Raw genomic sequence first — 86606 nt, forward strand, 5'->3', positions numbered from 1 at the left:
AAATACGGGCTAACAAATACGGGCTAACAGATACCATCCCATTGAAATAACTAGGAAATTTGGATACCAACCGATCTTTTAATACTAGTTATTTGGATACCATCCGCATTATTGAAATGGCATGAATCGACACATTTAATATTATTAAAAAACAAAGCCGCTACACACCTGCCGCTATCCCTAGCGCCGGGCGTGCAGCAGCATCAGCGCGCCACAGGCCGTCAGCCCGATGGCGCCCGACAGCCACAAAGCGTTCGCTCCCCAGGCGTCCAGCGCCAGTCCGAAAAGAAGCGGAGCAAGCGCCTGCGCGATCCTTGCGGGCATCATCAACTACCCCTGACGCGCGCCATATCCGTGGGCGCCAAAGAGCACCAGCGGCAACGTGCCCTTTGCGATGGTCAGAATGCCGTTGCCGGCGCCGTGCAAGATTGCAAATACCGGGGCCATCGCCGGCCCAGCCATCAATAACACCACCACACCGGCGGGGTGCGCCAAGGCAGCCAAGCGTGCTGACAGCAGGGGATGAACGCGCCGCAGAAACCCGAACTCGAGCACGCGGCCAGCCACCTGCGCGGGACCGATGAGCGCGCCCACTGCGACTGCCGCCGCAAGCGAGGCGCCCGCAGCCTCAAGCATCCGCGGCAAATGCGTGGCCATGGCGGTGCTGATGAACCAGGTCGCGGCAAAGACGAAAGCGAGGAGGGCGGTTGCGTACCCCGCGCGTTGGCGCGGCGCAGGGGCAGAAGAGGAATCTGCCTTCGTGGGTTCCACGGCCGCCGGCTTTTCAATGTTCGTCTGCGTGATCAACTTCGGAAGCCAGGCATTGAGCGGCAAGCCAATCAGCAAATGCATGCCCGCCCAGCCAAAGCATGCGTTGCGCCAGCCGAACTGCGTTTCCATCCAGGCCGACAACGGCCAGCCAACCGTGCTGGCAAAACCCGCGATCAGGGTAATGCCCGTGATCGCGCCACGGGCGTGGTTTCCATACAGGCGAACCAGGCTGGAGAACGCCGCTTCGTACAGGCCGGCTCCCATTCCTATGCCGATAATCAGCCACGCGGCGACCATCGACCAAATCCCTTCGGACAGACCCAGCATGGCCAGGCCCAGCGCGAATACCAGGTTGGTGCTAACCAGCACAATGCGCCCACCGTGCCGGTCGATCGCGTGCCCCGCCCAGGGGCCGACCAAGGCTGACACCACCATTGCGCCGGAAAAAGCCGCAAAGACCGTCGGCGTCGGAACACCCAGTTCATGGGCCATCGGGGCGGCCAACATGGCAGGCAGGTAATAGGACGAAGCCCAAGCCAGCGTTTGGGCCGTTCCCAAAGAACCGACAACCCTGACGGGTGCGCCGGTCACCGGTTAGCCCCGTTTCGCGCCAGCGTCGTACCAGCCTTTGGACTGGTTCACCACCCGCACAACCAGCAGCATCACCGGCACTTCGATCAACACGCCAACGACGGTCGCCAACGCGGCGCCAGACTGGAACCCGAACAGGCTGATCGCGGCAGCGACGGAAAGCTCGAAGAAGTTGGAGGCGCCAATCAGCGCTGACGGGCAAGCGATGCTGTGCTTTTCACCCACGCGACGATTCAGCCAGTACGCCAGGCCTGAATTAAAGAGCACCTGGATCAGGATCGGCACCGCCAGCATGGCGATCACCAACGGCTGGCCAATGATGGCTTCGCCCTGGAATGCGAACAGGAGCACCAGCGTCAACAGCAAGGCGGCCATGGAAAACGGGCCGATCCGCGCCAACGCCGCTTCGAACGCGTCGTGCCCGCGACGCAGCAGCGCGCGGCGCCAGAGTTGGGCGAGGATGACCGGGATCACAATGTAAAGTCCAACGGACACGAGCAACGTGTCCCACGGCACGGTGATGGCCGACAAGCCCAGTAGCAGCCCGACAATGGGCGCGAAGGCGAACACCATGATTGTGTCGTTCAACGCCACCTGAGACAGGGTGAACACGGGATCGCCGCCGGTCAGCCGGCTCCAGACGAACACCATGGCGGTACATGGGGCTGCGGCAAGAAGAATCAGGCCAGCGATATAGCTATCCAACTGGTCAGCCGGCAACCACGGCGAAAAGACCTGGCGGATGAATAGCCACCCCAGGAACGCCATGGAGAAAGGCTTGACTGCCCAGTTGATGAACAGCGTCACGCCAATGCCGCGCCAATGCTGTTTGACCTGGCCCAGTGCGCCGAAGTCCACCTTCAGCAGCATCGGAATGATCATCACCCAGATCAAAATGCCAACGGGCAGGTTGACCTGCGCGACTTCTAAATGCCCGATGGTTTGAAATAGGGCGGGCATGAGCTGGCCCAGGGCAACGCCGAGGACGATGCAGAGAAACACCCAGAGCGTCAGGTAACGCTCGAAGACGCTCATTCCAACGCTCGCGTGAGGCACGGGCGCCGCTGCCTGTGTAGGGACTGACATCGGCTTACTCCTGGGCTCTGCCAATGCCGCGCAGCTCGGTCTGGAGTGACAGGGCGTCCAGGCGGTCAATGGGCAAAGAAAGGAAAAGCTCGATGCGGCGCTTGAGGACACGCGCGGCGTCATTGAACGCCTTGCGACGTTGTTCCTCGCTTCCTTCATCAGCCGCAGGGTCAGGAATGCCCCAGTGTGCGGTCATGGGTTGACCAGGCCAGACGGGGCAAACTTCCCCGGCGGCGTTATCGCATACGGTGATGATGAAGTCCATTTTCGGCGCGCCCGGTTCTGCGAATTCGTCCCAGCTCTTGCTCCGATAGCCATCGGTAGGCAGTGAAAAAGCGCTTAGCGTGGCGAGCGCCAACGGATGAACCTCGCCTTTGGGGGTGCTGCCGGCGGAATAGGCGTGGAACCTATCGCTAGCCAGTCCTTTGAGCAGGCCTTCGGCCAAGATGGAGCGGGCCGAGTTGCCCGTGCAGAGAAACAGCACATTGAAAGGGGGGTGCGACATGGGAAGTCCTAGCAGCAACGAGTGGAGAGTGTGGAGTCGGAGGCCTCGCAAGGGGCGCCTTGGCAGCAGTGTTCAGTCAGGTAGCCAAGCAGCGCATTCATCTGCGAGAAGTCAGCGCGATAGATCAGATTTCGGCCTTGTTGCTCAACGGTGACCAAGCCGGCGTGCGACAGCTCTTTCAGATGGAAAGACAAGGTGTTGCGCGCCACGCCGAGCTGGTCGGCCAAGACGCTGGGAGTGAGACCGCCGAGCCCAGCCACGACGAGCGCGCGAAAAACGCGTAGACGTTGGGCGTGGGCGAGGGCGCCGAGGGCTGAAACTGTTTGATCTTCGTTCATTGTTCGATCATACAACGATTGTCGAATTATAGAACAGTACGAGTTTGTGATCGGGAAGATGGACGTCCGCTGTCGCTTTGAGTTTTCAACATTGAGCGGCGCAAACGCGCTGCGCATTCGATCTGATCCCAGACTTCATCCCGGTGTTGGGGTATGTCGATGACGTACTGTTGCCGCCAGGCTTGATCTACTTGGCCATCAAACTCTTGCCGCCGGACGTGCTTGCCGATTGCAGACGCCAGGCAGAGGCCTGGATGGAGTCGGCAGCCTCAAAGCCGCGCAGCAGGATGGGAGCCGTGCTGATCGTGGCAGTGTGGGTGAGCGTTGGCCTGGCTGCGTGGCTTTGGTTCGTGCAACGAGCCTGAATGGGTCGATAAGTAGGGCTTCACCCATAAACCTTACTTTACATAATACACATTATGCGCATTACGTCTAAAGCTAGCGGGGTACCCACCACCCAGCCTGTGCCAAAGCTAATCTTCATCCGAGGAGCAACCCCTGCTCCCCACCCACCGGGCCTTGGGCGCCGTCGCGTCGCCATCACGGCTCCGGAATGTTTTCCCGGAAGATGACCTGAAGCCGCGGCAGGTAGCTGGGTTCGGGCGCGCCCTTCACGGCCGCTACCAGCAGCTTGACGATCTCGCGGGCCTCGACGCGCGGGTTCTGGTCGATCACGGCGTCCATGGTGCGATCGAGCAACAGGCGGCGCGTGGCTTCGGTGAGGTCGTGGCCAACGAAGACAATGCGATGGGCGGAGGCTGCCTTACCTGCGCGGCCCTCGTTTGGCCACGCCTCGGCGGGCCGCGCCTCAGCCGGCCGCGCCTCTTTCAGCGCCCGGGCGATGCCTTGATTGCCGGCGCCGATGTTGTAAATCGCGTGCGGCGGCTCTTTGCGCAGCAGATCCTGCGTGACGGCAAAGGCGCGGTCGCGGTCGTCGCCGATTTCAAGAATGTGTGCGATGCGCAGGTGCGGAAACTCTTCGCTCAGCAGCGAGCGAAAGCCCATCTCCCGCTCTTCGTGACCGCGATACGCCAGTGACCCCACGAACACCGCGACCTTCCGCTCTGTGTGCTGTGGCAGAAACCGGCCCAGCAACAGCGCGGCCAGGCGGCCTGCGGCGCGGTTGTCGATGCCCACGTAACCCAGGCGCGCCGAGATTGGAATGTCCGACACCAGCGTGCTGACATGTACGCCGCTGTCGCGCAGCGCCATGATGGCGTCGCGCACTTGGGGATGATCCAGCCCGACCAGGCCAACGGCCTGCGTCTGCTCGCGCAGCTCGTAGAGCTTTTGCGCGAGCTTATTGGCGTCGAATCCCTCGATCAGATGCAGGCGGGCCCGCACATCGGGGCGGGTGGCGGCTTCTTCGAGCAGGTGCTGGCCCAACGCGGTCATGAAGCTGTTGGTGCCAGCGGGTAAAACGAAATCGACCCGCACATCCTGGCTTGCGGCATCGGCGCCCTGGACGAAGTAGCCAAGGCGATTTGCGATTGCCAGCACGCGGTCGCGCGTCTTGCCGCGCACGCCGTCGCGGTCGTTCAGCACCCGGTCCACGGTGGCGGTGGACATGCCGGCTTCACGGGCAATGAGGGAAATGGTGGGACGCATGCGGGGCCAGGCTCTCAAAACACCATCAGGACGATGGTAGCGAGGCCATCATAACCCATCATTTGCAATCATTCGGGATCAAAAAGGTAACGTTCTGGCCCTGGAAGCGCCATCTACCTTTACCACTGATTGTTTTGATGTGATTATCGCGGCTCAATAACATCAAACACCGCACGGCAGGATGCCAGGAAGTCGACAGTGCATACCAAGCCGGCAGGAGGAGCACATGTCGCACCCTACCCTGGTGCCCGACCCGCCCGTTCGGGAACGGCGCTTTCGCATCGGCTGCATTGGCGCCGGCATGATCATGGCCGAATGCCATCTGGCGGCCTACCAGCAGGCCGGCTTCACGGTGGCGGCGATCGCGTCGCGTACCCAAAGCAAAGCGGCCGAGATCGCCGAACGCTACGGCATCCCGCGTGTGCATGAGAATCCCCTGGCCCTGATCACCGATGCGCAGATCGAGATCGTGGACATCGCGTATCCGCCCGACCTGCAGCCCGCGCTGATTCGCGCCGCATTGCGCGCCCCGCACGTGCGCGGCGTGCTGGCACAGAAGCCGCTTGCCCTTTCGCTGGACGAAGCCCGCGCCTTGCGCGACGAGGCGCGGGCCGCCGGCAAGATCCTGTCGGTAAACCAGAACATGCGCTACGACCAATCGATGCGCACGCTCAAGCAGCTGCTCGACCAGGGCGTGCTGGGCACGCCGGTGTTCGCGCAGATCGACATGCACGCGATCCCGCATTGGCAGGATTTTTTGCGCGGCTATGACCGGCTGACGCTCTCGAACATGAGCGTGCATCACCTCGATGCCTTGCGCTATCTGTTTGGCGAGCCCACCGAGATCACCAGCATCACCCGCCCCGATCCGCGCACCGAGTTCGCGCATCAGGATGGGCTGGTGAGCACCACGCTGCGCTTTGGCAACGGCCTGCTCGCGCTGTCGCTCGAAGATGTGTGGTCGGGCCCGCGGGCCGAGGGATACCCCGACGACCAGCACATCCGCTGGCGCGTGGAAGGCACCGAGGGCGTCGCGCGCGGCACTATCGGCTGGCCCACCGGCGAACCGTCGACCCTGAGCTACGCCTCGCGCGCGGCCAAGGGCCATACCGACGGGCGTTGGGTCACTCCCACGTGGGACACGATGTGGTTTCCGCATGCCTTCATCGGCGTGATGGAGCAGTTGCAGTACGCGCTGGCCAGCGGCACCGAGCCTGCGTTGAGCGTGACCGACAACGTACGCACGATGGCGCTGGTCGAGGCCGCTTACACGTCCATCGCCGAAGGCCGCACAGTACGGCTGCCGGCTGTTGAATAACCAGACAGAAAAAACAGACGGAGACAAACCATCATGATCCAGACCGGAATCTTCTCGGGCTACTTTCCCTATGAGCTGGAGCGCACCGCCAAGGTGATCCGCTCGCACGGCTTCAACACCGTGCAGCTGGACCTGCATTTCAAGGACATGGAGCTCGGCCCCGGCCAGCTGACCGCGCAGAAATGCACACAGATCCGCGACACCTTCCGCCACTACAACCTGCCGGTGTCCTGCATCTCGGCCTATACCAATATCGTTCATCCCGATCCCGCCGAACGCCAACGCCGCAACGGCTATCTCAAAGAGATCCTCACGCACGCGCGCCAGTTGGGTTCGCCTTACGTGATCTCGGAAACCGGCACCTTCGCCACCGACAGCGACTGGGTGCATCACCCCAAGAACAAGACTGAGGAAGGCTGGGACCAGTGCCGCGCGATGATCGCGGAGCTGTCGCAACATGCCTATGACCATGGCGCGGTGTTCCTGCTTGAGACCTACGTGAACAACGTGGTGGGTTCCGTCGAGGAAACGCTGCGCATGTTCGCCGAGGTGGATCACCCTGGCCTGGGCCTCTTGATGGACCCGACGAACTACTTCGAAGCGCACAACATCGACCAGATGGACCGCACGCTCAATCAGGTGTTCGACGCCCTCTCCGACAAAATCTGCATCGCGCATGCCAAGGACGTGAAGCGTTCGGGCGATGACAAGTCGGAAAAGCACAGCGACATTGGTGACGACGGCGCTGCCGAAAGCCATACCTTCCGTGGCGTGGGCGAGATCGAGCTGCCGGCGCCGGGCCTGGGCGCGCTCAATTACGACCTCTATCTGCAGCGCCTGGCGAAGAAGCACCCCAACATTCCCATCATCATCGAGCACTTGACCGAAGACGACGTGCCGCGCGCCAAGAACTTCCTGGACGAGCGGCTGCGCGCGAACGGCCTGTAGGCCGCCTGCCGCAACAGAGGCGCACCGCGAACCACCCTTCCCTAAGGCCCGCGGCGCGCCTGCGAACACGATTCTGAACACCGACACCGGCAAACGCGCACCCGCGCCTTTGCCAGGGAGAACTCATGCCTGACATTTACGGAACCTGGATGACGCGCCGCGACGTGGAGGCGCGCACCGGACAGCTTGCGCAGTTTGCCGGCGTACGCCTGATGACGCTGGACGACGGGCTGGAGCGCGGTATCCGCATGCTGGAGTTCCGCAGCGGCACGGGCCTGCGTTTTACGGTGCTGGTGGATCGCGCGATGGACATCGCCGATTGCGAATACCGCGGCTTCGCCATGGGATGGCAGTCGCCGTCGGGCTTTCGCCATCCTGGCCTGCATGACTATGAAGGCGAAGGCGGACTGGGCTGGATGCGCTCGTTCTCGGGCCTCATGATCACCTGCGGACTGGACCACATTCTGTTCATGTACGACGCACCGGCCGACAACTATGTGTACGGCCCGCGCAAGACCGCCAAGCAGTCCATCCACGGCCGCGTGGGCACCATACCGGCGCGCCTGACCGGCTACGGCGAACGCTGGGACGGCGATCGCTGCGTGCTATGGGCGGAGGGAGTCGTAAGCCAGGGCACCGTGTTCGGTGAGCACCTGGAGCTGCACCGCCGCATCGAGATCGAGGTGGGCACCAACGACATCAAACTGTCGGATCGCGTGGTGAACCGCGGCTTCTACCGCACGCCGCACATGCTCTGCTATCACATCAACCTGGGCTATCCGGTGCTGGACGCCGACTCGCGCTATCTGGCGCCGATCCGCGATGTGGTGTGGGCCGCACACGAGCAAACCTACCGCGAACAGGGCGTGGGCTACCGCCGCATGCCGGCGCCGCAATTGGGCTTTCATGAGCAGGTGTGGCAGCACGAGATGGCCGCCGCCGCCGACGGCAGCGTCCCGGTGGCCCTGGTGAACGATAAGCTGGCCCTGGGCATGCAGGTCAGCACCTTCAAGCATCAATTCCCGTGCCAGTATCAATGGCAGAACCTGCAATCGGGCCAATATGCGATGGGCATCGAGCCCTCGACCAACCATGTGCTGGGCCAGGGTGCGGCGCGTGAGCGCAACGAGCTCATCTGGCTCGAGCATGGGGAAGAACGCCGCTACGACACTACGTTCAGCGTGCTGGCCTCGCCCGCCGATATCGCGGCATGCGAAGCACGCATCCGCGCGATCGCGGTGCAGCCCGAGGCCGATTATCCGCCGTTGTCGGGGCGTTTCGCGCCCATCGCGGGGCGCACATGAGCGCGCGCTTCTCATTGCAAGGCCGTCGCGTGCTGTTCACGGGCGCGGCGGGCGGTTTCGGGGTGGACACCACGCTTGCGCTGCTGGAAGCAGGCGCCCGCGTGATCGCGCTGGACAACCACGCCGGGCATATCGATCGCTTGCGCAGCACCGTGCCGGCGCGGTTTTCCGACCAGCTTCACATTCTGCAGGCCGATCTTGCCGACGCCAGCGCGTTGCAGTCGCACCTTCAGCAGCTGACCGCCCAGGGCCCGATTGATGTGGTCATCAACAACGCGGCGATCTACCCCTCGCGTCCGTTCGAGGAATACAGCGACGCAGAGCTGGCGCGCGTGCACCGCGTGAACGTGGAGGCGGCGATTCAGATCGTCCGCGCGGCCCTGCCCGGCATGCGCGAACAGCAATGGGGCCGGGTGATCAACATCTCGTCGATCACGCTGTCCGGCGGCTGGGAAAACCTGCTGCCCTACGTGCAATCCAAGGGTGCGATGGTGGGCGCCACGCGCGCATTCGCCCGCGAGTTCGGCAAGTGGGGCATCACGGTCAACGCCATCTCGCCGGGCGCGTTTCCCACCGACGCCGAGAAGATCCATCCCGATCCCGACGGCTACAACCGCATGGTGCTTGAACGCCAGTCGGTGAAGCGCCGCGGGCACGCAGGCGACATCGCCGCGGCCATCATTTTCCTTGCCTCGGACGAGGCGGGTTTCATTTCCGGACAGACGCTGGCAGTTGACGGCGGCTGGGTCATGCATTGAGGCGCATCGGCGCACGCAGAGGGTAGAAGCATGAGTATTCTTTCTGGCTACAAGGTTCTGGACTGCTCCATCGCCATGGCGGGGCCTTTCGCGGCGCAGCGCCTGGGCGACCTGGGCGCTGACGTAATCAAGATCGAGCCGCCCGCCGGCGAATGGCAGCGGCACGCGCCCGCCGGCGGCATCACGGGCAACAAGATCAACGTGTCCTTTCTTTCGCTGAACCGCAACAAGCGCTCGCTCGCGATCGATCTGAAGAGCGCCGGCGGCAAGGAGATCATCCAGAAGCTCGCGGCGCAGGCCGATGTGTTCATCCAGAACTACCGTCCGGGTGTCGCCGGCCGTCTGGGGGTTGACTACGAGACCCTGTCGGCGCTGAACCCGCGCCTGATCTATGTATCGATGTCGGGCTTCGGCGAAGACGGCCCCTATGCCACGCGCCCAGGTCAGGACCTGCTGTTGCAGGCGATGTCGGGCGCAATGCTGTCGTCAGGCCGTGCGGGCGAAGCGCCACGCGCGGCAGGCCAGTATGTGGTCGACGCCGTCACCGCGTATTGCGCCTTCGAAGGCGTGCTGGCCGCGCTGCTGCACCGCGAGCGCACCGGCGAAGGCCAGAAGGTCGAGGTCAACATGCTGGATGCGATCACCACGATCCAGATGCAGGAGCTTTCGGTCTACACCGTGGGGCACAAGCCGCAGGTGCGCAGTGCCGAGCCGCATGCCCACGTGTACATCCGCGCGCCCTACGGCACCTTCGCGACCAGCGACGGCTATCTGGCGCTTGCCATGCCCGACATGAACGTGCTGGCGCGCGTGACCGAAGAGCCGCGCCTGGCCGAGTACACCGGCGAGCGCGACGGTTGGGAAAAGCGCGACGAGATCTATGGGCTCGTGCGCGACACCCTCGCAAAGGCCTCGACGGCCGACTGGTTCGCCAAGCTCGATGCCGCCGGCATCTGGTGCAGCCCCGTCTATGGATACGCCGATCTGGTCGACGATCCGCAGATCGCGCACAACGGCACCTTCGTCGAGTATGAGCATCCGACCGAAGGCCTGATCAAGACACCGGGTTTTCCGATCCGCTTTTCCAAGACGCCGAGCCAGGTGGTGCGCGGCGCACCGCTCACCGGCCAACACACCGACGAAGTGCTGCGCGATTTTGGCTTCAGCGCCGACGAGATCGCCGCGCATGCGGCCTCGGGCGCGGTGCTGCGTGGAGCCTCTGAATGAGCGAGCGCGCCCTGCCCTACCGCGGCCTTACCTGGGACCATCCGCGCGGCTTCAATGCCCTGCACGCCGCCACCGCTCTCACGCCGCTGGTGCACTGGGACAAGCAGTCGCTCGAAGGCTTTGAATCGGCGCCCATCGCCGAACTCTGCGCCCGCTACGACCTGGTGGTGCTGGATCACCCCCATCTGGGCGAGGCCCTGGCGCACGATTGCCTGCAAGCGCTCGACACCGTGTTCGCACCCCACGAGTTGGCGCGCATCGCGCGGGATAGCATCGGGCTGTCATACGACAGTTATCGGATGGCCGACCGCCAATGGGCGCTGCCGCTGGACGCCGCCACGCAGGTCATGGCCACGCGCGCCGACCGGCTCGACGGCCCCGTGCCGCGCACCTGGCGCGAGGTGCTGACGCTGTCGCAACGCAGCGGCGCGGTCGCGCTCAGTTGGGGCGGCCCGCACCCGTTCCTGTCGCTGCTGTCGATCGCGGCCGCCATCGCGCCCGATACCGACCTGCGCCCGCACGGCGCTTGGCACGACGAGGCGACGCTCGCCGACGCGTGCGATGTGCTCAGCGAATTGGCGCGGCTCACGCCCGCGCAGGCCCTGGCTTACAACCCGATCGCGCTGCTCGGCCACATGAGCTCGCGCGATGACATCGCGCTCTGCCCGCTCGTCTATGGCTATGTGAACTACGCCACCTCTGCGGTCGCGAAACCGCTCACGTTCCGCGACGCGCCCGAGGCCGAAGCGGGCAGGCCCGGCTCGATTCTCGGTGGCACCGGCATTGCGATATCACGGCGCTGCATCGTGGGGCCGGAGCTGCGCGCGCATCTACTGTGGTTGCTGGCGGCCGATACCCAAAGCGGCTTCATCCCGCAGCACGAAGGGCAGCCAAGCCATCGCGGCAGCTGGGCCGATGCAAACGTGAATGCGGCGAGCGGCAACTTCTATGCCAACACGGCCCCCACGCTTGAAGCCGCCTCGATCCGGCCGCGGCACGATGGCTACATCGCCTTCCAGACCGAGGCCTCGCAGTTTCTGCGTGACGGCGTCGCCGCCCGCGCATCCTCCCACGCATTGGCGCGCGGCTTGACTCAGCGCTTCCAGGCCAGCCTGGCCGGCGCCCACAAGCACACCGCAACATAAGGATTTCGACGTGAGCGCACTCGTTAATCTCAGTATCGATGGCCATGTCGCCATCATCGAACTCAATCGTCCCGAGAAGCTGAACGCAATGACGCCCGAGATGGCCGACCTGCTGATCGCGGCGGTGGAGCAATGCAACACCGACTCGCAGGTGCGCGCGGTGATCCTGACCGGCGCGGGCCCCAAGGCCTTCTGCGCCGGCTCGGACATCACCGAGCTTGACCGCTACGCCACGCCCTGGGATTTCCGCAATCGGCTCGACTACTGCGACTGCGTGCGCATGTTGAAGAAGCCCACGGTGGCGGCGATCAACGGCTATACCTTCGGCGGCGGCCTCGAGATGGCGTTAGCCTGCGATATCCGCATCGCCTCCGACAACGCGCGCCTGGGCGCGCCCGAGATCAAGCTGGGCTGGATCGGCGGCGGCGGCATGACGGCGCAGCTTGTCCATGCGGTCGGCCCGAGCAACGCCGCACTGATGGTGCTGACCGGCGACCCCATCCGCGCCGAGCAGGCCCTGGCGTGGGGCTTGGTGAGCGAGGTGGTGCCGCAGGAACAGTTGCGCGAGCGCGCGCAAACACTTGCCGCCACCATCGCCTCGCGCGCGCCTATCGCGGCCGAGACGGCGCGCGTCAATCTGCGCGCCGCGTTGTCGATGCCGCTTGAAAAGGCCGTGGAATACGAGCGCGATCTGCAAGCGATCTGCTTCGCCACCGCCGACGCCAAGGAAGGACGGAAGGCATTTGAAGAAAAGCGCGCGCCGAAGTTCGAGCGGCGCTGACGGGTGAGGTGCGGCCCGTGAAGAGGAAAGCGAGCATTCGCGTCACCGCACCGACATCCGAGGGTGGCCGCTTAGGGTCCCGCAGCGGCCATAACCCTCCCCTCGCGTATCAGCTCTAAATATCGGCTACATCGCGCAGCCGTACGCCGGAGAAGTTGGCCGCATTCAATGCATCAAACATCGCGCGGTCGCAAATGGGAGGTGCGCCCATGCGATCCTGGCGGAAGATATGGGCATCTCCCACAACATCCTGTTTGAACACCAAGCTGGCTCCGCCAACGAGGCTATAAAGCTTCTCGTCCTCGCCGGTTTGATAATTGTGGTCGAGCTTGATCCTCACGCGAGAGGAGGCTTCATCCAGGGCATCGAGTCTGCGCAGCACATTGCCTAGGTAGTACTTAGGACCGGGACTCCCGTCAGCAAGGCTGAAGTCGCATGCCACAAATGCAAACGCCTCGGCGTCCAATTGCTCAAACAGTTGCTTCAACGGCTCCGACACAATCCATATGCCGGCGAGTTCTTCCAGATCGCGTGGCATTCCGCCCTTCTCCGGTACATGAACCAGGTGCGGACGCTGCGGATACTGATCTGGCATTCCATTAGGACGCGAGACGACATTCATCCCCGGATCGATCAGCTTCTGCTCGTTGGCGATTTCTATGCCGGGAACCCTGCCGTTTCCCAAGAAGCTGGCGTCGAGCAGGAAAAATTTGCCCTTATGAGATGCGGCTTCGCCTGAAACTTCAATGGCGGTGGGTTCGGTCACGGTGGCTTCCATCTTGGATGTGGGCGCAGAACGGGAAAGCAGGTGAGCCGATGCTAACGGGGCTTTAGCGCCGCCACAAGTTCCGTCGAAATGGTGCCAGTACTTGATTCACTTGGCCGCTTCCGGCCAGGAACGGTCAACGGCGGCTTTGCAGCGAGTCACCTACTGTCTGATAAGTATGCCCATCTCCACAGGCCGCTGTGCATGGGTCACATCTTGCCGACCCACCACCATCTCCGCGAGGTTACAGGCCCGCAGCATGACAGCGCGAGGCCTGATCTGCGCTGAATGAACCATGCCCCCGAGACCCTTGCAACCCGAGGCGTCGCTGCTTACGCAGGCCGGATCTGGCCGGGAATCCTTCCGAGGACTGGAGGCGGCCTCTGCTGCCAGTCAATTTCCGAACGGCGCTTGCCGCCCGTCAGCAAAACCACATCTTCATGGTGGCGTCGTTTCACAGCCGCGCGCGTCAATCGATGCGTCGATGCGTTGGGAATGCGCCTTGATTTCAGCTGGCGTTTGATAGCCATCTTCGATGAACGAGAGCGCGTTCAGCAAAAGCTGACCCGCGAATCGGCTCAACTCCGCGACGTCGCGAACCTTAACGTGATTCCGTGAAGCTCGATGGACGGCGCGAGATCGCAAGGCGTACAACTTCGCGACCCGCTTCTTCAAGCCTTGATAATCGTCCACCTTGGCAAACCCATAGCCGCCGAACACCAGGACCGACGCCACACCTACTGACAGCGAGCGCGTGATGTCTTCCTGGTCCGAGGAGAATAAAGTCTCGATGCAGCTCCAATACTTCACCAGTTGCATGACCTGCGTAGGGTCTCTATGCGCATCGGCGAACCAGTGGAAACCACGGACAACCGCATCCTCAAGCGGGGTACGACTTTCACTCTGGAAAATCCGCATGGCTGTCGTGATATAGCGGGCATCGCCGAATTGGTTACGCAGATTGGCGTCGATGGGAAGCGGCGAGCCGCGCAACCCGCTGCTGTGAAGGGCAAAGTCCGAGCCGGCCTCTCCCCAGGAAAACCATGTGGCGCGTCCATCTGTATCGTGGCCGGTCATGTTGGGACTGATAAAGAGCTTGGTGGCCCCATTCGGAAGCATGGCCGCTGCGACTACGGCGATGAGACCTGCGACCAAGACGGACTGGGTCCGAATGCGCGACTCAGCAACTCGATGCGTTCCCAGTGCTGAACCGGTTAGCCACAGCTCCCAGTACCTGTAGCTCTGGAGCTTACTGGGCACGTCAGTCCAGCTGTGGTCGACACCAGCCTGATCCAGGAAACTGATGGAAGGGCGGATGATCTTGTAAGGACCAAGTGCGAGCTCGTCAATGCCCTTCAGCTCAAGGCCCACGAACGGAACAGCAAAGGTCCGGGAGCGGATCTCAGGTGCCAACCTCGCGGATAACGATCCGAGCCACTCTTGGGCAGTCTCTGCCATGAGGTTTGCCGCAGACAACTCTGCAAAGGTCTTCTTGGAGGCATGCCATAGGTCCGCGTAGTCAGCAAGGCCGCGGAACGAGTCAGCGTCGTGCACGGTTGATACAAGGATCTCAAGCTGCTCAAGCCCGGAGTTACTGAGCATCTTCATGCGGCCATCAGGAAGATGAAGCTCGTGTGTGATTGTCACGCCCTTCAGATCCTCAATCGACCTGACGTCGATAAACGATTTATCCCCAACGAGGCGGGACAGCGCGCGCTCGATGGTTCGAGCCTGCTTGCGATTCAAGGAAAATGGTGCTTCGATCATGTTACAAGCTTGGCATAGATAGCGGCTCAGCGCCAACGTCGACCGACCGCTTCTGTCTTCGAATCCGACGGTGGCGATTGCCCGCTCAGGGTCGGAAGCCGGCAACGGAGAAGCCCGGCTGCAATCCCGCAATTGACTTCCGGCGAATTCCAGACGGCAGCCTCCGCCCTTTTCGGGGCGACACACAACAAGCGCAACTACGACGCCTGATGTGTCCGTGCAACGCCTCCGACCTGGAAATGGAGGCGTTTGGCGTCGCTGCTCGGCCCAACGTTGAAAACGCGTCCCCGCGCCAGGTACCGACGTTATCAAGCATGCGCATTACGCCCAGGATCAACCCGGACCATCACTCGACGCAGCAAGCAGCGGCACCAGCACGTCGCTGATCGGCGTGGGAATCCCGTGAGCCTGCCCGCGACGTGCAATGACGCCGTTGCGGATGTCCCATTCCAGGGGCCGGCCCGCTACGCGATCCGTCAGGATGGATGTTCCCATGTCGGCGGGCGCCGCTTGAAACTTGTGCAGAATTTCCTGCGGTACGTTGTCGCCCAGTTCGGCGCCCTCGGCGCGCGCCACGGCCAGGCACTCTTGCAGATACGCCAGGGCGAGCTTGGCGATGTCGGGCCGGGCGAACATCCCTGAACGCCGATGCGTCAGCGCCATGAGCCCTGCCACCGCGTTCTGCATCAGCTTGCGCCAGGCCTCGGATTTGAAGGTTGCGGTGATGTCGACGGCGCACCGGGTGTCGCGCAGCTTGTCGGCCACCACGCGGGATGCCGGCGTGTCCGGCAACGTCAGCCGCACATCGCCGCGCAAGCGTACCGAGCCATCGGGCTGCGCCTGCGCAGGAAACCACACCACAGCGGGAACGATCTTCGCGCGCGGGGCATGCGCGGCGATTTGCTCCAACTGCTCTACCCCGTTTTGCAGGACGCACACGACGGTCTCCGGCCCGCACAATGCCGCAAGCCATTCCGACGCGGATTCGACTTGTGTCGCCTTCACCGCGAGGAACACTAGCTCGGCTGTGCGATCGATCTGGTCAGGATCAGTTCGCACCGGACCGGGAACGATGATGCGGCGATCGCCATCCAGAAGGGTCAGGCTATCGCGCGGCGAGCGTCCGCACAGCAATGGCGTACGGCCGGCCTCGTTCAGTGCGGCCGCAACCGTCGTCCCGATGGCGCCCGGCCCGATGATGGCGACGGTGGCTTGTGTGGTGGTTTCCATCCTGGTTGGCTCTTTGCGGAGCAAGCCGCAGCAAAACTCGGTTGTTCAATTCCAGCCCAAGCCGTTTGCGGCATTAAAGGGCGAGAGCATGTGACAACGTATTCTATGGGGCCTGCGTCAGTTGGAGCCGTTCACCACTCAGGACTTTGATGCCAACGCCTGCGCCAACGCCGCTTTTGCGCGTTCCGCCGCCTGCGCATCGCCCTGTTCCGCCAGCACCTGCGTCAGTTGACGCATCTGGCCGGCGCTTAAGCCCACGCGCATGCTGGCCCGCACATGCGCCAGCAATTGCGGCTCCGCGCCGGGCGTCGCAGCCAGCGCGCCGACGGTCGCCAGCTCCCGGCTTTGCCAATCCAGGTTGTCGCGTTCGAAGATGTCGCCGAACAGATGCGCTTGCAGGAACTGGTTGATGACGGGCGCAAAGTCGAACAACGGGCCTTGTACCGGCGCGCCGGAGATCTTCGTCTGATTGGCCTTGCCGGCCGCCAACAATGCATCGCCGGTGGCGACGGCGCGGCTGGGTTCTAAGCCGATCGGGTCTTGCATGCCGCGCTGCTTGCGGGCGTCCACGACTTTCATTAGTTCAGACAGCGCATTCAGGCTGCGCGGAAAGCCCGTGTACGCATAAAGCTGAACCAGAATTTCCTTGGATTCGTTTATGGTCAGGCCGGCGTCAAGCCCGGCGTTCAAGGCGGCGTTAAGCCGGGGCATGTCGCTGGTGGCCATGAATGCGGCAATAGGCGGAATCGCCTGTTGCCGTGCGTTCAATGTATCGGAGGTGTCGGCCGTTGCATTCGCCGACGCGGCGGCACCGGCGGCCGATGCCGCGGCGGCCGATGCCGCGGCGGCCGATGCCGCGGCGGCCGACGTACCAGCCGCCGCATCCCCCGATTTCGCGAGGGATTCGGCCGGCATCATGCCCGACATCAAGAACGACGCGCACAGCGCACTGAGGGATTTCTTCATTTCGGGCTTCGCTCCGGCTTGGCGTGACTGAAGCTGAAATGGTACGGGCCTAGGGCTGTTGGATTAAGCCCCCTATTCCGCATTCACTCGTGAAATCGATTCATCAATGTCCGCCCCACTCTGCCGGCGCCCCACGCTGCCCTAACGCCGAACCCGCAATGCCTCAATCACCAACGCCATGGCCGGCGCCATCTGGCGGCGGCTGGCGTAGTAAAGGTGATATCCCGGCAGCCGCGGCCACCAGTCTTGCAGAATCGGAATCAGGCGGCCACTTTCAAGATGCGGCGCGGCCAGATCTTCGGGCACATACGCCAGCCCCTGCCCATCCAACGCCGCTTGCAGCATTAAGAACGTGTTGTTGAAAATCGCCTGCCCTTGCACGCGAACGGCCAACGACTTCTTGCCCTTTTCGAAGTCCCAGGCGTACAGGCCGCCATGCGTCGGCAAGCGCAGATTGATGCACGGATAGCGGGTCAGGTCGTTGGGCGTAGCGGGCAGCGGCTGCGAACCCAGGCAATCGGGTGACGCCACCACCGCCATGCGCAGATCCGGCCCGATGCGCACGGCGATCATGTCCTTGTCTACGATATCGCCCACGCGCACGCCGGCGTCAAAATTCTGTTCGACGATATTGGTCAACGCGTAATCCACGTTCAACTCCACACGCACGTCCGGGTACGCGCGCAGCAGTTCGCGCAACTTGGGCCACAGCACCGTGGCGATGGCGTGGTCGTTGGCGGTGATGCGTACGGTGCCAGCGGGTTTGTCTTGCGCCGAGCGCAACGCGGCCAGCTCGGCGTCCAGCTCGCTGAACATCGGTGACAAGGTGCTCAACAGGCGCGCGCCGGCTTCGGTCAGAGACACACTGCGAGTCGTGCGCGTCAGCAGACGCACGCCCAGACGGGCTTCCAGCGTGGTCATGGTGTGGCTCAGCGCCGACCGCGACACATTTAACTGAGCTGCCGCGCGCGTAAAGCTGCGCGCCTGCGCCACGGCGACAAACGCGCGCAAGTCGTTGAGGTTTTCCGCGGCCATTGGTGAATTCCATGCATAGGTGTATGCGGATTTTGCCATCTTATCGCCCAATGGATGGCTCCCTATACTCATTTCAACGACGGACCTGCCCGCATAAAAGCTGCGGCCCCGGTCCCTTCCCCACCGCCTTCGATTGGACGCCCACCCATCATGAAACCCCTAGCCGCTGCCGCCGTTTCCCTATCGCTTGCCGTCTCTGCGGCGTCCGCCAAGGAAGATGGCGCTTTGATTACCGTCACCCCCATTGGCACGCAGCCGTCCGCGCAGGGCTCGGCGGACTACTTCACCGGTTCTGTCCGTGTCGATTCGTTGTTCAACCGGCCCGCGCCTGCCCGAGTCGGTGGCGGCACGGTCACGTTTGAACCCGGAGCACGTACCGCGTGGCATACGCATCCGCTGGGTCAGACCTTGATCGTGACTGCGGGCGCCGGACTGGTGCAGGAATGGGACGGCCCGGTACGCGAGATCCGCCCGGGCGATGTGGTCTGGATTCCGCCGCAGGTCAAACACTGGCATGGCGCGGCGCCGGCTACGGGCATGACGCATATCGCGATTGCCGAAGCGCTTGATGGCAAGGCGGTCGACTGGATGGAAAAAGTCAGCGACGCGCAGTACGCGGTGCGCTAAACGGAATAGCGGCGGGATGGGGCCGCCACCCTGAAAGCGCCGTCCCCTATCCCCTATCCCCTAAATCCCAACTGCCGCGACAGCTCCGCCGCGCACGCCAGCAACACGCGCGGCACGTCGCCATCCCAGTCCGGCGGCAGGCGCGCCGCTTCGCAGGTGGTGGATAGCGCCAGCACCATGTCGCCATTGGCGTCGAACACCGGCGCCGAAAACGCATTGACCGTGACCTTGTGCCGCGGCGATGGCGCGCTGCCGACCACGCGCGCCAAGCCATGAACGCGGGCCTCTTCCACGCGTTGCGCGAAATTGCCGGTGTCGGGGTGGCCTTCTGCCGCGCGGGCATCCAGCTCGTGCGCGATCACGGATTGCACGACTTCTGGCGGCATGAACGCCGCGAACACCGCGCCGGTCGCCGATTGCGTCAGGCTGACGACGACGCCTGTCTGCAAGTACGGGCTGACGGGCGTGGGCGACGGTTCCCATCGGATGATGGTGGCGCCCTGGTTGCCCCACACCGCCAGGCCAACGGTACGTTGGCCGATCCGCTGGCAAATCTCGGGCAATGCCGCCGTGGCGTATCGCACCGCGCGCAAGGCGGATAGCCCGGAGCCCGGCTCCGCTGCGGTGCCAGACGCTTCGCCCAAGTCATGCGCAAAGGTCAGCCGATAGGCCCCATCGCCAAACGCCAATGGCCGCTGGCCGGCGCGATGCAGGTTGTGAACCTGGCCCAGGTAGATGACATGGTCGCCACCCGGGTACGCCGCAATTTTTTCGCATTCCAGATAAGCGGCGCAGTCGTCGAGAATGGGGACGCCGCCTTCGCCTGCGCGATAGCCCACGCCTTCGAATTTGTCGCCGCCGGATTTGGCGAAGCGGTTTGAGACCGGCACCTGATGGTCGGCCAGAATGTTGACGACAAAGCGCGGCGCGTCACGAAACGCGGGATAGCTGCTGGATTTCAGCGACTGGCTCCACAGGATCAGCGGCGGGTCCAGCGATACCGAGCTGAAGGAGTTGGCGGTGACGCCAAAGGGGCGGCCCTCGGCGTCCAGCGTGGTCACCACCGTGACGCCGGTGGTAAAGGCGCCCAGCGTGCGGCGCAATTCGCGGGAATCAAACGTGTTCATGCCCTGCCCTCCTTGCTTTTCCGATAGTCGATCAATTGCGCGACCGAAATGATGCATAGCGCGTGATGCAGTGCGAAGCGGACGAGGTCGTCGCGCCGCGCCATACCGCCGTCGTCGCGGACAATTTCACAGAGCACGCCGCAGCGGTTTCTGCCTGCCAGTTGCGCCAGGTCTACGGCGGCTTCGGTGTGGCCCGGGCGTTCCAGCACCCCGCCGCGGCGTGCGCGCAGCGGAAAGATGTGGCCGGGGCGCACGAAGTCTTCGGCGCGGGATGCCGGGTCGGCCAGCGCGCGCAAGGTGGCTGCGCGGTCGGCGGCGGAGATGCCCGTGGATATGCCGTGGCGCAAGTCCACGCTGACGGTAAATGCAGTCTGWAAGGATTCAGCGTTGTCCTGCACCATCAGCGGCAGCGCCAGGCGGTCGAGCGCCGCGCCTGGCATCGCCACGCAGATCAATCCACTGGTGTGACGCCGCATGAAAGCCAGCGCCTGCGGCGTCATGGCGTCGGCGGCCATGATCAGGTCGCCCTCGTTTTCCCGGCCCTCGTCGTCCACGACGATGACGAATTCACCGCGCGCAATGGCGGCGATGGCGCCTTGTACCGAATCCAATGCGCGCTCTGGCCGGTCGGCCGTGACGTTGCGCAGATCTGCCCGCAGAACCTCCATGGTCCCTCTCCTTCTGACTGAACAAGCGCAGTCTAGGAGCGGCTACCGGCGGCCACAATTTGCGGAAGTGAATTGACTTATAACGATCGCGAATAAATTTCTAGCCCAGCGCTTCCAGGCGTTCGCGGAAATGCTGGCGCAGGTAGGCGCGAAAATTCTGCGCCGCCGCGCTGAGCTCGGCCTTGCTGCGCACGACGCTGCCGTAACGGCGCGAGGCGTCCAGGTCTTGCACCTGCACGGTAGTGCGCGTGCGGCGCGCGTTGTTCTGCGCCATGGAACGCGGCAGGAAGGTGATGCCGTTGCCGGCGTCGATCATGCCCAGCAGCACCGGCAGCGTCGAGATGATTTCCGGGTTGAAGGCCAGGTTGCGCCGCCCGAACTCGTCGGCCAGGCGCTTGCGCAGCGCCGCGTAGCGGTCCAGGAACATCAGGGGATGGTGGCGCACCATGTCCAGCGTGACGACGCCCGCGTCGGCCAGCGGATGGTTGGCGGGTACGACCAGCAGCATGTCTTCTTCGGCCAGCAACTGAAAGCGCAGCCCGCGCGGCGTGCCGTCCAGCGCGGCCACGCCCATATCGGCCTTGCCGTCGACCACGCTGCGCACCACTTGTTCGTAAGGCAGATCGCGCAGCACGACGCGCACGTCGGGATAGCGTTCCTGATAGGCGTGGATGATCGCGGGCATGACGGTGGCTGAGATCATCGGGGTGACGGCCACCGTGACGCGGTTGCGCTCGCTTTCGGCAGCGCTTTGGAAACGCGAGAGCGCCGCGCGCAACCCGGACACCGCCTGCTCAGCCGCATCACGCAGGAACAGACCGTCTTCGGTGGGCTCCACATGGCGGGTCGTGCGCAGCAGCAGCTTCACGCGCAGCTTGTCTTCCAGGCGCTTGACGCGGTTGGTCACCGCCGGCTGAGACAGGTGCAGCTTGCGCGCGGCGACGCTGAAACTGCCCTCTTGCACCACCCATAGAAACGTTTCGAGCTCGTCGAGTTCGATCCGGGTCAGCGAGGGGCGGTCCGACGATTTATTCATGGTGGTTATAAAAGTATCACGCTAGGGAAATTGTGTGGGTGGCGGCGCGACGTCAATACTTCCTGACAGTTTTCGAACCCTGCCGATGGATCAAACATGACACCCAAGACGCCCCGCCAGATGACTCTCGTCGCCTTCCTGCAAGCCCAAAACTGCTCGAACTATGTGGGCTCGTGGCGACATCCGTCAAGCATGAACGACTACCTGTCGCCGGAATACTACCAACGCATCGCCCGCACGCTGGAAGACGGAAAATTCGATATGGCGTTCTTCGACGACCGCCTGGCGATGCCCGATATCTACGGCGCCAGCCACCGCGAAACCGTGGCCCATGGCGTGCGCGCCATCAAGCTGGAACCCACGTCGGTGCTGATGGCGATGGCCATGGTGACGTCGCGCCTGGGTCTGGGCGCCACCTACTCCACCACCTATTACGAACCGTTCCATGTGGCGCGCCTGTTCGCCACGCTGGACCTGATGACCAAGGGCCGCGTGGCCTGGAACGTGGTCACGTCCATGAATGATTCGGAAGCGGCGAACTTCGGCCATTCCGAACACCTGGAACACGATCTGCGCTATGACCGCGCCGACGAATTCATGGAAGTGGTGATGGGCCACTGGGACACCTGGGCCGAAGGCGCCATCGTGGCCGACAAGGAAGCTGACCACTTCGCCGACCCTGACATGGTGCGCCGCCTGGACCACGCAGGCCGCTTCTTTCAATCTCGCGGGCCGCTGACCGTACCGCGTTCCGCCCAAGGGCATCCCGTGGTGCTGCAAGCCGGCCAAAGCGGACGCGGGCTGGCGTTTGCCGCCCGCTGGGCCGAAGTGGTGTTCGCCAAGTACCCCACGCTGGACAACGGCAAGAAGCAATACAAGGCCTTGAAGGATGGCGTGGAAAGCGCGGGCCGCGACCCCGGCAGCGTAAAGATCTGCCCCGAGCTGAAGATCATCGTGGCCGATACGCAGGCGCAGGCCGAAGAACAGCGGGATCTGGTGGCCAGCCTGTCGCGCCCCATCGATGGCCTGACCATGATCGGGGAAACCCTGAACATCGATTTTTCCGGCCGCCCCTACGAACAGCCGTTCACAGACGAAGAGCTGGCGGCGGTGTCGTGGCAAAGCCTGCGCGACAAGGTCGTGCAAGTCAGCGGCAAGCGCAACCCATCCGTGAAGGACTTTGTTGAAGCCTCGGGGCGCGGCACGCTGAACGATGGGCCGGTGTTCTGCGGCACCGGCAAACAAGTCGCCGACCAGATGGAGGAATGGTTCAACACCGCCTGCGACGGCTTCGTGCTGTCGGCCACATCCGTGCCCGGCACCTATGAAGACATCGTGCGCCTGGTGGTGCCCGAGCTGCAAAAGCGGGGTCTCTTCCGCAAGGAATACGGCGACGCCACGCTGCGCGGCACGCTGGGCCTGACCGTTCCCCGCGCCGGCGATTGGCGCGCTGCCCGTTGAGCGCCCGGCCATGACGACACCCCCCGTACGCATGATGTCGGCAAGCGGCATCCTGGGTTATGGCTTTCCTGAAGCCTCGCTGGCCGCGGCATTGCGGCTGAAACCTCACATGATCGGCGTGGACGGCGGCAGCAGCGACCCCGGCCCGCATTACCTGGGTTCTGGCAAGACGCTGAATTCCCGGATGGCCATGAAGCGCGACCTGTCGCTGCTACTGCGTGGCGCCATCGCCAACGGCATTCCGCTGATGGTGGGCACCTGCGGCGGCGCAGGCGGCGCACCCCATCTGGAAGCCTGCGCCGACATCATCCGCGACATTGCCGCCGAACACGGGCTGCATTTCAAGATGGCGCTGATTCATGCCGAGCAGGACAAGGGCTGGCTCATCGAGCAACTGCGCGCCGGCCGCGTCGAGCCCTTGGACAACGCCCCGGCGCTGACTGCGGGCGCCATCGACAACGCCGTTCGTATCGTGGGCATGATGGGCCCGGAGCCGTATCTGCAAGCCTTGAAGGCGGGTGCGCAGGTGATTCTGGGCGGACGCGGCACCGACCCCGCGCCCTGGGCCGCGCTTGCCATGCATCACGGCCTGCCGCCCGCGCCCGCGTGGTACGCCGGCAAGATGCTGGAGTGCGCGTGCAACGCCGCCATACCGAAGAAGCACGATTGCCTGATGGTGACGGTGGGTGAAGACTATGTTGAAGCCGAACCGCTGAACCCCGAGCTGCGTTGCACGCCGCTGTCGGTTGCGGTGCAGGCGCTGCACGAAACCGCCAGCCCCGTGTTGCGCCACGAACCCGGCGGCGTGGCGGACGCCAGCGCGTGCCGCCTGGATGCAATAAGCGACCGCCGCGTGCGTATCACCGGCATGCAATGGCATCCGGCGCCCTACACGGTGAAGCTGGAAGGCGCACGGCTGGCGGGCTATAGCGCCATCGCGTTTGCCGCCACGCGCGACCCCGGCCTGATCGGGCAGATCGACAGCTTTCTGGCGTTCGTTCGCGAATCCACCGCCACCAAGGTGCAGGCGCTGGGCATCGACCCGGCGGGCTATCAGCTGGTGCTGCGCCATTACGGGCGCGATGGCGTGATGGGGCAATGGGAGCCCGACGCCGGCACCACGCCGCAGGAGGTCGCCATCATCGCCGAGGTGGTGGCGCCCACGCAGGAAGTGGCCAACGCTGCCCTGTCGCTCGCACGCGTGACGCTGCTGCATTCGGACTTTCCGGGCCGCATGTGCCGCGAGGGCAACATGGCGTTCCCGTTTTCGCCGTCGGATATCGAACGCGGTGCGATCTACGAATTCATGTTGCAGCACGTCGTCCGCGTGGACGATCCGCTGGCCATGTTCCCCATCGAATACGAAGAGGTCTAGCGCCATGATCAAGCTGAAACACATCGCTCGCGCCTGCAAGAGCAAGAACGCCGGGCCCTTCCACATCACGCTGGACATCATGTTCGACAAGCCCGCGCTGTTCGAAGCCGTGCGCGCAACCGGCGTCATCAATGCCGAACTGATCGCCGAGCTGTATCACGTGCGCCCTGAAGACGTGCTGTTCACCGAGTACGCCCCGGCGCTGGCCTGGAAAGCCACTTTGCGCCGCCGTATCCCGTCGGGTGCGGTGGGCGACACGGACGTGTATGGCGCGCAGCAACATGCGCCGTTGCTGGATATTGAAGTGCCTTTGGACATCGCAGCATAGCGAGGCCGGCCGGGGCGAGCGCGCCCCGGTTTCCACGAAGAACCAAGCAATGCCGCCAGGCAATGCACCAATAAGTGCCCCCAAGGAGACAACCATGAAAAAAAGCCTGTTGCTGTCCGCCCTGCTGCTTGCGCCCGGCCTTGTGCCTGGCGTATCGCAGGCCCAGGAAACCCTGAAAGTTGGTGCGCTGGTCACGCTGTCTGGCGCTGGCGCCGCGTGGGGCCAGGCCATGCTGTACGCGGCCGAGCTGGCCGCCGATGACGTCAACGCCAAAGGCGGGCTGGAGGTCGGGGGCAAGCGCTACAAGGTGCAGATCATTCCGTATGACGACAAGTACCAGTCCAACGACGCCGTCACGGCCGCCAACCGGCTGATCTCGGACGACAAGGTCAAGTACATCATTGGCCCCACCGGTTCCGCGCCCGCACTGGCCGTGGCGCCGCTGACCGAACGCGAGAAGGTCATCACGATGACGCTGGGCTTCACCGCCAAAGCCTTGAGCCCGGAAAAGCCGTTTTCGTTTCGCCCCAACCTGACGACCGAGGAAACGTCCTACCCGTCGATCGAATGGATGGTCAAGGAATACAAGCTGAAGAAGGTGGGCGCGCTGTTCCCCAACGATGAATCGGGCCAGCAGATTTCGCGCGACTTGGAAAAGGCCTACGAGAAAGCCGGCTCGCAGATGTCGTCCAAGGAATTCTTCGAACGCCAGCGGGTGGACATGGTGCCGCTCTTGACGCGCATGCTGGCGTCCGGCATTGACGCGATCGAGCTGGATGGCAATTCCCCGGCGACTGCCGGCCTGATCGTGCGCCAGGCGCGCGAACTGGGCTTCAAGGGCCGCATCGTGCGTAACGGCGGCCCGGCAACGCCGGAGATCGTCGCGGTAGCCGGCAAGCCGGCCACCGAAGGCATGCTGGTGGGTTCCCTGACCGATCCGGACAGCAAGGCGGTGTCGGACTACGCGCAGCGCTATCAGGACAAGTACAAGAAAAAGATGAACGGCTTCAGCCCCGCTTTCTACGACGCCACGCACATGCTGTTCGCGGCGATGCAGTCGGCAGGCACGGTGGCCGATTCCGACAAGGTGCGCACGGCGCTTGAACAGCTGAAAGACTACCCCGGCATCCAGGGCAAGTTGAACTGGGGCGGCAAGGCGCGCTACGGCATCGACCACCAGGTGGAAGCGCCCTTCTTCATCTCCGAGGTCAAGGACGGGCAGGAAGTGATCCGCGCGCGTTGCTCGGTCAAGGTTTGCGAAACCATCAACCGGTAGGCGGCCATGAGCGTATCCACCCTACTTGCCCAGGCGCTGGTCAACGGCGTCATCATCGGCCTGCTGTATCTATTGATGGCGGTGGGCTTCACGCTGGTGTTTGGCGTCATGCGCATCGTGAACTTCGCCCATGGCGAGTTCTACATGCTGGGCGCCTTCTCCGCTTATCTGCTGGTATCGCACTATCAGATGCCCTTCATCGCCGCCGTCGGCCTGGCCTTTGTCATCGCCCTGGTGCTGGGTTGGGTGATCGAAGAACTGGTGCTGAAACCGTTCCGGCACGACGAGCTGAACGGCATGATCGCCACCATTGGTCTGGCCATGATCTTGCAGGCTGGCGCCTTGATGCTGTACGGCCCCGACCCGCAATTCATGCCTTCGGTTGCCGACGGCATCCTGACGATTGGCGGCGTGGTGCTGCCCATGTCGCGGCTGTATGTGGTGGCCTTCTCGGTGGCGGTGCTGGTGGCGCTGTACGTATTCCTGGGCCATAGCCGCAACGGCCGGGSGCTGCGCGCCGTCGTGCAGGACATGGAAATCGCCACCGCGCAGGGCATCCGGGCGCGGCTGATCTATCCGCTGGGCTTCGGCATCGGGGTGGGGTTGGCCGCGATTGCCGGCGCGCTGATGGCGCCGCTGTTCTCGGTGTCGCCGTTCATCGGGGCGACGCCGCTGCTCAAGGCGTTTGTCGTCGTCATCCTGGGCGGGCTGGGCAGCATTCCTGGCGCGGCGCTGGCCAGCCTGCTGCTTGGCGTGACCGAGAGCGTGGCCAGCACCTTCATGAACAACAGCATTGCCGAGATCCTGATCCTGGTGCTGGTGATGCTTGTCCTGGTCTTGCGCCCGTCGGGGTTGCTGGGCCGGGCGGAGGCCTGACATGAACCATACCAAAGCACTGCGTTCTCTAGCGGTGACGCCGCCGCGCCGCGCGTTGCGGCCCAGCAGCATCGCCGGATTGATGGCGCTGGTCGCCCTGGCCGTCTTGCCGCTGGCCTTGAACGACGCGTTCTACCTGCATCTGGCCATCTTCATCTGCCTGAACGCCATCCAGGTCAGCGGCTTGTCGCTGCTGGCGCGCACAGGACAGGTCTCGCTGTGCCACGGCGCATTTGCGGGCATCGGCGCTTACGCGTCGGTGGCCGTGGTGATGGGTGCGGGCCTGCCGTTTGCCGCTGGCTTGCTGGTCGCGGTGGTGGCCAGCGCGGCGTTCGCCTGGCTGCTGGGCGCGATCGTGCTGCGCCTGCGCGGCGTGTACTTCGTGCTGGTGACCTTTGCGTTCGGCGAACTGGTGCGGCTATGCCTGCTGGAAGGCGACACGGTAACAGGCGGCGCAAACGGCATCACAGGCATTCCGCCCGCGGCGCTGTTCGGCTACGTGTTTTCCACCAAGGCGTCGTTCTATTGCCTGGCCGTCGTCATCACTGCCGCCGTGTTCTTCCTGCTGCATCGGCTCTACCGCTCACCTGCCGGCCATGCCGTTGATGCGGTTGGTGAAAACGCGAACCTGGCGGAAGCCAGTGGCCTGGGCGTGCGCGGCACGCAGACGTTTGCGTTCACGCTGGGCAGCGCGCTGGCTGGGCTGGGCGGCGCGTTGACGGCGCATTACCTGGGCTATGTGTCGCCCGAGTCGTTCAACATGCACTTGTCGGTGGCGCTGATCATCATGATGGTCGTGGGCGGGCGCGCCTATCTGTTCGGGCCGCTGGTGGGCGCGCTGGTCATGACGCCGTTGCCCGAGCTGTTCCGGGGCGCGGTGGAAACGCAGAACATTTTCTATGGCGCGGCGCTGATCCTGATGTTGCGCTTTCTGCCTCAAGGCTTAAGCAGCCTGGGACGCCGCGTGGGAGACAAGCGATGAACGCGCTATTGCAGGTGGACGGGTTGTCGAAGCAATTCGGCGGCTTGAAGGCGGTGTCGGGTTTGAGCTTTTCGGTGGCGCGTGACGAAGTGGTCGGCCTGATCGGCCCCAATGGCGCGGGCAAAAGCACCGCCTTCAACCTGATCACGGGCACCATCCGGCCCAGCGCGGGCAAGGTGCGGCTGGATGGCCGCGACATCACGGGCATGTCGCCCAGCCGCGTCGTGCGGCATGGGCTGGCGCGCACGTTTCAATCCGCGTCGGTCTATCCGGGCGCAACGGTGGTCGAGAACATTCATCGCGGCGCCTTGGCCACCCTGCCCGGCTCAATCTGGACGCACGGCATCAACACGGCGGCGCAACGCGAGGGTCTTGCGCGCATCCACCGTGAAGTGGACGACGTGCTGGAACTGACCGGGCTAGGCCCTTTCCGCGATGTACAGGCGGGCGGGCTGGCCTATGGGCACCAGAAGAAACTGGGCGTGGCCATCGGCATCGCGACGCGTCCCAGCGTCTTGCTGCTGGACGAACCCGCGGCCGGCCTGAACGGCGAGGAATGCGCCGAGTTCGGCCGCTTGCTCAAACGCCTGCAACACGAACGCCACTTGTCCCTGCTGCTGGTGGAACACCATATGGCGCTGGTCATGGAGCTGTGCCAGCGCATCGTTGTGCTGGTGCAAGGTGAAAAGGTGGCCGAAGGCACGCCGGACGCCATCCGCCAAGACACCGCCGTCATCGAAGCCTATTTGGGAGCCCCCGACTATGCCCACTCTTGAAGCGCGGCAATTGGCCGTCAGCTACGGCCCGCTGACGGCCGTGCACGACGTGTCGTTCACCGTGGAAAACGGCCAGATCCTGGCCTTGGTCGGCTCCAACGGCGCAGGAAAAAGCTCCACGCTGAAAGCGCTGATGGGCTTGAAGCCGCTGACGCGCGGCACGTTGCATTGGGACGGCCAGGCCATCACCACCCTGCCCGCCGCCGCCCGCGTGCGTAATGGCATCGCGTTGTCACCGGAAGGCCGGCGGCTGTTTCCCCGGATGTCGGTGCTGGAAAACCTGCAAGTCGGCGCCCATACCGTGGGCAGCGCCACCACGCGCCGCCGCACGATGGACCAGGTGTACACGCTGTTTCCGCGCGTGGCCGAACGGCGCGCGCAGATGGCAGGGTCGCTGTCGGGCGGCGAACAGCAGATGGTGGCGATCAGCCGCGCGCTGATGGCGCAGCCGCGCTTGCTGATGCTGGACGAACCCACGCTGGGGCTGGCGCCGAAGATCATCGCGGAAATTGCGCAGGCCATTCTGACGCTGAACCGCGAGGGCGGGTTGTCGATCATTCTGGTTGAGCAGAATGCCCGGCTGGCTCTGCGTTTGTCGCATCACGCCTGCGTGCTGGAGCAAGGCAAGGTGGTGCGCACCGGCACGGGCGAGGCTCTGCTGCAAGACGACTTCATTCAGAAATCTTACCTAGGCGCCGAGACCCGACATGACTGAACACGCCCTTCCCGAATACGAGGTGTACGCGTTGCGCTTTGCCAGCATGACGCGGCGGCAGACCGAGAACTTCATCTTTCGCGACGAGCACGATGGCGTCGTCGAAATGGACTTCTTTGTCTGGCTGATCCGCCACGGCAAGACGGCCATTCTGGTGGACACCGGCTTCGGTGAACGCAGCGCCACGGCGCGCAAGCGGCCGCTGGAATGCTGCCCCATCGATGCGCTGCGCCATCTGGACGTAGACCCGAGCGCGATCCGCGACGTGGTGCTGACGCATCTGCACTGGGACCACGCGGGCAATCTGGACAAGCTGCCCAACGCCACCTTTCACGTGCAAGATGCCGAGATGTCGTTTGCCACGGGCCGCTGCATGTGCGAGCCGGTGCTGCGCCGCGCCTTTGCCGTGGAAGATGTGTGCGACGTGGTGCGGCGCGTGTATGAAGAACGCGTGTGCTTTCATGACGGCGACGATGCGCTTGCGCCCGGCGTGGAGCTGCTGCACGTGGGCGGCCACACCAAGGGCTTGCAAGCGGTGCGCGTGCATACGGCGCGCGGCTGGGTGGTGCTGGCCTCCGACGCCGCACACTACTACGCCAACATGACGCGCCGCATCCCCTTCCCCGTGGTGATAGACGTGGAGCAGATGCTGGCGGGCCACGCCCGCTTGCTCAAATGCGCCACCACGCCCGACCACTTCGTGCCGGGGCATGACCCGCTGGTGCTGGCGCGCTATCCTCACGTCGAAGGCGTGCCCGTGCCCATCGCCTGCCTGCACCGCGAACCGGCTCCCTTGCGTTGAACTTCCGTTTCAGGAACCTCACGACCATGCACCACGCTTCAACTCTGACGCCGCCGTCGGCCAACCCTGCCCAGGCGCTGGCCCGGTTTGCGCACGCACTCACCCCCGCTGCCTTGCCCCAAGCCGTACGCGACAAGTCCACCCAACACATTCTGGACGCCATCGGCCTGGCGTTCGCGTCTAGCACGTTTCCCTTTGCGGGCCCCGCGCTGGCGGGCATCCGTGCGGCTGGCGCGCCGGGAGAGGCAACGGTCGTCGGCGCCAACATGGCGTTAGCCCCGCGCGACGCTGCGCTGGCCAACGGGTACTTGATGCACGGCCTGGATTTTGACGATACGCACCCCGCCGCCATCGTCCATCCCACCGTCGCCTGCCTGCCCGCCGCATTGGCCATCGGCCAGGCCACCGACGCGCGCTGGGGCGATGTGCTGGCCGCCTACGCCGCCGGCATGGAAACCGCCATCCGGCTGGGCCGCGCGGTCAAGGGCGGCTTTCACCACGTGGGGTTTCACGCGACGGGCGTGGTGTCGCACTTCAGCTCGGCGGTGGTCGCCGGAAAGTTGCTGGGCCTGACCGTGCCGCAATTGGTGGCCGCCCAAGGCATCACCGCCAGCACCGCGTCCGGCGTGCAGGTGTTTCTGGAAACCGGCGCGTGGACGAAAAGCATGCACCCGGGCTGGGGCGCCATGGCCGGCATTACCGCCGCGCACATGGCGGGCGCGGGCTTTCACGGCCCTGACCGGCCCTATGAAGGCAAGTTCGGTTTCTTCGACGCGTACCTGCAAGYGCGCGCGGCCGAGGTCGATGCCGACTCCATCGCGCAAGATCTGGGCCAACACTGGACGTTGCTGGAAACTGCGATCAAGCCGTATCCCGTATGCCACTTCATTCACGGCGCCGCCGAAGCCGCGCTGGCGTTGCGCGCCGACGTGGGGGACGTGAGCCAGATCACACGCATTGAATGCGAATTGCCCGCGCAAACCTTGCCCATCGTGGCCGAACCCCACGCGTCAAAAATCTTGCCGCGTTCCGACTACGAAGCCAAGTTCAGCGCGCAATTCGTCGTCGCCGCCTGCCTGCTGCGGGGCCGCTTCACGCTGGCAGAACTGGACGACGCCAGCCTGGCCGACCCCGCCATTCTTGCGCTGGCGGCCAAGGTGCAATGCGCGGTGCAGGCCGACACCGCGTTCCCCAAGTATTTCTCGGGCGCGCTGCGCGTGCATCTGAAGAACGGTTCGGTGTTGCACCGCCATGTGCCCATGAATCTGGGCAGCGGCGAACGCGCGCTCAGCCTGGACGACATCGCGGCCAAGTTTCGCGCCAACGCCGCATTGCGGCTGCCGGCCGACCGCGTTGAGACCATTCTGCAAGCGCTGCTGGCGGCCGATGACGATACGCCGGTACGTGAGCTGGCCGGTCTGCTGGGCTGACGGGTGGATGGGCGGACGGGCGGATGGGCGGATGGGCGGATGGGCGGACGGGCGGATAGGGGCTATGCTGCGCCACATCCCACCGGGATGGGCTATGGCCCGTCTCGCCCCGAACCACGAGGCAAGCCGTCATGGACATGAAGCAGTTGCGTTACTTCGTCATGGTCGCCGAGGAGCTGAGTTTCAGCCGCGCCGCCGAAAAGCTCAATATGTCGCAGCCCCCACTGTCCCTGCACATCAAGCTGCTAGAGGAAGAGCTGGGCGTGCAATTGCTGAACCGCACGCGCCGCGAGGTCAAGCTGACTGACGCCGGCGCCGTGTTCCTGCGCGAAAGCCGCTTGCTGCTGGGGCAGATGCGCACGGCGGTGGGCGCTGCCGTAAGGGCTGCGCAAAGCGATGCGGGCGTGTTGCGGCTGGGGGTGGCCACGTCTGCGCTCTTCAATGTGCTACCGCGTTTTCTGGCGATGATCAAGGCCGCCTACCCCGGCGTGGAGGTGTCCGTTGCGGATATGCAATCGCATGATCAGGTGTCGGCCGTGACGCATGGGCAAATGGATATCGGCATCGTGCACGTGCGCCCCGACCGCAGCAAACTGATGCGCGTGCCGATTCTGCGCGAGCCGCTGGCCGTGGTGCTGCCCTTGGGACACCGCCTGGCCACGGGCGATTTCGCGTTGTCGGAACTGGCGGAAGAACCGATGGTTTCCTTGGCGCGCGAGAGCGGCCCGGCGGTGTTCGACGCCATCGTCGCATCTTGCTACGAGGCCGGCTTCAGCCCGTCGTTCAAGCACACCGCCCGCAATCCGCTGACCATTTTTCAGATGGTTCGGCTGGGGTTCGGCGTGGCGCTAGTGCCGCGCGCGTACGCGTCCAGCGCCTATCCCGGCGTGTGCTTTCGCGAACTGGCGGGCACCGCCGGCCAGGTGCGCATGGAAGCCATCTGGAGCGACAAGCATGCGTCTGACCTGACGCGGCGCATCGCTACGCAACTGCTGCCGCGTCTGGCCGAGCCCGATTAGCCGCGCCCGTCGATCAGCTTGACCGTCACCGGGTGATAGTTCTGCGCATAACCCGCATCGCGCGCCCGGCACATCAGGTCGTGCGCGTACTGGGCGATGTGCGGTTTGAAGTCGGCGCTATCGGCCAACGCCAGCGCCAGGCTCGCGTCCTTGATGGCGTAGGTCAGCGGAAAGGTCTTCTCGGGAAACTCATCCTTGGCCATCGACTTCATGCCGTGGTTGCGCAGCACGAAGCTGTCGGCCGACCCTTGCGACAAAAGTTCGAACAGCTTTTCGCCATCCATGCCGCTGCGCCGCCCGATCGTCAGCACTTCGGCCAGCGCGTTCACCGTCATGAACACCATCATGTTGTTCAGGATTTTCAGAATCTGGCCGCTGCCCGTGTCCCCACAATGCAGCACGTCCGAGCCCATGCATTCCAGCATGGGGCGCAAACGGGCAACGTCCGCTTCGCTTCCGCCCACGCTGATCATCAAGGTGCCGGCTACCGCGGCCTGCTTGGTGCGTGCCACCGGCGCGTCCACGAAGCCGATGCCGGCCTCGCGCAGCCGCGCCGCCAAGGCGCGGGTGCGCGCCACGTCGCTCGTGCTCATGTCCACGATCATGCCCGGCCGTTTGGGCGACGCCAGAATCTCGTCCACCACCGACTCCACCTGGTCGATCGACGGCAGAGACAAGAACACAATGTCGGAGTGACCGGCCACGTCAGCCACCGACGCCGCCGCCTGCCCGCCTTGCGCAACCACGCGCGCCACGGCATCGGCCGCGCGGTCATACACGTGCACGGGCTGGCCCGACTTGCGCGCCAGATTGATGCTCATGGGTTCGCCCATCACGCCCAGGCCAATAAAGCCCAAGTTCAGTTGTTCTTTCATCACTGCTCCTGTTTCGAATTGGGTAACGCGCCGCGCAGGATCAATCTGCCTTGATGCGGGCGGCGCTGATCAAGGTTTTGTATTTGCTGAATTCGCTAGACGCGTACTGGCCGAACTCGTCGGGCGATGAGCCCACGGGCTGGAACGAAATCGACGCCAGCTTTTCGGCAACAACGGGGTCGCGCAACGCCAGGCGCACTTCTTTCTGCACCCGGTTGACGACGCTTTGCGGTGTGCCGGCGGGCGCCCACAAGCCGTACCAGCTGGGCATATCGAAACCGGGGAAACCGCTTTCGGCAACGGTAGGCAGGTCGGGCAGCGAGGCCAGGCGCTGGTCGCTGGTGACCGCCAACGCGCGCAGCCGGCCGCTTTGCACATGCGGGTAGGCGGACGCCATGGGTTCGATCATGGCGGAGACATGCCCGCCCATCAGATCCACCAGCGCAGGGCCGCCGCCCTTGTACGGAATCACCGGCATGTCGACTTTGGCTTCGACGTTGACCAATTCACACGCCAGATGGCCGGCCGCGCCAAACGCGGCGATGGCCCACTGCACTTCGCGCGGTCGCTTGCGGGCGTCGGCGATCAGGTCGGCCACCGTGCGGTACGGACTGTCGGCCTTCACCACCAGCAATTGCGGCAACGCGCCGATTTCGGTGATGGGCACAAAATCATTGATGGCGTCGTAAGTGGCGGTGGTCAGCAACGAGGGGTTGGCCATCTGCAACGACGCGTTCAGCAGCAGCGTGTAGCCATCGGGCTTGGCTTGCTTGACGTGCTGCGCGCCGATCACGCTGCTGGCGCCGGGCCGGTTTTCGATGACGACCGGCTGGCCCAGCTGCTTTTCCAATTGCGGCGCCAGCGTGCGCGCCACGGTGTCCACCGAGCCGCCAGGCGGAAACGGCACCACCAGCCGAATGGGGCCGGCCGGGTAGCCGCCCTGCCCCGTGTTGGCCAAAGCCGGCCCCATCAGCGCCAGCGCACACACCGCCGACAACAGCGAACGGCGTGACAGCCCGACGCGAAGACCGCGCGGGTCGCGTTGTTCTTTGTTCATGTCTCGTCCTTGGTTGCGATGCGATCAGGTCCGGATGGCGAACGGGTCGCGCACGTCGTTGGAATAATCGATCATCACGTTGCGCGTGGTCAGGTATTCCTTTAAACCTGCCTCGCCGCGCTCGCGTCCAATGCCAGATTCCTTAAAGCCGCCAAATGGCGCCTGCGCGCCCAACGCGCGGTACGTGTTGACCCAGACCGTGCCGCTTTGCATGGCGCGCGACACGCGCAACGCCCGGTTCAGGTCGCGTGTCCACAGACCTGAGGCCAGGCCGTAGCGGCTGTCGTTGGCCATGCGGATGGCGTCGTCTTCGGTGTCAAACGGAATGATGGCCAGCACCGGGCCGAAGATTTCTTCCTGCGCCAGGTGGCTGGCGTTGTCGACGTCGGCAAAGATGGTCGGTTCGATGAAGTAGCCGCTTTCCAGACCGGGGCCGCGTGCGCGTCCGCCACCGCACACCAGGCGTGCGCCTGCGCTTCTTGCCGTTTCGATGGCGTCCAGGATGCGGCGGAATTGCGGCTCGTTGGCCACCGTACCCATTTCGGTTTCCGGGTTGGCCGGGTCGCCCAGCCGGATGCGGCCGGCGCGTTCGGTCAGGCGTGCAACCACTTCGTCATACACGCCGCGCTGCACCAGCAAGCGCGAACCGGCCACGCAGGTTTGGCCCGTCGCGCCGAAGATGCCGGCCAAGGCGCCGACGACGGCACGTTCCAGGTCGGCGTCGTCAAAGATGATGTTGGGGGATTTGCCGCCCAGTTCCAGCTTCACGGGAACCAGCCGGCGCCCGGCCATGGCGGCGATTTCGCGGCCCACTTGCGGGCTGCCGGTGAAGCTGACGAGCGCCACGCCCGGGTCTTCGACAAGAGCCCGGCCGGTACGTGCGCCGCCAGTCACCACATTGAAAACGCCCGGGGGAAAGCCCGCTTCCTCGACCAGCGCCGCAAATTCCAGGGTGGATGCCGATGCATGCTCAGACGGTTTGACGACCACGCAATTGCCCGCAGCCAATGCCGGCGCGAGCTTATTGGCCAGCAACGCCAACGGCGAATTCCACGCGGTGATCAAGGCCACCACGCCGTAGGGTTCCAGCGAGACATAGTCCAGCGTGTTGGGCTGGTCCAGCGGCACATGCTGGCCGAACAGCTTGTCGGCATAGCCTGCGAAGTAGCGCAGCTGGCGCCCTACCCACAGCATCTGCGGCCGGGTTTCGCGAACGATTTTGCCGTTGTCACGGCTTTCGATCGCCGACATGCGGTCGGCCGACGCTTCGATCAGCCCCGCCAGCTTGTGCATCAATGCGGCGCGTTTCACGCCCGGCGTATCGCGCCAGACGGTCTGAAAGCAGCGGTTGGCGGCGGCCACCGCCTGGGCGACGTCTTCCGGACCGGCATCCGGAATTTCGGCCCAGACTTCGCCCGTATAGGGGTTGGTGCTTTGCAGCATCCGCCCGTCGGCGGCAGGCACGCGACGGCCGTCCACGACCAACTGATAACGCTGTATCACGCTTGTCTCCTTGATGTTTTACGTCGGCGTCTGGTGCGCCGCGTCCCCGGCTAAGGGGGCAAAAGGAGTATGGAAGGCGTGCGTGCTTCTCGTCTAATACTGTTTTAAGACTTCTGTTATTTCGAACTGGCGATTACGGCGGCGGCTCGGAGGGTGAGCGCCGCCGCGTAGGCGATAGGGCCGTTGGCGGCGGCCCGCTTTTGCTCAGTCGATGCGGCCAATCGACGCGCCCGCTGCCACCGCCTGCCCCGGCGCGGCTTCGTGCTTGAGCACGCCGTCGCGATGGGCCAGCACCTGCATTTCCATCTTCATGGCTTCCATCGTGGCGATCAGGTCGCCTTGCTTGACGGTGGCGCCGTCGCCGGCTTTCCAGGCCTGGATGGTGCCGGCAATGGGGGCCGCCACGCTTTGCGCGCTGGCCGTGGCCGCCGCATTGCCAACCGCACTGTCGCCCGCTGCCGCTGCGCCTGCGGATTGCAGGCCGCGCAGCAACTCGGCCGGAAGCCCGAGCGACACGCGCTTGCCGTCAATCTCCACCGCCGTGCGGTGCAGGTTCACCGCGCCCAACGGCGCCGGACGCACGGCGGCTTCCAGGTCGTTGGCAAAATCGGTTTCGATCCAGCGCGTATGCACCTTGAAGCTGGCGCCATCGCCCAGGAAGTCGTCATGCGCCAACACCGCGCGATGAAACGGCAGCACCGAGGCCACGCCGTCGATACGGAATTCCGCCAGGGCGCGGCGGGCGCGGGCAATGGCTTGTTCGCGCGTGGCGCCCGTGACGATCAGCTTGGCCATCAGCGAATCGAACGTGCCCGGAATGGTCGAGCCCGATTCCACGCCGCTGTCCACACGCACGCCCGGCCCCGACGGCGCGGCGAAGGTGGTGATGCGGCCCGGCGACGGCAGGAAACCCCGGCCCACGTCTTCGGCATTGATGCGGAATTCAATGGCGTGGCAACGCGGCGCGGGCGCGGCGTCGATTTGCAGCGGCAGGCCATCGGCAATGCGCAGCTGCTCCACCACCAGGTCCAGCCCGCAGGTTTCTTCGGTGACGGGGTGTTCCACTTGCAGACGCGTGTTGACCTCCAGGAACGAAATGGCCCCCGACGCGCTCAGCAAAAATTCCACGGTGCCTGCGCCCACATACCCGGCGTGCGCGCAGATGTCGCGCGCCGATGCATGGATGCGCTGGCGTTGGTCGTCAGACAGGAACGGCGCGGGCGCTTCTTCCACCAGCTTCTGGTTGCGGCGTTGCAGCGAGCAATCACGCGTGCCCAACACCACGACCTTGCCGTGCTGGTCAGCCAGCACCTGCGCTTCGACGTGGCGCGGATGGTCCAGGAATTGTTCAACGTAGCATTCGCCACGGCCAAAGGCGGTGACGGCTTCGCGCACGGCCGACTCATAGAGTTCGGCCACGTCTTCCATGCGCCATACCACCTTCAGGCCGCGGCCACCGCCGCCAAACGCCGCCTTGATGGCAATCGGCAAGCCGTGTTCTTGCGCAAACGCCAGCACGTCTTCGGCGCCAGTGACGGGGTCGGCCGTGCCAGCCACCAGCGGCGCGCCGACTTCGAGTGCGATCTTGCGGGCCTGGACTTTGTCGCCCAGACGTTCGATGGTGTCGGGCGACGGGCCAATCCACGTCAGGCCAGCACCGATGACGGCGCGTGCAAACACCGCGCTTTCCGACAGGAAGCCATAGCCCGGGTGCACCGCGTCTGCGCCGCTGCGGCGCGCCGCGGCAAGCAGCTTGTCGATGTTGAGATACGTGCCGGCCGGGCGGTCGCCGTCCAGGCCGTAAGCCTCGTCGGCCATGCGCGCATGCAGGGCGTCGAAATCGGCATCCGCGTAGACGGCGACGGACTTCACGCCGTAGTCGGCGCAGGCGCGGATGATGCGGACGGCGATCTCGCCACGGTTGGCAATCAGGACTTTCTTCATGGCTGGCATGGGTCTGGTTAATTCGTTGTGACCGGCGCGGCGGGGACATCAACCGGGACGAAGTCGGAAACGGGGTTGAAGCGCACACGCGCGCCAATGGGAATCTGCGCCGCGCGGTCCAGGTGCCAGGGGGCAACGGAACCGATCACCGGGTAGCCGCCCGTGAGCGGATGGTCGGCCAGAAACAGCACGGGTTGGCCGCTGGCCGGCACCTGAATCGAGCCTTTGCGCGTGCCCTCGCTGGGCAGTTCGGCGTGGTTGGCGCGTTGCAGCGGCGTATCGCCATTCAGGCGGATGCCGACGCGGTTGGATTGCGGGGTGACGGTCCAGGCTTGGCGCGACAACAACGCCACGGCATCGGCATCGCACCAATCGGTGCGCGGCCCCAACACCACGTCCAGCACCACCTCGGTGTTCTGAACAGGCAAGTCTGCCGCGGGCAATTCCGGCGCGCCCACGATAGCGCCCTGCCCGGCCGGCAGAATGCCAATGCGGTCGCCAGCGGCCAAGGGCTCGGGGCCTACGCGGGCCAGGGTATCGGTAGACCGGCTGCCCAGCACGGGTTCAATATCAAAGCCGCCGCGCACCGCCAGGTAATAGCGGATGCCGGCGTCGGGCTGGCCCAGCGACAGCGTGTCGCCGTCGTTCAAGGCAATGGCTTGATGGCCAGGCACGGACCAGCTGGCGCCAGACGCATCACGCAACGTCAGTTCGCCACGCGCGCCCGTCACGGCGACCACGCACGCGCCATGCGCACGCATTTGGAATCCGCCGTAGACGATTTCAATGCAGGCATCGCCGGGCGCATTGCCCACAAGCCGGTTGGCGGCGCGYAACGCGCCGCGATCCATCGCACCCGATGCGGCCACGCCCTGGCGCGCCTGGCCGGGGCGGCCCAAGTCTTGGAACACGGCTTGCAGGCCGGATGCCACCACGTCGATTGCCGGCGATCCGCCAGCCATGCGCGGGGCGCTGGCGGACGCGGTTGCGGCCGGGGTGTCGGACGCGGCAGGCAACGGGCCGGCGTCGATGAACCGGACGCGGTAACCGGGTTGCAGCAAGGCGGGCGTCTCGCGCGACAAGTCCCACATGGGGGTCGGCGTCACGCCAAGAATCTGCCAGCCGCCGGGGCTGGCTTGCGGGTACACGCCGCTGAAGGTGCCTGCCAGCGCCACGGCGCCAGCGGGAATACGGGTGCGCGGCGTCTTGCGGCGCGGCACATCCAGCGTGGGGTCGCCACCGCTTAAGTACGCGAAACCCGGCGCAAAGCCGGTGAACGCCACGCTGTAGGTGCCGCCCGTGTGCCGGCGCACGACCTCGTCGCGCGTGATGCCGAGCAGGCCGGCCACGTCGTCCAGGTCTTCGCCGTTGTAGTGCACGGGAATTTCAACGAGCTTGCCGTCGCGTGCGACGTGGCCGCTGGTGTCGCGGCTGCCGATGTCGGCAATGAGCGCGTCGCGGGTCACGGCTTCCGGGCGGAAGATGACCAGCACGGTGCGCGCAGCCGGCACCAGCTCGGTCACGCCAGGAATCGGCTGCGTCTGTAGCGCGGCGAACAGGGCCAGCGTCTGCTCAAGATCGTCAAGCTCAACGAGCAGCGCATCGGTGTTTACGGGCAAAAAGCGCACGCAGTCTCCTAGACGGAAATTTCCGGGGCAACGTCAATGGTCAGTGGGAAATGGCGGCAGATAAGCGTTCAGGCCGCGTCAGCAAACGATTGGATCGCCACGCCAGCTTGCTCCAGGCGGCGGCGCACTTCACGCGCCATGTCCACCGCGCCGGGGCTGTCGCCGTGTACGCAGATGGAATCCGCTTGAACGCGCGTCAGGCTGCCGTCGATTGCTTCAACAACGCCCTCTTCCACCAGACGCAGCATACGCTGCGCAACCGCTTCCGGATCATGCAGCACGGCGCCCTTTTCACGGCGCGACACCAGCGTGCCTTGCGGCGTATAGGCGCGGTCGGCGAAGGCTTCCGCCACCACACGCAAGCCGCGTTCGCGCGCCAGCGGGATCAGCGGCGAACCGGCCAGCGCCACCAGAATCAGCGACGGATCAATCTCCAGCATGGCCGTGATGACGTCGTTGCCCTGGCGCGCGTCGTGCGCAATGGTGTTGTACAGCGCGCCATGCGGCTTCACGTAGCGCACCGGAACGCCGGCCGCGGCAGCCAGGCCTTTCAGGGCGCCGATCTGATAGATGACATCGGCGATGAGGTCGGCGCTGGCCACATCCATATTGCGGCGGCCAAAACCGGTCAGGTCCGGATAGGACACGTGCGCGCCCACGGTCACGCCATTGGCGGCGGCCGCTTTCAGTGTGGTCAGGATGCCGGCCGGGTCGCCCGCATGAAAACCGCAGGCCACGTTGGCGCTGGAAACCACCCGAAGCATTGCGGCGTCGTCGCCCATGCTCCAGGCGCCCAGGCTTTCGCCCAAGTCGCTGTTCAAATCAATCCGTGCCATGTCACTATTCTCAATTCACCGGCGGGTAGACAGCTGTAGAACCGTAGTTACAGATGTGTTCTACAAAACGGATTGAATAGTAGATCAGAATAGACACGACTGCCTATCAGTATTTGCCCCAGCACAGTACGAAAAAGGCAACATTGAGGGACAAAATAGCGGGGCTGTCGGATACACTCCGGTTTTTCCCCCGCCCATTCGTGCCCATGATTGATCCGAACGCGCACCAGACCCTGACCGATAAAGTCACCGAACAGATCCGACGCCGTTTGATCAATGGCGAGTTCGCGCCCGGACAACGCTTGTCCGAAGCGACGCTGACGCAGAGTCTGGACGTATCGCGCAATACCTTGCGCGAAGCGTTCCGCAATCTGACCAAGGAAGGCTTGCTGACGCATTCGCCTAACCGGGGCGTGGCGGTGGCGGTACCCAGCATGGCGTCCATCATCGACATCTACCGCGTGCGGCGCATGATTGAATGCCAGGCGCTGGCGCAGGCTTACCCGCACCACCCGGCGCGCCAGCGCATGCGGCAAGCGGTGGACAGCGCCCTGGCCTGCCGCGAACAACAAGACTGGACGGGCCTGGGCACCGCCAACATGGCCTTTCATATGGCCATCGTGGAACTGGCCGACAGCGACCGCCTGAACGCCATGTTCTCGTTGCTGCTGGCCGAGCTGCGGCTGGTCTTCGGCTTGTTGCAAGACCCGGAATTCCTGCACGCGCCCTACGCCGAAATGAATGCGCGAATCTTGCGCTGGGTGGAAGCCGGTGAGTTCGGCGTGGCCGCCGATGCGCTCAAGGACTACCTGGCGCAGTCCGAGCGCATCGTGCTGGCCAGCTATGCGCGGCGCGTGGGCGGCGACGGCGGCTGAACGCGCCACGACCGCAGCGCATCCACCACCACAAACGCCAGCAGGCTCACGCCCATCACCGGCAGGCACCATCCCAAGGCCACCGCCAAGGCCGCCGCCGTAATGCGGCCCGGCCACGACAGGCCCGCCCAGGCTTGCGTCAGCGTTTGCGCCGTTGCACCCGCCGCCGGCCGGCGCAGCCACCACATGCGGTAGCCCAGCACAATCATCACGGTCAGCGCGATGCCAATGGCGCCCATCAGCAGCTGATTCGGCCAGCCGAACAGAATGCCCATGTGCATGTCGACGCCCCAGCGGATCAGTTTGGCGATCAGCGGAAAGGTGGCGAAATCGGCACGGCTGGTGATGGTGTAGGTGGCCGGATCAATCGCGATGGTGTCGACCTGCGTGGGCCAGGAACGGTCCACTTCACGCACCGTCCACGCCTGGTCCGCCGTGCGCGGCGGCCGGATTTCCAGCTGATTGCTGTCAATGCCGCCTTGGCGGGCCGTCTGCAAGATGCGGTCGATATCGCCCGCCGCGGCCGGCGTCGGCATGGACATCGAAGCCATTCCCGCCATGCCGCCGTGATGATGCGCGTGTTCGCCGCCCGCCTCCGCAGGCGCTGCTTGGCCCGCCGAATCCCCCGCCACCGGCAGTTTCAACGACACCGACGGCGTGATCCAGCCCAGCTGTGCGCGCAGTTGATCCACGCGTCCGCCCGCCCAGTTCGACCACGTCAAACCCGTGGCCGACAAGAACATCAGGCCCACCGCCAGCCACAAACCCAGCAGCGTATGCCAGCGCCGCGTGCGCAAGCGCGGGCTGCGCGCCGTGTTGGCGGCAGCGGCACGGCAGCGGCCGGCCAGCCACAGCACCAGCCCGCCCAAGGTGGCCAGCCACATCCAGGACGCGGCCAGTTCGCTGTAGTTGCGGCCCAGTTCGCCCAGCATCAGGTTGCGATGCAGATAGTCCAGCGTGGTGCGAAACGGCAACGTGCCGCTGGTGCCGTAGACGATCATGTCGCCCTTGATGTCCAGCGTGGCCGGGTCGACGAACAGCGCCCGGCTTTCAGAATCGCCCAGCCCCGGCTGCGTGAACATGACCCGGGTGGTGTCGCCTGGCCCCGGCGCGGGGCGCACGGCGAACAGACGTGGCCCCTCGCCGATGCGGGCGCGCGCGGCGTCGACCTGTTTGGCCAGCGGCTGGGCCGGGCCGGTGGACGACGTGCGGAGCTGGTCTGCATAGAGCAGGCTTTCGATCTGGGGCGTCAGCACGAACAGCGTGCCAGTCACGGCGGCCACCAGGATGAAGGGGCCGACGAACAGCCCAATGTAGAAATGCAGGCGGGTGATCAGCGCCAGCACGGCGCTGCGTCCCGCCGTTTGCGCGCGCGCAGGCGCGGCGGCGGGGGAATCCAGGGTTTGGGTGGACATGGAAGCCTCGAATACAGATGTCGAATACGGATGCCGAATAGGAATTCGATCCGGGTTTCAAATACGACGGCGCAGCCCTGCCCGGGCGGCCGTCACGTGCGCGATGCGCGCACAACAGAAACGGTTATTCGAAAATCGAGGGAGGCGCCCGCTGCCCCAGCGGGGGACCTGCGGCGGGCATGGGCGGACGCGGGCTGTCCGCCAGAAACGGTTTCTGCGCCAGCCAGCGCAACAGCATGGGCGCCAGCGCCACAACCGGCGGCACGTCCAATACCTGATGGGCACTTAAGCCGAACGGGCACTCTTGCCCCGCCCCGCTCGTGTCGCCATGGCCAGCGCCAGGGTCATGGTGGCCATGATGCGGGTCCAGCTGCGGGTCTTGGTGCGGGTCTTGATGCAGGCCTAGCTGTGGGTCTTGATGTGGGACTTGATGATGGCCTTGCTGCACGGATAGCGCCTGAAGCGCCGCCAGCGTCCCGCCACCCGCCGAGCAGAATCCCAGCGCCAGCCGCCCTTGCCGCAACGCGTCCGCATCCGGCATATAACCCACCGGCACCCAGGCGCGCGCCACCAGCAACAGCAACAACAACAGCCGCCCGACATCGGCGGCTGTGGCAAAGCGGGGGAATCGACAGGAAAAACCGGGTCGCATGCGTCCTATCCGTGGCGCCAGAAATTGCCAGCGCCAAGGCGGCATTTTACTCAGGCTGTCTGGGCGCGCCACCTGTTGCATTCTGCTTGCGGTTGCCCTCTTTCGAGCATAAATTGATCGAACCCGTTTTTTTCAATGGACACATTGCGTGCCCGGGAAGAACTCGGCGTCGAAAGGTTGTTTTTTATCTTTTAAGCCCGCGAGGAGCGTTGCGATGAAAGTGAAACACCTGCTAGCCCCGACAGCCGTTGCGCTGTCACTGCTGTTCACCACGCCTGGCGTGGCCCAACCCGCCGATCCGGCGCCCCTGATTACGGGGAAGCAATGGACGGAATCAGACGCCAGCCACAAGAAAGCCTTTCTGCTGGGCGTTGCCAACCTGCTGCAAGTCGAACGCGCGTATCAAGACAAGCGCAAGTTGAACGATACGCAGACCTTGGTTCCCCGGTTCTCGACCGGGCTGCAAAACCAGACACTGGACTCGGTGCGCGAGAGTCTGGACAGATGGTATGCCGCGAATCCCGCGAAGCTTGACCGCCCCGTGATGGAGACGCTGTGGTTTGAGGTCGTCGCACCTGGCGCGAAGCGCAAGCCTTGAAGGAGCCCATCATGAAAATGATTCGAACACTAGCCATCGGCATTGCAATTGGCACGCTTGCCGCCTGCACGAACATGACGCCCAAGCAGCAAGGGACGGTGTCGGGCACGGCCATCGGCGCGGCCGCGGGCGCGGGCATTGCCGCCATTGCGGGCGGCAGCGCCTGGACGGGCGCCGCCATCGGTGGTATTGCGGGTGGCGTCGCGGGCAATATCCGCGGGGGCAATTCGGGGTACTAACGCCACCGGTTATGGATGCGACCCCTCGCCCGGCGTTCGGATCGTTCGTGATCCGCGCCGGGCGATTTAGTTGGGCTTGACGCGCCGCCTTGCTGCGTGGGCGGTTTGCTGTCCCTGCGTATTTCTACCCTCGCCTATTTCTGCTGTTCCCGCCACGCCTGGTACTTGGCCTGGTTTTCCTGATTGGGCGGATACAGCCCCGGCAGTTTTTCTCCTGCTTCGACCTGCTGCATGATCCAGCCTTCCAGCCGTTCCTGCTCGATGGCGATTTCCACCACTTCGTCCAGCAGCGCCGCCGGAATCAGCACCCCGCCGTCGCGGTCCAGCACGATGACGTCATTGGGAAACACGGCCACGCCGCCGCAACCCACGGGTTCCTGCCAGCCCACGAACGTCAAGCCGGCTACCGACGGTGGCGCCGCCGCGCCGCTGCACCAGACGGGCAGCCCGGTGCCTTCCACCCCTTCCAGATCCCGCACCACGCCGTCCGTCACCAGCGCCGCCACGCCGCGCTTTTGCATGCGGGCGCAAAGGATGTCGCCAAAAATACCCGCGTCCGTCACGCCCATGGCGTCGACCACGGCAATGCACCCTTCTGGCATGTCTTCGATGGCCGCCCGCGTGGAAATGGGCGATGCCCATGACGCGGGCGTGGCCAGGTCTTCACGGGCCGGCACGAAGCGCAGCGTGAACGCACGCCCCACTATCCGCTTGGCGCCAGGCGCCAACGGCTGCGCGCCACGCAACCACACGTTGCGCAAGCCTTTCTTGAGCAGCACGGTGGTCAGCGTGGCGGTGGTGATGCCGGACAGGGCCTGGACGACACGAGCGTCCAAGGGCTGGGGTGCAATCGTCATGATGCGAATTCTCCGAAGGTTGCCTTGAATGGTTGTTGATTGTGGCTCCAGACAAACCTCGGCACAACGTTGATTTTGCAGATTCAGAAAACGCTTTTTCTATCATTGCGGAGGGGTTTGCTCGCGGCATCGCGCCCGGCAATATTGATTAACCGGCATGTCTATTTTTTGGGGACGCATGAGAATCACAGGAGTAGGCATAAACAACCGCTTTTCTTGTGTCTTTGAACAGCCCCCAGGTCCGTAATATCGCACGACCTTAATCGCTGTTTTATTCAAATTGATAAATGCACGATTGATTGGCCCGATTCGCGGCAACCCGGTTTCTGCACGATGAAAAATAAATAACCGGTCCGTGAAGTTATCGCTTGATTTTTTGCTTCAGATTTTTTTGCTTCAGATTCCACGGCGCGGCTCCGATCCTGATGCCAGGACGCATGCAACGTGCCGTCTTGCTCGATTTATTTCCCTTGGTCTGCGCCATGGCTTTCAACGTTGCCCGCCGTGATTGCTGCCGCCCCTATAAATTGTTGAAAAGCGAAAATGCCTCCTTATCCCCTGAAACGACAGTCGACAATCCTCGCCTTGCGTGCGATCGGCCTGACTGGTGCGTATGCGCTTAGTTTGTTATCAGCATCACCAGCGATGGCCCAGTTGACCACCTGGAACGGATCGCAAAGCAGCCAATGGCAAGACGCGCTGAACTGGACGCCGAATACGCTGCCGACCCTTTCGAGCTTTCTCTATATCAATAGCGTGACACCCAATGCTCCTGTCATTGATAACGTCAGCGCACAGGCCGGCACCGTGTTTTTGGGCGCCGTTGGCGGGCCTTCGCTCACCGTGCAAAACGGCGGACAGTTAACCAGCGACTCAGCCATTATTGGCAATTCCAATAATGGTCTGGTTCCCGGCATGGAGCTGGAAAGCGGCACGGCCACGATCACCGGCATCGGTTCGAAATGGACGGCCACGTCGTTCAGCGTAGGCTTTATCGGCACCGGTACGATGACGGTGTCGTCGGGCGCGCAAGCCATTTCGTCACAAACCGCCATGCTGGGCGGCCATCTTGGCGCAGACGGCACGCTGAACATCTCGGGCGCGGGCACCAATTGGCAGTCCGGGCAGATCACGGTGGGCGCTGACGGCAAAGGCACCTTGACGATTTCCGATCAGGCAACGGCCCAAAGCGCCAGCCTGCTGGTGGGGGCCAACACCGGTTCCACTGGCACGGCGCTACTCACCGGCGCCAGTACGACGCTACAGACAACCCAGGACGTCTCGGTTGGCGCGGGCGGCATCGGTACGCTTGAAATCCGGGACGGCGCCACGGTCACCGCCGGCACCCGCACCAGCATTGGCATCAGGAATGGCGGCGTGGGAACGGTGTTGATCTCTGGCGCCGGCAGCCGCTTGTCATCGTTGAATAATTATGTCGCCGTAGGCGGCCAGGATGGGTCCAAGGGCACGCTCGCCGCCAGCAGCGGCGCGGTCGTTGACGCGTACCAAGTCATCGTCGGCTACGAAGCAGGAAGCCAAGGCACCGTGACCGCCGACGGCGCAAATACCAAGCTGAAGACATCGGGCGCGTTCCTGGTGGGCTTTCTGGGCGACGGCACCACCACCCTGACGAACGGCGCCACCATCGAGACCGCCAACCGGGTACGCATCGCCGATTCGGCAGGTTCGACCGGCATCTTGAACATCGGCGCTGCCGCGGGCGATGCCGCCACCGCGCCGGGCAACGTGCAGGCCGCGCTGGGCGTGCGCTTTGGCAATGGGGATGGCACGCTGGTGTTCAACCATACCGGCACCGACTACCAGTTCAACAGCTCCATCAATTCCATCAGTCCGGGAATGGGCGCCATCAACGTGCTGGCGGGCAAGACCACCCTGACCGGCGATTCAAGCGGCTTCAGCGGTCAGACTCAAGTGCTGGGCGGCACCCTGGCCGTCAATGGCGTCTTGGGCGGTGGGCTTACCGTGGCCAGCGGCGCAACGCTGCAAGGCGGTGGCCAGGTCGGTACGACCCTGCTGCAAAGCGGCGCCATCCTTGCGCCGGGCCAAGCGGGCACCACCTTGAAAGTGGCCGGTGACCTAACGTTCTCGCCCGGCACGATTTATCAGGTGACGGCGGATTCGCAATCGTCCGCAAGCTCGCGCGTGGCCGTCACCGGCACGGCGAATCTGGCCGGGTCGGTGGTGCATGTTGGCCCGGACAGCGGCTTTCAGACGCAACGGCAATACACCATCCTGACGGCGGGCGCCGTCAACGGGCAGTTCGGCGCGGTGACCTCGGGTTACGCCTACCTGGACCCGGCCTTGCAATACGACGCCCAGAACGTGGTGCTGCAACTGGGCCGCAAGCAAGTGCCGGTGGACCCGGGGTCGCCCCAAACCCCGGACACGCCCACGCGTCCCATCGCATTCGCCGACGGTGCGCAAACGGGCAACCAACGCGCCGTCGCCAACGCGCTGGACAGCTTGCCGGCCAGCGACGCCCTGCACAATTACATCCTGACGTTGCCGGAAGGCGCGACGGCCGCGGCGTTCAACAGCCTGTCGGGCGAAGCCCACGCGAGCGTTACCTCGACGCTTACCAGTTTGAACACCACCGTGCGCACCGTGCCGTTGTCGCACCTGCGCGCCAACCTGGGCGCGGGCATGGTGCCGGGCGCCCCCACGGCGCAAGCCGGCGGCACGCTGTCGGCGTCGGCACTGCCCTCTTCCGCCGCGCAGCCCGCCTGGGCCGAAGTCATTGGCAACTGGCAGACCCTGAAAGGCAACAGCGATGCCGGACAGGTACGCCAGAACACGGGCGGCGTCTTTGCAGGCGTTGACCATGCCTTGGGTGGTGGCTGGCGCCTGGGCGGCGCCTTGGGATTCACCGACGGCAATGTGCGCGTGGACGACCGCTCGTCCAAGGCGGACGTTGCCGGCTATACCGCGGCGCTGTTCGGCGGCAAGGTGTTTGAAGCTGGCCCCGGCAAGCTGAACCTGATGGCGGGCGCGTCCTACACCTGGCACGACATCTCGACCGAACGCTACGCCAGCGTGGCCGGCGCATCGCAAAAATTGACGGCCGATTATGGCGCCAGCACCACGCAGCTGTTTGGCGAACTGGGATACGCGCTGCCCGTGTCGGACCGGATCAGTCTTGAGCCCTTTGCCGGCCTGGCATGGAGCGACACGCGCACCCGTGGCTTCTCGGAGTCGGGCGGGTCAGCCGCCCTGCGTGGGCAAAGCAATAGCGACACGCAGACCACCAGCACGCTGGGCTTGCGTGCACTGACGAACTTTACCGTCGGCCGCACCGAGAGCCGTTTGCAAGCCACGCTGGGCTGGCGCCATGCCTTTGGCGATGTACTGCCGCAAACCACCATGGCGTTCGATGGCGGCCAAGCCTTCACCGTGGCCGGTGCCCCCATCGCCCGCGATGCCGCCTTGGCGGAGCTGGGGGTGGAAGCGGCCCTTACCAAGAACGCCACCATCGGCCTGACCTACAGCGGCCAATTCGGCGGCGGCAATCGGGAAAATGCGGGTTCCCTGCATATGACCTGGAAGTATTGAGGGCGGACTCGTCGTAAAGGCGGCCCCGCGCGGGCAAGCCAGCAAGCAGCATCACCCTCCGCGCGCCTGGGGCATATTTGCGCCCCAGGCACGCGACTTGCGGACGAGCTGAATTTTCCACGCCCGGAGAGTTCATGCCCGCCCCCACCGACGATTCCCCACGGACGTTGACGGTGCTTACCGTCAACACCCATAAAGGATTCACCAGCTTCAACCGGCGCTTCATGCTGCACGACCTGCGTGAAGCCTTGCGCACCGCAGCGCCGGATGTGGTGTTCCTGCAAGAGGTGCTGGGCGAGCACCAGACGCACGCCGAACGGCATCCCCACGCGTGGCCAGCCTTGTCGCAGTACGAGTTCCTGGCGGACACCCTGTGGACGGACTTTGCCTACGGCCGCAATGCCGTGTATCCGGCCGGGCACCATGGCAACGCGATCCTGTCGCGCTACCCCATCGAGCGCTACGAAAACCATGACGTGAGCGTCGACGGCCACGAAGGCCGGGGCTTGCTGCATTGCGTCCTGCGCATACCGGAGTTCGCCACACCCGTGCACGCCATCTGCGTGCATTTGGGCTTGCTGGAACGCCATCGCGGGCAGCAATTGAACGATTTGTGCGAACTGGTTGCGCGCGAAGTGCCTGACGACGAGCCGCTATTGATTGCGGGCGACTTCAACGACTGGCGCCTGAACGCCGACCGCCTGATGCGCGGCTGCGGCACGCAGGAAGTCTTTACGACGCGGCTGGGCCGCCCCGCCCGCACCTTTCCCGCCCGCTGGCCGCTCTTGCGGCTTGACCGCATCTACGTGCGCAACGTGCGCGACTGGCGGCCGGTGCCGCTGGCCTCGCGCGTGTGGTCGCGCTTATCGGACCATGTGCCGATCTCGGCGGAGATTGCGCTATGAACGCGGTGAACCTTGGATGGCGGGAAGGCAACCGCTACACCTTGCTGGAAAACGGCGAGGCGTATTTTCCTGCCGTCAACCGCGCCATTGATGGCGCGCAGAAAGAAGTGCTGGTTGAAACCTTCATTCTGTTCGACGACAAAGTTGGCCAGGCATTGCAGCAGACGCTGATTGCGGCCGCCCAGCGCGGAGTCAGCGTAGACCTGCTGGTGGACGGCTACGGCTCGGACGAGCTGACCCCTGAATTCATCGGCGCCATGACGGACAGCGGCGTGCGCGTACACATATTTGATCCGCGCCCGCGGCTTTTGGGCGTGCGCACCAACGTGTTCCGCCGCATGCACCGCAAGATCGTGGCCGTGGATGGGGTGTGCGCCTTCGTGGGTGGCATCAACTATTCGGCGGACCACCTGCCCGACTTCGGGCCGGAGGCCAAGCAGGACTACGCCATACGAATAGAGGGGCCGCTTGCCGTTGATATTGCGGACTACGCACGAGCTGCACTGGACCGCCCCCGCCCGCGCCGGTGGCGGCGCACCCCGAAAGACACCATGCCTGAAGGCGACGGCGGCGGCCGGCTGGTGGTGCGCGACAACATCGAGCACACCACCGACATTGAACGCTACTACCGCGCCGGCCTGCGTTCGGCCAAGCAGGATGTGCTGATCGCCAACGCCTATTTCTTTCCCGGATACCGCCTGCTGCGAGAACTGGCCAAGACCGCGCGGCGCGGCGTGCGCGTGCGGCTCTTGCTTCAGGGCGAGCCGGACATGCCGGTGGCCCGCCTGGCCGGCACCATGCTGTACGACTACCTGATGAGCGCGGGCGTGGAGATCCATGAATATTGCAAGCGCCCATTGCACGGCAAGGTGGCCGTGGTGGATGACGACTGGTCCACCGTGGGTTCCAGCAACCTGGACCCCTTGAGCCTGGCCCTGAACTTGGAAGCGAATGTGGTCGCCCGTGATGCATCGTTAAACCAGGCGCTGCGAGCCAGCCTGGAACACCTGATTGCACACGACTGCAAGCCCGTCCCCGTCAGCCCGCAACCCAAGTGGGCGCTGCGCCGCTTCTGGATCGGGGTGGTGGTGTTCCACTTTCTGCGGCGTTTTCCGGCGTGGGCGGGTTCTTTGCCGGCCCACAAGCCCCGCTTGCGCACCATCGCGCCCGGTACGCCGGGTGAAGGCGAGGCCGCATGAGGGTATTCCGCACAAACTTCATGCGATCGCTGCGTCACCGCTGGCCGCGCATCAAGAAAGTGCTGCCCTGGCTGATTCTGGCCGTGGTGGCGGGCCTGCTGTTCTACTTCGGCCGGTCGGTCGATTGGCCGCAGGTGTGGCAAGCCATGCGCCGCATTCCGGGCGATGCCATCCTCTTGGCCGGGGGCTTCGTGGTGTTGGGCTACCTGAGCTATGGCGCGCTGGATCTGCTGGCCCGCCGCTACACGAAACACAAGCTGCCCTGGCCGACGGTGCTGGGGGTGGCCGTCGTCAGCTATGCACTGAACCAAAGTCTGGGCGTGCTGCTGGGCGGCCTGGGCGCACGCCTGCGCCTGTATGCCCGGCTGGGTTGCCGCAAGGCGTTGGCGACACGGGTGGCGGTGTTCTCGGCGGCATCCAACTGGATCGGCTACGCCTGGGTAGCGGGCGCGGTGTTTGTCAGCGGCGCGCTGCCTGTGCCCCAAGGGTGGGAGGTTGGCACGGGCGTGCTGCGGCTGATTGGTGCGGGGATGCTCGCGGCCGGTATCGCCTATGTGTGGACGTGTGCGCGCGCAACCACGCGATCAGCCACGTTGATGGGCCAGCACATCTCGTTGCCCGGTGGCCGCATGGCCGTCATGCAATGCGTCACGGCGGGCCTGTCGTGGCTGTTCATGGGTGCGGTGGCGTATGTGCTGCTGCAAGGCAAGGTGCCCTACCCGGTAGTGCTGGGCATTTTGCTGTGTTCGAGCTTTGCCGCGGTGCTGACTCGCGTGCCGGGGGGCCTGGGCACGACCGAAGCCATCTTCGTAGCCGTGCTGGCGCCCAAGATCCCGTATTCGGAAGCCCTGGGCGCGGCGCTGGCCTACCGTGCCTGCTACGCGCTGGCCCCGCTGTGTCTGGCCTTGATTGCCTTTCCGCTGATCGAAGCCGGTATCGCGTGGCGTAAGCGGCGCCAGGCACGCCCCTTGCTGACCCCGTCCCCATGAAACCCAAACCGCCCTCCTCCGTTTCCGATCTTGTCGTCGCCTACCCGCGCCGCGCTACCGCGTCGGAGCACGAGATTGCGTCGCAAGAAGCGCTGGCCTCACGGCTGGCCGCCTTGCTGGGCCGCCGCTTCGACCCCCACTTCCGGCCCAGCCGCCACCGGGGCGAGCCCCCGCCCTACTACGTGCCTGACCGCACCATCATTGGGGTGGCGCGCGCCGGCCGGTTGGGCATTACCCGGGCGGCGGACCTGTACGGCGGCGTGGCCCCGCATTCCTTCGTGGCGGGCAAGGCCATTACCCATGGGCTGATCGGGCCGCAGGCCAAAGCGCCCAAAGCCTGGGTCGTCAGCCTGGCCGATGCGCTGCGCGACGTGGTGCTGGCGGGTTACACCGCCTTCACCCCGCAGGATGCCGAAGCCGCCGGGATGGCGCTGCTTAAGCACGGGCCGCTACGGATCAAGCCCGTTGACGCCAACGCCGGACGCGGCCAGATTGTGGCGCGTAACGCCGACGAGTTACGGGCCGGGTTGGCGGAACAATCCGCCGCCGTCATGCGCCGGCTGGGGCTGGTGCTGGAAGAAGACTTGAAAGACGTCGTCACCTACAGCGTCGGCTGGGCGCGGGTGGGGAAAATGGAAATTGCCTATGTCGGCACGCAGTCGCTGACGCCTGACAACCAGGGCGTGTCGGTCTATGGCGGGTCGGAGCTGCGCTTGGCGCGTGGCGGGTTTGATGCGTTGCGGGCGTTGGACTTAAGCGAACACGAACGCCAGGCCGTCGCCATGGCCTGTCAGTACGACACGGCGGTATCCACCGCCTACCCGCAACTGTTCGCATCACGGCGCAATTACGACGTCGCGTTTGGCGTGGGCGCCGCAGGCGAGCCGCGCGCGGGGGTGCTTGAACAATCGTGGCGGGCCGGTGGCGCCAGCCTGGCCGAACTGGCCGCCATGCAGGCGTTTGCCTTGTCGCCGTCCATGGCGTCGGTGCGCGCCGCCACCCGGGAACGCTATGGCGAAGACGCGCCTCGGCCCATCCCGCAGCATCTGGTCTTTCATGGCGTGGATTCCGCCGTGGGCCATATCAGCAAGTCGGGTGGCGTACTGGAGGATGCCGATGGCGGCGCATAGTGACCCCATCGCGCTGACGGTTGACGGCCAGACCCTGGACGGCACCTTTCTGACACCCGAAGACAAAGTCCCCGGGGTGCTCTTCATCCACGGTTGGGGCGGCAGCCAGGAATTTGATTTATCCCGCGCCAAGGGCATCGCCGCATTGGGCTGCGTGTGCCTGACCTTCGACCTGCGCGGCCACGCCGCCACCCGCGAACAGCAGATGCAAGTCACCCGCGAAGACAACCTGCGCGATGTGGTGGCGGCGTATGACCGCCTGGCGTCGCATCCGTCGTTGGATTCCGGCTCCGTGGCGGTGGTGGGCAGCAGCTATGGCGGCTATCTGGCCGCGTTGCTAAGCAATGTGAGGCGGGTGCGATGGCTGGCGCTGCACGTGCCGGCGCTATATCTGGATGATGAATGGCTGCTGCCCAAGAACCAGCTGAACCGCGATACGTTGCGCGCCTACCGCAATAGCTATGTGCCGCCGGAGTCCAACCGCGCCTTGAAGGCGTGCGCAGATTTTGGCGGGGATGTGCTGATTGTCGAGGCGGAACACGACACCTTCATCCCGCACTCCACCATCATGAGCTACCGCTCGGCCTTCCGCCGTTCGCATTCGCTCACGCATCGCATTCTGGACGGCGCCGACCATGCGCTGACGGAAAAATCCGCCCAACGCGCGTACACGTCCATTCTGGTGAACTGGGTAACTGAAATGGTGACCGGCGCGCGGATGGGGAACCCGCGCCCGGTGCCTTGACGCGATGCCCGGACCTGGGTCCGGGCGTCTGGTCTTACCAATAGATGTCTTGCTTGTAGTACGTATGCAGGTCTCGCGCCCACGTCTCGTCTGCCATGCTTGGCCAATTGTCCTTGTCAAAGCCCGGCGCGTTCTTCAACGTTTCCTTATCGACGTTCAACACGAAGCACTTGCGGTCCGTGTCCAGCGTCAACGCGGCCCAGGGAATGGCGAACAGCTTGTCGCCAATGCCCAGCACGCCACCGCGCGAGAGCACCGCATAGGCCACACGGCCGCGCGGCACGTCGATCATGATGTCCTTGATTGAGCCCAACTCTTCACCCGCCGAGTTGTAGACGTCATTGCCTTCCAGCGTATCCGCCGCCATGACCTGCGGGCCAGGGCCGCCAGGATTGCTCTTGGGGCCGCCCACGATATTGGTCTGGTTTTCCATGGTCTATCTCCTTTGCCGGGCATCCGCCCTGCGTTGTGGTGGTAGGAATCGTCTTATCCGCAAGCGCCGTGCCACACCGCGCACGGCATCTGCGTCGGCTTAACTGGCCCACCATTGCTTGATCGTGGCGCGTAGCGCGGCCGCCCCGGTGGCGGCGTCTTCCTTGCGCAGCGCGGTCATGTAGGCAGCGAACTGCTTAAGCGAAATATGCGGCGGCATGGGCGGCACCTCGGGGTCGGTGACCACTTCCAGCACGACGGGCCGGCCGGCCGTCAGCGCGCGGTCCCATGCGGGGCCTACCTCATCCGGCTCGGTGACGCGGATGCCCTCCAGGCCCAGCATGCGGCCGTAGTCCGCATAGGAAAATTCCGGCAGCCATTGCGAATCCCCAAAGCGCGGGTCGGCGCCCATGACGCGCTGTTCCCACGTCACCAGGTTCAAGTCGCCATTGTTCAGCACCAGCACCACCAGGGTCGGGTTGGCCCAATCCTTCCAGCGGTGCGCAATGGTGATCAGTTCATTGATGCCCAGCATCTGCATGGCGCCATCGCCCACCAGCGCCACCACCGGCCGCCCCGGGTGTGCCAACTTGGCCGCCAACGCGTAAGGCACACCGCACCCCATGCTGGCCAGCCCGCCCGACACCGAACCCATCATGCCTTGGCGCAGATGCACGTCGCGCGCATACCAATTGGCGGCGGAACCGGAATCGCAGGTGACGATGCACTGCGGCGGCAAGCGGCCCGACAGCTCCAGAAACGGCCGCTGCGGGTTCACGCCCTTGGCGTCGACCATGGCGCGCGACACCACGGTTTCACGCCATCGGGCGACCTTTTTTTCGATGCCTTTTAGCCAGCGGTCGGAGGGCTTGGCGTCTAGTTTCGGCAACAAGGCTTGCAAGGTCAGGCGCGCATCGCCGACCAGCCCGGCTTCTACCGGGTAACGCAAGCTAAGCCTGCGGCCATCAACATCGATCTGCACCGCTCTTGCCTGGCCTTCCTTAGGTAAAAATTCCGCGTAAGGGAAAGACGTACCCACCATCAGCAAGGTGTCGCACTCGTTCATCATTTCCCAACTGGGCTGCGTGCCCAGCAGGCCGATGGCGCCCGTCACATACGGCAGCTCATCGGGCAGCACGGCTTTGCCCAACAGGGCCTTGGCCACGCCCGCGCCCAGCCGTTCGGCCACGGCGCGTACTTCGTCGCTGGCTTCCAATGCGCCGGCCCCCACCAGCATCGCCACGCGTTCGCCGCGGTTCAGAATCGACGCCGCGTTGTCCAGCGCCGCTTCGGGCGGCACGGCGGCATGCGAGGTCAGGCCAATACCGGTGTGCACCGTGCCATGTTCGCGCGGGGGCACTTCCACGGCTTCCAGGTCTTGCACGTCGTTGGGGAAAATCAGGCAGGTCACGCCCCGGCGTTCCATGGCGATGCGCATGGCGCGGTCAACCATGTGACGCGCCTGCACGGGTGAAGTCACCATGTGGACGAAGTCATGCGCCACGTCCTTGAACAGGCTGACCAGGTCCACCTCCTGTTGATAATCGCCGCCCAAGGCGCTGCGCGCCTGCTGGCCGACGATGGCCACAACGGGCTGGTGGTCAAGCTTGGCGTCGTACAGGCCATTGAGCAGATGAATGGCGCCGGGGCCGGACGTCGCCAGGCACACGCCAACCTGGCCGGTGAACTTGGCATGCGCGCAGGCCATGAACGCCGCGCCCTCTTCGTGACGCGCCTGGACAAACTCTAGCTCCTTGTTCTTGCCAAACGCGCCAATCAGCCCGTTGATCCCGTCGCCGGGATAGCCAAACACGCGTTGCACGCCCCATTCGCCCAAGCGGGCCAGGACAAAGTCGGAAACGGTTTTCAAGTTGGGGCTCCTTGGGTGGTTGCGAGTGGTCCCGCACGAGATCTGGCGCGCCGCAATCCCCATGCCTGCGCGTCGCAACGCCTGCCCCCCAACGCCCAATGCTGCGCTGCTCCCAAATTTACAAACACCAGCAACAACGACGCGTAACCCGTCCCGACGCCCCGCAGGGTTTCACCTGATCGGCTCAGGCACGTCACTTGCGCATAAGAAGGCTTACGGAATCGGGCCCCCTTTTTCAGCGGCCCTCCGACTTTCCCCCGGAGCAAGAAGCATGGCGACGACGATACTTATAGTGGCAGCCGAAGCGTTCCCCTTGGCGAAAACGGGCGGTCTGGGCGACGCCATCACCGGCATGGCGCGCGCCTTGATCCAACGCGGCGTACCCGCAACCATCCTGCTGCCCGCCTACCGCGGCGTGGCCAAGCAGTTGCACAGCGCGCATGAAGTCGCGCGGCTGGAAGACTTGCCTGGCGGAGATGCGCGCTTGCTGGCCGGGGTATGCCCGACTTCCGAGCTGCCTTTCCTGCTGCTGGAAAACGACGCGCTGTATGACCGCGCCGGTCTCTATGTGGATGACGATGGACAGGAACACCCCGACAACGGCCTGCGTTATGCCGCCCTGTCGCACGCCGCCATGCGCATCGCGCGCGGCTTGCCGGGCCTGCCGCGCCCCGATGTGGTGCACGCGCACGATTGGCATGCGGCCTTGGCGCCCATGTTGATCCGTGAGGCCGGCATTGACGACGTCAAAAGCGTGCTGACCATCCACAACCTGGCCTTCCAAGGGCAATTCCCGCTAGAAGACGCCGCCGCGTTTGGCATCCCGCCCGCGTGCCGGGGCGAACACGCCACCGTCGCCTGGAACAAGCTGAACTTCATGAAGGCGGGCATCGGGTACGCCGACCGGGTCACCACCGTCAGCCACACCTACGCCCGCGAAATCTTGACGCCCGACTTCGGCTGCGGTCTGGACGGTTTGCTGCGCGAGCGGGCACCTGACCTGATGGGCATACCGAACGGTATCGACACCGTGCTGTGGGACCCGTCGCGTGACCGGCACCTGGGGTCGCTGCAATACCACTCGGGCGACCTGGCGAACAAACGCCTGTGCAAGACGGTGCTGCAACGCGAATTTGGCTTGCTGCAAGACCCGAACGCGACGCTTGTTGTGATGGGCAGCCGCCTGACCGAACAGAAAATGGCGGACGTGGCCGCCGAGGCCTTGCCGCGTGTGCTGGAAGCGTATCCGGACATGCAGGTCGCCATTCTTGGCCAGGGCGACCGCCGGCTGGAAGGCGCGCTGAAGGCGCTGGCGGTTCAGTACCCGCAGCGCTGCGCGACCCGCATTGGCTACAACGAGGCGGGCGCGCATCGCCTGCATGCGGGCGGCGACATTCTGCTGCACGGCAGCCGCTTTGAGCCCTTTGGCCTGACGCCGCTTTACGCCATGCGCTACGGCACCGTGCCGATCGGCTCGCGCGTGGGCGGCATGGCCGACACCATCGAAGACCCGGGCGCCGACACCCCGCTGACCGCCATGGCGTTTGCCAACGGCTTGCTGTTTGACGGCGACCACGTCGACGCCATGGCCAACGCGCTGTCGCGCGCCATGCACCTGCGCAAGCATCCGATGCTGTGGCGGGCGATGCAGCGCAACGCCATGAGCACCGATTTCAGTTGGCAGCGCGCCGTGGGGGCTTACGAGGAACTGCTGGCGTCACTGGTTTTCCGCGAAGACGCCGCCCAAGAGCAAGGCGAAGCACTTAGCCAACGACACGGCCAGGCACGCGCTCAAGCGCAAGGTAAAGAAATCGATGCCGCCACGCCGGCCGCTGAACCCGCTCGCAACCGGCGAACGCGTCAGGCGCGCGGCTCAATGATGCCGGTTTAAGACAAACCCAAAGGCGAACCCAAAAGGCAAACCCCGCATGGCTACCCGCCCCACCCTTCCCACGCCCGCCCTGCTGCGCATCTGCCATGCGCAGCAGGGTTTTGCGCGCTTACCTGTTGCCGCCGCCGGCTTGGATGGCGGCGCAGGCAGCAGCACCACGCAGGAAGCCCGGCTGGCGCGCATCCAGCAGGCGGGGTTTAACGCCGTGCTGATTCCGCCCCCGTGGTTGCGAGCGGCCGATGCGCAAACGCTGGCGCCGGTTGATGCCGACTTGAGCGCAACGCAAACCCGCACGGAACCTATCGTCGCCACCTACGAGCGGCTGGCGCAGGCGGCTTCCGCCCACGGCCTGGCGCTACTCGTGCGGGTGGCGTTCGACCGGGTGTCGGTAGACGCCGCCGCCTCGACCGCGCCATCTGGCTGGTATCAGGCGCGCGACGACGACCCGGCGCGTGACCCCCGCTTGCCCAGCCGAGAGTGGGGTGTGAAGACGCTGCGCACACCGCCCCCGGATGGCTTTGCAGATGCGTGGTCGCGTCGCCTGAACGCCTGGGCCGACGCGGGCGTGTCGGGCTTTTTGTTCGAAGCGCCGCACTGCCTGCCCGCCGCCACCTGGCAAGCGATGCTGACGCCGCTGCGCGAACGGGCCACGCCTGCACGCTGCCTGGCGTGGACGCCGGGCTTGACCGTCGAGCAGCTGGCCGCTTTGTACGGCGCAGGGTTTGACGCGGGCTTTTCCTCGCTGGCGTGGTGGGACTACAAGGCCGACTGGCTGGCCAACGAGGCGCGCCGGCTGAGCCGGCTTGGGCCCTTTCTGGCCAGCGCGTCGCCTTTGGAAGCCGATCATTCCGCGCCCGCCGACCGCCGCCGGGCCTGGGCCGCCGCCTTTACCGCCACAGGCTGGATGGCGAACGAGTCTGACATGGATGCGCTGGCCGACACGCCGGACGTCAACCGCTGGTTGGATGAATCCGACCCGCTCACGTCATTGCCCCGCCTGCTGGGCGGGCGCGACGGCCGCGCAACGCTGATCTTGCGCAACGCCCAGAACGGCGCAACAGACACCACCGATGCAACCGGCATTCTGGCGCTGAACCCGTCCGCCACCGCGCCCGCCCATATCGATTGGGACGCCGCCGCGCCCAGCTTGCCGCCCGGCGACATCCTGCCGCAGCGCGTGACGGATGCGCCGGCGCTGGCCAGCGCCACCTTGCCCGCCGCCGATTGCGCGCTGCTGACGATAAGCCCCATGCCGCCTGTGCGCGAGGCCTCGCGCCACCCCGGCCCGCGTACCGAAGGCGGCGCCGGCCTGCGCATCGCGATTGAGAACGTGTCCCCGGCCGTGAATGACGGCGCGCTGCCCATCAAGTGCGTGGTGCATGAACGCATCGTCGTGCAGGCCGACCTGCTGATGGACGGCCACGACCGGATCGCAGGCGAACTCCGTTGGCGCGCGGCTGACGAATCAGGCTGGAGCCGGGTGCCGCTTGCGCTTGTCACCAATGACCGCTGGCAAGCCAGCTTTCGCCCGCGCCGCATTGGCCCGCACGAGTTCCAGGTGGCGGCATGGTTCGACGTCTGGGAAACCTATCGCCATGACATCGAAGTCAAACATCACGCCGGTGTGGACGTGCGCCTGGAGGTCGTTGAAGGCGTGTTGCTGCTGCGCGAGGCCGAGAAGCGCGCGGGCAAGGGTTCCGATGCGGGAGGCAGCGTGGCGGTCATCAAGCGTGCGTTGGCCGCGCTGCCCAAGGCCAAGCCCAATGCCAAAACCGGCGTCACGCTGGGAGACTCCCCGCCCACCGACGACCAGATCGCCCAATTGCTTAGCCCCGAACTGGCCCGCGCCATGCGCGAGCTGGACGCGCACGCCTTTGAATCCGTCACGCCCGAGCCGTTCCCCGTGTGGGTGGACCGCCCCGAAGCCTGCCACAGCGCCTGGTACGAGCTGTTTCCGCGTTCGCAAGCGCGCGAGCCCGGCCGCCACGGCACCTTTGATGACGTCATTGAACGCCTGCCCGACATCCGGGAAATGGGTTTTGACGTGCTGTACCTGCCGCCCATTCATCCCATCGGCCTGCGCAACCGCAAGGGGCCTAACAACAGCCTGGTCGCTGGCCCCGACGATGTGGGCAGCCCTTATGCCATCGGTTCGGCCGATGGCGGGCACGACGCCATCGAGCCCAAGCTGGGCAGCTTGCAGGACTTTCTGCGTCTGGTGCGGGCGGCCGACGACCACGGTATGGAGATGGCGCTGGACTTTGCCATCCAGTGCTCGCCTGACCACCCCTGGCTGGCCGAGCACCCCGACTGGTTCTCGTGGCGGCCCGATGGCTCGTTGCGCTATGCCGAGAACCCGCCGAAGAAGTATCAGGACATCGTGAATGTTTCGTTCTACGGTTCGCCGCCCCGCCGCCCCCGCAAGCTTGCGCTATGGCGCGCGCTGCGCGACGTGGTGCTGTTCTGGGTGGACCACGGCGTCCGCATTTTCCGGGTCGACAACCCGCACACCAAGCCGCTGCCCTTCTGGCAATGGCTGATCGCCGAAGTGCATGGGCAGCACCCGGATGTGCTGTTCCTGTCCGAAGCCTTCACCCGGCCCAAGATGATGTATCGGCTGGCCAAGGTGGGGTTCACGCAGTCGTACACCTACTTCACGTGGCGTAATGAGCGCGCCGAGCTGCAAGCGTATCTGGAAGAAATTTCCCAGCCGCCGCCGGCCGACTTCTTCCGTCCGCATTTCTTCGTGAACACGCCCGACATCAACCCCGTGTTCCTGCAAACGTCGGGCCGGCCGGGCTTTTTGATTCGTGCGGCGTTGGCAGCGACGGGGTCGGGGCTGTGGGGCCTGTACAGCGGTTTCGAGCTCTGCGAAGCCGCGCCGGTGCCAGGCAAAGAGGAATACCTGGATTCCGAAAAGTACAAACTGCGCCCGCGCGACTGGCATCAGCCCGGCAACATCCGCGCCGAAATCACGCGCCTGAATCACATCCGCCATGCCAACCCGGCGCTGCAAACCCACCGCGGGCTGACCGCCATCGGCAGTGGCAACGACCGCGTGCTGGCCTTTGTGAAAGCCACGCCGGGGCTGGGCAATGTGGTGCTGACGGTGATCAGCCTGGACCCCTTCCACCCGCAGACCGCGCACGTGGACGCGCCCTTCTGGCTGTTTGGCGAAGGCCCCGGCGCAGCATTCGACGAAATCCACCAAACCCACCAAACCCGCGAACCCCGCCCCGATCACCTGGAAGCCGAAGACCTGCTGACGGACACCCGCGACACCTGGCGCGATGCGACGCGCGCGGTGGCCTTGTCCCCCGATCAACCCTATCGCATCTGGCGGCTGTCGCTGCATGGCTGATGCCGCCCGGAGCCCAACCCCATGATTAGTGAAACCCAACCCCAGAAGGATGACAGCCTTTGGTACAAGGACGCCGTCATCTACCAGCTGCATGTGAAGTCGTTCTTCGACTCCAATGACGATGGCGTGGGCGACGTGCCCGGCCTGATCATGAAGCTGGACTACATCGCCAGCCTGGGCGTGAACACGATCTGGCTGCTGCCCTTCTACCCATCGCCGAGGCGCGACGATGGCTACGACATCGCGGACTATCGCGGCGTGCACCCCGACTACGGCACCGTTGCCGACGTGCGCAAGCTGATCCGCGAGGCGCATGCGCGCGGCTTGCGCGTCATTACCGAACTCGTGGTGAACCACACGTCGGACCAGCACCGCTGGTTTCAGCGGGCGCGCACCTCGCGCCCGGGGTCGGCCGCGCGAAATTTCTACGTGTGGTCCGACAACGACAAGGCCTATGCCGGCACCCGCGTCATCTTCTGCGACACGGAAAAATCCAACTGGACGTGGGACCCCGTCGCCAACGCCTATTTCTGGCATCGCTTCTATTCGCATCAGCCAGACCTGAATTACGACAACCCGCAGGTGCTGAAGGAAGTGCTGTCGGTCATGCGCCACTGGCTGGACATGGGCGTGGACGGGCTGCGGCTGGACGCCGTGCCGTATCTGGTGGAACGCGAAGGCACCAACAACGAGAACCTGCCGGAAACGCATCAGGTGTTGAAGCAGATTCGCGCGGTGATCGATGACGAATACCCCGGCCGCCTGCTGCTGGCCGAAGCCAACCAATGGCCCGAAGACGCGCAGGAATACTTCGGCGCGGGCGACGAATGCCATATGTCGTTCCACTTTCCGCTGATGCCGCGCATGTACATGGCGATTGCGCAGGAAGACCGCTTCCCGATTACCGACATCATCCGGCAGACGCCCGACATTCCCGCCACCTGCCAATGGGCCATCTTTTTGCGCAACCACGACGAGCTGACGCTTGAAATGGTGACGAGCCGCGAACGCGATTACCTGTGGAGCGTGTACGCGGCTGACCCGCGCGCCCGCATCAACCTGGGCATCCGCCGCCGCCTGGCGCCCTTGCTGGAGCGCGACCGCCGCCGCGTCGAACTGATGAACAGCCTGTTGCTGTCCATGCCCGGCACGCCGGTGCTGTACTACGGCGACGAGCTCGGCATGGGCGACAACGTGCATCTGGGCGACCGCGATGGCGTGCGCACGCCAATGCAATGGTCGCCCGACCGCAACGGCGGCTTCTCGCGCGCCGACCCCGAACGCCTGCCCCTGCCCGTGCTGATGGGGCCGCTGTATGGCTACGAGGCGGTCAACGTGGAAGCGCAGCAGCGCGACCCGCATTCGCTCTTGAACTGGACGCGCCGCATGCTGGCGCAGCGCCGCCAGACGCACGCCTTCGGGCGCGGCACGCTGCGCTTCATCCTGGCCGGCAACCGCAAGATTCTGGCGTACCTGCGCCAATGGAACGACACCACGATTCTGTGCGTGGCCAATCTGTCGAACGCCGCGCAGCCGGTTGAGCTGCAATTACAGGCCTTCAACGGCCGGGTGCCGGTGGAAATGCTGGGCGGCACGCCGTTTCCGGCCATTGGCGAATTGCCGTATCTGCTGACGCTGCCGCCGTATGGCTTTTACTGGATGGACCTGAGCGTGGACGCCGCGCCGCCGAATTGGCATGCCAGCGGCCCCGCCCAGATGCCCGAGCTGACGACGCTGGTGCTGAAGTCGCGCGGCGGCGCGTCGCTGACGGATGCGTCGCGCGCGGTGCTGGAAAACGAAGTGCTGCCCGAATACCTGGCGCGCCAGCGCTGGTTCCCGGGCAAGCACGCGCCCGCCCGCGCCCGGCTGGCGTATGCCACGCCCTTTCACACCGCCAGCGGCGAAGCCTATTGGGCCGAGATCGAACCCGAAGATGGCGTGGCCGGCCTGCGCGCCCAAGCGCCGTTCGTTCTGGTGTGGGATGAAACCGCCCAGGTGCAATACCCGATTGCGCGGGTGCGGCGCGGGCCAGAGGTCGGCATTCTGGCCGACGCCTTCCTGCAACCCGGCTTCGTGCTGGGCGTGGTCGACGCCTTGCGCGCGGGCGGCGAGCTGGATGGCCGCGAAGGCGGCAAGCCGGGCGACAAACCCGGCGTCATCCGCTATCTGCCTGAACCGGGGCTGGCTGAACTGGATCTGAGCGACGACCCCGCCCTGCAATGGATCAGCGGCGAACAGTCCAATAGCTCCGTCATCGTCGGCGGACAAGCCATTCTGAAACTGCTGCGCAATGTGCGGCCGGGGGTGTCACCGGAAGTCGAGATGACGCGCTACCTGACCCGCGCGGGCTACGCCAACATTCCCGCGTTGCTGGGCGAAGTGCTGCGGGTGGATTCGGAAGGCGTGCCGCACACGCTGGCCGTGCTGCACGCCTTTGTGACGAACGAAGGCGACGCCTGGACGTGGACGCTGGATTACCTGAAGCGCACGCTGGGTGCGGCCTTGCTGGGTAACGCCACGCCTGACGAATTCGAAGCCAGCCTGGAAGGCTATACGGTGGTGGCGGCCACCATCGGCCGCCGTCTGGCCGAGCTGCACAACGCGCTGGCGCAACCCAGCGACGACGAGACCTTTGCCGTGCACACCGCCACAACGGAAGACGCGGACGAGCACGCCACCCGCATCGTCGCCCAGCTTGACCGCGCGGCGGATGATCTGCGCGCCGTGCTGGATACGCTGGAAGCGCCGTCGCATGCGTGCGCCGAATGGTTCTTTGACCATCGAGCGCGGCTGATCAAGCAAGTCACTGCGATGGCGCAATCGCTCGCCGGCGCGCCGCTGATCCGCGTGCATGGCGACTTCCATCTGGGCCAGGTGCTGGTGGCGCAGACGGACGCGTATCTGATTGATTTTGAAGGTGAACCGATCCAGACCATGGAATCGCGCCGGCTGCGCTTCACGCCCTACAAGGACGTGGCCGGCATGCTGCGCTCGTTTGACTATGCGGCCGCCTCCATCGCGCGTGCCGATCCGCTGGGCGGCGCACCCACCGACGCGAACGCGGGCGCGGCGGATTCGGCCGCATCACCCGGCGTGCCACTGGAATTGCGCGACGCGCTGCTGGCGCGCTTCGGACACCGGGCGGCCGAGGCCTTTTTGCAGGGCTATCAAGAGGCTGCCACCACCGCGATTGCGCTGCCGGCGGATCAGGAAAGCACGCTGCTCAAGCTGGCGCAGCTGGAAAAGGCCGCCTACGAGGTCAGCTATGAAGCCGCCCACCGGCCGGACTGGATTTCCATTCCGCTGTGCGCCCTGACGGGGCTTGCGCGCGAGCTCATCATGCAAAACGCGGCCATCCACGACGAGGAACAATCACGATGAACCGCCAACGCACCGCCTCGCCGCCAAAGGCGCCGCCGAACGTGTCACCCAAGGCGCCGCTAATAGCACCGCCACAGGACCGCCCGGCCGGCTCTGACGGCCAGGTCGACCCGGCCACGCTGGCCGCGCTGGCCGCGGGCCTGCACGCCGATCCGTTTTCGGTACTGGGTCCGCACGATGGCGCCGTTCGCGTGCTGGCCCCGGGCGCATCCGCCGTGTCTGTCGTGTGGCCCGATGGCGCGCGTACCGCCTTGCACGAGCAAGCCCATGGTTTGTACACGGGTGCCGTACCCGGCGCGCGGCCGGGCGACCCCGCGTCGTACCAGTTGGCCATTTCATGGCCGGGCGCGGAACAGTTGACGCCCGACCCCTACGCCTTTGGCCCGTTACTGTCCGACGGCACGCTGCAAGGCTTGGCTGGCGGCGACTGGAACGCCGCACTCGATGCCTTGGGCGCGCGGCTGGGCGAGCTGAATGGCGTGCCCGGCTTGCGCTGCGCCGTGTGGGCGCCCAACGCGCGCCGTGTTGCGGTAGTGGGCGACTTCAACAGCTGGGATGGCCGCCGTCACGCCATGCGGCTGCGCCACGCGGCGGGCGTGTGGGAGTTGTTCATCCCGGGCGTCACCGCGGGCGATTGCTACAAGTTCGCCATCACCGACCCCACCGGCGCGATCTTGCTCAAGGCCGACCCGATGGCGCGCCGCGCACAGCCCGCGCCCGCCACGGCCTCAATCGTTGACGACCCTTCCCCCTATTCCTGGACGGACGATGCATGGATGCTTTCTCGCGGTGCGCGCCAAGCGCCCCAATCTCCCATTTCCATCTACGAGGTGCACGCCGGTTCGTGGATCGCGGCCGACGGCGCTCGCTGCGTCTGGGACCAACTGGCCGACAAGCTGCCCGCCTACGCGCACGCCATGGGGTTCTCGCATGTCGAATTGATGCCGATCATGGAGTATCCGTTCGGTGGTTCCTGGGGCTACCAGCCGCTTGGTCTGTTCGCACCGTCCGCCCGCTTTGGGCCGCCGGCCGCCTTCGCCCGTTTCGTGGACCGCTGCCACGCCGTGGGCGTCGGCGTCATCCTGGACTGGGTTCCCGCGCACTTCCCCGATGACGCCCACGGGCTGGCGCGCTTTGACGGCACGCCGCTGTATGAATACGCCGACCCGCGCGAAGGCTATCACCCCGACTGGCACACCATGGTCTACAACCTGGGGCGCACCGAAGTCAAAGCCTTCATGATCGCCAGCGCCATGCATTGGCTGCGCCGTTATCACATCGACGGGCTGCGCGTGGACGCGGTGGCCTCGATGCTATACCGCGACTACAGCCGCCAGCCCGGGGAATGGATACCCAACCAGCACGGCGGCCGTGAAAACCTGGAAGCGGTGGCTTTTCTGCAAGAACTGAACGCCACCGTCCGCAAGCAGGTGCCAGACGCCATCGTTGTGGCCGAAGAGTCTACCGCCTGGCCGGGCGTGACTGCGCCCGTTGAAGATGGCGGGTTGGGGTTCCACTACAAATGGAACATGGGCTGGATGCACGACACCCTGCGCTACATGCACGAAGACCCGGTGCACCGCAAGTATCACCACCACGACATCACGTTCGGCATGGCCTACGCCTATTCCGAACGCTTCATCCTGCCGCTGTCGCATGACGAAGTGGTGCACGGCAAGGGCTCGCTCGTGAACAAGATGCCGGGGGACCACGGCACGATGCTGGCTAACCTGCGCGCGTATCTGGGCTTCATGTGGGCGCACCCCGGCAAGAAGCTGCTGTTCATGGGGGGCGAACTGGCCCAGCCCGCCGAATGGAATCACGACGCCACGCTGGATTGGAACCTGCTGGACGACCCCGGCCACCACGGCGTGCAACGCCTGGTCGCTGACCTGAACCGGCTGTACCGCGATACCCCCGCACTGCACGCGCTTGACGCCGACCCCGAGGGCTTTGCCTGGGTCGTGATGGACGATGCCGACAACAGCGTGGCCGCGTTCCTGCGGCGCAGTGGTGCGCAGATGGTGTTGGCGGTGTCGAACTTCACGCCGGTCGCCCGCCACGGCTACCGCGTCGGCGTGCCGCTGGCCGGCCGCTGGACCGAATCCCTGAACACCGATGCCGGCTGGTATGGCGGCACGGGCCAGGGCAACCAAGGCGCGGCCGTCTCCGCGTCCGAGTCCGCCCACGGCCACGCGCAGTCCCTGTCATTGACGCTCCCTCCGCTTGCCACCCTCTATTTCACGCATGAAGGCTGAACATGGACCCCACTCAATTGACCCGCTTGACCACCGGCCAGCCGTACCCGCTGGGCGCGGTCAGCGATGGCCTGGGCGTGAACTTCGCCGTTTTTTCGGCCAACGCTACCCGCATCGAACTGTGCGTGTTCGATGCCCGCGCCCGCAAGGAACTGCGGCGCTTTGACCTGCCTGAATGTACCGACGAAATCTGGCACGGTTACCTGCCGGATGCGCAGCCCGGGCTGGTCTACGGCTACCGCGCCCACGGCCCGTACGACCCGCGCAACGGCCACCGCTTCAACCCCCACAAACTGCTGCTGGACCCCTATGCGCGCCACCTGACCGGGCCGGTCGTCTGGAGCGACGCGCTGTTTGGCTATCGGCTGAACCATGCCCGCACCGACTTGTCGATGGACCGCCGCGATAGCGCGCCCGCCATGCCCAAGGCCATCGTGACCGAAGATGTGCCGTTCAACTGGGGCAACAGCAAGGCGCCGAATACGCCGTGGTCGGACACAACGATCTACGAAGTGCACCTGCGCGGCGCGTCGATGCAACGCGAAGACCTGCGCCAGCCGATACGCGGCACCTGCGCAGCGCTGGCCGACCCGCGCTTCATCGAACACCTGCTGCGGCTGGGCGTCACCGCGGTGGAACTGCTGCCCGTGCACGCCTTTCTGCAAGACCGCTTTCTGATCGAACGGGGCTTGCGCAACTACTGGGGCTACAACACGCTGTCGTTCTTTGCGCCCGAGCCGTCTTACCTGCAACGCGGGCCGAATGATCTGCGCCAGGCGGTGCGCCGCCTGCACGCCGCCGGCCTGGAAGTGATTCTGGACGTGGTCTACAACCACACCTGCGAAGGCAGCGAGCTCGGGCCCACGCTGTCCTGGCGCGGGCTGGACAACGCCAGCTACTACCGGCTGATGCCCGGCGAAGAACGCTATTACATCAACGACACCGGCTGCGGCAACACGGTCAACCTGTCGCACCCGCGCGTCTTGCAGATGGTGATGGATTCCTTGCGGTACTGGACAACGTCTTACGGCGTGGACGGGTTCCGCTTCGACCTGGGGGTGACGCTGGGCCGCGAAGGCACGGGCTTTGACCCGGGCTCGGGCTTCTTTGACGCCATGCTGCAAGACCCGACCCTGGCGGGCGTGAAGCTCATCTCGGAACCGTGGGACATCGGCCCCGACGGCTACCAGCTGGGCAACCATCCGCCCGCGCTGGCCGAATGGAATGACCGCTACCGCGACACCGTGCGCCGCTACTGGCGCGGCGACGAAGGCATGCGCGGTGACATGGCGGCGCGCCTGTGCGGCTCGCGCGATGTGTTCGACCGCCGCCATCGCCGGCCCTGGGCCAGCGTGAACTTCGTGGCGTCGCACGACGGTTTCACCACGCAAGACGTGGTCAGTTACGACGGCAGCCATAACGAAGCCAATGGCGAAGACGGCAACGACGGCCACTCTGAAAACTACAGCCACAACTGGGGCGTGGAAGGCCCCACCGACGACCCCGCCATTCTGGAACGCCGTGGCCAGGTGCAGCGCGCGCTGCTCGGCACGCTGTTCCTGTCCGACGGCACCCCGATGATGTTGGCGGGCGACGAGTTCGGCAACAGCCAGGACGGCAACAACAACGCCTACTGCCAGGACGGCCCCTTGTCGTGGCTGGACTGGACGCAGGCGCAGAGCGACGCAGGCCGCGCACTAAGCCAGTTCGTGGCGCGCGCCGTGTCATTGCGGCGCGACCACCCGAGCTTGCGCGCGGCGCGTTTTGGCGACGCCGCGCAAGAAATCTGCCCGGGCGTCAGCGCGATTGCCTGGTTCGACACCGATGGCGGCCCCATCGACCAAGCCGCTTGGGACGACCCGCAAGGCCGCACCATGGCCTTGCGCCGCGCGGCGTTGCGTGAAGATGGCAGTGCCGACATCACGCTGCTGTTACTGAACCCGGGCGCGGAGCCCGCCACGTTCACGCTGCCGGAACCTGCGCTGCCCTGGTTGCGCGAACTGGACTCGGCCACGCCCGTGCCATCGGCCCCCGTCTCCGAATCGGAAATCATCGTGCAGGCGCATAGCCTGGTGCTGCTGTCGGCCGCCTGCATGCCAGGCGTCGTTCCCGGGGCGGCATCATGACAGTCCTGCCTGAACCCTACACCCACGGCGCGCTGCCGCTGCCCGACGGACGCACGCGCTTTCGGCTCTGGGCGCCGTCGGCGGCGCCAGGCTTGGCGTTGCTGATCGACGGCCAGCCGCCCATTGCTTTGCATCCTGACAGCGATGGCTATGCCGAAGCCGATGTCGCTTGCCCGCCCGGCACGCGTTACCGGTATCGGCTGGGCGACGGGCAACTGGTGCCCGACCCGGCCTCGCGCCAGCAAGATGGCGATGTGCACGGCGCCAGCATCGTCGCCGGGCCGGACGATTATGCGTGGCAACACCCCGCCTGGTCCGGCCGCCCGTGGCGCGAATCCGTCATCTACGAAGCGCACGTGGGCTTGAGCGGCGGCTTTGACGGCCTGACCGCCCGGCTGCCGGGGCTGGCCGCGCTGGGTATTACGGTGATTGAACTGATGCCGATCGCGGATTTTCCCGGGCCGCGCAACTGGGGCTACGACGGCGTGTTGCCCTACGCGCCCGACACGGCCTATGGCCCGCCGCAAGCGCTCAAGCACCTGATCGACACGGCCCACGGGCTGGGTTTGAGCGTAATGCTGGACGTGGTCTACAACCACTTCGGCCCCGAGGGCAACTACCTGCCCCAATACGCCGCGCCTTTTTTCCGGGAGGACGTCCCCACCCCCTGGGGGCCCGCCATCGACTTCCGGCAACCTGCTGTGCGGCGCTACTTCGAAGAGAACGCGCTGTACTGGCTGATGGAATACCGCTTTGACGGGTTGCGCCTGGATGCCGTGCATGCCATTGAAGACCCTGACTGGCTGGTGGAGCTTGCGCAATTTCTACGCGGCCAGGTGCCTGCGCATCGCCATGTGCATCTGGTGCTGGAAAATGACGACAACCGCGCCAGCCTGCTGACGCAGGGGTACGACGCGCAATGGAATGACGACGCGCACCACGTGCTGCACCATTTGCTGACGGGCGAATCGCGCGGCTATTACGCCGACTACGCAGAGCGGCCCGCGCAGGCCCTGGCGCGTTGCCTGGCGGAAGGCTGGCTGTATCAAGGCCAGCCCTCGCCGTACCGGCAAGGCGCCACGCGCGGGGAACCCAGCGGACACCTGCCGCCGACGTCGTTCGTGTTATTCCTGCAAAACCATGACCAAACCGGCAACCGCGCACGCGGCGAACGGCTGACGGAACTGGCCGAAAACGCCGAACGTTTGCGCGCCGCCGTTGCGCTGCAATTGCTGTCGCCGCAGATTCCGCTGATTTTCATGGGCGAGGAGTTCGGCAGCCGCGCGCCCTTCCTGTATTTCACCAGCCACACGGACCCGGCGCTGGTGCAAGCCGTGCGCGAAGGACGCCAGCGCGAATTCGCGGCGTTTCCTGAATTCAGCGGTGACGATGCGCTGAAGGTGCCAGACCCCAACTCCGAATACACCTGGGCGCAAAGCGTGCCCTGGCGCGACGGCGAGCGGCCGGACGCCCAGCCATGGCGCACCCTGTACGAAGCGCTGCTGCATCTGCGCCAGCACGCCATCGCCCCCCGCTTGACGGGCGCTCGCAGCGTGTTCGCCCGCGCGGTCGGCCGGCATGGCGTACACGCGCAATGGCGGCTGGGCGACGGCGCATTGCTCACGGTGTACGTCAACCTGGGTCCGGTGCGCGAACAGCTTGCGCAACGCGCGCTTGCCGCCGCGCACTCGCCATCGTCACTGCTGTTTGAATCCCGCGCGGGCGCGTTCGCGGCATTGGCATCGGGCAGCCTGTGTTCCGAAAGCACCGTGTGGCTGCTGGAGGAAGCATCATGAGCCCCCTGTCCGCCCTGGCCGCCGAGGCCGGTATCGCCGAAGACTGGACCGGCGCCGACCAACGCCCGCGTCGTGTGTCGCCCGACACGCTGCGCGCCCTGCTCAACGCGATGGACCTGCCAGCGGCGTCCGACGCTGACATCCGCGATAGCCGGCAGCGCCTGGCTGCCACCTTATCCCGCACGCATCTGCCCGCGATGCTGATCGCCCTGCCCGGCGAGCTTGTCTCGCTGCCGCCGGATTGCGCAGGCGCTTATCAATTGCAAGCGGCGTCGTCGGCCGCCATCGCCGGCCGCACCGCACACGGCCCGGACTTGAAGCCCACGCTGCGCGCGCCCGCCACGCCCGGGTACTACGCCTTAAGCACGCAAGGCGGCGAATGCACGCTGGCGGTTGCGCCGCCGCGCGCGCCCTCTCTGGACGACATCTGCCGCACGAAGCACGCGCGCGCGTGGGGGCTGACGGCGCAGGTCTATAGCCTGCGCCGTCCGTCCGCTGACGTGACGCAGTCCACACACGGCTTTGGCGACTTCGGCGCATTGCGCGAGCTGGCCATGGCGGCCGGACAGGCGGGCGCCGACGCGCTGGCCATCAGCCCCGTGCATGCGATGTTCGCGGCGGACCCCGCGCAATGCAGCCCGTATTCGCCCTCCAGCCGCTTGTTTGTGAACACGCTCTTTGCGGACCCCGCGGGCGTTCTCGGCGAGGAGGCGGTGCGCGCCGCATTGGCGGGCATGGACCTCGCGCAATTGCGCATGCTGGATGCGCAACCGCTGATCAACTGGCCCGCTGCGGCCCGGCTGCGCCACGAGCTGTTGCGACGCTTGCACGCAGGCTTCGCCACGGACGCCACCACCGGTCAACGGCAGGCTTACGAGGCATTCTGCAACGCGGCCGGGCCAGACCTGCACGACCACGCTCTGTTCGAAGCGCTGCACGGCAACCACGCGCAGGGACAAGATGCCCCGTTGGCGTGGACCCATTGGCCGGCCGACCTGCGCGACCCGCGCTCGTCCGCCGCGCAACGCTATGCCACCGACCATGCCGAGACCGTCGACATACATCGGTTCAGCCAATGGCTGGCCTCCGCCAGTTTGTCGCGCGCCCAGCAAGCGGCGCGCGACGCAGGCATGCGCGTTGGTCTGGTGGCTGATCTGGCCGTGGGCGGCAGCCCCCAGGGCAGCCATGCCTGGAGCCGGCAAGCCGACCTGATGAAATGCACCAGCGTCGGCGCGCCGCCCGATCTGTACAACCCACTGGGGCAAGGCTGGGGTTTGACGGCGTTGTCACCCGCCGCCCTGCACGAATCCGGCTATGCGGCGTTTCTGGCAATGCTGCGCGCCAACCTGGCGCACGCGGGCGGGCTGCGCATTGATCACATACTGGGTTTGGCGCGCTTGTGGCTGATCCCGGATGGCGCCTCGCCCGAAGACGGCGGCTATCTGCGTTACCCCATGCCGCAATTGCTGCGGCTGATCGCATTGGAGGCTTGGTTGCATCACGCGCTGATCATTGGTGAAAACCTGGGCACGGTTCCGGAAGGGTTCGACGCGCAACTTGAAGCGCACGGCGTGCTAGGCATGGACGTGCTGTGGTTCATGCGGGCGGCTGACGGGGCAAAGGCGGCGGAGCCGGCGAAGGCGGCTGATGGCGATGACGGAAATGAGTGGGCCGGCGGGCCTGATACGGCTGACGGGAATGATGCGACCTGCGGCGATCAGGGCACCCAACGTGCTTACGGGGCTGTCGGTGCAGATGGAGCTAATGGCGCTAATGGGGCTGAGCGGCCACATCTAACGGCAGAAGAGCCTGCCGCGTCGCCGCCTGCCGCCTTCCTGGCGCCCGGCGACTGGCCCGCCAACGCCGTCGCCATGACGACCACCCACGATCTGCCCACGCTGGAAGGCTGGTGGCACGCGCAGGACATTCTGTGGCGGTCGCGGCTGAGCCTGCTTGGCCCTGATCAAGAAGAAGCCGCGTTGCGCGCTGCCCGCCTGGAAGACCGCGCGACCTTGTGGCGGTCTGTGCAGTCCAGTTCACCCGCCGCTTCCACCTTGCCGCTGCCCCGCCGGGCGCCTAGCGCCGAACTGCTGGGCTTTGTCGCCGCCACGCCCTGCCCGCTGATGCTGGTGCCACTGGAAGATCTGGCAGGCCAGCTCGACCAGCCCAACCTGCCCGGCACTGTCGCGCACCATCCCAACTGGCGGCAACGCACGCCGCTGTCGGTGGCCGAGTGCCTGAACGCGCCCGCCAGCCAGGCGCGCCTTCAACCCGTGCGCGCGGTGCGGGGGCGGACATGAGCGCCCCGCGCGCCACCGCGCGCCTGCAACTGCACGCCGGCTATACGTTGGACGACGCCTGCGCGCAGGTGCCCTACTACGCGACGCTGGGCGTCAGCCATCTTTACCTGTCGCCCATCACACGGGCCCGGATGGGTTCAACGCATGGCTACGACGTCATTGACCATCAATGCATCAAYCCGGAACTGGGCGGCCAGGCCGCGCTGCGCAGGCTGACCGACGCGGCGCACCGGCACGGCTTGGGGCTGATTGCCGACATCGTGCCCAACCACATGGCCGCCCACGCCTCGAACGCGTGGTGGGCCGATGTGCTGCGGCACGGCGCGCAAAGCCGCCACGCCCGCACGTTCGACATCGACTGGCAACCGGCTGACACAGCGCTGCACGGCAAAGTGCTGCTGCCGGTGCTGGGCGAGCCGTATGGGCAGGCGCTGGCCGCCGGCCACATCCGATTGATTCACGACGCCGCGGCCGCGGATGGCTATGCCATCGAAGCGGGCGGACAGCATCTGCCCCTGGCCCCCGGCACGGCTCCGGCTGGGGATGACCCCGCTTCCGTCTGCGCGGCGTTTGATCCCGGCGCAGCGGATGGCGCGGCGGACGGCGCGGCGAATCGCGCGGCGAACTGCGCGGCGCGCCTGCATGCTCTGCTGGAACGCCAGCACTACCGGCTCGCGTGGTGGCGCACCGCGCCCGAGCAGGTCAACTGGCGGCGCTTCTTCGAAATCAGCGAACTGGTTGGCGTGCGCGTGGAAGACGACGAAGTCTTCGACGCCGTGCATGCGCTGCCGTTGCAGCTGGTTCGGGAAGGCGTGTTGGACGGGCTGCGCATCGACCACGTCGACGGCTTGGCCAGCCCGGGCGCGTACTTGCGGCGCTTGCGTGAGCAGCTTGACGACGCCCGCGCGCAGCACGCCGGGAATGCCACGGCCTATCTCGTCGTGGAAAAAATCCTGGCTGACGGAGAAGTGCTGGACGCACGCTGGCCGGTAGACGGCACCACCGGCTACGACTTCATGGACCAGGCCGGCGCACTGTTGCATGCGCCCCAGGCGCAGGCGCCGATGGAGCAATTCTGGAACACCCTTAGCGGCGACGCGCGCAGCGCGTCTGCCCAATTACTGGACGCGCGCCATCGCATGCTGGCACGCCACTTCCCCGTGGAACGCCAGGCGTTGGTACGCGCGCTGACTCGCATCGCACGGCAAGACCTGCGCACGCGCGACTGGACGTCCACCGCCATCGACCGGGTGTTGACCGCCTTGCTGGCGGCCTTTCCCGTGTACCGCAGCTATGCCGAAGACGGCGGCCGCAGCGCCGAGGACGCACGCTGGTGCCGCATCGCGCGGGACCACGCTCGCGAGGCGCTGGCTGGATCGGAAGCCGACGCGCGGCTGCTTGATCAGATCGACGCGTGGCTGGCGGGGCCGCAGCAGGCTGATGCGGGTGCCGGTGCCGGTGCGGGTCCTGGCGCTGAAGTCGATGCTGACGCCGGTGCCGGTGCTGGCGCTGGCGCTGATGCTGATGCTGGTGCTCGTGCTGATGCTGGTGCTGATGCTGATGCTGGTCCTGGTGCTGATGCTGGTCCTGATGCTGGTGCTGGTCCTGATGCTGGTGCTGGTCCTGATGCTGGTGCTGATGCTGGTGCTGATGCTGGTTCCCGCGCCGACAATGAAGCCGGCGCGCTTCGCCGCTTCCAGCAGTTAACACCGCCGCTTGCCGCGAAGGCGCTGGAAGACACCTTGTTCTACCGGCGCGGCCCGCTGCTGTCACGCAACGAAGTCGGCTCCAGTCCCACGCAATTCGCCCTGCCGCTTGACGCCTTCCATACCCTGACTCAAGCCCGCGCCCGCACGCATCCACACGCGATGCTCGCCACCGCCACCCACGACCACAAACGCGGCGAAGACACGCGTGCGCGCCTGGCCGTGCTGAGCGAAACGCCCGAACGCTGGCAGCGCGTGGCCGAGAACTGGATTCCGCGTCTGGGACCAAATGGATCGAAAAGGGAATCGCAAAGGGATTCAGAAACGGGATCGCCGATAGGTGCGCCCACCGCTTCACCAACGCCCGCCGACCGTTATCTATTGCTGCAAAGCCTGGTCGGCGCGTGGCCGTTGTCCTTGTCCGCAGATAACCGCGCAGACGTTGCTGCGTTTCTGGAACGCATCCTCCAGTGGCAGGTAAAGGCCTTGCGCGAGGCCAAGCTGCATACCAGCTGGACCGACCCGAACACCGGCTACGAAGCCGCGGCCCGCCACTGCGTGGCCGCATTGCAAGACACCGGCGAAGGGCAAGCGCTTCTGCGCGACATCGCCGCGTGGACGGCAGGCATCGCCCCGGCCGGGCTTGTCAACAGCACGACCCAAACCCTGTTGCGCAACACCTTGCCCGGTGTACCGGATCTATACCAAGGCACGGACTTGTGGGACTTCAGCTTGGTGGACCCCGACAATCGCCGCGCTGTCGACTACGCCGAACGCGCCGCGCTGCTGGCGGCGGCCGGTGCTCCCATCGCCACCGATGCGGCGGCGTGGCGCAGCGGCGCCATCAAGCAGCAACTGATCCAACGCTGCCTGACGCTACGCGCTGCGGACCCGGGCCTGTTCGATCACGGCGAATACGTGCCGTTGACCGCACAAGGCCCGCGCGCGGCGCATGTCATCGCCTATCTGCGTCGGCACAACGGACGCAGCGTGCTGGCCGTCGCGCCCCTTCATTGCGCGCTGGCCTTAGCGCCTTACGCGCAAGATCAGGCCGCCCAGGCTGCGCGCTTCTGGGATGGCACCCACGTGCAGCTGCCGGACGGCGTCGGCCCCCTGCGCAATGTGCTCTCCGGCCGGCCCGTCAACGTGGAAGACGAAGGCAGAATTCCCCTGGCCGACCTCTTGCGCGACTGTCCGGTGGCGCTCTGCACCCGGACCTGACGCGGGCTTGATCGTCCAGTTGCCCTTTGCACCACGACCTGACGCGCGCTTGATCGCCCAGGTGCCCTTTGCACCACGACCTGACGCGCGCTCGGCGGGCGGCCGGGCAAGCGTCAGTACTGGTAGCGCATCGTCAGGATGGTGCTGGTGCCCGCGCCCCATGCGCCTTGGCTGTAGAAGCCAACCTGGCTGTAGTACTTGCGGTCAAACAGGTTGTTCACGTTCAACTGCGCCGACAGATTGCGGTTGAACTGGTAGCGCGCCATCAGGTTGGTGATGGCGTAGCTGCCTTGGCCCACGCGCTCGTCGCCGTTGGGGCCGCTGGCGATGGTGTAGACGCCGCTCTGCCAATTGACGCCGCCGCCCACCGTCAGACGATTCCAGTCGCCCGGCAGGCGGTAAGTCGTGAACAAGCGCACCAGCGACCGCGGTTGATCCGTCTGGATGGCGTTGCCGTCGCCGTCGCGCGCGGTCCAATGCGACCAGCCCGCCGCCAGATTCCAACCCGGCGTCACTTCGCCCGACACCTCAAGATCGAAGCCGCGGCTGCGCGTGCCTTGGGCGGCCCGGTATGCCTGGTTGATCGAACCCGGCACCAAGTAACCCGGGTCGGTTTGCGCGACGTTATCCTGTTCCACCTGGAACACGGCCGCGCTGGCGTTCAAGCGCCCTTCCAGGAATTCCCCCTTCACGCCGGCTTCATAGGACTTGCCTTCCAGCGGGTCCAGCCATCCGCCATTGCGGTCCTGGTAGCTTTGCGGATTGAAGATGCCCGTGTAGCTGACGTAGGCCGTGTAGGTCTCGTTGATGTCGTACAGCAGGCCGGCGTAGGGCGTGAAAGCGTTCTTGTCGAAGGCTTCGCGGCTGCCGCCGCCAAAACCGACAGAGTCGGTCTTCCACGTGCTGTAGCGTCCGCCCACGATCAGCTTGAGCGGATCGGCCAGGTTCATGCGCAGCGCGCCGTACCAGCCTGTCTGCTTGGTGGTGTAGCGGCTGGCGGTGACGGCGGTGTCGCTCCAGTCGGGTTCGGGATAGGAGCCGTCCCAGTTCAGGAAGTTGCCGACCGGGGCGGCGGATATCGCCGAACGGTAGTCAAAGTCGGCGTATTGGCGGGTGAAGCTCGCGCCCACCACCACTTCATGGCGGCGGCCAAACGCGGTGAAGGGGCCGGTGGCCTTGACGTCCAGGCTGTTCTGCTTGCGGTCGCCCAGATACCAGGCGGGCGAACCGCTCACGCCCAGGCCGGTCTCGCGGTCGGGCCAGCCGTACAGATACAGCAGCTTGCCATCCATTTCGTGCTTGGAATGGGAGGCCACGGCCTGCACGCGCCAGTCGTTGTCAAAGCGGTGTTCCAGGCTGGCGAAGCCGCCTGATGTGGTGCTGCCCCACGAACTCCAGTCGGCGCCCGTGTTCAGTGACCGCTTCCAGTCGGTGCGCCCGCCGTCCGCGTACCACAGCGGGAAGCCGCCCCAGCTGCTGCGTTGCGGGTCATTGTCTTGATAGTTGAAGCCCGCGCTGAAGGTCGTGCGCGACGTCAGGTCGGCATCCACGACGCCGTAGAAGATTTTTTTCGTACTTTGGTAGCCATCCAGATAGGAATGGTTGTCCTGGTAGGCCGACACAATGCGGCCGCGCACGCTGCCGTCCTTGCTGAGCGGCGTCGACAAGTCCAGCGTGCCGCGATAGGTGTCCCAGTTGCCCGCGCTGACGCTGACATCGGCCTTGAACTCGCGGCTGGTGGCGTGCTTGCGCACCAGGTTGATCGACGCCGACGGGTTGCCCGCGCCCGTCAACAAGCCGGTCGCGCCGCGCACCACTTCAACGCGGTCGTAGATGATGGGGTCGATGGACGACTCGCCCGCTGCGTAGCCCACATCAAAACCGGTGGGCACGCCGTCATACATATAGTTGCTGACGCTGAACCCACGCGAGCTGAACGAATAGCGCTCGCTGTCGTAGTTCTGCACCGAGATGCCCGGCGTGCTGGCCATTACATCTGCCAACGACCGCATGTCTTCGTCGTCCATGCGCTGGCGGGTCATGACAGTAACCGACTGCGGCGTCTCGCGCAGCGTCAGCGGCAAGCCGGTGCTGGCGGCGGTGGCGCGGGGGGTGTAGGAACCGGTTCCTTCGGTGGTGGTGGGGTCGGAATCCCCCACGACTTGCACGCTGGGCAGCGTGGACACGGCCGCTTCTTGCGCGGCGGCGCTGGCTGAAGCCAGCGCTAAAAGCACCACGGCCGAGGTGCGGCTCACTTTGAAACGGGGGTTGCTGCCTGGCAGAAAACGGAACTTGCTGCCTGACAGAAAACGGAACTTGCTGCCTGGTAGAAATTGGGGCTTGCTGCCTTGTGGCCTGTGGTCTTGCATGCTGGCTTCCTCTCCCACAACGGGTTGCTTTGTGGGAAAGAAGTGTAATGCGACTGCTTCTCATAACTATCTGTTGTTGCGAATTTACGACGTCAACTCCCCCGCCAATTTGTCCCTACGCGCAGCGGGTTTACCCGGCCGCGTCACAAGCCGCCCGGCATAATGTCGCAGGCTCCGGCCCCGCTGTTCTCTTCATAGCCGTTCTCCGTAGGAATCTCCGCGTGTTCCATGTCTTCACGGGACTGATCAGTCTCTACGTCATTTGGCGTTTCGTTCTGCCCCTGTCCTTATCCAGAACCAGCAAGCTCTTGCTGTCTGTCTTGCTGGTGGCCGCCGCCGAGCACCACTTGGTGACGCGCAACCTGTTCGGCTCCATGGCCTCGCCCGAGATTCCCGGCACGCTGTTGATGGTGCTGGGCTGGCTGTTCGGCAGCCTGCTGCTGTTGGCGATGCTGCTGCTGGCGCGCGATGTGGCGGGCTCGGTGGTGTACCTGTTCTCACGTGTGCGCGGCAAGCGGCTGTGGGCTGCGCGCGGTTGGGGCGTCGGCGCGGCGGTCGTCTCGGTCGTGCTGTCGGCCATTGGCGTCTGGCAAGCCGTGCGCGTGCCTGATGTGAAGACGCTGGAAATTGCGTTGCCCAAGCTGCCGCCCGAACTCGACGGCTTCCGTCTGGTGCAACTGACCGACCTGCACGCCAGCCGCTTGCTGGAAGCGCCGTGGATGGAAGCCGTCGTCACGAAGACGAATGGCTTGAACCCGGATCTGATCGTGATCACGGGCGATCTGGTCGACGGCACCACCGATGCACGCGCCGCCGATGTGCTGCCGCTGCAAGCGCTGCGCGCCCGCTACGGCGTCTATGCCATTCCGGGCAACCACGAGTACTACGCCGAGTACCAGCGTTGGCTGCCAGCTTTTGAAAAGCTGGGCCTGCGCCTGCTGCTGAACGAACACGTAACGCTCACCCCCAACGGCCAGCGTCTGGTGCTGGCCGGCATCACCGACAAGATGGCGGCGGCCTATGGCCAGCTGGAACCTGATGTGGCGCGCGCGATGGACGGCGTGCCGGCCACCGACCCGGTCATCTTGCTGAGCCATCGCCCTATCGGCGCGGTGCGCAATGCGCAGGCCGGGGCCGGCCTGCAACTATCTGGCCATACGCATGGCGGCCAGATCCTGGGGCCGCACCTGCTGACGCAGCTGGCTAACGAAGGCTATGTGTCGGGCGAGTATCAAGTCGACGGCATGCGCTTGTATGTCAGCAATGGCACGGGCTTGTGGCCTGGTTTCCCGGTGCGCCTGGGCCGCCCCTCGGAAATTACGCAGATCGTGCTGCGCTCGCCGGCGAAGACCGCCGCCCAATAAGTTTCACCCCCGCGCCCGCCATGATGAGCTACCTGCTGTGGTCCCTGCCCGCCCTGACGGTGATTGCCGCCATTGCCAGCGGGCGCGTGAACACCACGATAGCCGCCGTGCTGGGCCTGTGCGCCGCCGTGCCCATTGCGCTTGCCGCCGCACCCGCGCCATTCAGCGGCGCGCAATTGGCGGTGACGCTCGAACGCGGGCTGTGGATCGGCTGGATCATTACGCCGTACATCCTGGGCGGCTTGCTGTTCTGGCAGATGGCGTCCCACGGCCACGCGCCGGAACATTCGTCCACGCAGGCCACCGCCGGCCACGCAGAACTGAACGACCCGCTCGCCCGCCGCCGGCGCTTGTTCTTCGCCTGTTTTCTGATCGGCCCCTTTGCGGAATCCGCCACGGGGTTTGGCGTGGGCATGCTGGGCACCGTGCTGCTGATTCGTCCGCTGGGCTTGAAGCCACGCGACATCATGGTGTTCGCCTTGCTGAGTCAGACGCTGATCCCTTGGGGCGCGATGGGCAGCGGCACCTTGCTGGCGTCCGCCTATGCGCGCGTGCCGGCTGCCCAGCTGGCGCTCTACAGCATGGTGGCCGTGGCCTTGCTGATGGTGGTGTGGATGCTGCTGTACTGGCGCACGGCGCGCCATGCGGGCTTGCGTGCGGACGCGGCCGAGCACCGGCGCGAAGCCGTGTGGATGGCGGCCAGCCTGGGCCTGCTCAGCGCCGCCACCGCCGTGCTTGGCCCCGAGACCGCGCTGCTGGCCGCCTACGGCCCCTTGATCGTGCTGCGCTTCGTGATGGACCGCCGGCCCGATCGCAATCAGTTGCTGGCCGCGGCCCGCCGTGCGCTGCCTTATATCCTGGTGATTGCCTGCCTGGTTGCCACGCGCCTCGTCCCCGCGCTGAACCACGCGCTGGGCGCGTTGGCTGACATCCGGCCCTTTGCCGACCTGCCCGCCTGGATGCCTTTCCTGCACGCGGGCAGCTGGCTGATTGCGGGCGCGCTCGCCATGGCAGTCTGGCGCCGCCAGCCGCGCGCCTTGGCGGCCCAGGCACGCGCCTCGTGGAAAACCGGCCGCCACGCCGTCATGTCCGTCTTCTTGTTTGCGATGATGGCCGAAGTGCTGGCGGGCGCCGGTATTTCACAAGCCTATGCCGATGGTCTTTTTGCAACACTGCAAGACTGGACCATCCTCATCACGCCCCTCTTGGCCGGCGCGTTTGGTATTCTGGCCAACAGCGGCAACGCGCCCAACAGCCTGTTCATGCCTTCCCAGCTATCATTAGCGCTTCACGCGGGCTTGGACGTACCGGCAGCGGCTGCGCTGTTACACGTTTCCGGTACGGCCATGGGCATTTTTTCACCTGTCAGAATGTCGATTGCGGCCGGTTTGGCCCACGGCCAAGGGCAGGAACGCAGCGTGTATGTTCTACTACTGCCGTTTGCCCTGGCCGCGTTCGGCATTCTTTTGTCCCTGGCACTGCTTGTCGTGCTGTCGGGATAGCCGCCGGAGCGCTGATGCTCACGGCCTCAACCTTTTTTTTGTGTAGCACATGGGACTAGAACAGTTAGCCGCGATCCGGGCATTGATTACCAAGCAGGCGCCCGAAGAGCCTACCCCCAAGAAAGAATCGCGTCCGCAAGGCGGCGGTAAAGGACCTCGCTCGGCAAATGCCGGCAAGGGCCCGCGCCCGCAAGGCGAGAAAGGCGCCCGTCCGCAAGGCGGCGACAAGGACCGTGGCCAGCGTCCGCAGCGTGCTGAGCGCCGCGACACGCCTGTCGACCCCGTCGTCGTCGCGATCTCGCGCCTGCAACGCCAGTTTCCCAAAGCCTTCCCCAAGAATCCCGCGCCGAAGCTTCCGCTGAAGCTGGGCGTGCTGGCAGACCTGGTGCAACATGCCCAGGCCCTGCAACTGGACGAAGCGCAGATCAAGGAAGCGGTCAAGACCTGGTGTGATGGCCGCCGCTACTGGGCTTGTATGGTCGAAGACGCGCCGCGCGTGGACCTGAACGGCGAACCCTCGGGCGCCGTCACCGCCAACGAAGCCAAGCATGCCAAGCGCATGGCGTCGCGCAGCGCGTCGAAAAACGCCGCCGCCCGCAACAAGGCCAAGAAGGCGGAAGCCGCCGCGGCAGCTGGCGCCGCTGCGCCGGCTGCGGGTGCTGACGTTGCTGTGGCTGCTGCGGCTGACGTTGCCGCACCTGCCGTGAATGCCGATGCACCCGTGGCGGCTCAAGCGCCGGTGGCCGACATGCCGGTAGCGGACGTGACGGTAGCGGACGTGCCGGTGGCGGACGCGCCGGTGGCCGACGCGGCGGCGACTGATGCACCGGCTTCGGATGCCTCCGAGCACAAGAAGGCGCAAGGCGCGGATCAAGCTTCGGCTGAAACCCCGGCTGAATCTTCCTCGGACACGCCCACCTGATGCGGCTGCGGCGCCGCGTTTCACGGCGCTGTGTGGAACAACAAAAACCCGGCCTGCGAGGCTTCGCAGGCCGGGTTTTTGCTCGTGCGTTCAAGGCCGCAAGGCTTGCTCTATATAGGCCATCCCGATCGGGGAATACGGCAGCGTCAGCGCCCACTTGTGGCCCGCCGCGTCCATCTTCAGCAATGACTTTTTCAAGATATCAACGATCTTCTCCGCGTGCGCCGGATGAAAGGCCTCGTACTGATATTGCAAGAACACCAGGCACAGCGCGTTCTCCATCGTCTGCACATCCGCGTCCTGCTTGATGCCCTGCTTCATCACGATCGTTCTGACGCGGTCGATCACGTCGTCCGCGTACCCCGTGTCGCGCATGATGCCTTCGGCGATGCCCGCGTGGTGCCGGGCCAGCGCCTTACGCCACGTCAGATAAGCGACACGCCCTTCGGGATAGCTGTTGCGGGCAATTTCCCATCGTCCGATATGCTGGCACCGGGATGCCAGCACCAGCGGTTCGGACGCATCCGGCGCCAGTTTCAGCACCCACTCATGCAGCTTCTGCGCCAGAAATAATTCCTGCGGACAGGTCTCGCCCTGCCACGTAAACAGGTTCGGGTCCGCGCCGTTGTAATGGTCAAAGCGCAGCAGCGTCTGGTGCAGACGGTCATTCATGCCAGGGGTATCCAAGAGGGGTTCGGTTGGGCGGGAATCGAAACGATGATAGCGCCAAGATGGCCGCGCGTTGCACCTGCGCATCGCATTCCAACTATCCAAATGCGAAAACCATCGTTCAACCGCGCGCGGTGACTGCTTAGGATTTGGGGTTCTCCCTGACACTGGAAACCCCTATGACTCCCCGCGCTTGGATGCGGCACGCCCTGGCCGCGGCCGCCCTTTTCATCGGCTTTGCCGCGCAAGGCGCGCAGGCCGCCTTTCCTGACAAGCCCGTCCGGCTGGTGTTGCCCTTGTCACCCGGCGGCGCAATGGACGCGTTGGGCCGCGGCTTGGCGGAACAGCTGGGCGCGCAATGGAACGTGCCCGTCATCGTGGAAAACCGCGCGGGCGCCGGCGGCAACATCGCGTCCGAAATGGTGGCGCGCGCCGAACCCGATGGCTACACGTTGCTGCTCACCGGCGACATGCTCGTGGCCAACCAGACGCTATTCAAGAACAACGTGAACTACGACGCCGTGCGCAGCTTTGCGCCGGTTGGCATCGTGGCGGTGACGCCGCCCGTGATCGTCGTGCGCGCCGATTCGCCCATCCACGACATCGCCGGCTTGCGCAAATTGGGCGCCCAGCGCCTGGTCAACGTGGGCACGCCCGGCTACGGCAACAGCAATCATCTGGCGTTGGCGCGCTTGCAAGGCCTGTATCCCGACACGCTGCTGCATGTGCCGTACAAAGGCGCAGGCCCCGCCGTCGTGGCGTTGCTGGCGGGCGAGACCGATGCCGCCATCGTCGCCGTGCCTGCCGCCGCCAACCTGATCCGCACCGGCAAGCTGCGCGGCCTGGCCGTGCTGCAAGCCGAACGCAGCCCCATCATTGGCGACGTGCCCACCGCCCGCGAAGCCGGCCTGGACCTGGACAGCGGCTCGGGCTGGTTCGGCATGCTGGCGCCCGCTGGCACCGCGCCTGACGTCGTGCAACGCATCGGCGTATCGGTCAGTACCGCGCTGAACGAGCCGGCCTTTCGGGAGCGCCTGCGCGCGCAAGGCTTCGAAGCCATCGGGGGATCGTCCGCCGACTTCGCTGACCGCATCGCCAGCGACGCCCTGAAATTTCCCGCCCTGCTCCAGCAGGCCGGTGTCTCTGTCAACTAAACCCCTGCCCTGTCATGCCTATTGCTCACGTGGCCGAYGCCCGCCTCTATTACGAAACCCATGGCCACGGCCATCCGCTGCTGATGCTGGCGCCCGGCGGCCTGCTGTCGCATGTGGAACTCTGGCGCGTCACGCGCGATGGCAAACCGCGCGACTACCCGGACCCCATCGCCGCGTTCTCGCCAAACTTCCGCTGCATCGCCATGGACCAACGCAACGCCGGCCGTTCAACCGCCCCGTTGCGTGCGACTGATGGCTGGCACACCTACGCCGAAGATCACTTGGCGCTGCTCGACCACCTGGGCATCGAACGCTTCCATGTGCTGGGTTCGTGCATCGGCGCATCCTTCGCATTGAAGCTCTGCGAACTGGCGCCTGACCGCGTCACCGCGGCCATTCTTCAGCAGCCCATCGGGCTATCGGCCGCCAACGCCGCCAACCGCGCCGAGTCCTTCGACAGTTGGGCCGACGGCCTGCGCCAGCGTGAGGGCGGCGTGGACGAAGCGGCACTGGAGGCGCTGCGCGCCAACCTCTTCGATGGCGACTTCGTCTACAGCGTCACCCGCGAAGCCGTGGCCGCCACGCGCACGCCTTTATTGATTCTGGCGGGCAACGACATCCTGCATCCTGTTGAGATCGCTCGGGAAATTGCCCACCTGGCCCCGCACGCCACGCTGGTTGAAGACTGGAAAGGCAAAGACCGCGCCGACGTCTACACCGGGTCGATCCGGCGCTTTCTGGCCGGGTTGGATGCATATGCCTAACGCGTATTTCGCCGCGTAGCGCAAACCGCGTCATACTGGCGGGTTCCGAGCACTACCCCAAGCACTACCCCAAGCACTGGAACCCCCATGAGTGACGCACCCCACACCCCCACCCTGGCGCCCGACGTGCTGGCCGCCCAAGCGCTGGCCAAGCAGCACGGCGTGGGCACGCCCAACGTGCTGACCACCCCTATTGCCGAGACCCGCGAAAAAAGCCGCGCGTATCAAGCATGGCTCAGCCAGCCCGCCCCGCCCGTCGGGCGCGTGGTGGAACACCGGCTGGACCACCTTCCCGTACCTGCCACGCTGCGCCTGTACTACCCCGACGGCGCAACGGACGCACCGCTGCCGCTGTACCTGCATCTGCACGGCGGCGGTTTCGCCCATGGCGATCTGGACACGCTGGACCGCTGGAAACGCGAGATCGCGGCCGAAGCCGGCATCGTCACGGCGGGCCTGTCTTACGCCCTGTCGCCCGAAGCCCGCTACCCCGTTGCGCTGGAACAAGTGCTAGGCGCGCTGCGCTGGCTGCGTGACCAGGCGCCGTCGCTGGGCTTGGACGCATCCCGCCTGGCCGTGGGCGGAGAGTCCGCCGGCGGCAACCTGACGCTGGCCGCCCTGCAACGCCTGCGCGACGAAGGCGACGCCTTCATCAAGACCGGCGTGGTGATCTACGGCATGCTGTCCGCCCGCCGCGACACGCCTTCGCACGAATCCTTTGGCGACGGCCGCTTTGGCCTGTCCACAGAAAAACTCGATTGGTTCTGGCAGCAGTACGTGACGGACGCCGCGCAACTGACCGACCCCGGCGTCGCCCCGTTGCACGCCGATGTGGCCGGCCTGCCGCCCCTCATCCTGCAAGCCGCCGCGCTGGACCCGCTGCTGGATGACACGCTAGACCTGGCCAACAAACTGTTCGCAACCGGCGCTGCGCCGAACTTCATCGTGTACTCCGGCGTGCCGCACAGCTTCATCGGCATGACACGCCTGCTGCCCCAAGCGCAAGAAGCCCGGACGGACCTGGTGCAAGCGCTGAAGCGCAACTTGGCTGCATAGGAAAGCGCTCTGTAGTTTCGTAGTCGTCTAATGGACGCCGCCTTCGTCCGTTGTGCAAGATTCCCGGTTGGATCTTGCACAACGAGAAGAGGAGCGTCAGGTGTCCCGACCTTGCGTCTACCGTTTCAGCTTCACGCCCGTCAACGGTGCGGCGTTTGATGTCATCGAGTTCACGCTGGATGAGGCGCTGTCTGAGACCTATCGGCTAAGCGTCGACCTTTCCAGCTTCGATTCGGCGGTGGATTTTGGCGTCGTGCTGGACCAAACCGCGTCGTTCACCATCTGGCGCGGTGACGTCGCGGTACGCCATGTGCACGGCATCGTCACCGAGTTCGAACAAGCCGGCACCGGGTTCCGCCGCACCCGCTATCGGGCGGTGCTTGAACCTTCTCTGGCCCGCGCCGCGCTTTGTTCCGACTGGCACATCTACCAGCAGCTGTCCGTGCCGGAGATCATGGCGGATGTCATCAAACGCCAGGGCATCACGGACTATGAACAGGTCACGACGCATGAACACTTGCCGCGCGAATACTGCGTGCAGGCGGGTGATACCGATCTGGAATTTCTGAACCGGCTGGCCGCCGAGGAAGGTTACTTCTACCGCTACGACCATACCGAGAAAAGCCATCGCTTGATTCACGGTGACCGCATCTACATCCACGGTGAAATCGCGGGCGGCCCGGTTCTGTACAACCCCATGCCGGGCGGCGATCAACCCGAGCCCGCGCTGCATCGCTTCACCTACGCCGAGCGTATGCGCACCGCAGTGCAAACCCAGCGCGACTACACGTACACGCATCCGCGC

General features: G+C 65.3%; 68 protein-coding genes and 2 pseudogenes. 44 read left to right on the top strand and 26 right to left on the bottom strand.

Features of this window, described 5'->3' with window-relative positions; all coding sequences use genetic code 11:
• Positions 1–180 precede the first annotated feature (180 nt).
• The 4 genes and pseudogenes from AC1DSJ_RS28010 to AC1DSJ_RS28025 all read right to left on the bottom strand — a co-directional run bounded on the left by AC1DSJ_RS28010 (position 181) and on the right by AC1DSJ_RS28025 (position 3291).
• Positions 181–1362, bottom strand: a pseudogene (locus tag AC1DSJ_RS28010) (MFS transporter).
• Positions 1363–1365: 3 nt separating this feature from the next.
• On the bottom strand, positions 1366–2448 hold the full coding sequence (arsB, locus tag AC1DSJ_RS28015) for an ACR3 family arsenite efflux transporter (protein ID WP_441372193.1): 1083 nt from the start codon (positions 2446–2448) through the stop codon (positions 1366–1368).
• A 4-nt stretch (positions 2449–2452) separates the two neighbouring features.
• A complete protein-coding gene (locus tag AC1DSJ_RS28020; protein ID WP_441372194.1) occupies positions 2453–2953 on the bottom strand; it encodes an arsenate reductase ArsC in 501 nt (166 codons plus the stop codon).
• Positions 2954–2961: 8 nt separating this feature from the next.
• Positions 2962–3291: an ArsR/SmtB family transcription factor gene (locus tag AC1DSJ_RS28025; protein WP_082386974.1), complete on the bottom strand. Its 330-nt coding sequence runs from the start codon at positions 3289–3291 to the stop codon at positions 2962–2964.
• A 116-nt stretch (positions 3292–3407) separates the two neighbouring features.
• On the opposite strand from AC1DSJ_RS28025, the pseudogene AC1DSJ_RS28030 reads away from it, so the two are divergent.
• Positions 3408–3656: pseudogene (locus AC1DSJ_RS28030) on the top strand (YkvA family protein); the annotation flags it as partial.
• A gap of 175 nt (positions 3657–3831) precedes the next feature.
• Here AC1DSJ_RS28030 and AC1DSJ_RS28035 read toward each other — a convergent pair.
• Positions 3832–4899, bottom strand: coding sequence for a LacI family DNA-binding transcriptional regulator (locus tag AC1DSJ_RS28035; RefSeq protein ID WP_054422208.1), 1068 nt, complete (start codon positions 4897–4899; stop codon positions 3832–3834).
• Between the two features lie 226 nt (positions 4900–5125).
• Between AC1DSJ_RS28035 and AC1DSJ_RS28040 the strand changes: the two genes are divergently transcribed.
• The 7 genes from AC1DSJ_RS28040 (at position 5126) to AC1DSJ_RS28070 (ending at position 12380) form a co-directional block, all read left to right on the top strand.
• Entirely contained in the window at positions 5126–6217 is a 1092-nt protein-coding gene (locus tag AC1DSJ_RS28040; protein ID WP_441372195.1) for a Gfo/Idh/MocA family protein, read from the top strand.
• 33 nt (positions 6218–6250) lie between these two features.
• Positions 6251–7165 carry a sugar phosphate isomerase/epimerase family protein gene (locus tag AC1DSJ_RS28045; protein ID WP_054422210.1) on the top strand — a complete coding sequence of 305 codons (915 nt, stop codon included), beginning with the start codon at positions 6251–6253 and terminating at the stop codon, positions 7163–7165.
• A 125-nt stretch (positions 7166–7290) separates the two neighbouring features.
• Entirely contained in the window at positions 7291–8469 is a 1179-nt protein-coding gene (locus tag AC1DSJ_RS28050) for an aldose 1-epimerase family protein (RefSeq protein ID WP_441372196.1), read from the top strand.
• On the top strand, positions 8466–9227 hold the full coding sequence (locus AC1DSJ_RS28055) for an SDR family NAD(P)-dependent oxidoreductase (RefSeq protein ID WP_346553375.1): 762 nt from the start codon (positions 8466–8468) through the stop codon (positions 9225–9227). The genes AC1DSJ_RS28050 and AC1DSJ_RS28055 overlap by 4 nt, the downstream gene beginning before the upstream one ends.
• Before the next feature lie 30 nt (positions 9228–9257).
• Positions 9258–10454, top strand: coding sequence for a CaiB/BaiF CoA transferase family protein (locus AC1DSJ_RS28060; RefSeq protein ID WP_346553376.1), 1197 nt, complete (start codon positions 9258–9260; stop codon positions 10452–10454).
• On the top strand, positions 10451–11599 hold the full coding sequence (locus AC1DSJ_RS28065) for a hypothetical protein (protein WP_441372197.1): 1149 nt from the start codon (positions 10451–10453) through the stop codon (positions 11597–11599). Before AC1DSJ_RS28060 ends, AC1DSJ_RS28065 begins: the two co-directional genes overlap by 4 nt.
• Before the next feature lie 10 nt (positions 11600–11609).
• Entirely contained in the window at positions 11610–12380 is a 771-nt protein-coding gene (locus tag AC1DSJ_RS28070; RefSeq protein ID WP_054422215.1) for an enoyl-CoA hydratase/isomerase family protein, read from the top strand.
• Positions 12381–12495: 115 nt separating this feature from the next.
• Here the strand turns inward: AC1DSJ_RS28070 and AC1DSJ_RS28075 are convergent, their stop codons facing one another.
• From AC1DSJ_RS28075 to AC1DSJ_RS28095, 5 genes are all read right to left on the bottom strand, one after another.
• Positions 12496–13146 carry an imm11 family protein gene (locus AC1DSJ_RS28075; RefSeq protein ID WP_441372199.1) on the bottom strand — a complete coding sequence of 217 codons (651 nt, stop codon included), beginning with the start codon at positions 13144–13146 and terminating at the stop codon, positions 12496–12498.
• A 438-nt stretch (positions 13147–13584) separates the two neighbouring features.
• Positions 13585–14913: a hypothetical protein gene (locus AC1DSJ_RS28080; protein ID WP_441372200.1), complete on the bottom strand. Its 1329-nt coding sequence runs from the start codon at positions 14911–14913 to the stop codon at positions 13585–13587.
• 333 nt (positions 14914–15246) lie between these two features.
• Positions 15247–16143 carry an oxidoreductase gene (locus tag AC1DSJ_RS28085; RefSeq protein ID WP_441372201.1) on the bottom strand — a complete coding sequence of 299 codons (897 nt, stop codon included), beginning with the start codon at positions 16141–16143 and terminating at the stop codon, positions 15247–15249.
• A 138-nt stretch (positions 16144–16281) separates the two neighbouring features.
• Positions 16282–17109 (bottom strand): carboxymuconolactone decarboxylase family protein, encoded by an 828-nt coding sequence (locus AC1DSJ_RS28090; RefSeq protein WP_441372202.1) that lies wholly within the window; start codon positions 17107–17109, stop codon positions 16282–16284.
• Positions 17110–17250: 141 nt separating this feature from the next.
• The gene (locus tag AC1DSJ_RS28095; protein WP_441372203.1) at positions 17251–18144 is read right to left on the bottom strand and encodes a LysR family transcriptional regulator; all 894 of its coding nucleotides are present in this window, start codon (positions 18142–18144) and stop codon (positions 17251–17253) included.
• 150 nt (positions 18145–18294) lie between these two features.
• On the opposite strand from AC1DSJ_RS28095, the gene AC1DSJ_RS28100 reads away from it, so the two are divergent.
• Positions 18295–18771, top strand: a complete 477-nt coding sequence (locus AC1DSJ_RS28100; RefSeq protein ID WP_054426758.1) for a (R)-mandelonitrile lyase — start codon at positions 18295–18297, stop codon at positions 18769–18771.
• Between the two features lie 53 nt (positions 18772–18824).
• On the opposite strand, the gene AC1DSJ_RS28105 is transcribed toward AC1DSJ_RS28100, so the two are convergent.
• The 3 genes from AC1DSJ_RS28105 to AC1DSJ_RS28115 form a co-directional block, all read right to left on the bottom strand.
• Positions 18825–19898 (bottom strand): flavin reductase, encoded by a 1074-nt coding sequence (locus tag AC1DSJ_RS28105; RefSeq protein ID WP_441372204.1) that lies wholly within the window; start codon positions 19896–19898, stop codon positions 18825–18827.
• On the bottom strand, positions 19895–20566 hold the full coding sequence (gene ribB, locus AC1DSJ_RS28110) for a 3,4-dihydroxy-2-butanone-4-phosphate synthase (RefSeq protein WP_476760434.1): 672 nt from the start codon (positions 20564–20566) through the stop codon (positions 19895–19897). The genes AC1DSJ_RS28105 and ribB overlap by 4 nt, the downstream gene beginning before the upstream one ends.
• Positions 20567–20666: 100 nt before the next feature.
• Positions 20667–21602: a LysR family transcriptional regulator gene (locus AC1DSJ_RS28115; protein WP_054426760.1), complete on the bottom strand. Its 936-nt coding sequence runs from the start codon at positions 21600–21602 to the stop codon at positions 20667–20669.
• Positions 21603–21698: 96 nt separating this feature from the next.
• Here AC1DSJ_RS28115 and AC1DSJ_RS28120 point away from each other — a divergent pair, with 96 nt between their 5' ends.
• From AC1DSJ_RS28120 to AC1DSJ_RS28170, 11 genes are all read left to right on the top strand, one after another.
• Positions 21699–23063: an LLM class flavin-dependent oxidoreductase gene (locus AC1DSJ_RS28120; RefSeq protein WP_082387213.1), complete on the top strand. Its 1365-nt coding sequence runs from the start codon at positions 21699–21701 to the stop codon at positions 23061–23063.
• A 10-nt stretch (positions 23064–23073) separates the two neighbouring features.
• Positions 23074–24438, top strand: coding sequence for an acyclic terpene utilization AtuA family protein (locus AC1DSJ_RS28125; RefSeq protein WP_342065499.1), 1365 nt, complete (start codon positions 23074–23076; stop codon positions 24436–24438).
• A gap of 4 nt (positions 24439–24442) precedes the next feature.
• Positions 24443–24766: a DUF4387 domain-containing protein gene (locus AC1DSJ_RS28130; protein WP_054426762.1), complete on the top strand. Its 324-nt coding sequence runs from the start codon at positions 24443–24445 to the stop codon at positions 24764–24766.
• Between the two features lie 94 nt (positions 24767–24860).
• Complete coding sequence (locus AC1DSJ_RS28135) at positions 24861–26042, top strand: ABC transporter substrate-binding protein (RefSeq protein ID WP_054426763.1); 1182 nt, start codon at positions 24861–24863, stop codon at positions 26040–26042.
• 6 nt (positions 26043–26048) lie between these two features.
• Positions 26049–26918, top strand: coding sequence for a branched-chain amino acid ABC transporter permease (locus AC1DSJ_RS28140; RefSeq protein WP_476760435.1), 870 nt, complete (start codon positions 26049–26051; stop codon positions 26916–26918).
• Between the two features lies 1 nt (position 26919).
• Positions 26920–27900, top strand: a complete 981-nt coding sequence (locus AC1DSJ_RS28145; RefSeq protein WP_054426765.1) for a branched-chain amino acid ABC transporter permease — start codon at positions 26920–26922, stop codon at positions 27898–27900.
• The gene (locus AC1DSJ_RS28150) at positions 27897–28676 is read left to right on the top strand and encodes an ABC transporter ATP-binding protein (protein ID WP_441372205.1); all 780 of its coding nucleotides are present in this window, start codon (positions 27897–27899) and stop codon (positions 28674–28676) included. The genes AC1DSJ_RS28145 and AC1DSJ_RS28150 overlap by 4 nt, the downstream gene beginning before the upstream one ends.
• On the top strand, positions 28663–29391 hold the full coding sequence (locus AC1DSJ_RS28155) for an ABC transporter ATP-binding protein (RefSeq protein WP_054426767.1): 729 nt from the start codon (positions 28663–28665) through the stop codon (positions 29389–29391). The genes AC1DSJ_RS28150 and AC1DSJ_RS28155 overlap by 14 nt, the downstream gene beginning before the upstream one ends.
• Positions 29384–30193, top strand: coding sequence for an N-acyl homoserine lactonase family protein (locus AC1DSJ_RS28160; protein ID WP_054426768.1), 810 nt, complete (start codon positions 29384–29386; stop codon positions 30191–30193). Before AC1DSJ_RS28155 ends, AC1DSJ_RS28160 begins: the two co-directional genes overlap by 8 nt.
• A gap of 26 nt (positions 30194–30219) precedes the next feature.
• A complete protein-coding gene (locus AC1DSJ_RS28165; protein ID WP_476760436.1) occupies positions 30220–31623 on the top strand; it encodes an MmgE/PrpD family protein in 1404 nt (467 codons plus the stop codon).
• A 131-nt stretch (positions 31624–31754) separates the two neighbouring features.
• A complete protein-coding gene (locus tag AC1DSJ_RS28170; RefSeq protein WP_054426770.1) occupies positions 31755–32642 on the top strand; it encodes a LysR substrate-binding domain-containing protein in 888 nt (295 codons plus the stop codon).
• Here the strand turns inward: AC1DSJ_RS28170 and AC1DSJ_RS28175 are convergent.
• From AC1DSJ_RS28175 to AC1DSJ_RS28200, 6 genes are all read right to left on the bottom strand, one after another.
• Positions 32639–33517: an NAD(P)-dependent oxidoreductase gene (locus AC1DSJ_RS28175; RefSeq protein ID WP_175168744.1), complete on the bottom strand. Its 879-nt coding sequence runs from the start codon at positions 33515–33517 to the stop codon at positions 32639–32641. The two genes, AC1DSJ_RS28170 and AC1DSJ_RS28175, sit on opposite strands and share 4 nt — an antisense overlap.
• Before the next feature lie 40 nt (positions 33518–33557).
• Positions 33558–34574, bottom strand: a complete 1017-nt coding sequence (locus AC1DSJ_RS28180; protein ID WP_054426772.1) for a Bug family tripartite tricarboxylate transporter substrate binding protein — start codon at positions 34572–34574, stop codon at positions 33558–33560.
• Between the two features lie 24 nt (positions 34575–34598).
• Positions 34599–36077: an aldehyde dehydrogenase gene (locus AC1DSJ_RS28185; protein WP_338060081.1), complete on the bottom strand. Its 1479-nt coding sequence runs from the start codon at positions 36075–36077 to the stop codon at positions 34599–34601.
• Between the two features lie 204 nt (positions 36078–36281).
• Complete coding sequence (locus AC1DSJ_RS28190; protein ID WP_441372207.1) at positions 36282–38021, bottom strand: acetyl/propionyl/methylcrotonyl-CoA carboxylase subunit alpha; 1740 nt, start codon at positions 38019–38021, stop codon at positions 36282–36284.
• A gap of 17 nt (positions 38022–38038) precedes the next feature.
• Positions 38039–39649, bottom strand: a complete 1611-nt coding sequence (locus AC1DSJ_RS28195; RefSeq protein ID WP_441372208.1) for a 5-oxoprolinase subunit B/C family protein — start codon at positions 39647–39649, stop codon at positions 38039–38041.
• Positions 39650–39717: 68 nt separating this feature from the next.
• Positions 39718–40485: a LamB/YcsF family protein gene (locus AC1DSJ_RS28200; protein WP_054426775.1), complete on the bottom strand. Its 768-nt coding sequence runs from the start codon at positions 40483–40485 to the stop codon at positions 39718–39720.
• Positions 40486–40691: 206 nt separating this feature from the next.
• Between AC1DSJ_RS28200 and AC1DSJ_RS28205 the strand changes: the two genes are divergently transcribed.
• On the top strand, positions 40692–41360 hold the full coding sequence (locus AC1DSJ_RS28205; RefSeq protein ID WP_441372209.1) for a GntR family transcriptional regulator: 669 nt from the start codon (positions 40692–40694) through the stop codon (positions 41358–41360).
• On the opposite strand, the gene AC1DSJ_RS28210 is transcribed toward AC1DSJ_RS28205, so the two are convergent.
• Both AC1DSJ_RS28210 and AC1DSJ_RS28215 read right to left on the bottom strand, forming a co-directional pair.
• Positions 41327–42775 (bottom strand): PepSY-associated TM helix domain-containing protein, encoded by a 1449-nt coding sequence (locus AC1DSJ_RS28210; protein ID WP_441372210.1) that lies wholly within the window; start codon positions 42773–42775, stop codon positions 41327–41329. The genes AC1DSJ_RS28205 and AC1DSJ_RS28210 overlap by 34 nt on opposite strands.
• A 124-nt stretch (positions 42776–42899) precedes the next feature.
• Positions 42900–43427: a DUF2946 family protein gene (locus AC1DSJ_RS28215; RefSeq protein WP_441372211.1), complete on the bottom strand. Its 528-nt coding sequence runs from the start codon at positions 43425–43427 to the stop codon at positions 42900–42902.
• A gap of 214 nt (positions 43428–43641) precedes the next feature.
• Between AC1DSJ_RS28215 and AC1DSJ_RS28220 the strand changes: the two genes are divergently transcribed.
• Complete coding sequence (locus tag AC1DSJ_RS28220) at positions 43642–44025, top strand: hypothetical protein (RefSeq protein ID WP_082387214.1); 384 nt, start codon at positions 43642–43644, stop codon at positions 44023–44025.
• An 11-nt stretch (positions 44026–44036) separates the two neighbouring features.
• On the top strand, positions 44037–44264 hold the full coding sequence (locus AC1DSJ_RS28225) for a hypothetical protein (protein WP_054426779.1): 228 nt from the start codon (positions 44037–44039) through the stop codon (positions 44262–44264).
• A gap of 134 nt (positions 44265–44398) precedes the next feature.
• Here the strand turns inward: AC1DSJ_RS28225 and AC1DSJ_RS28230 are convergent, their stop codons facing one another.
• Positions 44399–45121 carry a ribonuclease activity regulator RraA gene (locus AC1DSJ_RS28230; RefSeq protein ID WP_175168738.1) on the bottom strand — a complete coding sequence of 241 codons (723 nt, stop codon included), beginning with the start codon at positions 45119–45121 and terminating at the stop codon, positions 44399–44401.
• 645 nt (positions 45122–45766) lie between these two features.
• Here AC1DSJ_RS28230 and AC1DSJ_RS28235 point away from each other — a divergent pair.
• The 6 genes from AC1DSJ_RS28235 (at position 45767) to AC1DSJ_RS28260 (ending at position 53659) form a co-directional block, all read left to right on the top strand.
• Entirely contained in the window at positions 45767–48691 is a 2925-nt protein-coding gene (locus AC1DSJ_RS28235; protein WP_441372212.1) for an autotransporter family protein, read from the top strand.
• A gap of 134 nt (positions 48692–48825) precedes the next feature.
• Positions 48826–49596 (top strand): endonuclease/exonuclease/phosphatase family protein, encoded by a 771-nt coding sequence (locus AC1DSJ_RS28240; RefSeq protein ID WP_441372213.1) that lies wholly within the window; start codon positions 48826–48828, stop codon positions 49594–49596.
• A complete protein-coding gene (gene clsB, locus AC1DSJ_RS28245) occupies positions 49593–50795 on the top strand; it encodes a cardiolipin synthase ClsB (protein ID WP_082387216.1) in 1203 nt (400 codons plus the stop codon). Before AC1DSJ_RS28240 ends, clsB begins: the two co-directional genes overlap by 4 nt.
• 20 nt (positions 50796–50815) lie before the next feature.
• A complete protein-coding gene (locus AC1DSJ_RS28250) occupies positions 50816–51784 on the top strand; it encodes a lysylphosphatidylglycerol synthase domain-containing protein (RefSeq protein WP_338060082.1) in 969 nt (322 codons plus the stop codon).
• Entirely contained in the window at positions 51781–52914 is a 1134-nt protein-coding gene (locus AC1DSJ_RS28255) for a DUF3182 family protein (RefSeq protein ID WP_441372214.1), read from the top strand. The genes AC1DSJ_RS28250 and AC1DSJ_RS28255 overlap by 4 nt, the downstream gene beginning before the upstream one ends.
• A complete protein-coding gene (locus AC1DSJ_RS28260; RefSeq protein ID WP_175168733.1) occupies positions 52901–53659 on the top strand; it encodes an alpha/beta hydrolase family protein in 759 nt (252 codons plus the stop codon). Before AC1DSJ_RS28255 ends, AC1DSJ_RS28260 begins: the two co-directional genes overlap by 14 nt.
• A gap of 34 nt (positions 53660–53693) precedes the next feature.
• On the opposite strand, the gene AC1DSJ_RS28265 is transcribed toward AC1DSJ_RS28260, so the two are convergent.
• Positions 53694–54092: a PRC-barrel domain-containing protein gene (locus tag AC1DSJ_RS28265; protein ID WP_054426786.1), complete on the bottom strand. Its 399-nt coding sequence runs from the start codon at positions 54090–54092 to the stop codon at positions 53694–53696.
• A gap of 99 nt (positions 54093–54191) precedes the next feature.
• Positions 54192–55961, bottom strand: coding sequence for a thiamine pyrophosphate-requiring protein (locus AC1DSJ_RS28270; RefSeq protein WP_441372215.1), 1770 nt, complete (start codon positions 55959–55961; stop codon positions 54192–54194).
• 271 nt (positions 55962–56232) lie between these two features.
• Here AC1DSJ_RS28270 and glgA point away from each other — a divergent pair, with 271 nt between their 5' ends.
• Genes glgA through treY form a run of 8 tightly spaced genes read left to right on the top strand, consistent with a single transcriptional unit; the run spans position 56233 to position 76001 of the window.
• The gene (glgA, locus tag AC1DSJ_RS28275; RefSeq protein WP_441372216.1) at positions 56233–57852 is read left to right on the top strand and encodes a glycogen synthase GlgA; all 1620 of its coding nucleotides are present in this window, start codon (positions 56233–56235) and stop codon (positions 57850–57852) included.
• 37 nt (positions 57853–57889) lie between these two features.
• Positions 57890–61213, top strand: a complete 3324-nt coding sequence (locus tag AC1DSJ_RS28280; RefSeq protein WP_441372217.1) for an alpha-1,4-glucan--maltose-1-phosphate maltosyltransferase — start codon at positions 57890–57892, stop codon at positions 61211–61213.
• Between the two features lie 21 nt (positions 61214–61234).
• Entirely contained in the window at positions 61235–64594 is a 3360-nt protein-coding gene (gene treS, locus AC1DSJ_RS28285) for a maltose alpha-D-glucosyltransferase (protein ID WP_441372218.1), read from the top strand.
• Entirely contained in the window at positions 64591–66852 is a 2262-nt protein-coding gene (gene glgB, locus AC1DSJ_RS28290; RefSeq protein ID WP_441372219.1) for a 1,4-alpha-glucan branching protein GlgB, read from the top strand. Before treS ends, glgB begins: the two co-directional genes overlap by 4 nt.
• Before the next feature lie 2 nt (positions 66853–66854).
• A complete protein-coding gene (gene glgX / locus AC1DSJ_RS28295) occupies positions 66855–68978 on the top strand; it encodes a glycogen debranching protein GlgX (RefSeq protein WP_054426791.1) in 2124 nt (707 codons plus the stop codon).
• Positions 68975–70774 carry a malto-oligosyltrehalose trehalohydrolase gene (treZ, locus tag AC1DSJ_RS28300; protein WP_441372220.1) on the top strand — a complete coding sequence of 600 codons (1800 nt, stop codon included), beginning with the start codon at positions 68975–68977 and terminating at the stop codon, positions 70772–70774. The genes glgX and treZ overlap by 4 nt, the downstream gene beginning before the upstream one ends.
• Entirely contained in the window at positions 70771–73074 is a 2304-nt protein-coding gene (malQ, locus tag AC1DSJ_RS28305; RefSeq protein ID WP_441372221.1) for a 4-alpha-glucanotransferase, read from the top strand. The genes treZ and malQ overlap by 4 nt, the downstream gene beginning before the upstream one ends.
• Positions 73071–76001 carry a malto-oligosyltrehalose synthase gene (gene treY, locus AC1DSJ_RS28310; RefSeq protein ID WP_441372222.1) on the top strand — a complete coding sequence of 977 codons (2931 nt, stop codon included), beginning with the start codon at positions 73071–73073 and terminating at the stop codon, positions 75999–76001. The genes malQ and treY overlap by 4 nt, the downstream gene beginning before the upstream one ends.
• A 113-nt stretch (positions 76002–76114) precedes the next feature.
• Here the strand turns inward: treY and fhuE are convergent, their stop codons facing one another.
• The gene (fhuE, locus tag AC1DSJ_RS28315; protein WP_441372223.1) at positions 76115–78370 is read right to left on the bottom strand and encodes a ferric-rhodotorulic acid/ferric-coprogen receptor FhuE; all 2256 of its coding nucleotides are present in this window, start codon (positions 78368–78370) and stop codon (positions 76115–76117) included.
• A gap of 221 nt (positions 78371–78591) precedes the next feature.
• Here fhuE and AC1DSJ_RS28320 point away from each other — a divergent pair, with 221 nt between their 5' ends.
• From AC1DSJ_RS28320 to AC1DSJ_RS28330, 3 genes are read left to right on the top strand one after another with little or no spacing between them, the layout of a single operon-like run.
• On the top strand, positions 78592–79734 hold the full coding sequence (locus AC1DSJ_RS28320) for a metallophosphoesterase (protein ID WP_441372224.1): 1143 nt from the start codon (positions 78592–78594) through the stop codon (positions 79732–79734).
• Positions 79735–79754: 20 nt separating this feature from the next.
• Positions 79755–81236, top strand: a complete 1482-nt coding sequence (locus AC1DSJ_RS28325; RefSeq protein ID WP_441372225.1) for a lactate permease LctP family transporter — start codon at positions 79755–79757, stop codon at positions 81234–81236.
• A gap of 49 nt (positions 81237–81285) precedes the next feature.
• Positions 81286–82158, top strand: coding sequence for a ProQ/FinO family protein (locus AC1DSJ_RS28330; protein ID WP_441372226.1), 873 nt, complete (start codon positions 81286–81288; stop codon positions 82156–82158).
• A gap of 90 nt (positions 82159–82248) precedes the next feature.
• Here AC1DSJ_RS28330 and AC1DSJ_RS28335 read toward each other — a convergent pair whose 3' ends face one another.
• Entirely contained in the window at positions 82249–82830 is a 582-nt protein-coding gene (locus tag AC1DSJ_RS28335; protein WP_054426795.1) for a DUF4202 domain-containing protein, read from the bottom strand.
• A gap of 176 nt (positions 82831–83006) precedes the next feature.
• Between AC1DSJ_RS28335 and AC1DSJ_RS28340 the strand changes: the two genes are divergently transcribed.
• The 4 genes from AC1DSJ_RS28340 to AC1DSJ_RS28355 form a co-directional block, all read left to right on the top strand.
• Complete coding sequence (locus tag AC1DSJ_RS28340; RefSeq protein ID WP_441372227.1) at positions 83007–83981, top strand: tripartite tricarboxylate transporter substrate binding protein; 975 nt, start codon at positions 83007–83009, stop codon at positions 83979–83981.
• A gap of 14 nt (positions 83982–83995) precedes the next feature.
• Positions 83996–84745, top strand: a complete 750-nt coding sequence (locus AC1DSJ_RS28345; protein WP_441372228.1) for an alpha/beta fold hydrolase — start codon at positions 83996–83998, stop codon at positions 84743–84745.
• An 87-nt stretch (positions 84746–84832) separates the two neighbouring features.
• Positions 84833–85801 carry an alpha/beta hydrolase gene (locus AC1DSJ_RS28350; RefSeq protein ID WP_441372229.1) on the top strand — a complete coding sequence of 323 codons (969 nt, stop codon included), beginning with the start codon at positions 84833–84835 and terminating at the stop codon, positions 85799–85801.
• 100 nt (positions 85802–85901) lie between these two features.
• Positions 85902–86606 (top strand): type VI secretion system Vgr family protein (locus tag AC1DSJ_RS28355; RefSeq protein ID WP_476760437.1); only part of this gene is annotated, 705 nt, incomplete at its 3' end.

Source organism: Achromobacter sp. 01N37 (assembly GCF_056399725.1).

Coding starts and splice junctions, on each gene's coding strand:
- arsB (WP_441372193.1), bottom strand. CDS start 2,448: ATGTCAGTCCCTACACAGGCAGCGGCGCCCGTGCCTCACGCGAGCGTT.
- AC1DSJ_RS28020 (WP_441372194.1), bottom strand. CDS start 2,953: ATGTCGCACCCCCCTTTCAATGTGCTGTTTCTCTGCACGGGCAACTCG.
- AC1DSJ_RS28025 (WP_082386974.1), bottom strand. CDS start 3,291: ATGAACGAAGATCAAACAGTTTCAGCCCTCGGCGCCCTCGCCCACGCC.
- AC1DSJ_RS28035 (WP_054422208.1), bottom strand. CDS start 4,899: ATGCGTCCCACCATTTCCCTCATTGCCCGTGAAGCCGGCATGTCCACC.
- AC1DSJ_RS28040 (WP_441372195.1), top strand. CDS start 5,126: ATGTCGCACCCTACCCTGGTGCCCGACCCGCCCGTTCGGGAACGGCGC.
- AC1DSJ_RS28045 (WP_054422210.1), top strand. CDS start 6,251: ATGATCCAGACCGGAATCTTCTCGGGCTACTTTCCCTATGAGCTGGAG.
- AC1DSJ_RS28050 (WP_441372196.1), top strand. CDS start 7,291: ATGCCTGACATTTACGGAACCTGGATGACGCGCCGCGACGTGGAGGCG.
- AC1DSJ_RS28055 (WP_346553375.1), top strand. CDS start 8,466: ATGAGCGCGCGCTTCTCATTGCAAGGCCGTCGCGTGCTGTTCACGGGC.
- AC1DSJ_RS28060 (WP_346553376.1), top strand. CDS start 9,258: ATGAGTATTCTTTCTGGCTACAAGGTTCTGGACTGCTCCATCGCCATG.
- AC1DSJ_RS28065 (WP_441372197.1), top strand. CDS start 10,451: ATGAGCGAGCGCGCCCTGCCCTACCGCGGCCTTACCTGGGACCATCCG.
- AC1DSJ_RS28080 (WP_441372200.1), bottom strand. CDS start 14,913: ATGATCGAAGCACCATTTTCCTTGAATCGCAAGCAGGCTCGAACCATC.
- AC1DSJ_RS28085 (WP_441372201.1), bottom strand. CDS start 16,143: ATGGAAACCACCACACAAGCCACCGTCGCCATCATCGGGCCGGGCGCC.
- AC1DSJ_RS28090 (WP_441372202.1), bottom strand. CDS start 17,109: ATGAAGAAATCCCTCAGTGCGCTGTGCGCGTCGTTCTTGATGTCGGGC.
- AC1DSJ_RS28095 (WP_441372203.1), bottom strand. CDS start 18,144: ATGGCCGCGGAAAACCTCAACGACTTGCGCGCGTTTGTCGCCGTGGCG.
- AC1DSJ_RS28100 (WP_054426758.1), top strand. CDS start 18,295: ATGAAACCCCTAGCCGCTGCCGCCGTTTCCCTATCGCTTGCCGTCTCT.
- AC1DSJ_RS28105 (WP_441372204.1), bottom strand. CDS start 19,898: ATGAACACGTTTGATTCCCGCGAATTGCGCCGCACGCTGGGCGCCTTT.
- AC1DSJ_RS28115 (WP_054426760.1), bottom strand. CDS start 21,602: ATGAATAAATCGTCGGACCGCCCCTCGCTGACCCGGATCGAACTCGAC.
- AC1DSJ_RS28120 (WP_082387213.1), top strand. CDS start 21,699: ATGACACCCAAGACGCCCCGCCAGATGACTCTCGTCGCCTTCCTGCAA.
- AC1DSJ_RS28125 (WP_342065499.1), top strand. CDS start 23,074: ATGACGACACCCCCCGTACGCATGATGTCGGCAAGCGGCATCCTGGGT.
- AC1DSJ_RS28130 (WP_054426762.1), top strand. CDS start 24,443: ATGATCAAGCTGAAACACATCGCTCGCGCCTGCAAGAGCAAGAACGCC.
- AC1DSJ_RS28135 (WP_054426763.1), top strand. CDS start 24,861: ATGAAAAAAAGCCTGTTGCTGTCCGCCCTGCTGCTTGCGCCCGGCCTT.
- AC1DSJ_RS28145 (WP_054426765.1), top strand. CDS start 26,920: ATGAACCATACCAAAGCACTGCGTTCTCTAGCGGTGACGCCGCCGCGC.
- AC1DSJ_RS28150 (WP_441372205.1), top strand. CDS start 27,897: ATGAACGCGCTATTGCAGGTGGACGGGTTGTCGAAGCAATTCGGCGGC.
- AC1DSJ_RS28155 (WP_054426767.1), top strand. CDS start 28,663: ATGCCCACTCTTGAAGCGCGGCAATTGGCCGTCAGCTACGGCCCGCTG.
- AC1DSJ_RS28160 (WP_054426768.1), top strand. CDS start 29,384: ATGACTGAACACGCCCTTCCCGAATACGAGGTGTACGCGTTGCGCTTT.
- AC1DSJ_RS28170 (WP_054426770.1), top strand. CDS start 31,755: ATGGACATGAAGCAGTTGCGTTACTTCGTCATGGTCGCCGAGGAGCTG.
- AC1DSJ_RS28175 (WP_175168744.1), bottom strand. CDS start 33,517: ATGAAAGAACAACTGAACTTGGGCTTTATTGGCCTGGGCGTGATGGGC.
- AC1DSJ_RS28180 (WP_054426772.1), bottom strand. CDS start 34,574: ATGAACAAAGAACAACGCGACCCGCGCGGTCTTCGCGTCGGGCTGTCA.
- AC1DSJ_RS28190 (WP_441372207.1), bottom strand. CDS start 38,021: ATGAAGAAAGTCCTGATTGCCAACCGTGGCGAGATCGCCGTCCGCATC.
- AC1DSJ_RS28200 (WP_054426775.1), bottom strand. CDS start 40,485: ATGGCACGGATTGATTTGAACAGCGACTTGGGCGAAAGCCTGGGCGCC.
- AC1DSJ_RS28205 (WP_441372209.1), top strand. CDS start 40,692: ATGATTGATCCGAACGCGCACCAGACCCTGACCGATAAAGTCACCGAA.
- AC1DSJ_RS28210 (WP_441372210.1), bottom strand. CDS start 42,775: ATGTCCACCCAAACCCTGGATTCCCCCGCCGCCGCGCCTGCGCGCGCG.
- AC1DSJ_RS28215 (WP_441372211.1), bottom strand. CDS start 43,427: ATGCGACCCGGTTTTTCCTGTCGATTCCCCCGCTTTGCCACAGCCGCC.
- AC1DSJ_RS28220 (WP_082387214.1), top strand. CDS start 43,642: ATGAAAGTGAAACACCTGCTAGCCCCGACAGCCGTTGCGCTGTCACTG.
- AC1DSJ_RS28225 (WP_054426779.1), top strand. CDS start 44,037: ATGAAAATGATTCGAACACTAGCCATCGGCATTGCAATTGGCACGCTT.
- AC1DSJ_RS28230 (WP_175168738.1), bottom strand. CDS start 45,121: ATGACGATTGCACCCCAGCCCTTGGACGCTCGTGTCGTCCAGGCCCTG.
- AC1DSJ_RS28235 (WP_441372212.1), top strand. CDS start 45,767: ATGGCCCAGTTGACCACCTGGAACGGATCGCAAAGCAGCCAATGGCAA.
- AC1DSJ_RS28240 (WP_441372213.1), top strand. CDS start 48,826: ATGCCCGCCCCCACCGACGATTCCCCACGGACGTTGACGGTGCTTACC.
- clsB (WP_082387216.1), top strand. CDS start 49,593: ATGAACGCGGTGAACCTTGGATGGCGGGAAGGCAACCGCTACACCTTG.
- AC1DSJ_RS28250 (WP_338060082.1), top strand. CDS start 50,816: ATGCGATCGCTGCGTCACCGCTGGCCGCGCATCAAGAAAGTGCTGCCC.
- AC1DSJ_RS28255 (WP_441372214.1), top strand. CDS start 51,781: ATGAAACCCAAACCGCCCTCCTCCGTTTCCGATCTTGTCGTCGCCTAC.
- AC1DSJ_RS28260 (WP_175168733.1), top strand. CDS start 52,901: ATGGCGGCGCATAGTGACCCCATCGCGCTGACGGTTGACGGCCAGACC.
- AC1DSJ_RS28265 (WP_054426786.1), bottom strand. CDS start 54,092: ATGGAAAACCAGACCAATATCGTGGGCGGCCCCAAGAGCAATCCTGGC.
- glgA (WP_441372216.1), top strand. CDS start 56,233: ATGGCGACGACGATACTTATAGTGGCAGCCGAAGCGTTCCCCTTGGCG.
- AC1DSJ_RS28280 (WP_441372217.1), top strand. CDS start 57,890: ATGGCTACCCGCCCCACCCTTCCCACGCCCGCCCTGCTGCGCATCTGC.
- treS (WP_441372218.1), top strand. CDS start 61,235: ATGATTAGTGAAACCCAACCCCAGAAGGATGACAGCCTTTGGTACAAG.
- glgB (WP_441372219.1), top strand. CDS start 64,591: ATGAACCGCCAACGCACCGCCTCGCCGCCAAAGGCGCCGCCGAACGTG.
- glgX (WP_054426791.1), top strand. CDS start 66,855: ATGGACCCCACTCAATTGACCCGCTTGACCACCGGCCAGCCGTACCCG.
- treZ (WP_441372220.1), top strand. CDS start 68,975: ATGACAGTCCTGCCTGAACCCTACACCCACGGCGCGCTGCCGCTGCCC.
- malQ (WP_441372221.1), top strand. CDS start 70,771: ATGAGCCCCCTGTCCGCCCTGGCCGCCGAGGCCGGTATCGCCGAAGAC.
- fhuE (WP_441372223.1), bottom strand. CDS start 78,370: ATGCAAGACCACAGGCCACAAGGCAGCAAGCCCCAATTTCTACCAGGC.
- AC1DSJ_RS28325 (WP_441372225.1), top strand. CDS start 79,755: ATGATGAGCTACCTGCTGTGGTCCCTGCCCGCCCTGACGGTGATTGCC.
- AC1DSJ_RS28330 (WP_441372226.1), top strand. CDS start 81,286: ATGGGACTAGAACAGTTAGCCGCGATCCGGGCATTGATTACCAAGCAG.
- AC1DSJ_RS28335 (WP_054426795.1), bottom strand. CDS start 82,830: ATGAATGACCGTCTGCACCAGACGCTGCTGCGCTTTGACCATTACAAC.
- AC1DSJ_RS28340 (WP_441372227.1), top strand. CDS start 83,007: ATGACTCCCCGCGCTTGGATGCGGCACGCCCTGGCCGCGGCCGCCCTT.
- AC1DSJ_RS28350 (WP_441372229.1), top strand. CDS start 84,833: ATGAGTGACGCACCCCACACCCCCACCCTGGCGCCCGACGTGCTGGCC.